This window comes from Dyella nitratireducens (genome assembly GCF_014642835.1).
GTDB classification, from domain to species: domain Bacteria; phylum Pseudomonadota; class Gammaproteobacteria; order Xanthomonadales; family Rhodanobacteraceae; genus Dyella_B; species Dyella_B nitratireducens.
In genome coordinates, this window is the sequence record NZ_BMJA01000001.1 from 2080943 (window position 1) to 2194630 (window position 113688).

107 protein-coding genes and 1 other RNA gene (1 of these 108 running past the window's edge) are annotated in these 113688 nt (G+C 60.5%); 60 read left to right on the plus strand and 48 right to left on the minus strand.

Features of this window, described 5'->3' with window-relative positions:
* A partial coding sequence (locus IEX75_RS24035) for a hypothetical protein (protein WP_194446420.1) occupies positions 1–250 on the plus strand: 250 nt, incomplete at its 5' end.
* Positions 237–3332 (plus strand): TonB-dependent receptor, encoded by a 3096-nt coding sequence (locus IEX75_RS09595; RefSeq protein ID WP_188793982.1) that lies wholly within the window; start codon positions 237–239, stop codon positions 3330–3332. The genes IEX75_RS24035 and IEX75_RS09595, both read left to right, overlap by 14 nt.
* Positions 3333–3806: 474 nt before the next feature.
* On the opposite strand, the gene IEX75_RS09600 is transcribed toward IEX75_RS09595, so the two are convergent.
* Together IEX75_RS09600 and IEX75_RS09605 are read right to left on the minus strand one after the other, a co-directional pair.
* Positions 3807–4919, minus strand: a complete 1113-nt coding sequence (locus IEX75_RS09600) for an AraC family transcriptional regulator (protein ID WP_188793983.1) — start codon at positions 4917–4919, stop codon at positions 3807–3809.
* On the minus strand, positions 4867–5280 hold the full coding sequence (locus IEX75_RS09605; RefSeq protein ID WP_188793984.1) for a hypothetical protein: 414 nt from the start codon (positions 5278–5280) through the stop codon (positions 4867–4869). The genes IEX75_RS09600 and IEX75_RS09605 overlap by 53 nt, the downstream gene beginning before the upstream one ends.
* A gap of 169 nt (positions 5281–5449) precedes the next feature.
* On the opposite strand from IEX75_RS09605, the gene baeS reads away from it, so the two are divergent.
* The 4 genes from baeS to IEX75_RS09625 are packed head-to-tail and all read left to right on the plus strand — an operon-like array spanning position 5450 to position 9897.
* A complete protein-coding gene (gene baeS / locus IEX75_RS09610; RefSeq protein ID WP_188793985.1) occupies positions 5450–7018 on the plus strand; it encodes a sensor histidine kinase efflux regulator BaeS in 1569 nt (522 codons plus the stop codon).
* Between the two features lies 1 nt (position 7019).
* On the plus strand, positions 7020–7727 hold the full coding sequence (locus tag IEX75_RS09615; RefSeq protein ID WP_188793986.1) for a response regulator: 708 nt from the start codon (positions 7020–7022) through the stop codon (positions 7725–7727).
* Between the two features lie 45 nt (positions 7728–7772).
* Positions 7773–9362, plus strand: coding sequence for an FAD-dependent monooxygenase (locus tag IEX75_RS09620; protein ID WP_188793987.1), 1590 nt, complete (start codon positions 7773–7775; stop codon positions 9360–9362).
* Entirely contained in the window at positions 9352–9897 is a 546-nt protein-coding gene (locus IEX75_RS09625; RefSeq protein WP_188793988.1) for a hypothetical protein, read from the plus strand. The genes IEX75_RS09620 and IEX75_RS09625 overlap by 11 nt, the downstream gene beginning before the upstream one ends.
* 168 nt (positions 9898–10065) lie before the next feature.
* On the opposite strand, the gene bla is transcribed toward IEX75_RS09625, so the two are convergent.
* Complete coding sequence (gene bla, locus IEX75_RS09630; protein ID WP_188793989.1) at positions 10066–10932, minus strand: class A beta-lactamase; 867 nt, start codon at positions 10930–10932, stop codon at positions 10066–10068.
* A 190-nt stretch (positions 10933–11122) separates the two neighbouring features.
* On the opposite strand from bla, the gene IEX75_RS09635 reads away from it, so the two are divergent.
* Positions 11123–11935, plus strand: coding sequence for a DoxX family protein (locus tag IEX75_RS09635; protein WP_188793990.1), 813 nt, complete (start codon positions 11123–11125; stop codon positions 11933–11935).
* 45 nt (positions 11936–11980) lie between these two features.
* Here IEX75_RS09635 and IEX75_RS09640 read toward each other — a convergent pair whose 3' ends face one another.
* On the minus strand, positions 11981–12517 hold the full coding sequence (locus IEX75_RS09640) for a Dps family protein (protein WP_188793991.1): 537 nt from the start codon (positions 12515–12517) through the stop codon (positions 11981–11983).
* A 193-nt stretch (positions 12518–12710) separates the two neighbouring features.
* On the opposite strand from IEX75_RS09640, the gene IEX75_RS09645 reads away from it, so the two are divergent.
* Together IEX75_RS09645 and IEX75_RS09650 are read left to right on the plus strand one after the other, a co-directional pair.
* Positions 12711–14555 carry a potassium transporter Kup gene (locus tag IEX75_RS09645; protein WP_229720721.1) on the plus strand — a complete coding sequence of 615 codons (1845 nt, stop codon included), beginning with the start codon at positions 12711–12713 and terminating at the stop codon, positions 14553–14555.
* Positions 14556–14834: 279 nt separating this feature from the next.
* Positions 14835–16001 (plus strand): GGDEF domain-containing protein, encoded by a 1167-nt coding sequence (locus IEX75_RS09650; protein WP_188793993.1) that lies wholly within the window; start codon positions 14835–14837, stop codon positions 15999–16001.
* Here the strand turns inward: IEX75_RS09650 and IEX75_RS09655 are convergent.
* Positions 15990–16889, minus strand: coding sequence for a LysR family transcriptional regulator (locus IEX75_RS09655; RefSeq protein ID WP_188793994.1), 900 nt, complete (start codon positions 16887–16889; stop codon positions 15990–15992). The two genes, IEX75_RS09650 and IEX75_RS09655, sit on opposite strands and share 12 nt — an antisense overlap.
* Positions 16890–16996: 107 nt before the next feature.
* On the opposite strand from IEX75_RS09655, the gene IEX75_RS09660 reads away from it, so the two are divergent.
* Positions 16997–18559, plus strand: a complete 1563-nt coding sequence (locus IEX75_RS09660) for an MFS transporter (RefSeq protein WP_229720722.1) — start codon at positions 16997–16999, stop codon at positions 18557–18559.
* Between the two features lie 191 nt (positions 18560–18750).
* On the opposite strand, the gene IEX75_RS09665 is transcribed toward IEX75_RS09660, so the two are convergent.
* Positions 18751–20193: an FUSC family protein gene (locus IEX75_RS09665; protein WP_188793995.1), complete on the minus strand. Its 1443-nt coding sequence runs from the start codon at positions 20191–20193 to the stop codon at positions 18751–18753.
* A gap of 212 nt (positions 20194–20405) precedes the next feature.
* On the opposite strand from IEX75_RS09665, the gene IEX75_RS09670 reads away from it, so the two are divergent.
* The 4 genes from IEX75_RS09670 (at position 20406) to IEX75_RS09685 (ending at position 25985) form a co-directional block, all read left to right on the plus strand.
* The gene (locus tag IEX75_RS09670) at positions 20406–21089 is read left to right on the plus strand and encodes an aspartyl/asparaginyl beta-hydroxylase domain-containing protein (RefSeq protein WP_188793996.1); all 684 of its coding nucleotides are present in this window, start codon (positions 20406–20408) and stop codon (positions 21087–21089) included.
* Positions 21090–21305: 216 nt separating this feature from the next.
* The gene (locus IEX75_RS09675; protein ID WP_188793997.1) at positions 21306–21734 is read left to right on the plus strand and encodes a GGDEF domain-containing protein; all 429 of its coding nucleotides are present in this window, start codon (positions 21306–21308) and stop codon (positions 21732–21734) included.
* Positions 21735–22072: 338 nt separating this feature from the next.
* A complete protein-coding gene (locus IEX75_RS09680) occupies positions 22073–24376 on the plus strand; it encodes a S53 family peptidase (protein ID WP_188793998.1) in 2304 nt (767 codons plus the stop codon).
* Positions 24377–24563: 187 nt separating this feature from the next.
* Complete coding sequence (locus IEX75_RS09685) at positions 24564–25985, plus strand: MFS transporter (protein ID WP_229720723.1); 1422 nt, start codon at positions 24564–24566, stop codon at positions 25983–25985.
* A gap of 84 nt (positions 25986–26069) precedes the next feature.
* Here the strand turns inward: IEX75_RS09685 and IEX75_RS09690 are convergent, their stop codons facing one another.
* On the minus strand, positions 26070–26789 hold the full coding sequence (locus IEX75_RS09690) for a DUF899 family protein (RefSeq protein ID WP_229720724.1): 720 nt from the start codon (positions 26787–26789) through the stop codon (positions 26070–26072).
* A gap of 180 nt (positions 26790–26969) precedes the next feature.
* Here IEX75_RS09690 and IEX75_RS09695 point away from each other — a divergent pair, with 180 nt between their 5' ends.
* Both IEX75_RS09695 and IEX75_RS09700 read left to right on the plus strand, forming a co-directional pair.
* Positions 26970–27632 carry a PadR family transcriptional regulator gene (locus IEX75_RS09695; RefSeq protein WP_229720725.1) on the plus strand — a complete coding sequence of 221 codons (663 nt, stop codon included), beginning with the start codon at positions 26970–26972 and terminating at the stop codon, positions 27630–27632.
* A gap of 6 nt (positions 27633–27638) precedes the next feature.
* Positions 27639–28436 carry a siderophore-interacting protein gene (locus tag IEX75_RS09700; protein WP_188793999.1) on the plus strand — a complete coding sequence of 266 codons (798 nt, stop codon included), beginning with the start codon at positions 27639–27641 and terminating at the stop codon, positions 28434–28436.
* Between the two features lie 167 nt (positions 28437–28603).
* Here IEX75_RS09700 and IEX75_RS09705 read toward each other — a convergent pair whose 3' ends face one another.
* The gene (locus tag IEX75_RS09705) at positions 28604–31036 is read right to left on the minus strand and encodes a S9 family peptidase (RefSeq protein WP_188794000.1); all 2433 of its coding nucleotides are present in this window, start codon (positions 31034–31036) and stop codon (positions 28604–28606) included.
* Between the two features lie 135 nt (positions 31037–31171).
* Here IEX75_RS09705 and IEX75_RS09710 point away from each other — a divergent pair, with 135 nt between their 5' ends.
* On the plus strand, positions 31172–33277 hold the full coding sequence (locus IEX75_RS09710) for a prolyl oligopeptidase family serine peptidase (RefSeq protein WP_188794001.1): 2106 nt from the start codon (positions 31172–31174) through the stop codon (positions 33275–33277).
* 101 nt (positions 33278–33378) lie between these two features.
* Here IEX75_RS09710 and IEX75_RS09715 read toward each other — a convergent pair whose 3' ends face one another.
* Entirely contained in the window at positions 33379–34323 is a 945-nt protein-coding gene (locus IEX75_RS09715) for a GlxA family transcriptional regulator (protein ID WP_188794002.1), read from the minus strand.
* A gap of 130 nt (positions 34324–34453) precedes the next feature.
* Here IEX75_RS09715 and IEX75_RS09720 point away from each other — a divergent pair, with 130 nt between their 5' ends.
* From IEX75_RS09720 to hemC, 5 genes are all read left to right on the plus strand, one after another.
* Entirely contained in the window at positions 34454–35098 is a 645-nt protein-coding gene (locus tag IEX75_RS09720; RefSeq protein WP_188794003.1) for a cysteine hydrolase family protein, read from the plus strand.
* Between the two features lie 119 nt (positions 35099–35217).
* Complete coding sequence (locus tag IEX75_RS09725; protein ID WP_188794004.1) at positions 35218–35883, plus strand: alpha/beta hydrolase; 666 nt, start codon at positions 35218–35220, stop codon at positions 35881–35883.
* Between the two features lie 32 nt (positions 35884–35915).
* Positions 35916–36977, plus strand: a complete 1062-nt coding sequence (locus tag IEX75_RS09730) for a sensor histidine kinase (protein ID WP_188794005.1) — start codon at positions 35916–35918, stop codon at positions 36975–36977.
* Positions 36958–37662 carry a LytR/AlgR family response regulator transcription factor gene (locus IEX75_RS09735; RefSeq protein WP_188794006.1) on the plus strand — a complete coding sequence of 235 codons (705 nt, stop codon included), beginning with the start codon at positions 36958–36960 and terminating at the stop codon, positions 37660–37662. Before IEX75_RS09730 ends, IEX75_RS09735 begins: the two co-directional genes overlap by 20 nt.
* A gap of 43 nt (positions 37663–37705) precedes the next feature.
* A complete protein-coding gene (hemC, locus tag IEX75_RS09740; RefSeq protein WP_188794007.1) occupies positions 37706–38623 on the plus strand; it encodes a hydroxymethylbilane synthase in 918 nt (305 codons plus the stop codon).
* A gap of 50 nt (positions 38624–38673) precedes the next feature.
* On the opposite strand, the gene IEX75_RS09745 is transcribed toward hemC, so the two are convergent.
* The 3 genes from IEX75_RS09745 to IEX75_RS09755 form a co-directional block, all read right to left on the minus strand.
* Positions 38674–39021: a TonB-dependent receptor gene (locus IEX75_RS09745; protein WP_188794008.1), complete on the minus strand. Its 348-nt coding sequence runs from the start codon at positions 39019–39021 to the stop codon at positions 38674–38676.
* A gap of 409 nt (positions 39022–39430) precedes the next feature.
* Positions 39431–40243, minus strand: a complete 813-nt coding sequence (locus tag IEX75_RS09750) for a DUF481 domain-containing protein (protein WP_188794009.1) — start codon at positions 40241–40243, stop codon at positions 39431–39433.
* Positions 40244–40327: 84 nt separating this feature from the next.
* Complete coding sequence (locus IEX75_RS09755) at positions 40328–41194, minus strand: hypothetical protein (protein ID WP_188794010.1); 867 nt, start codon at positions 41192–41194, stop codon at positions 40328–40330.
* A gap of 158 nt (positions 41195–41352) precedes the next feature.
* Between IEX75_RS09755 and IEX75_RS09760 the strand changes: the two genes are divergently transcribed.
* Entirely contained in the window at positions 41353–42324 is a 972-nt protein-coding gene (locus tag IEX75_RS09760; RefSeq protein ID WP_188794011.1) for a helix-turn-helix transcriptional regulator, read from the plus strand.
* Between the two features lie 24 nt (positions 42325–42348).
* On the plus strand, positions 42349–43290 hold the full coding sequence (locus IEX75_RS09765; RefSeq protein WP_188794012.1) for a patatin-like phospholipase family protein: 942 nt from the start codon (positions 42349–42351) through the stop codon (positions 43288–43290).
* 91 nt (positions 43291–43381) lie between these two features.
* On the opposite strand, the gene IEX75_RS09770 is transcribed toward IEX75_RS09765, so the two are convergent.
* From IEX75_RS09770 to xth, 9 genes are all read right to left on the minus strand, one after another.
* Positions 43382–43750, minus strand: coding sequence for a DUF488 domain-containing protein (locus IEX75_RS09770; RefSeq protein ID WP_188794013.1), 369 nt, complete (start codon positions 43748–43750; stop codon positions 43382–43384).
* 70 nt (positions 43751–43820) lie between these two features.
* A complete protein-coding gene (locus tag IEX75_RS09775) occupies positions 43821–44537 on the minus strand; it encodes a glycosyltransferase (RefSeq protein ID WP_188794014.1) in 717 nt (238 codons plus the stop codon).
* Between the two features lie 178 nt (positions 44538–44715).
* A complete protein-coding gene (locus IEX75_RS09780; protein ID WP_188794015.1) occupies positions 44716–45585 on the minus strand; it encodes a ParB/RepB/Spo0J family partition protein in 870 nt (289 codons plus the stop codon).
* A gap of 9 nt (positions 45586–45594) precedes the next feature.
* Positions 45595–46449 (minus strand): ParA family protein, encoded by an 855-nt coding sequence (locus tag IEX75_RS09785; RefSeq protein WP_188794016.1) that lies wholly within the window; start codon positions 46447–46449, stop codon positions 45595–45597.
* A gap of 75 nt (positions 46450–46524) precedes the next feature.
* Complete coding sequence (gene rsmG / locus IEX75_RS09790) at positions 46525–47163, minus strand: 16S rRNA (guanine(527)-N(7))-methyltransferase RsmG (protein ID WP_188794017.1); 639 nt, start codon at positions 47161–47163, stop codon at positions 46525–46527.
* Positions 47164–47346: 183 nt separating this feature from the next.
* Positions 47347–47805 (minus strand): SPFH domain-containing protein, encoded by a 459-nt coding sequence (locus IEX75_RS09795; protein ID WP_188794018.1) that lies wholly within the window; start codon positions 47803–47805, stop codon positions 47347–47349.
* A gap of 288 nt (positions 47806–48093) precedes the next feature.
* Entirely contained in the window at positions 48094–48927 is an 834-nt protein-coding gene (locus IEX75_RS09800; protein WP_188794019.1) for a pirin family protein, read from the minus strand.
* 174 nt (positions 48928–49101) lie between these two features.
* Positions 49102–49785, minus strand: coding sequence for a YecA/YgfB family protein (locus tag IEX75_RS09805; protein ID WP_188794020.1), 684 nt, complete (start codon positions 49783–49785; stop codon positions 49102–49104).
* A 2-nt stretch (positions 49786–49787) separates the two neighbouring features.
* Positions 49788–50570, minus strand: coding sequence for an exodeoxyribonuclease III (gene xth / locus IEX75_RS09810; RefSeq protein WP_188794021.1), 783 nt, complete (start codon positions 50568–50570; stop codon positions 49788–49790).
* 131 nt (positions 50571–50701) lie between these two features.
* On the opposite strand from xth, the gene IEX75_RS09815 reads away from it, so the two are divergent.
* Positions 50702–52753: an alpha/beta hydrolase family protein gene (locus IEX75_RS09815; RefSeq protein ID WP_188794022.1), complete on the plus strand. Its 2052-nt coding sequence runs from the start codon at positions 50702–50704 to the stop codon at positions 52751–52753.
* Between the two features lie 121 nt (positions 52754–52874).
* Here IEX75_RS09815 and IEX75_RS09820 read toward each other — a convergent pair whose 3' ends face one another.
* Together IEX75_RS09820 and IEX75_RS09825 are read right to left on the minus strand one after the other, a co-directional pair.
* On the minus strand, positions 52875–53957 hold the full coding sequence (locus tag IEX75_RS09820; RefSeq protein ID WP_188794023.1) for a PA0069 family radical SAM protein: 1083 nt from the start codon (positions 53955–53957) through the stop codon (positions 52875–52877).
* A gap of 41 nt (positions 53958–53998) precedes the next feature.
* Positions 53999–56188: a hypothetical protein gene (locus IEX75_RS09825; protein WP_188794024.1), complete on the minus strand. Its 2190-nt coding sequence runs from the start codon at positions 56186–56188 to the stop codon at positions 53999–54001.
* Positions 56189–56257: 69 nt separating this feature from the next.
* Here IEX75_RS09825 and IEX75_RS09830 point away from each other — a divergent pair, with 69 nt between their 5' ends.
* The 4 genes from IEX75_RS09830 (at position 56258) to IEX75_RS09845 (ending at position 60124) form a co-directional block, all read left to right on the plus strand.
* Positions 56258–56545, plus strand: a complete 288-nt coding sequence (locus IEX75_RS09830; protein WP_229720726.1) for a hypothetical protein — start codon at positions 56258–56260, stop codon at positions 56543–56545.
* 127 nt (positions 56546–56672) lie between these two features.
* Entirely contained in the window at positions 56673–58613 is a 1941-nt protein-coding gene (acs, locus tag IEX75_RS09835; protein WP_188794025.1) for an acetate--CoA ligase, read from the plus strand.
* A gap of 81 nt (positions 58614–58694) precedes the next feature.
* Entirely contained in the window at positions 58695–59339 is a 645-nt protein-coding gene (locus IEX75_RS09840; protein WP_188794026.1) for a 4'-phosphopantetheinyl transferase family protein, read from the plus strand.
* A 41-nt stretch (positions 59340–59380) separates the two neighbouring features.
* Complete coding sequence (locus IEX75_RS09845; RefSeq protein WP_188794410.1) at positions 59381–60124, plus strand: pyridoxine 5'-phosphate synthase; 744 nt, start codon at positions 59381–59383, stop codon at positions 60122–60124.
* A 181-nt stretch (positions 60125–60305) separates the two neighbouring features.
* Here the strand turns inward: IEX75_RS09845 and IEX75_RS09850 are convergent, their stop codons facing one another.
* From IEX75_RS09850 to dnaA, 9 genes are all read right to left on the minus strand, one after another.
* Positions 60306–60725: an ExbD/TolR family protein gene (locus tag IEX75_RS09850; RefSeq protein ID WP_188794027.1), complete on the minus strand. Its 420-nt coding sequence runs from the start codon at positions 60723–60725 to the stop codon at positions 60306–60308.
* 6 nt (positions 60726–60731) lie between these two features.
* Positions 60732–61154, minus strand: a complete 423-nt coding sequence (locus IEX75_RS09855; RefSeq protein WP_188794028.1) for an ExbD/TolR family protein — start codon at positions 61152–61154, stop codon at positions 60732–60734.
* An 11-nt stretch (positions 61155–61165) separates the two neighbouring features.
* Complete coding sequence (locus IEX75_RS09860; protein WP_188794029.1) at positions 61166–61939, minus strand: MotA/TolQ/ExbB proton channel family protein; 774 nt, start codon at positions 61937–61939, stop codon at positions 61166–61168.
* Positions 61940–61987: 48 nt separating this feature from the next.
* The gene (locus tag IEX75_RS09865; RefSeq protein ID WP_188794030.1) at positions 61988–62647 is read right to left on the minus strand and encodes an energy transducer TonB; all 660 of its coding nucleotides are present in this window, start codon (positions 62645–62647) and stop codon (positions 61988–61990) included.
* 222 nt (positions 62648–62869) lie between these two features.
* Complete coding sequence (locus tag IEX75_RS09870) at positions 62870–64168, minus strand: tetratricopeptide repeat protein (protein ID WP_188794031.1); 1299 nt, start codon at positions 64166–64168, stop codon at positions 62870–62872.
* Between the two features lie 305 nt (positions 64169–64473).
* A complete protein-coding gene (gene gyrB, locus IEX75_RS09875) occupies positions 64474–66888 on the minus strand; it encodes a DNA topoisomerase (ATP-hydrolyzing) subunit B (RefSeq protein WP_188794032.1) in 2415 nt (804 codons plus the stop codon).
* Between the two features lie 75 nt (positions 66889–66963).
* Positions 66964–68043 (minus strand): DNA replication/repair protein RecF, encoded by a 1080-nt coding sequence (gene recF / locus IEX75_RS09880; RefSeq protein WP_188794033.1) that lies wholly within the window; start codon positions 68041–68043, stop codon positions 66964–66966.
* A 92-nt stretch (positions 68044–68135) separates the two neighbouring features.
* The gene (dnaN, locus tag IEX75_RS09885) at positions 68136–69236 is read right to left on the minus strand and encodes a DNA polymerase III subunit beta (RefSeq protein ID WP_188794034.1); all 1101 of its coding nucleotides are present in this window, start codon (positions 69234–69236) and stop codon (positions 68136–68138) included.
* Positions 69237–69474: 238 nt separating this feature from the next.
* Positions 69475–70818 carry a chromosomal replication initiator protein DnaA gene (dnaA, locus tag IEX75_RS09890; protein ID WP_188794035.1) on the minus strand — a complete coding sequence of 448 codons (1344 nt, stop codon included), beginning with the start codon at positions 70816–70818 and terminating at the stop codon, positions 69475–69477.
* Between the two features lie 180 nt (positions 70819–70998).
* Here dnaA and rpmH point away from each other — a divergent pair, with 180 nt between their 5' ends.
* The 4 genes from rpmH to mnmE all read left to right on the plus strand — a co-directional run bounded on the left by rpmH (position 70999) and on the right by mnmE (position 74687).
* Positions 70999–71133 carry a 50S ribosomal protein L34 gene (gene rpmH / locus IEX75_RS09895; RefSeq protein WP_007510029.1) on the plus strand — a complete coding sequence of 45 codons (135 nt, stop codon included), beginning with the start codon at positions 70999–71001 and terminating at the stop codon, positions 71131–71133.
* Between the two features lie 12 nt (positions 71134–71145).
* Positions 71146–71526, plus strand: coding sequence for a ribonuclease P protein component (rnpA, locus tag IEX75_RS09900; RefSeq protein WP_188794036.1), 381 nt, complete (start codon positions 71146–71148; stop codon positions 71524–71526).
* A 61-nt stretch (positions 71527–71587) separates the two neighbouring features.
* Positions 71588–73276 carry a membrane protein insertase YidC gene (yidC, locus tag IEX75_RS09905; protein WP_188794037.1) on the plus strand — a complete coding sequence of 563 codons (1689 nt, stop codon included), beginning with the start codon at positions 71588–71590 and terminating at the stop codon, positions 73274–73276.
* A 58-nt stretch (positions 73277–73334) separates the two neighbouring features.
* On the plus strand, positions 73335–74687 hold the full coding sequence (mnmE, locus tag IEX75_RS09910; protein ID WP_188794038.1) for a tRNA uridine-5-carboxymethylaminomethyl(34) synthesis GTPase MnmE: 1353 nt from the start codon (positions 73335–73337) through the stop codon (positions 74685–74687).
* Between the two features lie 8 nt (positions 74688–74695).
* Here mnmE and rbsK read toward each other — a convergent pair whose 3' ends face one another.
* Together rbsK and IEX75_RS09920 are read right to left on the minus strand one after the other, a co-directional pair.
* Positions 74696–75589 carry a ribokinase gene (gene rbsK, locus IEX75_RS09915; protein ID WP_188794039.1) on the minus strand — a complete coding sequence of 298 codons (894 nt, stop codon included), beginning with the start codon at positions 75587–75589 and terminating at the stop codon, positions 74696–74698.
* A gap of 120 nt (positions 75590–75709) precedes the next feature.
* On the minus strand, positions 75710–76174 hold the full coding sequence (locus IEX75_RS09920; RefSeq protein ID WP_188794040.1) for a hypothetical protein: 465 nt from the start codon (positions 76172–76174) through the stop codon (positions 75710–75712).
* Positions 76175–76340: 166 nt separating this feature from the next.
* Between IEX75_RS09920 and IEX75_RS09925 the strand changes: the two genes are divergently transcribed.
* Complete coding sequence (locus IEX75_RS09925; RefSeq protein WP_188794041.1) at positions 76341–77027, plus strand: glutathione binding-like protein; 687 nt, start codon at positions 76341–76343, stop codon at positions 77025–77027.
* Positions 77028–77143: 116 nt separating this feature from the next.
* Here the strand turns inward: IEX75_RS09925 and IEX75_RS09930 are convergent, their stop codons facing one another.
* From IEX75_RS09930 to lptM, 8 genes are all read right to left on the minus strand, one after another.
* A complete protein-coding gene (locus IEX75_RS09930; protein ID WP_188794042.1) occupies positions 77144–77758 on the minus strand; it encodes a hypothetical protein in 615 nt (204 codons plus the stop codon).
* Between the two features lie 99 nt (positions 77759–77857).
* A complete protein-coding gene (gene hslU, locus IEX75_RS09935) occupies positions 77858–79198 on the minus strand; it encodes an ATP-dependent protease ATPase subunit HslU (RefSeq protein ID WP_188794043.1) in 1341 nt (446 codons plus the stop codon).
* A 78-nt stretch (positions 79199–79276) separates the two neighbouring features.
* The gene (gene hslV, locus IEX75_RS09940) at positions 79277–79810 is read right to left on the minus strand and encodes an ATP-dependent protease subunit HslV (RefSeq protein ID WP_188794044.1); all 534 of its coding nucleotides are present in this window, start codon (positions 79808–79810) and stop codon (positions 79277–79279) included.
* Between the two features lie 109 nt (positions 79811–79919).
* A complete protein-coding gene (locus IEX75_RS09945; protein ID WP_188794045.1) occupies positions 79920–80252 on the minus strand; it encodes a GlpM family protein in 333 nt (110 codons plus the stop codon).
* An 8-nt stretch (positions 80253–80260) separates the two neighbouring features.
* Positions 80261–81148, minus strand: a complete 888-nt coding sequence (xerC, locus tag IEX75_RS09950; RefSeq protein WP_188794046.1) for a tyrosine recombinase XerC — start codon at positions 81146–81148, stop codon at positions 80261–80263.
* An 8-nt stretch (positions 81149–81156) separates the two neighbouring features.
* Entirely contained in the window at positions 81157–81843 is a 687-nt protein-coding gene (locus tag IEX75_RS09955; RefSeq protein WP_188794047.1) for a DUF484 family protein, read from the minus strand.
* A gap of 60 nt (positions 81844–81903) precedes the next feature.
* A complete protein-coding gene (gene dapF, locus IEX75_RS09960; RefSeq protein WP_188794048.1) occupies positions 81904–82740 on the minus strand; it encodes a diaminopimelate epimerase in 837 nt (278 codons plus the stop codon).
* Between the two features lie 16 nt (positions 82741–82756).
* Positions 82757–82978: an LPS translocon maturation chaperone LptM gene (lptM, locus tag IEX75_RS09965; protein ID WP_188794049.1), complete on the minus strand. Its 222-nt coding sequence runs from the start codon at positions 82976–82978 to the stop codon at positions 82757–82759.
* A 109-nt stretch (positions 82979–83087) separates the two neighbouring features.
* Here lptM and IEX75_RS09970 point away from each other — a divergent pair, with 109 nt between their 5' ends.
* The 3 genes from IEX75_RS09970 (at position 83088) to IEX75_RS09980 (ending at position 84323) form a co-directional block, all read left to right on the plus strand.
* On the plus strand, positions 83088–83777 hold the full coding sequence (locus IEX75_RS09970; RefSeq protein WP_188794050.1) for a hypothetical protein: 690 nt from the start codon (positions 83088–83090) through the stop codon (positions 83775–83777).
* 61 nt (positions 83778–83838) lie between these two features.
* Positions 83839–83915, plus strand: a non-coding RNA gene (locus IEX75_RS09975) — sX9 sRNA.
* 132 nt (positions 83916–84047) lie between these two features.
* The gene (locus tag IEX75_RS09980) at positions 84048–84323 is read left to right on the plus strand and encodes a hypothetical protein (protein ID WP_188794051.1); all 276 of its coding nucleotides are present in this window, start codon (positions 84048–84050) and stop codon (positions 84321–84323) included.
* Between the two features lie 41 nt (positions 84324–84364).
* Here IEX75_RS09980 and IEX75_RS09985 read toward each other — a convergent pair whose 3' ends face one another.
* Positions 84365–84841 (minus strand): GNAT family N-acetyltransferase, encoded by a 477-nt coding sequence (locus IEX75_RS09985; protein WP_188794052.1) that lies wholly within the window; start codon positions 84839–84841, stop codon positions 84365–84367.
* A gap of 298 nt (positions 84842–85139) precedes the next feature.
* Between IEX75_RS09985 and IEX75_RS09990 the strand changes: the two genes are divergently transcribed.
* Entirely contained in the window at positions 85140–86624 is a 1485-nt protein-coding gene (locus IEX75_RS09990) for a RimK family protein (protein ID WP_188794053.1), read from the plus strand.
* A 153-nt stretch (positions 86625–86777) separates the two neighbouring features.
* On the opposite strand, the gene IEX75_RS09995 is transcribed toward IEX75_RS09990, so the two are convergent.
* Complete coding sequence (locus IEX75_RS09995) at positions 86778–87035, minus strand: hypothetical protein (RefSeq protein WP_188794054.1); 258 nt, start codon at positions 87033–87035, stop codon at positions 86778–86780.
* Positions 87036–87392: 357 nt separating this feature from the next.
* Here IEX75_RS09995 and IEX75_RS10000 point away from each other — a divergent pair, with 357 nt between their 5' ends.
* From IEX75_RS10000 to IEX75_RS10010, 3 genes are all read left to right on the plus strand, one after another.
* Positions 87393–89855, plus strand: coding sequence for a TonB-dependent receptor plug domain-containing protein (locus IEX75_RS10000; protein ID WP_188794055.1), 2463 nt, complete (start codon positions 87393–87395; stop codon positions 89853–89855).
* A 148-nt stretch (positions 89856–90003) separates the two neighbouring features.
* On the plus strand, positions 90004–90840 hold the full coding sequence (aroE, locus tag IEX75_RS10005; RefSeq protein ID WP_188794056.1) for a shikimate dehydrogenase: 837 nt from the start codon (positions 90004–90006) through the stop codon (positions 90838–90840).
* A gap of 8 nt (positions 90841–90848) precedes the next feature.
* Positions 90849–91109, plus strand: a complete 261-nt coding sequence (locus IEX75_RS10010; RefSeq protein ID WP_188794057.1) for a YkgJ family cysteine cluster protein — start codon at positions 90849–90851, stop codon at positions 91107–91109.
* Here IEX75_RS10010 and IEX75_RS10015 read toward each other — a convergent pair.
* A complete protein-coding gene (locus tag IEX75_RS10015) occupies positions 91106–91465 on the minus strand; it encodes a MerR family DNA-binding transcriptional regulator (RefSeq protein ID WP_188794058.1) in 360 nt (119 codons plus the stop codon). The two genes, IEX75_RS10010 and IEX75_RS10015, sit on opposite strands and share 4 nt — an antisense overlap.
* A gap of 183 nt (positions 91466–91648) precedes the next feature.
* Here IEX75_RS10015 and IEX75_RS10020 point away from each other — a divergent pair, with 183 nt between their 5' ends.
* The 4 genes from IEX75_RS10020 (at position 91649) to IEX75_RS10035 (ending at position 95753) form a co-directional block, all read left to right on the plus strand.
* Entirely contained in the window at positions 91649–92713 is a 1065-nt protein-coding gene (locus tag IEX75_RS10020; protein WP_229720727.1) for a zinc-dependent alcohol dehydrogenase, read from the plus strand.
* A gap of 208 nt (positions 92714–92921) precedes the next feature.
* The gene (locus IEX75_RS10025) at positions 92922–94694 is read left to right on the plus strand and encodes a peptide-N4-asparagine amidase (protein ID WP_188794060.1); all 1773 of its coding nucleotides are present in this window, start codon (positions 92922–92924) and stop codon (positions 94692–94694) included.
* A 105-nt stretch (positions 94695–94799) separates the two neighbouring features.
* Positions 94800–95096 (plus strand): hypothetical protein, encoded by a 297-nt coding sequence (locus IEX75_RS10030; protein ID WP_188794061.1) that lies wholly within the window; start codon positions 94800–94802, stop codon positions 95094–95096.
* A gap of 144 nt (positions 95097–95240) precedes the next feature.
* Positions 95241–95753 carry a hypothetical protein gene (locus IEX75_RS10035; RefSeq protein WP_188794062.1) on the plus strand — a complete coding sequence of 171 codons (513 nt, stop codon included), beginning with the start codon at positions 95241–95243 and terminating at the stop codon, positions 95751–95753.
* Positions 95754–95824: 71 nt separating this feature from the next.
* On the opposite strand, the gene IEX75_RS10040 is transcribed toward IEX75_RS10035, so the two are convergent.
* Both IEX75_RS10040 and IEX75_RS10045 read right to left on the minus strand, forming a co-directional pair.
* The gene (locus tag IEX75_RS10040; RefSeq protein ID WP_188794063.1) at positions 95825–96361 is read right to left on the minus strand and encodes a gamma carbonic anhydrase family protein; all 537 of its coding nucleotides are present in this window, start codon (positions 96359–96361) and stop codon (positions 95825–95827) included.
* 9 nt (positions 96362–96370) lie between these two features.
* Positions 96371–98182, minus strand: a complete 1812-nt coding sequence (locus IEX75_RS10045; protein WP_229720728.1) for a patatin-like phospholipase family protein — start codon at positions 98180–98182, stop codon at positions 96371–96373.
* A gap of 58 nt (positions 98183–98240) precedes the next feature.
* Between IEX75_RS10045 and IEX75_RS10050 the strand changes: the two genes are divergently transcribed.
* The 3 genes from IEX75_RS10050 to IEX75_RS10060 all read left to right on the plus strand — a co-directional run bounded on the left by IEX75_RS10050 (position 98241) and on the right by IEX75_RS10060 (position 103243).
* Positions 98241–100298, plus strand: coding sequence for a M3 family metallopeptidase (locus IEX75_RS10050; RefSeq protein ID WP_188794064.1), 2058 nt, complete (start codon positions 98241–98243; stop codon positions 100296–100298).
* Positions 100299–100468: 170 nt separating this feature from the next.
* Positions 100469–101347 (plus strand): 2OG-Fe(II) oxygenase, encoded by an 879-nt coding sequence (locus IEX75_RS10055; protein WP_188794065.1) that lies wholly within the window; start codon positions 100469–100471, stop codon positions 101345–101347.
* Positions 101348–101701: 354 nt separating this feature from the next.
* Positions 101702–103243 (plus strand): carbohydrate-binding protein, encoded by a 1542-nt coding sequence (locus IEX75_RS10060; protein ID WP_229720729.1) that lies wholly within the window; start codon positions 101702–101704, stop codon positions 103241–103243.
* Between the two features lie 57 nt (positions 103244–103300).
* Here the strand turns inward: IEX75_RS10060 and IEX75_RS10065 are convergent, their stop codons facing one another.
* Entirely contained in the window at positions 103301–104317 is a 1017-nt protein-coding gene (locus IEX75_RS10065; RefSeq protein WP_188794067.1) for a class 1 fructose-bisphosphatase, read from the minus strand.
* Positions 104318–104555: 238 nt separating this feature from the next.
* On the opposite strand from IEX75_RS10065, the gene IEX75_RS10070 reads away from it, so the two are divergent.
* From IEX75_RS10070 to IEX75_RS10125, 12 genes are all read left to right on the plus strand, one after another.
* Positions 104556–105176 carry a DJ-1/PfpI family protein gene (locus IEX75_RS10070; RefSeq protein ID WP_188794068.1) on the plus strand — a complete coding sequence of 207 codons (621 nt, stop codon included), beginning with the start codon at positions 104556–104558 and terminating at the stop codon, positions 105174–105176.
* A gap of 12 nt (positions 105177–105188) precedes the next feature.
* Positions 105189–105440: a hypothetical protein gene (locus IEX75_RS10075; protein ID WP_188794069.1), complete on the plus strand. Its 252-nt coding sequence runs from the start codon at positions 105189–105191 to the stop codon at positions 105438–105440.
* A 22-nt stretch (positions 105441–105462) separates the two neighbouring features.
* Positions 105463–105867 carry a GFA family protein gene (locus tag IEX75_RS10080; RefSeq protein WP_188794070.1) on the plus strand — a complete coding sequence of 135 codons (405 nt, stop codon included), beginning with the start codon at positions 105463–105465 and terminating at the stop codon, positions 105865–105867.
* 9 nt (positions 105868–105876) lie between these two features.
* Positions 105877–106503 carry a glutathione S-transferase family protein gene (locus IEX75_RS10085; RefSeq protein ID WP_188794071.1) on the plus strand — a complete coding sequence of 209 codons (627 nt, stop codon included), beginning with the start codon at positions 105877–105879 and terminating at the stop codon, positions 106501–106503.
* A 121-nt stretch (positions 106504–106624) separates the two neighbouring features.
* Positions 106625–107329, plus strand: coding sequence for a helix-turn-helix transcriptional regulator (locus tag IEX75_RS10090; RefSeq protein WP_188794072.1), 705 nt, complete (start codon positions 106625–106627; stop codon positions 107327–107329).
* A 136-nt stretch (positions 107330–107465) separates the two neighbouring features.
* Positions 107466–108080 carry a ParB-like protein gene (locus tag IEX75_RS10095; protein ID WP_188794073.1) on the plus strand — a complete coding sequence of 205 codons (615 nt, stop codon included), beginning with the start codon at positions 107466–107468 and terminating at the stop codon, positions 108078–108080.
* Positions 108077–109726 carry a SulP family inorganic anion transporter gene (locus IEX75_RS10100; protein ID WP_188794074.1) on the plus strand — a complete coding sequence of 550 codons (1650 nt, stop codon included), beginning with the start codon at positions 108077–108079 and terminating at the stop codon, positions 109724–109726. The genes IEX75_RS10095 and IEX75_RS10100 overlap by 4 nt, the downstream gene beginning before the upstream one ends.
* Positions 109727–109773: 47 nt before the next feature.
* The gene (locus IEX75_RS10105) at positions 109774–111501 is read left to right on the plus strand and encodes a DUF885 domain-containing protein (protein ID WP_188794412.1); all 1728 of its coding nucleotides are present in this window, start codon (positions 109774–109776) and stop codon (positions 111499–111501) included.
* A 134-nt stretch (positions 111502–111635) separates the two neighbouring features.
* A complete protein-coding gene (locus IEX75_RS10110) occupies positions 111636–112031 on the plus strand; it encodes an MbcA/ParS/Xre antitoxin family protein (protein ID WP_188794075.1) in 396 nt (131 codons plus the stop codon).
* 132 nt (positions 112032–112163) lie between these two features.
* Entirely contained in the window at positions 112164–112850 is a 687-nt protein-coding gene (locus IEX75_RS10115) for an RES family NAD+ phosphorylase (RefSeq protein WP_188794076.1), read from the plus strand.
* Between the two features lie 40 nt (positions 112851–112890).
* Positions 112891–113610: a hypothetical protein gene (locus IEX75_RS10120; protein WP_188794077.1), complete on the plus strand. Its 720-nt coding sequence runs from the start codon at positions 112891–112893 to the stop codon at positions 113608–113610.
* Between the two features lie 37 nt (positions 113611–113647).
* On the plus strand, positions 113648–113688 hold the start of the coding sequence (locus tag IEX75_RS10125) for an SGNH/GDSL hydrolase family protein (RefSeq protein ID WP_188794078.1). The gene runs 625 nt beyond the window's last position; the window shows 41 of its 666 coding nt (coding positions 1–41); the start codon lies at positions 113648–113650; its stop codon lies off the right edge, out of view.

Here is a 113688-nt window from a genome sequence, read left to right on the forward strand (position 1 = left end):
CCGGGGCTTCATTCTTTTCCTCGCTCGCAACGCAACGACAACACGCAACGGCATTCCAATTGTCGTAGCAGGCCAAGAATTTGTGATCGCGGGCCAAACGTGTAAAGCGGAGGCGATGCGCGTTATGGCGCGCGGTAATGTGAAAAAAACATTCGCATTGCCGAACCGTTTTTCTGCACCTCCCGCTGGGCTTTGCCCGGCGCGGATCGTTATTGCTCTTTGTTGGGGAGAAACCAATGCATTGTCGTGAAAACAAGAATCTTCGATACAAGAAGATGGCCTGGGCCGTTACGTTCGCCCTCGGCATGGGGAGCGGCGCCGTACTGGCGCAGAGTACGTCGGGTTCCATTTACGGCACCGCCGATCTGAGCGCGCAGGTATCGGTGGTCAACGAAGGCAGCGGCGCCGCGCGCACGATGACCGTGGGCACGGATGGCCGTTACCAGTTCACCTCGCTGTTGCCCGGCAAATACCAGGTAAACCTAGTGGAAAACGGCAAGACCAGCAGCCAGGAAGTGACCGTGCTGGCCGGCCAGGGCGCCAACGTGAACCTTGCCACGGCAGCGGCGAAGAACCTCAGCACGATCAGCGTCACGGCCAACTCGATGGCATCGGTCGACGTATCGTCGGTACAGACCAACACGGTGATCACCGCCGAGCAGATGAAGACGCTGCCGATCGAGAAGAACGTGACGGCGGTTGCACTGCTCACACCAGGTGCGGTGAAAGGTGACTCCTATTTCGGCAACCTCGCTTCATTCGGCGGCTCGTCAGTCGCGGAAAACGCGTACTACGTGAACGGCTTCAACGTCACCAACCAGTTCGATTCGCTGAGCTTCTCGCAGGTGCCGTTCGAAGCGATCGACCAGGAATCGGTGCAGGATGGCGGTTACGGTGCGGAATACGGCAACGCGACTGGCGGCGTGATTTCGGTCAACACCAAGCGCGGCACCAACGAGTGGAAAGGCGGCGTGGACATCACGTGGAACCCCGCCGAAACCATGGCCAGCGAGCCGAACACGTATTTGAACAACGGCAACATGTCGTATTCGGCGCGCGGCAACAAGAACGCGTCAGTCGGCAATAACAGCAGCTGGAACCCGATCGACTTCACCTCGCGCTGGAACGCGTGGGTCGGCGGTCCGCTGATCAAGGACAAGCTGTTCATGTTCGCGCTGGTCAGCCAGACCAAGACCGACTCCGATTACTACAACCCGATCACTCAGGCAGGCAGCGGCGGTTACCAGCAACAGGCCGAGAAAGACCCGTACTGGCTGTTGAAACTGGACTGGAACATCAACGACAGCAACATCCTCGAGTACACCGGCTTCAACGACACTCGCCACTACACCACGGATGTCTATTACTCGGGCTTCACCGCCGACAACACGCCTTACCACTATGACTACCAGGGCAAGGTCACTACCAAGTACGGCGGCCAGAACAACATCCTGAAGTACACCAGCTACATCACCGACGACTTCACGCTGACCGCGCAGTACGGTGAGAACCGGAACAAGCGCTACAACACGGCGGTTGCCGCGGATGGCACGGTGGAAAGCTACGATGGCCTGATCACCAATGAAGCCTCCGGGTGCCCGGCGATCGTCGATGACCGCAATCCGGTGTTGGCCGGCACGGTTTCCCCGTATAGCCATTGCAACTTCGTGCCAGGCGGTTTCCTGACCGCCTACAACAGTGAGGACACGCGCAAGTCCTTCCGCCTCGATCTGGAGTGGAAGCTCGGTGATCACGACATCACCGGCGGCTGGACGCGTGACGTCACCACCTCGATGTATGGCCAAGCCTATGAAGGCGGCGCCTTGTGGGAATACTTGCCGGACAGCTCAACCTCCGGTGCAGCGGCTGACGAGAACTACGTTGAAAAAGTCGTCTTCAACACCGGCGCCAAGGTCAGCGTGACCCAGCGCGCCGAGTACCTGCAGGACAACTGGCACGTCACGGACAACTTCCTGGCTCGCATTGGCGTGCGCAATGACCAGTTCAACAACAAGAACGCGCTCGGCCAGACCTTCGTGCGGCAGGACCACAATCTGCAGCCGCGCCTCGGCTTCGCGTGGGACGTGCACGGTGATTCCACACTGAAGGTCTACGGCAGCGCAGGCGATTATTCGCTGCCGATCGATGCGGGTGTGGCTGTTCGCGGTGCCGCGGCCTCGATCTACAGCTACCAGACTTTCAGCTACACCGGCGTCAATTCGACGACGGGCGTGCCGACCGGGCTGACCGCGCTCAGCCCGGTGGAATACGCCAATGCCGAAAGCGGCGTGGCGCCGGCGGCTTCCTCGTATGCGCCGCAAGGCCTGAAACCGTTCAAGCAGCGCGAGTTCATCCTCGGTGCGCAGCAGCAGTGGAATGACTGGACGCTGGGCATCAAGGGCATCGTGCGCCACGTGCTCACCGGCCTGGACGACGAATGCGATTTCCGTCCGATCGCCAAGTACGCCGACTCGGTCTATGGCTTCGACTACTCCACCACCTCGTTGAGCCCCGCGTTGAACAATGGCGATGCCGTGGCGTCCACCCTCAACGGCTGCTTCATCAACAATCCGGGCAGCGGCGCCACGCTGTATCTGCCGCTGGATCCGAACAACCCGAGCAAGCTGTACAAGGTCGTGCTGAGCGGCAAGGACATCGGCGAGCCAACCTACAAGCGCAACTACTACGCGTTGGAATTCACTGCCGAGCGCAACTTCAACAACAAGTACTACCTCAATGTGTCGTACACGCTGGCGCGCTCGTACGGCAACACCGAAGGCTTGGTGGACTCCAACATCGGCCAGGCGGATACCGGCACCTCCGAGCTGTTCGATTATCCGGAGCTGATGATCGGCAACAACGGCAACCAGACCAACGATCATCGCCACACGCTGAAAGCGTATGGCGCGTGGCGCATCACGGATCAGTGGCAGGTGGGCGCCAACCTGATCGGCCAGACCGGACGCCCGGAGAACTGCTATGGCGACGCACCGATCGACTCGGAAATCGCCGGCTACGGCTCCACGGGTGGTTCGCCGTATCTGTATTGCTATATCGACGGCGTCGGCCAGTACGTTGCACGCGGTTCGGCCGGCACCACGCCGACGCTTTGGCAGCTGGATCTGAGCGGTTCGTACCATCCGCATTGGCTGAAGGGCCTGACCCTGCGCGCCACGGTGTTCAACGTGTTCAACAAGCACACGGTGCTGTCGGTGAACGAGAACCAGAATGCCAACAGCGGGGCGTCGTTGTATATCAATACGACGTATCTGACGGCGACGGGTTATCAGACGCCGCGGTATCTGCAGTTGAATGCCGAGTATGACTTTTGATGGTGCTTGTGCCCTCCTCCGTTGTTTGCGGGGGAGGGATATCGCGCAAGTAGGCGTTGTTGGTTAGTTCGACAGTCTTGTCTTTCATTACAACAAAGGCCGCGGAATGCGGCCTTCTTTTTTACCGATTCGGTGCCGAGGAAGTTTGCGTAGGTTGGGGTGCAAACCCTGAGATATCCCCACGTTTTTTGCGTTGTCCAAGCGGAAAAGTTGGAGTTCAGGTCACTGTTGTTTCAGAGCGAACCGTCATTCCGGCGAAGGCCGGAATCCATGCTTCGCACTGGCGATGGATTCCGGCCTTCGCCGGAATGACGACTGGCTTCGAAACAAACTTCATGTAAACCCAGGACTTCTCCGGCATAACGGGCAAAAAACGTGGGGATATCTCAGGGTGCAAACCCCAACATCGCCATCGTCACTGGCATCACAACGTTGGGGTTTGCACCCCAACCTACGCACTTTTTGGGAAATGGATCAGGTTCCCGTCGACAACAGCCGCGCCCGATACCTGCTCGGCGATTCCCCCGTCCAACGGCGAAACGCCCGCGTGAGATTGGCCGGATCCGCATAGCCCATGCGCACCGCGATTTCATCCATGCGCAGCACTGGATTCAGCACGTCGCGCAGCACGGCATCCTTGCGCGCATCATCGACCAGGCTGCGGAAATTGAGACCCAGGCGCTGCAATTTGCGCTTCAGAGTGCGGCTGGACATGCACAGCATCTTGGCGGCCTCCTCGATGCCGGGATAGCCGGTGCGCTCATGGCCTTGCAGCAGATCCATCAACCGCACGACCAGATCATCGGAACGTCGCAAGCGGGCGCGCTCGCGTTCGCACTGGGCCTTGATGTAGCGCAGGGTGGAGGCATTGGCGTTTGCCAAGGGCATATCCAAATCCGCCAGCGGAAGGCGGATCAGGCTCAGGTTGGTTTCAAAACGCGTCGTGACCAGGCGCTTGCGATAGCGTGCGTAATGCAGGGGTTCGGGGCCGCGATGCCAGATTTCCATATGGGGGAGCAGGCGTTGCGCGAGTTGTTCGCACAAGCGAGTGGTCATGGTCATCATGCGATCCACTGCGCAGAAACGCATCGGCGCACGTGCCGCCAAGTCGTGCACGATCAATTCGGCAAAGCCATCGCGCTCGGTGAGGCGCAGATTGAACGTGGTGGTGCGCAGATCCAGAAAACCGGCCCAGAGTTCCAGCGCGTCACGCAAGGTGGCGCAGCTCATCAAGCCATAGCCAAGCATGCCGTGCCAGGTGACGGTGCTGTGCAGGCCGATCTGATAGCCAATGCCGGGATCGTTGGTCAGGCGTACGGCATTGGTGAGCAGCAACGCATCTTGCTGCGTGGTCAGGCGGCCGCTGTCTTCCAGCTGCTCCGCACGGATGCCGGTGCCGGACAGCGCCTGGTCGCGGGAAATGCCTTGCTGCTCGAGCAGTTGCAACAAGGCTACGGCGTATTCGACGTGAACGTCGTCTTTGTACAACTTGTGCATGCTGCTACCCCACAAAAAAGTTACTTCGGTATTGGTCTTATCGATGGCTTCCATGCACCAGGCGCGGTCGCGCACGGTCTTGCACGGCATGCATCCGCACGCCGTAGGTATCCAGCTCACGCAATAGCCGATCGGTCTCGCCGGCCGTCACCAGCTCGTCGGCCGTCTTGCGGCCGCATGGCTCAATCGGGCAGTTGAAGTACCAGTCGATCGCTTGTTCCAGATCGCGCCGCTGCGCTTGCGCCACATCCAGCACGCTGAGCAGTTCGTCGGAAAACTGCCGCCATGACACGCGCGTGCCGCGGCGGATCCAGCGCTTGAGCAGTGCGTCTTCGGTCATGCCCAGTGACGCGGCAAGGCGTACGCAGGACACGATGCCGGTGGCCGGGTCGTAGATGTCTGCCAGGAACTGGAGAAATTCGTTGGCGACTTTGCGTTGGGCGAAGACCATCGGCGCTTGTCCTTCGGCACCGCAGGTGGCGCCGCATGGGCCAAGCTTTGAGCAGGACTGTGCAGGAAATTTGGAGATTCCGTGGAATCATCCGCTTGCGCTTGAATCTGTCCGGACAAACGGCGCTAATGACGGCGGGGACAACATCCACGACATTTTGTTCAACACCATGCGTACTGGGCTCACTGCCAAGCTGTTTTTTGCGATGCTCGCCGTCGCCGTATTCGCCGTGCTGGCGATGGGCGTGGCTGCGCGCATGAGTTTCAATCGCGGTTTTCTGGGCTACCTCGCCGAGCAGGAAACCGAGCGCATGCAAAGCGTGGCCGCGTCGCTGGCCACGGCATACCGTGAACACGGCAGCTGGGATTTCCTGCGCAACAACCCGCATGCATGGTTGGACGCCATGCGGCCTGGTCATTTTTCCGGCATGCCGCCGCCGCATGCCTTCAGCGACCAGGAACCGCCGGATCACCCGCCGCCCGATGCGTCGGGTGGACAGGGGCCGCCCGATGGCCATGGCTCACCACCGGGCCAATCGCCGCCGGCTCAGCCACCGAATCATCAGGATGATCATGGGCCACCCGATTTCCAGGGGCCGCCCGGGCTGATGCACATGGATGCGCCCGGTTCGGTCTCCGTGCTTACCGGCACCGATTTTCGTTTCGCCTTGCTGGATGCGCAGAACCAGTTGCTGTTTGGCAACCCCGCCGCGGTCACGGCCGCGCATGCGGTGAAGCAGGCGATCGTGGTGAACGGTCGTACCGTCGGCTGGCTGATGATGCTGCCTTTGCGCGACGTCACCGAAACCGGCGACGTACGTTTTGAGCGTGGGCAATATCACGCCAGTTGGATCATCGGCATTACCGCGCTGCTGCTCGCCGCTTTGCTGGCGATCTGGCTTGCGCGCACGCTGCTGACGCCCGTACACCGCATCGCCAAGGCCACGCACGCACTCGCAGAAGGCAACTACGCCACGCGCGTGGAAACCACCTCGCATGACGAACTGGGCCAGCTTGCGCGCGATTTCAACCAGCTTGCCATCGCGCTGGAGAAAACCCAGCGCGCACGGCGCCAGTTCGTCGCCGACATTTCGCACGAGCTACGCACGCCACTGGCGATCATGCGTGGCGAACTGGAAGCACTGGAAGATGGCGTACGCCGCTTCGACAAGGACGCCATCACGTCCCTGCAAAGCGAAGTGGGCATGCTGAGCAAGCTGATCGACGATCTGTATCAGCTGACCCTGGCCGACGTGGGCACCATGATCTATCGCAAGGTGGATGTGGATCTGCCGAAGCTGCTCGAAGGCGTCGCCGACACGTTTCGCGACCGCTTCCGTCGTACCGACGTCGATCTGCAATTGAACCTGCCCACATCGCCTGCGCTGGTGAACGCCGATGAAGGCCGCCTGCAACAGCTGTTCGTGAACCTGTTCGAGAACAGCGCGCGCTACACCGATGCCGGCGGTGCGCTGCGTGTGAGTTGCCGGGTCATGGCCGACAGCGTCGTGGTCGACCTGATGGATTCGGCGCCAGGTGTGGACGAGGCCAATCTTCCGCGCCTGTTCGAGCGCTTTTACCGCGAGGAGAGCTCGCGCAATCGCGCCAGTGGCGGTGCCGGACTGGGACTGGCGATTTCACGCGCCATCGTGGAAGCGCACCACGGCACGATTGACGCGCATCCTTCGCCACTGGGCGGCCTGTGGCTGACCGTGCGCCTGCCATTGGAGAATGCATGACATGGAGACCTCGTCGACTGAGAGCAGACCGCCGGCACTCGCGCGCATCCTGATGGTGGAAGACGAGCCCAAGCTGGCCGCCGTCGTCGGCGACTACCTGCGCGCGGGCGGTTACGAATCCAGCTGGGTGGCTGACGGCCGCGAAGCGATTCCCGCGATCAAGGCGCAACAACCCGATCTGGTGCTGCTCGACCTGATGCTGCCCGGGCGCGATGGGCTGGACATCTGTCGTGAGCTGCGCAGCTTCAGCGACATACCCATCATCATGCTGACCGCACGCGTGGAAGAGATCGACCGCCTGCTGGGATTGGAACTGGGCGCGGACGATTACATCTGCAAGCCGTTCAGTCCACGCGAAGTGGTGGCGCGGGTAAAAGCCATTCTGCGGCGCGCGCGTAGCGGCAATGAACCAAGCAGCAACACGGCGTTGCGCATCGATGAAGCCACGCACAGCGCCGTGTTCCACAACCTGCCGCTGGAGCTTACGCCAGTGGAATTTCGCCTGTTGAAAACCTTGGCCGCCAACCCCGGCCGCGTGTTCTCACGCGATCGGCTGCTCGACAATCTCTATCTTGATCACCGCGTGGTAACAGACCGCACCGTCGACAGCCATATCAAGAATCTACGTCGCAAATTGGAACAGGCAGCACCCGGCCAAGATCCGATTCGCTCGATCTATGGAGTAGGCTACAAGCTGGAAATCGAGTGACGGCAGGCGCGGTTTCGCGCGGTTGGATCCCTTCGCGAGGTGCATATGACACGCTGCGATGTGCTGATCATCGGCGCAGGCCCGACAGGCCTGGTGCTGGCGCTATGGCTGACCAAGCTTGGCGTAAAGCTGCACATTATCGACAAGACTTCCACGCCAGGCACGACATCGCGCGCCCTGGCCGTGCAAGCGCGCACGCTGGAACTCTATCGACAGCTCGATTTGGCCGATGCCGTTATTGCAAACGGCCATAAGGTGCCCGCTGTCAATCTATGGGTGAAGGGTGAACGGAAAGCTCGGGTGATGTTCGAGACGATCGGTTCGGATCTCACGCCGTTTCCGTTCCTGCACATCTTTCCGCAGGATCAGCACGAACGTCTATTGATCGAACGGCTGGAGCAACTGGGCGTATCAGTACAGCGAGAGACCGAGCTGCTGCGCTTTGCCGACGAAGGCGACCGCGTGCTCGCGACGCTGCGTGGCCCGGACGGTGCTGAGCAGACATGGGAAACACAGTATCTCGCCGGCTGCGACGGCGCGCGTTCGCAGGTGCGCGAAACGCTGGGCACGGGCTTTCCTGGCGGCACGTACAAGCAGGTGTTCTACGTGGCCGACGTGGATGCATCGGGGCCTTCGCTGGATGGTCAGTTTCACATCGATCTGGACGAGGCGGATTTCCTGGCGGTGTTTCCCTTGGCCGGCGAAGGCCATGCGCGCCTGATCGGCACCGTGCGCGACGAACGCGCGGAGCACCCTGAAACGCTGCGCTTCGAAAACGTAAGCCAGCGCGCCATCGAACATTTGAAAGTCACCGTGAAGCAGGTGCATTGGTTTTCCACCTACCGCGTGCATCATCGCGTGACCGAGCATTTTCGGCACGGCCGGGCGTTTCTGCTCGGCGATGCGGCGCACATCCACAGCCCGGCCGGCGGACAAGGCATGAATACCGGCATTGGCGATGCGATAAACCTCGCGTGGAAACTTGCTGCCGCCGTCACGGGTCAGGCATCGGATGATCTGCTGGATAGTTACGAGGCAGAACGCATTGGCTTTGCGCATCGCCTGGTTGCCACCACGGATCGTGTATTTACGTTTGCCACCGCCGAAGGCAGGATCGCCGACATCGTGCGTACCCGGCTGGCGCCGGTGGTAATTCCGACCGTGCTGCGTTTCGATGCCATGCGCGAATTCCTGTTTCGCACGGTGTCACAAATCACCTTGAATTATCGCGGGTGTCCGTGGAGCGAAGGTTCGGCCGGCGAGGTACATGGCGGAGATCGTCTACCGTGGGCCGCAGCCGGCGATCGCGACAACTTCTCCACGCTGGCGGCCATGACTTGGCAGGTGCACGTGTATGGCAGCGCGAATGCGGCTTTGCGCGAATGGTGCGTCCAGCAGGACATGCCGCTGCACGTCTTCGATTGGCAGCCGGAACATCAAGCTGCGGGTTTTGCGCGCGATGCGCTCTACCTGATTCGGCCGGATACCTATGTGGCCATGGCCGATCCACAGGGCAGACCGGAAGCCGTAGACAATTATTTTACGAGGCATGGCATTAAGCTCAGGCCAGCGCACGCGATCCTTTCCGCCCGATCCGATAACGTTGCGCACACAGGGGCTCTCCATGAATCCTGAAGAATCCATGCGCACCAAGCGGTCCGCATCGACACGCGACGACGCCATCGATACCTATACCAAGGTAGCGAGTATCGCGGTTGCGATCGGCGGCTGGGCGGTGGGCATGTACGCCGGCTTCAATGTGCTGGTGCCGCTGGTGGCCACCGCGGTTGTGTGGCTGGCGGGCAGGCATCTTTTCAGTGAGCCCAAGCAGATCATGCTTCCTGCGTTCTGCGTGCAGGCCGGACATCTGGTGTGGTTCGTGGTGGTTGCGGCAGCCAGCCGCGAGCTGATGAATCCCCATCTGATCGACATCGTGTGGCTGTCGATCGGCCTGGCGTGGCTGTGGCTACGTCCGGGCAAGTCGGCGCTGTATGTGCTGATGGTCTACCAGCTGCTGGCGCTGCCCTACAACCTGTTGCAGTTTTCGCAGGCGGATTTCGGCACCACGGCGAACAAGGTGTTGCTGGTGCACGTTATCTGGCGATGCATTGCGCTGTTTTACATGGCACGGATGTTTTACCGCTTGGGTAAGCCGGTTCAATCCAATTAACCCGGTACCATCGATCGACATGTGTGCGAAGGGTGGGATGCCAGTCGTAGGTTGGGTTAGCGCAGCGTAACCCAACGATACTGATTGCTCGGTGGAGAGCCTTGTTGGGTTACGCTGCGCTAACCCAACCTACGGTATTTCGGCCTGCATACGTTGCTTCCATTCTGGTCACATCGTCGCGACGATGCGGCCGACGGCTGCCAGGACCGCACTGCGGCCAGTGGTATCCGTTGCTGCATTTTCGTAATACGCGGCGACCAGCAGCGGCTTGCGTTGCGGTGGCCACAAGATGGCGACGTCATTGTTCTGAGTGCCGTTGGCGCCGGTCTTTTCGCCTATTCGCCAATCGGATGGCACGCCGGCGCGTACGAGTTTCTTGCCGGTGACGGTGCCGAGCATCCAGTCGGTCAGCTGCTTGCGCGATGTGTCGGATAGCGCGTGGCCTAGCAGCAACGTTTGCAGATTGGCGAGCATGGCGTTGGGTGTGGTGGTGTCGCTCACGCCATCGGGACTCGGACGGTTGAGTTCGGGTTCGATGTGATCCAGGCGGGTGAGCGTATCGCCAAGCTGCCGCGCGAGATCGGTAACGACGTGCGGACCGCCCAGGTGCTTCATCAGCACATTGGCCGCGGTGTTGTCGCTCAGCGTGATGGCGGCATTGCAGAGCTCCGCGATGCTCATGCCCGGCGGGCCGGCATGCTGGCTGGTGACGGGTGCGTATTCGAGCAAGGCGTCCTTGCCGAATACGAGATGCGTGTCCAATCGTTCCGTGCCGCGATCCACGCGCATGAGTACTGCCGCGGCAAGCAGCATCTTGAACGTGCTGCACAGGAGAAAGCGCTCGTCAGCGCGATAGCCGGCACGCCGCGTGTTGCCGGTATCGAGTATCGCCACGCCAAGATGTCCGCCATATTGGCGTTCCAGTGCAGCGAGTTGTGCGTTGACGTCTTGCGTACCTGCCAGCAACCGCGAAGGACGCAGCGCCAGCACCGTTGCACCCGCCATCATGCCTTTGAGCAAATCTCGACGATCCATGCTTGAGTTTCCTTGAACGATTGTGTGACCGGCCATGCTAATCACGTAGCGGGCCGCTGCGCGGCGCAAGTTCGGGCGAAACCAAGGCGACCGCTAGCGCATTGGCTTGTTGGCACGCGGCGCAATTGGCTCTTGAATGATGCACGCCGGCCGCTTGAATGGTCGCACTTCCTATGACGGAGAAGCCTGCATGCGCACTGCCGATACCGGTCGCGTAGTGTTCGCCCTGGCGTTCGTGACGCTGGGTCTTCTGAGCGTGTTCTCGCAGGATTTTGCATCGGTGTGGCAACCGGTTCCCCAGGATCTGCCGGGACGTGCGTGGATAGCCGTAGTTTCCGGCGCCATCATGACGGTGGGCGGTGTGGGTTTGCTGCTGAAGCGTACGCTCGTGCCGGCTGCATTCGTGATGATGATGTACACGCTGCTATGGCTGCTGGCGCTGCATGTGCCGCGGGTGATCCTGGCGCCGATGCATGAAGTGACGTGGGGTGGTTGCGCAGAAATAGTCACCTTGGTCGCCGCATGCTGGGTGCTGTATGCGTCCATGGCAACGTCCAGCGACAAGCCTTACTTCGCGTCGCTGACTGGCGCGAATGCGATGCACGCAGCACGCATTGCGTTTGCGGTGGCGCTGCCGCTGATCGGGCTGGAGCACTTGGTTTATGCGAAAGAAACAGCCGACATGGTGCCTGGTTGGCTTCCCTATCGCATAGGCTGGGCTTACGTCACAGGTATCGCGCACATTGCCGCTGGCTTGGCGATCGCGCTGAATGTGCTGCCGCGTCTGGCCGCGACATTGGAAGCGTGGATGATGGGTGGCTTCACCGTGCTGGTGTGGATCCCATCAGTGATGGCTACGCCATCGCAACGGTTCGCGTGGACGGGGCTGATGATTTCGACGGTGATTACCGCAGCGGGGTGGATCGTGGCGGCCTCGTACGGGGAGGTGCCGTGGTTTTCTCTCAGCCGTTTACGGAATAGAAAAATCGAATTGGTCGTGTAGTCCCACGGCCGTCATTACCGCGACGGCCGTGGAATGACGCGATCATCAGACAGCACGCCCTGTTTCGAACAGGAACCACACGCGCCTCTCCGCCTCGTCGATCCAGTTTTCCAGCACGCTGGCGGTGGCCACGTCGTTGTATTCGTCGCACAGATCATGCGTCTTGCGCATGTAGTCGGCCAGACGTGCGTTGTCTTCACGCAGCTCCGCCAGCATGTCTTCAGGCGTGACGAAATCTGCATCGTTGTCGGCAAGACGCTGGTGGCGGGCGATGTCGCCGATGGAGCGCAGGGTTGTGCCACCGAGCTTGCGCACGCGTTCGGCAATGGGATCGGTGGTGGCGTAGATCTCGTCGGATTGTTCGTCCAGCAGCAAGTGATAGTCGCGGAAATGCGGACCGCTCATGTGCCAATGGAAGTTCTTGGTCTTGAGATAAAGCGCGAATACGTCGGCAAGCAGGGTGTTGAGTTCGGCGGAAATGTCACGGCGTGCATCGTCGCCGAGTGCACTGGGGGTTCTCAGGGGTGCCTTGCGCAGCTGCTTGGCTTTGGCGGCTTTATCAGCCTTGTTGGCCTTGGGCATGGCGGTTCTCTCCTAGACAGGGGGTGATGGAACGAGAGATCGTCGAAAGCAATAGACCTGTGACCATAGGCCAGCCACGCGACGCAAGCAACAGGCATGAACGGAGGAGGCCGGTGTCATCTTTCTTGGTTAGACTGCGGGGCCACCTTGGGGAAGGGTCACGCAAGTCATGACGGAAACGGCGACGTACCCATTGAAAAAGTCCGCTCTGCTGGGCGTGGGCGCCCTCGGTGTGGTGTTCGGGGATATCGGCACCAGCCCGCTGTATACCTTCAAGACCGTGCTGGATATGACCGGCGGGAATACGCCACAGACCATTCTCGGCGTGATTTCGTTGCTGGTCTGGACTTTGATCATCATCACGTCGGTGAAATATGCCGGCTTCGCCATGCGCATCGACAACGACGGCGAAGGCGGCATCCTGGCGTTGATGGCTTTGCTGGGGGTGAAGCGGCACAAGCGACCAGTGATCGTTGCGGCCGGGCTGTTCGGGGCCGCGCTTATTTACGGTGACGGCGCGATCACGCCGGCCATTTCCGTGCTGTCGGCGCTGGAAGGTCTGAATATCGCCACGCCCTCGCTGCAACATTACGTATTACCGCTGACAGTGGTGATCCTGCTGGCGCTGTTCGCACTGCAGCCGATGGGCACTGCGCGCATTGGACGCACCTTCGGGCCGATCATGGCGTTGTGGTTTCTCACCATGGCAGTGCTCGGTGTGTGGGGCATTGCCAAGCATCCGGCCATCTTGTGGGCGCTCAACCCCTATTACGCGTTGCATTACCTGCTGCATGGCGGCAGCGGCAGCTTCCTGGTGCTGGGCGGCGTGTTTCTTTGCGTGACGGGCGCGGAAGCGCTGTATGCCGACATGGGCCACTTCGGTGCAGGCCCGATCAAGCTGGCGTGGTCGACGCTGGTGTTTCCCAGCCTTGTACTGAATTACGCCGGCCAGGGCGCGATCGTGCTGGCGGGAGCGCCAACGGCAGGCAATATCTTTTATCACCTGTGCCCGGCTTCGCTGACCTTGCCGCTGATCGTGCTATCGACGGTAGCCACCATCATTGCCAGCCAGTCGATCATCACGGGCGCGTTTTCGATGACGCGGCAGGCGATCCAACTGGGCTGGATGCCGCGCCTGAAAGTGTCGCAGACCTCCGAAGAAGGCTACGGCCAGATCTACGTGGGTGCGGTGAACTGGCTGCTGATGCTGGTGACGATCGGCCTGGCGCTTGGCTTTCGCAAGTCTGACAACCTGGCCGGCGCTTACGGCATCGCCGTGTCGGCCACCATGCTGATGACCACCGCGCTGCTGCTCATCGCCATGCGCGAAATCTGGAAATGGCCGCTGGCCGCCTGCGTGGCGGTGGCGGGTGCGTTCTTCATCGTCGACGCCTCGTTCTTTGCCTCGAACATGATGAAGCTGCTCGATGGCGGCTACGTGCCGCTGCTGCTTGCCGCGCTGGTGTATCTGGTGATGTACATCTGGCATCGCGGCCTGATGGCGATGGCCGCGCGCATCAACGAATACCCCGTACCGGTAGACGTTTTTCTGGACGAGCTGGCGCACACCGGCGTGGTTCGCGTACCAGGCACCGCGGTGTTTCTGACGCGTGCGAAGGCCACCACGCCACCGGTGATGCAGTGGTACGTGAAGCACAGCAGGTCGTTGCACAAGCGCGTGCTGGCGGTGACGCTGGAGATCGCCTCCTCGCCGTGGGTGACGCCGAGGGATCGCCTGAGCATGGCCGAGATCGGTCCGAATTTCTGGTCGATCACCGCCACGTTCGGCTTTATGGAGCGGCCGGACATGCCGGCCTTGATGGCGCAAATTGCCATGAATGGTTGCCCTATTCATCCCAATGAACTGACCTATTTCGTCGGCATGGAAAAAATCGTCGCGCGTGAAGACGGTCGTGGCATACCGCGCTTGATACGCGTCTTGTTCGCCATGCTGCTGCGTAACGGCGCCCGCGTGACCGATTACCTGCGCATTCCCGCCTATCAGGTCGTCGATATCGGCCGGCAAATTTCGATCTAAGTCGTTTTTCTTCACAAAGCTAAACGCCGCGCCTGCACGTACACAGGCATGGCTGGCAGCTTGCTGCCGCTTTCCATGGCATGTTCCTTGCCAGATTGCTTGAAATCGGCAGCGCAAAGAAAAAACAGGGCATCAGCATGCTGCCGCCTGCGCAAAGGAGGAGCACAAGCCATGTCGACGACAACGACTTGCGATGCGCGATAGCGCTGGTCGCTTCGGCGACGCTGCAGCGTGCGCGAAGCACGCAGAGTCGAAACCCTCCGGTATCGGGAGTCCGCCATGCATTTGAATGTCGAGACGCTATCGCTGATCAACGGCGGCGATGCCTTGCTGCTGGCGCTGATGCTGTGGTTCGGCACGCGCAGCGGTAGCAACCATGCCGTGCAGGGTTTGCGTCTGCGCGCGACGTCCTTGCTGCTCGAAGCCTGTGGCGATTTCATACTGGCGTTTGACTTCAAGCTTGCACCGCAGACCGTGCTGCTGGTGGGCAACACGTTCAACCTGAGTGCGCAGGCACTCACTATCGTAGCGTTGCGCATGGTGCTCCAACGCAAGCTGCGCTGGCGTGAGGCGATCGCGCTGGGTGTCGGTGCCTGGCTGGGTGCGACTTATCTCGCCGCCGTCCATCCGGACTATCGGTTGCGTGTGCTATGGGGTTCGGTGTTTTTGATCGGCATGGCAATGCTCAATATCGCCGCGCTGTGGAATGATCGCCCCAAGCACGATGCGCGTGCGCAGTACCTGTTGCTATGGGCTTACGTGCTGGCTGTTGCCCTGCTGGTATGGCGCAACGCATCGCTATGGCTGCTGCCGACGCCGCCGCAAGGCATCGGCACGCCGACGGCCGTGAATGTGGTGTATGTGTTTTTGTTAGGCATGCAGCCGCTGATGGCCAGCGTAGGCTTTTTGCTGCTGTACAACGAAATCCTCCAGCGCGAGCTGCACGATCTGGCACGCATCGATCCGCTCACCGGCGTCACCAATCGCTTGGGTCTGTTGGAAGCCTCGGAAGTCCTGCTCGTGCGGGCACGCGCCCGAAAGGAGCCGATTGGCGTGTTGCTGATCGATGCCGATCACTTCAAGAGCATCAACGACCGCTTCGGCCACGACGACGGCGATCGCGTGTTGCTGGAGCTGGTGTACAACATCCGGCGCATGCTGCGTGCCGGCGATCTGGTCGGGCGCGTCGGCGGCGAAGAATTCCTGGTGCTGTCGCCATCCGTGAAGGAAGCGGATCTGCTGGCGCTGGCCGAACGTATTCGCAGTGCGGTCGAGCGCACGTCGTTCCATATCGCAGGACAGGCGTACACGCTGACCGTATCCATCGGCGCGGCGATTGCCGATCCAAGCGAGCCTGACATGATGGGCGCACGGCGTCGTGCGGATGCGGCGCTATATGAAGCCAAGCGTGCGGGGCGCAATTGCGTGATGATTTCAGGCGGATGATGTATGCCACACACCGTTCGCTTCGATGACGGGTGCGTGCGATGGCAGCTCCACCATATTGAGCACCAGGCGACCGAATTCTCGCGCGGCCGGCGTGTGACCACCTGCACCGCAGAGCAATGAAAATCCCACGGCAGGCAGCGGTGGCAGACCGTATTCCTCATCGATGATCTTCATGCCGGCTTCCAGCTCATCGCGAGTCAACACGGTTGCCGCGAGTCCTGCCAGCACCGCGGCGCGAATGCCCAGCCAGCCGGGTGAGCTGAAGATGATGTGCCAGTCGATCGAGGTGTCGCTCAGCGCTCGCACCGCCATGTCGCGATAAATACAGGTGGGTGGCATGAACGCCAGCGGCAGCGAACTGCTCGGCATATGGAAGGTTTCCGCCGCTGCCCATGCGAGACGCGTGCGACGCAGCAGCGCTTCGTCCTCATGCTTCTGCTCGGAGATCACCACAGCGAGATCGAGATCGCCGGCATCGATCATGGCGCGCAGATCAAGAATGCTGGTGACATTCACGTCGAGCCGCACCGCTGGGTAGCTGCGCGCGAACTGGCACAGCAATGACGGTAACCGTTCGCCCATGAAAGTTTCCGGCACACCGAAGCGCACCACCCCCGATACCGGCGATGGCGTGAAGCGCCGCGACAATGCTTCGAATCCTTGCAGGATCTGTTGTGCGTAACGCAGCAGATCCTCGCCGTCTTCGGTGAGCGTCAGGCGACGCGTGCTGCGGTGAAGCAGCGGTCGTCCCACCTGTTCTTCCAGGCGCCGGATCTGATGGCTGACGGCAGATTGGGTGAGATGCAGCCGTTCGGCAGCGCGTGTGAAGCCGCCCGCTTCCTTGACGGTGACGAAGGCACGCAAAAGCGTCGGATCGAGATTCATGGCCTTGCGTCCATGATGAGAATTAATGAATGACACAAAATCAATTCATTTCCATCATGAAACAGGCATGTCCAGAATGGCAATCCCCTTCCCACCGGATTGCTGTGATGGACGCCCAAATTGCGCGTGCCGACGCGACCTTTTCCGGCCGGAACGTGATGGCCCTGGCCGCTGTGTGCCTGGCCGCGCTGATGTCCGGCCTGGAAATTTCCAGCGTGCCGGTGATCCTGCCTACGCTGCAGCAGATTTTGCAGGCGAATTTCCGCGATCTGGAATGGATCGAAAACGCGTACACCCTCGCCTGCACCACCGTGCTGATGGCGGCCGGCACGCTGGCGGATCGCTATGGGCGAAGGCGCCTGTTCGTGATCAGCCTGCTCGTATTCGGCATCACGTCACTGGCGTGCGGACTGGCGCCCGACGCCACGCTGCTGGTCGTCAGCCGCTTTCTGCAGGGCCTTGGCGGTGGCGCGATGCTGATCTGCCTGATTGCAATCCTCTCGCATCAATTTCGAGAAGGAAGAGCGCGCAGCATCGCCTTCGGCACGTGGGGCGTCGTGTTCGGTATCGGGCTGGGTTTCGGACCGATCATCGGCGGCGCGATAACGTCGCTGGCGAGTTGGCGCTGGGTGTTCCTGATACACGCGCCGCTGACGGCGGTGACGCTCGCGCTTACCGGGATCAGCGTGCAGGAATCGCGCGACCCGCAGGCAGAGCGGCTGGACCTGTGGGGCATCGTCACGCTATCGGCGGCGGTGTTCTGCCTGACCTATTTCATCATTCAAGGGCCGGTGCTGGGTTTTGGCAGTGGCATGGCAATCGGCATACTGATCGCTTCGCTCGTGTGCTTCGTGTTGTTCGTGCTGGTGGAGAAGCTGCACAGCCATCCGATGTTCGATTTCTCTGTGTTCCGTATCCGCAAATTTTCGGGCGCCATCTGCGGCTCCATCGGCATGAATTTCAGCTTCTGGCCGTTCGTGATCTATCTGCCGATCTATTTTCAGGGTGGCCTGGGCTATGACGTAGTCACCGCAGGGCTAGCCTTGCTGACCTATACGCTGCCTACACTGGTGATACCGCCGCTGGCGGAGCGCCTGTCGTTGCGCTACCACGCGCGCGTGGTGATTCCTGCCGGTATGTTCACCATCGGCCTGGGCTTTCTGTTGATGGAATATGGCTGCCGCCTGCCTCATGCGAGCTGGCTAAGCATGCTGCCGGGTTGCCTGCTCGCAGGTATCGGATTGGGTTTGACCAATACGCCAACGACCAATACCACGACCGGTTCCGTGCCTGCCTCGCGCGTGGGCATGGCTTCCGCTATCGACATCAGCGCACGCCTGATCACGCTCGCGATCAACATCGCGATGATGGGTTTTATTTTGCTGCAGGGTATTTCGAACTATTTGAAACGAACGCTGCCCGCGTCGTTCGATATTGCGTCAGTGCATGCATTTGCCGAGAAAATTGCGTCAGGAAATCTTTCTGCCGTCACGCAAAGCTTGCAATCGCGATCCTTGGTGCATCCCGATGTCATCGTGCGCGCAGCGCTGGTGAACGGGTTTGGCTACGTCACGCTATATGGCGGCTTGGGAGCGTGGATATTGGCAGCGATCAGCTTCGGGGCGTTCAGGTTGCGAAAGGCATGTGTCGAGGCGACTTACGCGGATTAAGGACGTCGGTAGTCGCATCAATCCGATTCATTCGTCTGTCTTCGGCCTTGCGCGTTATTTTGGTGGAGACGCTGCAAGCTGGCTGGCCATGCAGGCCACCTATGATCTCAAGACGCTGCCCACCCTTGACGACATCATGCGGCGCGTCATCCCGCGCACATCGCATGGCTAACGTATAGGCACTGGCAACTTTAGGCCAATGCTGCGGTTTTCGGTTCTGCGCACGCCTCGTGCAAACTCGCCCGCAATTGTTGCAATGCCGGGAGAATGGTTTCCGGTTCGCGCAAGGATCGGCGTGCCTGTCCCAGCGCTTGATGCACGGCCGCTGGCGCTCTGCCCTGTTCGATCAGCTTGCCAGCCGCCTCACGGCAGTCGAGCAGCACCTCGATCCAATCGTAGGGCCGATGCGGACGAACGTAGCGCGCGATGTGGCGGCTTGCACGGAAAGCAGGCGCGATTTGTTCAACGGCATGCATGGCATTGAAGAAAGCATCCGGCGTACGCGTGGGCTGTTGCCGGTCCAAGGCCGTGGCGAGTGCGGCCAGTGCATCGGCGATGCGTCGGCGCAGTGTACCGGTGGAACGTACCGGCAATACGAACCAGGCCACGGTCACGCCGATGACGGCGCCAACGGCGATTTCTTCCAGGCGCGACCACATCATGTGCGATGCGGATACGCCCACGAAATCCTGCAGTAGCGCAAGCACCACGGTAACGAACAGTGCCCACCAGCCATAACTGATCAGCCGCAGCCACACGCCGAGAAAGATCATCGTGAGCATCAGGATGACCATCGCGCTGCGACCGATGCCCAGATGGATGCTGATCAATCCTGCCATGACCGTTCCAGCCGCGGCACCCAGCACGCGCAGCACGCTTTTATGCGCAACATCCAGCCTGCCGCGATTGCCGCTGTTGACGATGAAAGCGGTAAGCACCACCCACGCCCAGTGTTGCGGAAACACGACGTAGCCGATCGCAAACGACAACCCGAGCGCCAATGCCATCTGGATCGCCATGCGCGTGGAGGCAATGGGGCGAAGCGTGCTTTCTGCTGGTGGCGCGGGCGCGGCGACCGGTAGCTTGACCGGCTTCAACAGCCCAAACCCTTGCGCAAGCATGTGTACGACATTCACCCAGAACAACGCCAGCAACGCGATGACGATCGGCAACAGGAAGGGTGGCACCAGGCCGGGATGCCGCGGTGGGATATAGGGCACGGTCAACAATGTGACAAACGGCAAAGCCATCAGCGAACCGATACGGCGTGCCAGGGGACCAAACCGCCGCAACCAGATCGACATGAACATGCCTGCGGTAAACACCACGGCCCCCACGATGGGAAAACGGAGCAACAGCATGCCGATGCCGGCCGCAGCGAGACCCACTGCAGGCAGTACAAAAAAAGCCTCAATGCGGCCACGACGATCCCGGTCAAGCTGGCTGCGCGAGAGCGACAGGCACAACACCACGGCAAGCACGCCGGAGCCGGGTTCCGGGCTGATCGCCAGCACGCATAGCAAAGTCGCGATGGCCGCCAGCAAGGTCGCCATCGCTTCCACCAGCGCGCGTGCTAGCTGCGAACGGCTGGCTTGCAGGCGAAATAAAGGGGAAATCCGGTTCGTGGCGTCCATGACAAAGGCCGTAGCTCACGGTGACGGCCGAAGATAGCACCGCATGGTGACTTGCACCGCCCAGTCGGCGCAAACTTTTGCGTGCGCGGTGGCGCGTCAACAGCCGCGAGCCTCACCCGTTATTCCGGTCTATCAGCCTTCACGCTGCACCGCTCCGGGAAACCGGAGCATACGTGGCAGTCATGGCACTACGCGACAAGGCATAACAACACATGAGCCTGTTGTACGACCTGTCAGCCAACGCGGTGCGCCGTCTCTATGACACGCGCATCGATACACCGCCGGTGCTCGACGCCGGTTTTTATTTTCCCGATGCAGCCCGCTTTGCCGGTGCGTGGCAAGCGATTCGCGATGAGGCGCTGGCGGTGGCTGCGCGCATGCAGTCCATTCCGCGCTTTCATGAAGTGATGCCCGCACAGATGCCGATTTCTGGCAACGACGGCAAGGACTGGCGTGTGTATATCTTGAAGGTATACGGCACCAACATCGACAAGCACCTGGCGGCCTGCCCGATGCTGGCACAGCTTCTTGCCAGCACGCCGGATGTGCTGTCGGCCACGTTGTCGTTCCTGGCGCCGCGCAAGCATATTCCTCGGCATCGCGGTCCGTTTCGCGGTGTGTTGCGCTACCAGCTCGGGCTGTCGGTGCCGGTCGACATGGAAGGCAGGCCGGCGGCGGTGCTGTTGCTCAACGATCACGAGCATCGCATCGGCAACGGCGAGCATTTGCTGTGGGACGACACCTATCCCCACGAAGTGTGGAACCACAGCGATGAGATGCGTGCTGCATTGCTGCTGGACGTGCGGCGCAGGCATATGCCGATGGACCTGCGGCTGCTGTCGAGTGCACTGATTGCCTCCGTTGGGATGGTGGCGCGTTGGCGCGGTATCGACTGAAGGCTCGAGCGCACTCTGTAGGTTGGGGTGCAAACCCCAACGTCGAGAAATATGGGCACGCCGGATGTTGGGGTTTGCACCCCAACCTACGTGACAACCGCTTCGGTTTTCGCCCACCGTGCCGATAAAGCGCTCAGCTCTTCCGGCTCTTTGCCCAGGGAGCTTAAGTTCAGTAGTCCCTCAGCCGTCTTCCCGCCATCATGGGCACATCCCGATGTGGATTGCTTTAAACCGATCAACGACGAGCATGGCCACATTGTCGGCGACCTGGTGCTGCGCGAAGTGGCCGGACGCATCCGGCATCGGGTGAAGGAACCGCACATGGCGTTCCGCTATGGCGGCGAAGAATTCGCGGTGCTGACGAATGGCTTGTCGATGACGGCGTTGTGCGAGCTGGCCGAAGACATCCGTCGCGCCATATCGAGCGACAGCATTGCTGCGCCCGATGTCGCGGCCTTGACCGTCACGGCCAGTTTCGGTGTAGCGAAAGGCAATGGCGCCGTGCTTACCTGGCTGGATCTTCTCAACGCTGCCGATACAGCGTTGTATCAGGCCAAAGCACAAGGCAGGAATCAGCTGGTGGGGGCATCACAGCCACCGGACGATAGGCGCCGCGGACACAACGACACGTCGGCACGCCTATAAAAATTTCAGCGCTGTGGCGTGAAATAGCTTTCGACGCACGGGTAGAAGTGTAAACCGCATGTAACAACTATTTTTTCGCGAAGTACTGGACGTACTTTTGTGTCGAGCGCACGATCGAAGGCCCGATGGCCCAGTCGGGGAGTCAGTTGGGAAGCATGAAAACCAACCTCAGGCGAGTCACCGCGACCGCAGCGAACGTGGCTGCGTCGAGCCCACACGGCGGCCCGATGACTTTTCGCAACCGTTCTCAAGAGAGGTAATCACGACGAACGCATGATGTGCCCGTTTCATCTACAGGGGAACCCGCTTTTTTCATTCAGGCCCTAGGGAGAAACGACGTGAAAACCAAGCACGTGATGATGGCGCTGCCCATTGCCGCCACACTCGCAACGCTACCTTTGATCGCTCAGGCAACCACTTCCAACCCGGCATTGGCCGGTGTGAATACGGCCGAAGCACCGCGCGTAACGCAAGCCGTGGACAACCACGTCGTTGCCGCGCTGAACAACACGCATTTGGCATTCATCGACAAGACCGCCATCAGCGGGAGCGTGGACGATGCTATGCCGATGAACCATATGCAATTGATCCTGCGTCCCAGTGCATCGCGCGCCTCGGCGTTGGCAGCGCTGATCGCCGATCAACATGATCCGGCTTCCGCGAAATTCCGCCAGTGGCTGACACCCGAGGAATTCGGCGCCCATTTCGGCGTCGTCGATGCGGATATCGCTGCCGTGAAATCGTGGCTGATTTCGCAAGGCTTCACCGTCAATGGTGTGTATCCGAACAAGGCGCAGATCGACTTCAGCGGCACGGCGGGCCAGGTGCGCCAGGCATTTCGCACGCAGGAAAACCGCTACCTCGTCAATCATGTCAGCCATATTGCCAACGCGAACGACATCAGCGTGCCGTCGGCGCTGCGTGACGTCGTGGTGGGTGTGGCCGGCCTGAACGACTTCCGGCCGCAACCCCTGCACGTGGCGCCGCAAGTGGCGCAGTTCGATCACGGCAAGAGCAATTTCCAGATCAAGCAAGTGTCCAGTGCCGCTGCGGGAACACCAGGTCATTCGGCGGTGAATTTCACCGGTGGCGTGCGCGGCTTCGTGCCATTCGACATGCAGACGATCTACAACACCAGCAGTTTATACGTCAGCGGTTTGACCGGTGCGGGCATCACGATCGCCGTCGTGGAAGATCAGGACATGGATGTGTCGGACTGGCCGAACTTCGTCAGCCAATTCGGCCTGGGTGCTTACGGCGGTACGTTCAATCAGTTCCAGCCGCAGCTGACGCCTTCCACTGGCAATTGCACCGACCCGGGCGGCAATTCGCCCGATGGTGAAAGCATCGAGACGGTGCTGGATTCGGAGTACTCAACAGCGATGGCACCCGGTGCAGCGATCTGGGTGGCCACCTGTGCCGATTCGGATTCCACCAATTTCTTCGGCGGCGTCTTCACCGCGGCGGATAACCTGATCAACAACACCAATCCGGCTGGCCGTCCCAACGTGATCAGCGCGAGCTACGGCTACGGCGAAGGCTTTACCGATGCTGCCAGCAAGACCGCCATCGACTTGATGTGGGCGCAGGGCGATGCCGAAGGTATTTCGGTGTTCGTGTCCAGCGGCGATTCCGGCTCCAATCCGAGCTTCAACGGTGGCTGGATCAACGATGTCGGCGTTGATGCCAACTCGTTCGCGACCTCGCCCAACGACACGGCCGTCGGCGGCACGGATACGGCCGACGTGCTTGACGGCACCACCAGCAAGTACTTCAACAGCACGCTCAACCCCGTGTACGGCTCGGCGAAATCGTATGTGCCGGAGCTGACCTGGAATCAGTCGTGCGGCAATGTGCTGGCGGCGAGCAAGCTGGCGCACATATCAGCGCTGCAGTTCTGCAAGAACGCGCTGATCTACGATCCGTACGGCTATTACGTGACGTCCGAGAGCGGTAGCGGTGGTCCGTCGTCGGTCGACTTCAAGCCGTCATGGCAACGCATCGTGCGTGGTGCAGCCAAAGACCAGTCTCGCGATCTGCCGGACGTGTCGCTGTTCGCCGGCGCTTATGGCGGGTATTCGTGGGTGATTTTGTGCACCGGCTTTTATCCCTGCACGCCGAACTTCGCCTCGCCGGTGGAACTGGTGGGCGGAACGTCATTGTCCTCGCCGATGTTCGCGGGTATCCAGGCATTGATCGATCAGGGCTTGTCCAACGCCGGCTTGCCGAAGAACCAGGGCAATGCCGCACCAACCTTGTACGAGCTGGCCAGGAACGAATACGGTGGCCCGACCGGGTCAGCGCCAGGCACGTTGGCAAAGTGCAACGCCAGCAATGGCACCAGCGGTACCGGCAAGTGTGTGTTCTACAACATCACGACCGGTGGCAACTCCACGCAATGCGTGCAGATTGCGGCGCTCTCGCAAATCACGCCTGACTGCTACTTCTACGGCACCATCCAGAACTTCCTGCAGTTCTATGGACCGACCAAAGTGGGTCTGACCGCCACCAGTACGTCGAGCTACAACAGCAATACGGCAGCCTACTCTGCACAGTCGGGCTGGAGTTTTGCCAACGGCTTGGGTTCGGTGAATGCGGCCAATCTGCTTAGCGCCTGGAAGGCGTTCGTGAATGCGCCGTAGTGAGTGTTGTGATCAAGTCCCATGGCACTAGCTCAGGTCAGCAAGCTTGATTTGCCATGATGCGCTCCCTCCCCTGCCTCAGCAGGGGAGGGGATGTATCCTCGCCAGCATCGAGATACACGCCTTGGTTATAAACGGATAGTTCGTTCTTCCACGAAACATCCATACTTTCCATGCCATAAGGTCAGTGCTTCATCGCTTCTACCTCATCACCGGCATGGATCAGCATCGCTTCTCCCAGCACGGCATCGCGCGCGTCACCACGGCAGCCAGCTTCGGCTTTGCCTTGGTGCAGCTGGACGTCACCATCGTCAACGTGGCGTTGCCGCGTATTGCCAGCGACTTGCATTCAGGCGTCGCGGGCTTGCAATGGGTGGTGGACGCCTACGCGCTCGCGTTCGCCGTATTGCTGCTGGGCATGGGTTATCTCGGCGACCGCCTGGGCGGGCGGCGGGTCTATCTCGGCGGCATGCTGCTGTTTGCGCTTGCCTCGGTGTTTTGTGGCTGGTCGAGCGATGCGGCCATGCTGATTGCCGGGCGCACGCTGCAGGGTGTAGGTGCGGCGGCGATGCTGCCGTGTTCGTTGGCTTTGCTTAGCCATGCCACGGCACATGAGCATGCGCTGCGCGCGCGTGCCGTTGGCTGGTGGACCGCCTCGGGCGCGATCGCCATTGCAGCCGGGCCGATCATCGGCGGCCTGCTGATGAGTGTGACCAGCTGGCGCAGCATCTTTTTCGTCAACGTGCCGATCTGCGTGGTCGGCGCCTGGCTGACGTGGCGCGTGCCGGAAACCGAGCGCAAGGCGCACGATGGACGCTTCGATCTGCGTGGACAGATCCTGGCCATACTCGCGTTGACCGGTCTGACCATGGCGGTGATCGAAGCGAAACCACTCGGTTGGACGCATCCGCTGGTGCTTGCTTGCGTCGGCGTAGCGTTGGTAACCGCGCCGTTGTTCGTGTGGGCGGAATCGCGCTGCGCGGCGCCGATGTTGCCGCTGCGCTTCTTCAAGGCACCGGGTTTCAGCGTGGCGGTGGCGTACGGCGTGATCGTGAATCTCACCTATTACGGCATCGTGTTCCTGCTTAGTTTGTATCTGCAACGCGTGCACGGCTACAGCGCGTTGCGCACCGGACTCGCCTATTTGCCGCTGACCGCGACGTTCTTCGGTGTGAATATTTTCAGCGGTTGGCTGGTCGGCCGTGCTGGCGCGCGCGTACCCATGGTGCTGGGCGCGTTGATCGATGCGGCCGGCTTCGGTTTGCTTTTACTCCTGGGCGCGGACAGTCCGTATCTGCTGATGCTGCCGGCTTTCGCCTTGCTGCCGAGCGGGATGGGCCTGGGTGTGCCGGCGATGACCACGACCGTGCTCTCCGCCGTGGAAAAACACGCGTCAGGCACTGCGTCCGGGGTATTGAATGCGGCGCGGCAGGCGGCAGGCGCCATCGGCGTGGCGCTGTTCGGCTCGCTGGCCGGCAACAGCAACGACATGATCGTGCATGGTTTACATCGCTCAGCGTGGATCGCGTTGATCATGCTGTTGCTGGCTGCCGTGCTGGCCTTCCGTGGCATTGCCTCACACGCGAGAACACTACGTAGGTTGGGTTAGCGCAAGCGTAACCCAACATTTCCGGGCGACACGTTCGGTTACCCCCGGATCAAGTCCGGGGTAAGCCAACCTACGACAGCCACTCTAATAGTCGAGCTTCGGATACCAATTCGTACCGCGTCCTTCGGGAGTCATGTCGAGCACGGTCCAGATCGGCATGGGATCGGGCGCGCCGCGCGGGTCCTGGCCGGGGTCGGATGTTTCGTCACCCATTTCAGCGGCCCAGAACAAACGGGTTTTACCATCGCGCCGGGTGAACACGTTGAATGCCGGTGTGTCGCCGCCGTCCTCGGCAATACCGTCATAGTCGCGGGTGAAGTTGCCGTTGAGGTCGGTGTACAGCTTCAGATGACGCCAGCCGCGTTCGCGCTTGAACGCCAGCAGGCGCTCGATCGGCGAACGCGCCACAACTGCCAGCGCGATGCGCTGCTCCATATCGCGCGCCTCGCCTTCCCATGCGCTCAACAATGACGTGCACATCGGGCACGGCCGTTCGCGTTGCGGGCCGAACATGTAGCTGTAGACGACCAGGGTCTGCTTGTCGCCGAACAGGCCAGCAAAGTCCGTCGGACCATTTTCACCCTGAAAGCGGTAGTCGCCGATCACTTCACCGCCTGGCGGCAGCGCGCGCCGCAGTTCGGCCACACGTTCGATGTGACGGCGCAGCTCGATCTCCTCGCGCAGCAGCTCATTGCGGGCGCGGCGGTATTCGGCGCTTTCGTTCGGCTGCTTGGCGTTGTTGCGCTTTACCAGCTCGGCAGCGGGGACGAGGGTGGGGTTCATGAGGCTGGGGTTCTGGGTCATGGTCGCTTCTCCGGATGAGGGCCGTACGTGTGAGCGACGAACGGGGGTTGGAGGAATCGACAAAAGGAAATCCGGCAGCAATTTGCGCCTTCCAGACGGGGCCAGCAGGGTGAGGCTTGCACTTCGATATAAATTCGATATATCGTTTCTCGCACCATTTCGATATATCGGAGTTATATCATGCACAGGCATTTCTATCGCTTCATGCACCGTCATCATGGCGGTGACTGCGAAGGTTGGCGTGAAGGCGGCTGGTTCGGGGACGAGGGGTACGACTTCCACGGCCGGCGCGGCCGGCATGGCGGGTTCGGGCACCACGGCGAATCGTTTGGCGACTGGGGCGACCTGCAAGGCGGCGGACGCCGCGGTGGCGGGCGCATGCTGGGCCACGGCGACCTGAAGCTGCTGCTGCTGGCGCTGATCGAACAACAGCCGCGGCACGGCTACGAGCTGATCCGCACCATCGAAGAGATGTTCCTCGGCCAGTACTCACCCAGCCCCGGCGCCATCTACCCGACGCTGACCATGCTGGAGGAGTTGGGCTACGCCTCGGTGGAGAACGAGCAGGGCGGGCGCAAGCTGTACGCGATCACCGACGAAGGCCGCGTTTATCTCGACGGCAACCGCACGACCGTGGAGGCCATCATCGAACGTACGCGCGAGAGTGCACGCCTGTTCGCCAAGCTTTCGGTGCCGATGTCCGTACGCAAAGCCATGCATGCACTCAAGCATGCGGTGCTGATGCGCGGCAGTGACTGGAAGGCGGAAGCGCAGCGCGTGGCGGACATCCTCGAACGGGCGGCGGCGGAGATTGCGTCCGGCCGCAAGAACGATGACAAGTGAGCGCCCATGACAAAACACGAACACCGCATGATGCGGCACCCGATCGCGATCCGCCGGCTGGAAGTGCTGAGCGCAAAGCGCATGACGCCGCACATGCAGCGGATTACCTTACAGGGCGATGCATTGCACGGCTTCGTCAGCGCTTCGCCCGACGATCACGTCAAGCTCCTGCTCCCCAATGAAGATGGGGAGCTGGTGTTTCCCACGCCCGGTCCGAATGGCCCTGAATTTCCTCCCGGCGTGAAACCATCGCCGATGCGCGACTACACACCGCGCGAACACGATGCCATTCGCCATGAATTGATCATCGATTTCGTGCTGCACGGCGATGGGCCTGCGTCGATCTGGGCGGAAAACACCAAGCCTGGACAACAGATCGGCGTGGCCGGACCACGTGGCTCGTTTGTCGTTGCCGAGGATTTCGACCATTACGTACTGATTGGCGATGAAACCGCCCTGCCCGCCATCGGCCGCCGCCTGGATGAGATGCCGGCAGGTGCACACGTGGTGGCGCTGATCGAGATTCCCGAACGGGCCGACCGGCAGCCGTTGGGTTCGCAGGCTGATTTCGAAGTGACCTGGCTGGAACGCGATGGTGTCGATGCGGCCAGCAGCGATTTGCTGGAAACCGCGTTGCGCGAATTGCCGGCGTTGCCGGGTGATACGTTCTATTGGATTGCGGCCGAATCGCGCCGGGTGCGGATGATGCGGCGTTATCTGGCGGAGGAACGTGGCGTGCCGAAGGAATGGATTCGTGCGACGGGGTATTGGAAGGCGGATGGGAATGACGATGAGGAGGATTGATGCCTTCCGTCGTGCTCATCCGAAGCGAATCGTCATTCCGGCGAACGCCGGAATCCAGTCAAATAACGTGGTGCGCAGCACTCAACATAAAAACATAATGTGTGCTTCGCACGACGTACTTCACTGGATTCCGGCGTTCGCCGGAATGACGAGCATGGGGATTACAGCTAGTTTGAAGCCGCCGGCTTCACCCACGTCTCGAACAACTCATTGATCCGCCGATACTCGTCATACCACGCATCTGCATGCTCGAATTCGTGCCGCTCCAACGGATACAACGAGATCCAGAAATTCTTCTTGTGCAGCTCGACGAAGCGCTGATACAGGCGGATCGAATCGCTGGCCATGACGTTGTTGTCGATCAGGCCGTGATTGATCAGTAGCGGATCGCGCAGATTCGCCGCATACGTGATCGGCGAACTGACCTTGTACGCCTCCGGATCAAGCTCTGGCCGGTTGAGGATGTCGGCAGTGTATGGGTCGTTGTACGTCACCCAGTCTGCCGGCGGACGCTGCGCCGCGCCAGCCGCGAATTCACCCGGTGCACGCAGTAGCGCCATCTCGGTCATGAAGCCGCCATAGCTGCCGCCGTAAATGCCGACGCGCTTGGAGTCGACGCCGTGGTTCTTCACCAGCCAGGCTTTGCCGTCGAGCAGGTCTTCCAGTTCGGGATGGCCCATTTGCCGGTAGATCGCCGTGCGCCATGCGCTGCCGTAACCTTCGGAAGCGCGGTAATCCATATCCAGCACAACGTAGCCCTCCTGCACGAGCAGGTTGTTGAACAACTGCTCATGCTGGTAGTACGTGGCGGCTTCTTTCACGTCCTGCAGGTAGCCGGCACCGTGCACGAACAGCACGGCGGGGCGCGAAGCCTGCGCATCGGTTTCATTCTCAGGGCCATAGTACTTCGCGTAAATCACGCCGGCGCCATGCGAGGAAGGTACTTCCACGATCTTCGGTTCGATCCAGTGGTACGCGGTGAACGCAGGTTTCATCGTGTGAGTGAGGTCGCGCGATGTGCCGCCTTCCACGCTTTGCACGGCGAGTTGCGGTAATACGTAGGCGGACGAATGCAGCACGGCGAGCCGCGTGTCGTCCGGCGACAGCGTGAACTGGTCCATGCCGCCGTATTGCGTGATGCGGCTGAGGTCGCCGCCATTCGACGGTACGCGATAAACGTCGTAGCTATACGGCGCCACCTTGTTGGTACGTAGATAAAACCACCGACCGTCGTTGGAGAGCTGCGGCTGGCTCACCTCGAACTTGCCGGAGGTCAACGCCTTGGCCGCGCCATCCACCGGCTTCACATAAAGCTGCGAATAGCCGCTTTCCTCGCTGAGATACCACAGCGTGCGGTTGTCCTTGAGCCAGCCGAAGTCGTTGAAGCCCCAGCTGATCCAGGCATCGTTGTGCAAGCGATGCTGCGGCTCCAGTGCGTGATGTGCGAAGTCGACACTGGCAATCCAGCGATCCTTGTTGTCGACGGCAAGAAATTCCAGCGCGACGTTGCGCCCATCGTCGCTCCACACGATGCCGGGGCTGCCGTTATCCATGGTGTACATGATGACCGGCCGTACATCCGGTGCCTTCAGTGCTTTGGCGTCATCGTCCTTGCCGGCCTTCTGCAGTTCGGCGATGGTTTTCGCACGAATGGCTTTCAGCGGATCGTCCTTGACGCCGGGCAGATTGTCGGTGGCCAGCGGGTAGGATTTGTGCGTGATGAGGTCGAGCAGCAGCACCGATTGCGGTGCGGGATCGTTGCGGCCGACGTATTGGCGTGCCGCTTCGGTTTCGGTGTAGCCGGAGTCGGTCACGTAGTGGATCACGTCCGGAGCCTTGCCGTCGTCGTGATGCGCCGGCTGCGTCAACACCAGCATCCAGCGGCCGTCGGGCGACAACTCGGTGTCCATCAGCTGTGACTTGTCACCGAGATAGAACGGCTGCGGCGCGCGCGTGGGATCGGCGGCGGCCAGCGTTTGCTCGTTCGCATGCAGCGCATCCTTGTCCTGTTTGTTTTCGCGCAGATCCTTGAACAGGTCGAGCTGCTGCTGGCCGAGCGCATCGGGCTTCTTGTCGTTCGGATCGTCGGTGAACTTCAGCACCGCGGCCGGCGAGGTAACGCCGCTGGCGATGTCGTAGACGTACCAGTTGTTGGTTTCGCGAAACTGCAGCGAGCGGCCATCGGCAGAAAAGCGCGGCGAGGATTCCGGCAGTGCACTGCGCGTAACTTGCGTGCGGCGGCCGCTGCCCAGGTCCACCAGGAACACGTCACCGTGAAAGATGTAAGCCGCGCGGCGGTGCGCACGGTCGTACACGGCAGCACCTTCGGCCTTTGCAGTAGCGGCAGCATCGAGCTTGATGTTGTTGCCGGTGGCAGGATCGACGCGGTAGAGATCGTGTACCGAACTGCCATCGCGCTTGACGCTGTAGTAAAGACTGCGTCCGTCCACGCTCCAGTAGGGATTTTCGACTGCCTGCCCCATCCAGTCCGGATTGGCCATGATGGTTTCCAGATCGAGCTTGGGCGACGTCGACGGGGTTTCTGCTGCCACAGGCAGGACGGTGAGGGCGATCAGACCGGCAAGCAGCAGTCGGCGCATGGGCGGAAACTCCGGGTGCGGAAAATCGGCCAGCATAGCCAAGCGTGCCGCGCTGACAAGCGCCAAGCGTCCCGTTTCGCTTGGACCTGCGCGCGATATAGGCTGGTTGGTCACTCCATCACAGGACCTTGCGGCATGTCCCTTTTCCTGCGTTGCCTCTCCGCCTTTGCCCTTGCCGCAACCATGGCGGCCTATGCCGGGGACAGCTCCCAACCCCCTGCTTCACCTACAAAACCCGCTGCCAGCAGTTTGCATGGCGTTACGGTGAGCGATCCCTATCGCTGGCTGGAAAACGCACAGGACCCTGCCGTGCAAACGTGGATCAAGGCGCAGAACGCACACACCGAAGCGGTGCTTGCGGCGATGCCGGATGGCAAGGCGATGACCGAACGCGTGCAGCAACTCGCCATCACCTCAACGACGCGCTCTTCGCCGCTGCTTGCCGGCGGCACGCTGTTCTACATGCAGGAAACGCCGCCCCAGCCGCAACCGCAGTTGATGGCGCAGGCTTGGCCGGATGGCAAGGCACGCGTGCTGGTCGATCTGAATGCGGGTGATGGCAATACCGCCATCACCGGTTATTGGCCTTCGCCCAGCGGCCGTTATCTGGCGTACGGCACGGCGGAGGGCGGCAGCGAATTGACCACGCTGCACGTGCTTGATGTCACCACCGGCAAGACCTTGAGCGACGCCTTGCCCTACGCAGGCGGCGGCACCACGCCGCAAGATGTTGCGTGGGATGCCGATGAGCATGGCTTCGTCTACGTGCGCTTTCCGTTGCCGCCAGCAGGTGCCGAGGTACGGCAGTTCGATGCGGCACTGATGCATCACGTGCTCGGCCAGGCCGCCCAGGCCGACGAGGTAGTGTTCGGCAAGAGCTACTCGAAAGTAGCCGAATATCGCTTGAAAACGTCGCCAGGCGCCAAGCAACTTGCCGTACTCGCCAACATCGGCGATGGCGGCCCCGCCGAGGTGTATCTGCGCGTCGGCAACGCATGGAAAAAGCTGCTGGGTCACGCAGCCAACGTGCGCAATGCGGCGTGGGTAGGTCAACGCTTGCTGGTGACGAGCTTTGCTGATGCGCCGCGCGGCAAGCTGCTTGCCATCGATGCGCAAGGCAACGTCACCACCGTGGTACCACAGCGCGAAGGTGCGCTGCAGGACATCGCACCGCTTGCGGATGGTTTTCTGGTGACGCGCAGCTGGGGTCCGGATTGGTGGGCGGAACACTACGACGCCCATGACAATCTCGTTCGCCGCGTGCCGCTTCCGCAGCACGACATCACCGTTGAAGGTATCGCCGCGGAACAAGGCCAGGATCACGCCCTGATCACCTACGCTGGCTGGACGCTGCCGACGCGCTGGGGGGATTACGATGCGAAAAGCGGCAGCCTGCATACGGTGTTCGAAGTAAAGCCCGCTGCCGACTACAGCAAGGTGGAAATACATCGCATCGATGGCACGTCCAAAGATGGCACCACGATTCCGGTCACCGTGCTGATCATGCCCGGCATCACGCCGAACAACCAACGGCCGACCATTCTTTATAGCTACGGCGGCTACGACATTCCGATCACCCCGCATTTCATCGGCCCGGAACTGGCCTGGCTGGAACGTGGCGGCGTACTGGCTTTCGCCAATATCCGCGGCGGCAACGAGTTTGGCCAGGATTGGCATGCGCAAGGCCAGATGCTCAACAAGCAAAATGTGTTCGATGATTTCCATGCGGCCGCGCTGGCGCTATGCGATACGCACTGGACCGACCGCGCGCATCTGGGGATTCTCGGCGAGAGCAATGGCGGCCTGCTGATGGGTGCGTCGCTTGTGCAGCATCCCAGCGATTACCGTGCCGTGGTGGCAATGGTTGGCATCTACGACGTGATCCGCCATGAGACCAACTTCACCAATGGCGCATACAACGTCAGCGAATTCGGCACGGTCAGCGATCCGGCGCAGTTCAAGGCCACGCTGGCGTATTCGCCGTTGCAGAACGTGAAGCCGCATACCGCGTATCCGGCGGTGTTGATGACCACCGGCGCAAACGATCCGCGTGTGGCGCCATGGCAGTCACGCAAGTTCACGGCAGCACTGCAGAACACCACCACGTCGGATCAGCCGATCTTGCTGCTGACGCGCATGAATGCGGGGCATGGCATTGGCGCCCCGTTTAGTCAGCGTGTTGGAAATACGGCGATCATGTTGACGTTCTTTGCGCAGGAGTTGGGGTTGCCTGCACGTTGATGCCGTAGGTTGGGGTGCAAACCCCAACATTGTCGCGTTGATCGAGATGGCGATGTTGGGGTTTGCACCCCAACCTACGCAGTGTGCGCGTGATTACTGCATCAAAGTCCGCGAAACTCGCGTCGATACATGGAGGGCGTCGTATTGAACGCCACCCCGAAATGTTGGCGCATCGACAATGCTGTGCCAAACCCTGTGCGTTCGGCAATGCGCTCGATCGGTTGATCGGTGGTTTCCAGCATGCGCTGCGCCAGACTGAGGCGCTGCGATAGCAACCATTGGCCCACCGTGGTGCCGGTGTGCTGGCGAAAATGGCGGGTGAAACTGCGCCGGCTCATCAACGCACGTGCGGCCAGCGAATCGAGCGTATGTGATTGATCAAGATGCCGCGCAGCCCAGTTGAGGGCTTTCGTGAGCGACGTGTCGGTGGCCTGGGCGAGCACCGGCTGCTCGATGTATTGCGCCTGGCTGCCCTGCCGATGCGGCGGCACCACCAACGTGCGGGCGATGCGGTTGGTGACCTCCGCACCGTATTGCCGGCGCACGACATGCAAGCAGCAGTCGATGCCCGCAGCAGTGCCGGCCGAAGTGATGATGTTGCCCTGGTCGACATACAGCACATTCGGATCGAGCCGCACGTTGGGAAAACGCTGCTTGAACAGCTCCGTCCAGCGCCAGTGGGTGGTGGCGAGTTTGCCATCGAGCACCCCGGCGTCGGCCAGCACGAACGCGCCAAGGCAGAGCCCGACGATCGTGGCGCTGCGCTTGTGTGCGCGACGCAACGCAGCAAGCAACGGCTCCGGCGCGGCTTCGCGCGGATTGCGCCAGGACGGCACGACGATCACATCCGCGTTCGCCAATTCGCGCAAACCGTAGCGTGTGGCAATGCTGAAGCCGCTGGCGGTGCGCAGCTCGCCTGGCTCGGCAGCACAGACACGCACCTGGAACAACTCTGCCGCCGTTTCCCCAAACACGGCACAAGGCACGGAGAGATGGAACGGACGAATCTGGTCGAAGGCGACGATGGCGACTTTGACGGGATGCATGGCAGGCCCTCCGGCGGCTTGGCCCGATTCTAACGTTATATGGCAATCAGGCCACTGCCGGTTACGGGGGTCGAAGCGGAAGATGTGTTCACCGGGAGCGCCGCTCCCTTCTTCACAAGGATATGTAGCCATGAATCAGACGCCTCGCCGTGCACTCATCGTCATTGACGTTCAGAACGAATACGTCACCGGTGGCCTGCAGATTCAGTATCCGCCCGTGAGCAGCTCGCTGCACAACATCGGCCGCGCCATGGATGGTGCGCAGGCTGCGGGTATTCCGGTGATCGTGATCCAGCAGACCTCGCCCGAGGACGCGCCGTTGTTCGCCATCGGGACGAGGGGTTGGGAGCTGCATGAAACGGTGGCCACACGCCTGCACGATCACTACCAGCGCAAGTTGCTGCCCAGTGCATTTGCGGGTACCGATGTGGCTGAGTGGTTGGTCCAGCAGCAGATCGACACGCTGACGGTGGTGGGCTACATGACGCACAACTGCGATGACACCACCGTCAAGCACGCGTTCGATCGCGGCATGCAAGTGGAATTCCTGCACGATGCCTCCGGTACGGTGCCTTATGCCAATCGCGCCGGTTTTGCCAGCGCTGAAGAGATCCATCGTGTTTACAGCGTGGTGCAGCAATCACGTTTTGCCGCGGTATTGAGCACCGATGAGTGGCTGGAGTGCGTGGCTACCGGGCGCGCACCGGAGCGGGATACGATCCATGCGTCGCATCAGCGGGCGCTGGCGTTGTTGGCGCAGGGCGCGGCGGCGTAGTGCAGGAATGAACCCTCTTCCTTGATACCGCCGGAAGAGGGTTCATCCGAACGAGAGAACAGCGGTCGATGACAGCGGCTGCTACGATTCCGCTTCGCTTCCCTTTGTTCTGGTCTCCCATGTCCCTGCTGCCTGCCGTCGAAAACGAAACCGCCGCCAACCCTGTCTACAGCATCATCTGGCTGCATGGTCTGGGTGCCGACGGCCATGACTTCGCGTCGATCGTGCCGGACCTGGTGTCACCGGAGTGGCCTGCGCTGCGTTTTGTGTTTCCACATGCGCCGGTGCGGCCAGTGACGATCAACCGTGGCATGGCGACGCGCGCTTGGTATGACATCTACAGCTTCGAGCCCGGCGCGCCACAGGATGAGGCAGGCACACGCGAATCCATCACGCAGGTGGAGGCGCTGATGGCTCGCGAGCATGAGCGTGGCGTGCCGAGCGAGCGCATTCTGCTGGCAGGTTTCTCGCAAGGCGGTGCCATTGCTTTGGCAGCCGGCTTGCGCCACCCGCAGAAACTGGCCGGCATCGTGGTGCTTTCCGCCTATCTGCCGATCGCCCATACGCTGGCGGCCGAACGTAGTGCCGCCAATACCGCGGTGCCGATCTTCTGGGGGCATGGCACGTTTGATCCGGTGGTGGTGCTGCAGCGGGGTGTGGATTCGCGCGCCGCACTGGAAACGCTGGGCTACACAGTGGACTGGCATACCTATCCGATGCCGCACGCGGTGCATCCGCAAGAGATTGCCGACCTGCGCCGCTGGATCGGCGAACGTCTGCGCTGAAAAACGCCGGCCGCTGCGGGCATACTGCGCGCATGCCGGGGACCGCCAACCAACCTTCTTCGCAGCCGCGCAGCCCGCTGCCGGACTTCTGCAGCCTGCCGGTGATCTCGGCACTGCTGGTGGTGGGTGCGCTATGCGTGACACTCGCCTGGCTTGCGCCGCAAAGCACGCGTGGTTGGCGCGGCTATAGCGTGGGCATGTTGTTCGTGGAATGGGTGGCGATGGTGATCGGTGTGGCGCTGTGCAAGCTGCGCCCCTGGCTGTTGCGCCTGCCTGGCCTGCTGCCGTATGCGGGCGTATGGCTGGTGATGGTGTTGATCGTGATACTGGGCAGTGTCATGGCGCAGTGGATGGACACCATGCTGGAGATGCAGCTGATTCCGGCCGGATCAAACACCTTCGTACGCGACAATGCATTGATTGCCGCCCTGCTCGGCGCGGCCATGCTGCGCTATTTCTATGTGCTGGCCGAATGGCAGGCGCGGCTGGCGGCGGTGGCGCATGCCAAGGTCGAAGCCTTGCAGGCGCGCATTCGTCCGCACTTCCTGTTCAACAGCATGAATACCGTGGCCGCCCTGGTACGCGTGGACCCGGATGCGGCCGAGCGCACGGTGGAGGATCTTTCCGAGCTGTTCCGCGCGGCATTGGGGCAGGACGATACGCACAACGGCACGCTGGATGAAGAGCTGAAGCTGGTCGATCGCTATCTCGACATCGAGCAATTGCGGCTGGGAGAGCGCCTGCGCGTGCGGCGCGAAATCCATGATCTGCCGCTGGATGCCTCGATGCCCGTGCTGCTGTTGCAGCCGCTGGTGGAGAACGCCGTGCGTCACGGTGTGCAGCCATTGCGTGAAGGCGGCGAGGTTGTGCTGCGTGGTACGCGTGACGGCGGCATGATGCGGATCGAGATCGACAATCCCTTGGCCGAGACACCGGCCATCGGCGGCAGCGGACATGGCCTGAACAATGTGCGCCAGCGCGTGGCTTATCATTTCGGGCCACGGGCAAGCATGGATGCGGGGCCGCTGGGGAATCGTTTCGTGGTGACGTTGCAACTTCCCATCGAGATGCGTCATGCGCGTACTGATCGTTGACGATGAACCGCTGGCACGGGCGCGCATGGACGCCCTGCTAAAAGAGTGCGCGGATGTTGATGTCGTCGGCAGCGTGGGCGACGGCGAAGCGGCACTGGCTGCGATTTCCGAAAAACAGCCGGATCTGCTGCTGCTGGACATCAACATGCCGGGCCTGGACGGCAAGGCATTGGCCGCGCGGCTGGCCCATCGCACGCGTCCGCAGGTGGTGTTCTGCACGGCTTATGAAGCCCATGCCGTGCACGCGTTCGAGTTGGGTGCCGCCGACTATCTGCTGAAACCCGTGCGCGTGGAGCGGCTTCGCGATGCGCTCCGGCGCGTGCGCCAGCGGCTGGAATCGCAACCGCGCGAGCCGGTGGGCTGGCTGCATGCACGCGTGCGCGGCGAACCTATCCGCATTGCGCTGGATGACGTGATCTGCCTGGTGGCGGAAGAAAAGTACGTGGTGGCACATCGCGCGGGCGATCAACTGCTGCTCGACGATTCGCTGCGCCAGCTCGAAGAAACCTATCCGGAGCATTTGATTCGCCTGCATCGCAATTGCCTGGTGCCGGCCAATCGCCTGGTTGGCCTGAAGACACTGGCCGACGGCCGCGTGCTGGCACGGCTGGCCGGTACCGATTTCAGCCCGGAAGTCAGTCGCCGCAACCTGCCAACCTTGCGCAAGCTGCTGCGCGTGGGTTGACGAGTGCGCGACAATGACGGCTGACGTCGTTTCCGGAGTCCTCATGTCGTCTTCCCTACTACGCATCGCCACCCGCAAAAGCGCACTTGCCTTATGGCAAGCCGAGCACGTGGCTAGCTTGCTACGCGCAGCGCACCCGGGTTTGCGGGTGGAGCTGGTGCCTTTGACCACGCGCGGCGATGAGATCCTGGACAAGCCACTGGCGACGATTGGCGGCAAGGGTCTGTTCCTCAAGGAACTGGAAGTCGCGATGCTTGAAGGCCGCGCGGAGCTGGCCGTGCATTCCCTCAAGGACGTGCCAGCGGAACTGGAACCCGGTTTCACCCTTCCCGCCATCCTTCCGCGTGCGGATGCAGCGGACGCTTTCGTCAGCAATCACTACGCCGATGTCACCGCGCTGCCACTTGGTGCGCGCGTTGGTACCTCATCGCTTCGGCGCCAGGCACAACTGCGCGGCGTACGACCTGATCTGGAATTGCTCGATCTACGCGGCAACGTCGGCACGCGCCTGCAAAAACTGGATGCGGGGCATTACGACGCGATCATTCTCGCCTGCGCCGGCCTGGAGCGCCTGGGCCTGCACGATCGCATCCGCAGCCGCATGAGCGCACCCAATTGGCTGCCAGCGCCCGGACAAGCAGCCATTGCGATCGAGGCCCGTGCAGACCAGACCGACGTGCTCGACGCGCTCGCCGTGCTGGACGATGCCGAGACACGACTGGCTGTTACGGCCGAGCGTGCGATGAACCAGGCACTGGGTGGAAGCTGCACGGTACCGGTGGGTGCGTGGTGCACGGTGACCGAACGTGGTTTGCATCTGCGCGGCATGGTGGGTGATGTTTCCAGCGGCCGGTTGTTGCTTGCGGAGGCAACGAGCAGCAACCGCGAGGCGGTGGAGCTTGGCAAGGATGTAGCGCAAGCATTGTTTGCACAGGGTGCTGCCGGGTTGCTCGGACATTGAAAAAGCGGGCCATCAGGCCCGCTTTCTTCAAACATCGAACCGTAAAGCGCTCAGAATGTCTGGCTGTACTGCACGTAGAAATAGCGATCGATGTCGAACTGCGGATTGATCGGCGGGCTGCCGGAACCATGCGACGGTACGTTGTAGTAGAACGGACTCTTCTTGTTGAAGATGTTGTTGACGCCGACCGAAATGCTGCCATTCCACGATGTTTTATAGCGGAACTGTGCATCGTTGAAGGCTACTGAACCTTTCCGCGCCATGCCCTGGCCGGGGTATACCGGATTGGTGGAGTTCGGATTGCCGCATTCAATGTCGGCATCCCAGCAACTGTCCTTCAGGCCGGCGTAATAGCGCACCGTCCATCCCGCAATGAATTGTTTGTGAGGTTTCCACATCCACGCTGCGAATATGCGACCCGGTGACAGTGATGCCTTGCAGCTGCTTCGATTTGCTTTCGCTGTCCTGTGCCTATGAAGCGTCCTGTGCCTGGACCGCGCCAATGAGCAACGCTGCCGTAATCGCTGCTGCGATTCGTGTCTTGTGTTTCATGTAACCACTCCCACTGCGCCCGCGCCGGATCGCATCGCGACCGGAAGGCTTTATAAAAATTGGATGAGCGCGGAGTGTTCGGGCTATGGCGCTGGTGCAGTAGCAGGTGTCGGCCTGAATGTAGGTATTTCGACGCTGACAGTGATGCGCGGGATCGACGTCATCATCGTCAAGCACGTGCACAAAACAAAAACCCCTCCGTGCTTGCACGCGGAGGGGCGGAATGTGCGACGCGATCGCCTCGCGATCCGATGATCAGAGGTTGTAGACGATGTTGGTCGTCGTCAGCGTGTCGGTGTGGCGAATGCCGGGAAGCACGTTGCTATTGTGGCGGACCTGGAAGCCCACTTTGATCGAGAGCTTCTTGGTCATGCTGACGGCAAGGCCTGCATCGTTCTGCAGGTAGGTGTTCTTGCTGCCGGATTCCATCAGCAAGGTGTCATCGAACGCAGTGTTTTCGGTGAGGCGGTACTTGTAGTTCGCCAGGCCGCGTGCCACCACCTGGCTCTGGCGCGGTTCCTTGAGCGGCACTTCCACGCCGTTGATGGTCTGCGTGCCGGTGGCTGGCTGGTATTCCGTGTAACCGGGACCGATTTCGAAGGAGAGCTGGGTGCGGTCGGTCTTCAGGGCCATGTAGCCGTAACCGAGCGAGACCGTGGCTTGCCAGCGATAGGCGGCGAAGTCGTCGTGCTCATAGCGGCCGGCGGCGACGATGTAGCTGCGCGGGTCGAGCTTATAGCCGGCCGAGGCGCCGAGGTCATAGCGGTCGGCGGTGGTGTCGAATTGCTTGACAGCGTTGCCCTGCGCATTGGTCACGGTGACCTGACCCTTGGAGCGCAGCCAATCGGCAAAGAAACTGTTCTTCCACTGATCGGTTTCTTGGTTGAGGTTGAGCTTTGCGTTCACGTTCTGCGAACGGGAGTTGCCGGTGGTGGAGGCGAAGCCCAGTTCACCCGAACCGGTCCAGGTGCCGGTGCTGGTCTGGGTGCCGGAGGATGTGTCCTGGGCTTGAGCGGTGAAGGTGGCCAGAGCGGCAAGGGCCAGACTGGTCATCAGCAGGTTTTTCATCGCTGGATCCAATGTTAAAAAGCTGTTGGGGACAGGCCACTTTAGCCGTGTGGCTTGAACGCTTTGTGAATATTTAGAGCGATCTTAGCGGCTAGTCCGTGACAATCCAGACGAAGCTTCCAGTGGGTGCGCCAGGGCAAAACGCGTCAGGGCGAAGTCATAAAGCCATAGCTCCAGGCTCTTGCCTACGATGTAGGCTGCCGCCGCAAAGGGCGTCAGCCAACGTCCGGCCGGCGGCAGGACCGGGACCAGCAGCAGGCTCAGGCAAGGGATGGCGCAGATAAGCGCAGCGGCCAGGAAGCGCCACGACTGCAGCCCTTGCGGGGGACGTTGCCACCGCTCGCCGAGACTCGAGCCACGGAGGGAATGCCAGCCCACACCGTCGACCAACCCAAGCAGCATTGCCAGCAACAACAAGCTTATCGCCCAGGGTAAAGATTCTTCCGAGCTAGCCGGCAGGTCTGCCTGGAAGATGAGGCAGACCCACAACCACAAACCGCCGCCATAACAGGCTGAAAGCACGCGGCTGATCGGTAGCTGCGCAGCGACGCCAGCCTGATCGGCCAGGCGGCGCGTGCGATAGCCATAGGCGCTGGTAATCAGGCAAATCAGGCTGCACAGCGCCAGCACCAAGCTAAGCACGCGGGTGGTCCAGAAATCCTCGGTGCCTCGCACCAGGCCGGCCAGGGCAAGCATAGGCAGGTAGGTGGCCAGGGCCAGCAAAGCCTCGCGAGTCGGCCGTTGCACGCGTCCGATCTGCCAGCCGTGCCATTCGGAAAGCGTGCGCAGGCGCAGGCACGCCGCAATCAGGCCAGCGCTGACGAAGACGCAGCCCAGCGCCAGCGGCACCAGGGCATCACCCCGCCCCGGGCTGTAGATACCGAGCGCCAGCGCCAGGCCAAGCAGCATCCACAGCCCATAGCCGCAAAGGGCCAGGACCTCCAGAAGCATGGGCGCCAGTCCCCCGGGTGGGGTTGCTGGGTCGCCGTTGACCGAGTGCATTGAATTGGGGGGCGTAACCATGTGGACCGGGGAAAGTCCGCCGGACGCTTGCGGGCGTCACGTAGCATCTCCATGCTACACAAAACCTCCCCCGCCAGAACGCCGACATGGATCGCTACGAGCGCATTCTCACCCTGCACCGTCTGTTGAAATCGGCCCACTATCCGGTGCCGCTACCCCGGCTGATGGACGAGCTAGATTGCTCGCGCGCCACGCTTTACCGGGACATCGCCTTCCTGCGTGACGCGCTAGGCGCCCCGATCGAGAGCGCAGGCGGCGAGCATGCCGCCTTCCGTTATGAGGCCACCGAAGGACAGCGTTTCGAGCTGCCAGGCTTGTGGCTCACCTCGGACGAACTGGCGGCCCTGCTAGCACTGAACGAGCTGATCGGCCGCAGCGGCCCGGGTGTGCTGGCCGGCGCGCTGGCGCCGTTCAAGGCACGCATCGAACATCTGCTTTCCGACCGCGCCAGCGGCAAGGCCTTGCCGGTAGAACGCATCCGCGTGATTCCATGGGGCGAGCGCAAACTGGATCAGCAGGTGTTCCGCATTACTGCAGGCGCAGTGCTGGATCGCAAGCAACTGCGTTTCGTTTATCGCGCGCGTACCACCAATAACGAAAGCAAGCGTACGGTGTCCCCGCAGCGGCTGACGCACTATCGCGACAACTGGTATCTGGATGCCTGGGATCACGATCGCGAAGCGCTGCGCAGCTTCGCGGTGGATCGCATCGCCGAACCGCACGCGCTGGATGCCGCCGCGAACGATGTCGCCGAAAACGAACTCAACGATCTGCTCGCTTCCAGCTATGGCATCTTCGCCGGCAAGCCGAAGGCCTGGGCCACCATTCGGTTCTCCGCGCATGCCGCGCGCTGGGTGGCGGACGAGCATTGGCATTCGCAGCAAAAGGGCAACTGGCTGCCGGATGGGCGCTACGAGCTGCAACTGCCCTACTCCAATTCGCGCGAATTGCTGATGGACGTATTGAAATATGGGCCGGATGCGGAGATCGTCGCACCACTGCCGTTGCGCGAGGAAATGAAGATCATGCTGCAGCTCGCGCTGACCGGCTATCAATAAACCGCTACACCAACGCCACGACTCATGCCATCCACCGAGATTCAACTGCAGGCTGGCAAGGATGAAACACCGCGCAAACCCACCGTCGCCCTGGCGCTGGGTGCTGGAGGCGCAAAAGGGCTGGCGCATATCGGCGCCATTGAGGAACTCGAGGCGCAGGGCTTCGAGATCGTCGCCATCGCGGGCAGTTCGATGGGTGCGCTGATCGGCGGCATTCACGCGGCAGGCAAACTGCCTATCTATCGCGACTGGGTGTGCTCGCTCGATAAGTTCGACATCTTGAAGCTGGTGGACTGGTCGTTTTCCTTTGCCGGCGGTGGGCTGATCAAGGGCGAGAAGATCATCGGCACCATGCTGGAGTTGATCGGCGATGTACGGATCGAAAACTTGCCGATCACCTTTACCGCGGTTGCCACGGACCTTGAGCGAGAGCGCGAGGTTTGGCTTACGCGCGGCTCGCTGTTCGACGCGGTTCGCGCCTCGATTGCCATTCCCACGCTGTTCCGGCCGCACCTGATCGAGGGACGTGTGCTGGTAGACGGTGGTCTGCTCAATCCGGTGCCTGTTACGCCACTGATTCGCGAACCGGCGGACTACGTGGTGGCAGTCAGCCTCGATGGGCCGGCTGAGGCGAATCTGCAGATCGAGATGTCGGCGAACGAAACGAAGAACAAGGGCGCCTTCGCCCGCCTGCTGGAGAAACTCCTGCCGAGCAGCGAGGTGAAGGCGATTGAACCGGGCAAGGTGCATGAGCTTGGTGCGCTGGAGCTGCTGGGCCAATCCATGGACCTGATGCAAGCCAATCTTTCTCGGCTGCGTCTGGCGGCGTATCAGCCGGATCTGCTGGTGCAATTGCCGCGCAACGTGTCGAGCGTGTATGCCTTCCATCGCGCGCGGAACTTGATCGAATCGGGTCGCGAGAAGATGCGGGCTTCGCTGGAATCCTGGCAACCCCGTTCGCGATGAGGCGTGTAGGTTGGGTTAGCGCAGCGTAACCCAACGGATAGCTGCGAAAAATGTTGGGTTACGCTGCGCTAACCCAACCTACGCGTGGGCATCAACGCAAACCGTTCGCCTTCATCCAGTTGTCCAGATACATCTTCAACGCCACTGCCTGGTTGTGCTCTTCATCCTTTGCACCAAACAGCAGCGTGACGCGATGGCGCTCCGCACGCGTAATCAGCGGTTGCCAGAACGACTTGTGCTTGTCGAGTTCGGTGGCGTAGCGATGACGGAAGGCTTCCCAGCACGCAGGATCGTGGCCGAACCACTTTCGCAGCGCCGTGCTGGGGGCCAATTCCTTCGCCCATATATCCAGCGCCGCATCTTCCTTTTTCAGGCCGCGCGGCCAGATGCGGTCCACCAATACGCGATAGCCATCTGAATTAGTGGCGGGTTCGTAGATGCGTTTGACGGCGATGCTCACGGATGGCCTCCTGGCGGTTACTACGTCCGCCAAGCATACGCCCCGGCCATTCAAACAATGTGATCGAGCTCTAGAGCTCTTGGATACGGGTGACCTTGGCCCGCCGCATCAACCACGCAACACCGCGCAAATCGGCAATGCCTACCCACAAGCGATCGAGCATGCCGTACTTGGATTTGCCGGCCGTGCGCGGGCGATGCCCCACTGGCACGCTCTGGCTTTGGAAGCCGGCGCGCTTGACCAGCGCCGGCAAATAGCGATGCATGTGGTCGAAGTACGGCAAGCGCAGAAACACGTCGCGCTCGAACAGCTTGAGACCGCAGCCTGTGTCCGGCGTGGCGTCGCGCAGCATGCGCGAACGGACCGCATTGGCGATCTTGGAAGAGATGCGCTTGTTGAAGCTATCGCGGCGCGTGGTCCGCCAGCCGGCAAAAAGTTTTATGTCCTGCCCGGCCGTATCGCGCGCGGCAAGCAGCTTGGGGATATCGGCCGGATCGTTCTGGCCGTCGCCATCGAGCGTCGCAACCCATGGCGAACGCGCGGCGTGCACGCCGTTCCATACCGCCGTGCTCTGCCCGCTGCGCGTGACGTGATGCAGCACGCGCAGTTCCGGGTAACTGGCCTTCTGCGCTTGCAGAACCGCACGGCTATCGTCGCTGGAATCGTCGTCGACATAGACGATCTCGAAGTCCACCTTGCCGCGCAAGGCAGCAGCGATTTCGGCGAGCAGCGGGGGAATGTTGTCGCGTTCGTTGAAGACGGGCACGACGACGGAAAGTTGCGGCATGGAAAGTTAGCCTTGTAAAACGAATTGGTTTTAAGCCCCTCTCCCACCGGGAGAAGAGTCTGGGGTAAGGGTTCGGGCAGCGCGCGTTTTAAAACTATGCGTGAGTTTTGTTACGGCGCTTCGAACGTACCCTCACCCCGCCCCTCTCCCAAAGTGGAGAGGGGCGTGTGATCTGCGATCAGCGCAACTTACCCAGAATCCCGTCCAGCTCGTCATTGCTGTGGTAATGGATCACCAGCTTGCCGCGCCCGCCGCGGCCATGCGCCACTTCGACTTTGGTGGCGAAACGCTCGGCCAGTTCCCGTTCCAGAGCGTCGATGTTCGGATCGCGCGCCGGTGCGCTCTTGGCCTTGCCCTTGGGCGCGGTCTGCGCTTTGCGGGCGGCGTCTTCGAGCTCGCGCACGCTCCAGTTGTTGCGCGCCGCTTCCAACGCCAGTGCTTCGGCCTGGTATTCGGGCAGGGTGAGCAGGCAACGGGCGTGACCCATTTCCAGCTTGCCATCGTCCAGCAGGCGCTTGATCGACGCGGGCAAGTCGATCAGGCGCAGCATGTTGGAGACGGCGGCGCGCGAACGGCCTACCGCATCGGCAGCCTGTTGATGGGTGAGATCAAAATCGTCGATCAGGCGCTTGATGGCGTCGGCTTCTTCCAGCGGGGTGAGATCCTGGCGCTGGATGTTTTCGATCAACGCCATCGCCGGCACGGCGACTTCGGGTACGTCCTTGACCAGTGCGGGAATGTCGCTGAGCTGGGCGCGTTGCGCCGCACGCCAGCGGCGTTCGCCGGCAATCAGCTCGTAGCTGTTCTTGCCGATGGCACGCACCACCACCGGTTGAATCAAGCCTTGTGCGCGGATCGACGCGGCCAGTTCATCCAGCGCTTCGTCGTTCCAATGGCGGCGCGGCTGGTATTTGCCGGGTTGGATGTATTGGATGGGCAGCGTGCGCAGCTCGCCTTCCTGCTCGATCACCGAGGGCGCGCCGGTATCGCCGCCGCCAAGCAGGGCATCGAGCCCGCGTCCCAGTCCACGTTTCTTCGCGGCAGACATGCGTAGTGCTTACTCCTGGTCCAGGTGTGCCGAGGCTTCGACTGAGGATTCCTCAGGGGTGTCGCCATGCATGGCATGCAATGCCGCCACCGCCGCCTGCGAACCGCGTTCGCGACGGATGATTTCGCCGGCCAGGCCGATGTATGCGATGGCGCCGCGCGAGCTGCGATCGTAGAGATGGATGGGCTGGCCGTGGCTGGGCGCTTCGGCGAGGCGTACGTTGCGCGGAATGATCGAGCGCAGCACCTTGTCGCCGAAATGCTGGGTGAGCTGCGCGGAGACTTCGTTGCCGAGGTTGTTGCGCACGTCGTACATGGTGCGCAGCAGGCCTTCGATTTCCAACTGCGGATTCAGGTGCTGACGTACCGCTTTCACCGTGTCGAGCAGGCTGGAAAGACCTTCCAGCGCGAAGTATTCGCACTGCACCGGAATCAGCAAGCTGTTCGCTGCGGTGAGCGCATTGACGGTGAGCAGGTGCAACGTCGGCGGGCAGTCGATCAGGATGATGTCGTATTTGCCGGCGACTTTTGCGAGCTGTTCCTTCAGCCGGTTCTCGCGTGCCAGCGCATCCATCAATTTCAGTTCGGCAGCGGTGAGATCGCCGTTGCCAGGCAGCAGGTCGTAATGCGCTTCGGTGGTGACGATGGCTGTGTCGATCGGCGCTTCGGCCAGCAGCACTTCGCAGCCGCTGGGCGAGGCTTCGTGCTTGTCCACGCCGGATGCCATGGTCGCGTTGCCCTGCGGATCGAGATCGATCAGCAGCACTTTGCGCTTCGCCGCAGCGAGCGCTGCAGCGAGATTGACAGCGGTTGTGGTTTTGCCGACGCCACCTTTCTGGTTGGCGACAGCGATGATACGGGCCATGTCTTGTCCGGTACCGAGGGCGTATTCGAAAGGACGGCTAGATTAGCAGGAAGGGGGCGGCAAAGCCTGATGTATTCAGGTGTTTGCGCGCTCCAGCACAACGAGGTGGCGCTCCGCCGTGCCTAGTCCGGGCACCGCCAGCGCATGGATGGTACGCACGGTAAAGGCGGGCGATACGTCAACAAGCTCATCGTCCGGTGCTTTGCCCTTCATCGCCAGCCAGAGGCCGCCGGGCGCCAGCAGATGGCCGCCCCAGGCAAGCATGTCCGCCAGGCTGGCGAAGGCGCGTGCCGTGATGCAGTCGAAATGGCCTTCCACATCTTCGACGCGTGATTGCAGCGCACGTACGCCTTCCAGTTTCAGGGCGCGGATCGCTTCTCGCAGGAAGCGCACCTTCTTGCCATTGGAATCCACCAGCAACACCTGCCGGCCCGGCGTGGCGATCGCCAGCGGGATGCCTGGCAGGCCGGGGCCGGTGCCGAGGTCGGCCAGTGTTTCGCCCTGGACATAAGGCAAGATCGCCAGCGAATCCAGCAGGTGCCGGGTCACCATCTCCACTGGATCGCGGATCGCCGTGAGGTTGTACGTGGCGTTCCAGCGTTCCAGCAGGGCGAGGTAATCGAGCAAGCGCGGTACGGCCTCGGCCGGCAGCGTGAGACCAAGCGCGGTGATGCCCCGTTCGAGCTGGACTTGCAGGGCGGAGCGGTCAGTCATCGCTGTTCCTCGGGACGCGTGGAGTGGTCGTAGGTTGGGGTGAAAACCCCAACATTGCCATGCCTGCAGCCTTAAAACGGGCTCGCCAGCGCGGACAAAAAAGAAGACCCGCCGCAGCGGGTCGAGCTTTCAGATTCCCCTGAGCCGGTGCTTCTTGGGCAGCCTGGCCAGATTCGGTTTTGCTTAGGCGGCGGCGTCCAGTTCCACGCGGGTCACCATCACGCCGCGCTCGCGCAGCTGCTGGTTGAGGCTGGTCTTGAGGCGGCAGGCAACGTCACGGCGTTGCTGCTGGTCGGTTTCGTTCTCGGTCTGCAGTGCCTGCTGTACGCCGCTGCGGATGAGCTGGTCGGCGCTTTCGATCACCGCGTCGGCACGTTCCGGTTCCAGCACCTGCCAGTAGACGGTGCCTTGCACAGGCGTGGCTTCGGCAAACGACGCATCGAAACGCATCACGCGGCCACTGAGATCAATGCGATGGCCGACCCGGTCGACCAGCGGCAGCACCACGTGAGTGCCCGGCTGCAGCAGACGCACCGGCTTGCCGTTGCGGTAGAGGCTGTAGACCTGTCCCGCCGGCACACGCTTCACCGCTACGGCGGCTAGTGCGAAAACCACGATGATGGTGAAGGTGAGGACGGTCATGACCTGTTAAAACAATCAGTTAACTGCGATTTCTAAAAACTTTACGGAGCAACATTCTACAGGCGCATGTCGAACGTTGGATTAATTCTAATTTAACGCCTGAAATTTTGTCTCCGCAACCCTTTTTATGAGCAAATCTTTAACGCTTGCTCATGGTGAACTTGATGCATCGTCCATGCCGTAAGCCGACCTGCATCGACTCACCGATTAGGGCTGTGACCCAACGCACATCGCCCCGCCGATATGTCTATCGGCGGGGCGATGGGGTGGCTGAAGTGCTTGTAGTGCTTAGAACTTGCCGGCGCGGAAATCGGCGATGGCCTGGTGGATCTGCTCCGGTGTGTTCATCACGAACGGACCGTAGCGCGCGACCGGCTCCTGCAGCGGCTGGCCGGCCACCAACAGCACGCGGGCCGGGGTGTCGCGGCCGGCAATGCGCACGCTATCGCCCTTGGAGAGCACTGCCAGTTCGCTGCGCGCGAGCTTCTCGCCGGCTACCTGGGCATCGTTGCCGTCGAAGACATAGGCGAAAGCATGGTGGCCTTCCGGCAGCGGGATCTCGATGCCGGCACCGGCTTCGACGGCGATATCCAGGTACACAGGCGCGGTGACAATTCCGGACACTGGACCGGTAGCGTCACCAAAATGGCCAGCAATGACCTTGAGCGTCACTCCATCGACCGGGTGCACAACAGGAATGTGTTCTGGATCAATATCCTGGTAGCGCGGCTCGGTCATTTTTTCCTTGGCTGGAAGATTCACCCACAGCTGGAAGCCCCACATCAGGCCGTTTTCCTGTTGCGGCATTTCCGAATGCAGGATGCCGCGCCCGGCAGTCATCCATTGCACGCTGCCGGGCTTCAGATCCCCCCGGTTGCCGTGGTTGTCGCCGTGCTGCATGTGGCCGGCCAGCATGTAAGTCACTGTCTCGAAACCGCGATGCGGGTGTTCCGGAAAGCCGGCGATGTAGTCATTCGCCTGATCGGAGCGGAATTCGTCCAGCAGCAAAAACGGGTCGAGCATGTCGAGACCCGGCTGGCCGATGATGCGTTTGAGTTTCACGCCCGCACCGTCGGAGGTGTCGGTACCGCGGATGCGGCGGAGAATGCTGCGTTCGGTCATGGTGTGCTCCTATCAAAAGGATCTGGCGCACATGATGGTTGTGCCGGGGCGTGAGCCCAAGAGCGCTAGGGAGAACGGACTGTTTCAGGAAGTGCACGCGCTCTTATGCGCTTTCCCGAAAGCCCTGCTCCTTCACTCCAACCCTCTCCAGAGGGGAGAGGGAAGGAAAAAGACTCAATGCACCCAATGCCCACTGCGTTGCCGCGGCGGTACTTGGTGTTCGGTCTTGACCTCGTTCGCACGATGCAGCGCATCCAACTCGGCTTCGGTGGCGGGATGCTCGTCCCAATAATGATTGACGGCGGCCAGCACCGCAGGGAGCTGCGCGAGGCAGTCGTCGTACTCCTCATCGGTGAGTTTTTCGAACTCGGCTTCGGCGCTCAGGATGCCTTCGTCCACGGCCAGGGCCATCACCGGGCCGAGTATTTCCATCAACGGCGGATCATCCGCCAGACGCTTTTCCCACAGCGATGCGCGCAGATCGATGCCGCGGCTGAAGCCTTCGCACCAACCGGCGGCCGACAGTGCAGGGCCGGCTTCGGTATCCACTTCGCCGAGAATCGGCTCGTAGGCATCCACGTCCAGTTCGGCGCTGATCGAGTCATTGAGTTTGGCCAGCAGCGCCAGCACGCGATTGCCTTCGTCTTCGTCAGCAAACGGTTCGTGCAGCACTTCAGGCAGCCATTCTTCGGGCAGCACCTGCGTGGGCCCGACGACAAGGGCGCTCAGCAAGCCATGCACGCCGTCGAGCAGCAGATGGCCTTCGCCTTCCTGAGCGTGCGAACGCAGGTAGGCGTCGAGTTCGTCCAGTTCGCTATCGTCCAGCGAACTGGGCCAGTTGGTCTTGGTATCGCTCATCGTCATTCAATATCCAGTTCTACCGTGACTGGAGTGTGGTCGGAAGGCCGCTCCCAACGCCGCGGCTCGCGGTCGATAGTGGCAGCCCTGGCCGAGGATTTCAGGGCATCGCCAAGCAGGATCAAGTCGATGCGCACGCCCATGTTGCGCCGGAACGCGCCCTGCCGGTAGTCCCACCAGCTGAAATGGCTGCCCGCTTGTTCAAACAGCCGGAAGCTGTCATGCAAGCCCATGTCTGTGATGGCTTTTAGGGCAGCGCGCTCGGGCGGAGAGCAGAGCACTTCCTCGCCCCATGCGATGGGGTCGTACACGTCACGATCGTCGGGCGCGATGTTGAAATCACCAAGCACGACCAGCTTGGGGTAGCGCTTGATTTCGTTTGCCAGGAAATCGCGCACGCGCTCCAGCCAGTGCAGTTTGTAGGTGTATTTTTCATCGCCCACCGCTTTGCCGTTGACGACGTAGAGATCGACCACGCGCACGCCGCCGATGGTGGCGGCGAGAATGCGCCGCTGCGGATCGTCCAGACCCGGAATATCGGTGAGCACGTTCTCGAAGTGGAAACCCTTGTCGTTGCGGGCCAGGATCGCTACGCCGTTGTAGGTTTTCTGCCCGGAGTAGATCGCCTGATAGCCGGCAGCGGCCAGCTCGTCGACGGGAAACTTGGCGTCTTCCAGCTTGGTTTCCTGCAGCGCCACCACGTCCGGATGCGCATCGGACAACCACTGGGTGAGGTGCGGAATGCGCACCTTCAGCGAATTCACGTTCCATGAGGCGATTTTCATGGGGCCGGATTGTACGGGATGACGATGACGTAAACGGCCTGCCTCGGCCAGGCAGTGCCTTCATGCACATGGGGAAGACGGGGCCCAGCTGCTAGCGTTGGGGTTTTCGTGTGCCTGGGGAACGTACCGTGATGCTGAAACCGTCCCGTCTGCTGCTGCCGTTGCTGGCGGCATTTCTTGCGCCGGTCGCGCTGGCCGACACGCGCGGCGCCACCGATCCGCGTATCGAAGCCCTGCTCACCGAGCTGGGCAAGGTGCGTCATATCAACGAGGTGGCGCTGTCACCGGACGGGCAACATCTGGCCTGGGTGGTGGATACCCAGGACAAGCCCAGCATCATGCTGGCCGATACGGACGGCAAGCATGCGCACAGCATCGGCCTGGCCAGCAAGCCCGGCGTATGCAGCGAGAGCAGCCTGGCCTGGGCACCGGATTCGCGCCACCTGGCCTTTCTGTCCAACTGCGCCAGCACTCGTACGGGCATGGGCGGCAACAAGCAGCCGGATCTCTACGTGCTCGATGTGTCATCGCAGGCAAAGCCGGAGCGCCTGGCTGCACTGGATGGCTATGCGAACGCGCTGAGCTGGTCGCCGGATGGCAAGACGCTGGCTTTCCTTTACGTGGAAGGCGCCACGCGGCGCGCCAGCGCGCTCGCGGCAGCGAAGCCAGCGATCGGCGAAATCGGTGTGGAAGGCATCGAAGTGCAGCGTATTGCCACGGTACCGGCGCAGGGCGGATCACTGCAGCAAATTACCCCGGCAACCAGCCATGTCTACGAGTTTGCCTGGGCGCCGGATAGTGCACGCGTGGCATACGTAGCCGCGCCACCACCGGGTGACAACAACTGGTGGATTGCACAGCTTTACGTGCAGGCCGCGCAGCCGAACGCCTCGCGCACCGCATTGGTCGATCCGAACACGATGAGCGGGTCGCTGCATGGTTTGCAGATCGCATTGCCACGCTGGTCGCCAGATGGTTCGCGTATCGCGTTTATTGGCGGCTTGATGAGCGACCAAGGTTTTACGGGGGGCGATCTTTACGGCGTTTCAGCATCGGGCGGCGCACCGGTCGATCTCACGCCTGGCATCCATGTCACCCCTTCGTGGTTCACATGGAGCTCGCCGCAGTCGTTGCTGGTTGACCAGATCAGCAACGGTCAAGCGCAATTGGCTGAATATTCGATCGGTCCCAAACAGGCGAAACAGCAGCGCGTGCTATTCACGGCGGCGGGCTATGTGGGCGATGGCACGGCCATATTGGGACTGTCTTTCTCCGCCGATCATCGCCAAGTTGCCTTCATGCAAACCTCCTTCGAGGCAGCGCCGGAAGTGTACGCAGGCACGGTCGGCAACGGGATGCCTGCCGCCGTAACGGCGATCAACGCGAGTTTCAAGCCGAGCTGGGGCAAGGTCGAGTCCGTGGAGTGGGACAACGAAGGTTTCCATGTGCAGGGCTGGTTGCTGTATCCGGCGCATTATGACCCCAGCAAGCGCTACCCGATGATCGTCAACATTCATGGCGGTCCATCCGGCGCGGAGATGCAGCTTTGGCCTTCCGTGGGTTATGGCGCCATACCGTTCTCCACCCTGGGCTATTTCGTATTCATGCCGAACCCGCGCGGCAGTTACGGCCAGGGCGAAGCGTTCGTGCAGGCCAATCGCAAGGACTTCGGCTATGGCGACTTGCGCGACACGCTGGCCGGCATCGATGCGGTGGAGAAAAAAGTTCCGGTCGACGACCATCGCCTGGGGCTGACCGGTTGGAGCTATGGCGGTTTCATGAGCATGTTCGTGCCCACGCAGACGCAGCGTTTCCGTGCCGTCGTGGCGGGAGCGGGCATTGCCAATTGGCAGAGCTATTACGGGCAGAACTCGATCGACAAGTGGATGATTCCGTTCTTCGGTGCATCGGTGTATGACGATCCGGCGGTATATGCGAAAAGCTCGGCGATCAACTTCATCAAGAAGGTGAAGACGCCAACGCTGATCGTGGTGGGTGAGCGTGATGCGGAATGCCCGGCGCCGCAGTCGTTCGAATACTGGCATGCCTTGCGCACGCTTGGCGTACCGACCTCGCTAGTGGTGTATCCGGGCGAAGGACATCATTTCAACAACCCGGCGAACCAACGAGATGTACTACAGCGCGCGTTGAATTGGTTTGAGAAATACCTGCCGCCACAGTGACCATGCCTACATGGCTGTCATTCCCGCGAAAGCGAGAATCCACTTTCAAGGATGCATCGGAGCAAGATGGATTCCCGCTTTCGCGGGAATGACGGCCCCCGGTTAGAGCGGGCTGTAGGCGTTAAAACAGTTCGCCTTGTGGAGACGGTTTGCGTGGCGCCACAAACCGCGATGTATCCAACTGCAACTCACGCGCACGACCAAAATGGTGACGTCTACACGCCACGTCAAAACGGCGCCGTAGTAGCTCCGCAAATACACCCTGGCCACGCATGCGCGTGGCGAAATTACTGTCGTAATCCTTGCCGCCATTGAGCTGTTGCACCAAGCTCATGACATGCTCCGCGCGCTGCGGTGCATGCACACCGAGCCACTCGCGAAACAGGGTTTTCAGTTCGTAAGGCAGTCGCAACACGGTGTAGCCGGCACAGCTTGCGCCAGCCGTGGCAGCGTGCTCGAGCACAGCTTCCATGTCGCGGTCGTTCAAGGCCGGAATGATCGGCGCCACCAGCACGCCAACCGGTACACCCGCGTCGGCGAGTGTGCGAACTGCTTTCAAACGACGATGCGGTGCGCTTGCTCGCGGCTCCAGCTTGGCAGCCAGATGGTTGTCCAGTGAATTCACTGAAATGAAAACTTGCACCAGCCGTTCACGCGCCATGGGTACCAGGATGTCGAGGTCACGCTCGACCATGGCGTTCTTGGTGACGATGGTGCATGGGTGATGGCATTCGGCCAGCACTTCCAGCGCGGCGCGCGTGATGCGCCACTTCTTTTCGATCGGTTGGTAAGGATCGGTGTTGCTGCCGATATTGATCGGACCTGGCACATAACCTGGCTTGGATAGTTCCGAGCGCAGCACGTCTGCAAGATTGCTCTTGGCACGCAGCTTGGTTTCGAAATCGAGACCCGGTGACAAGTTGAGATAACTGTGGCTGGGTCGTGCAAAACAGTATATGCACCCATGCTCGCAACCGCGGTAAGGATTCATGGCCACATTGAAGGCAAGGTCCGGAGAATCGTTGCGCGTGATCACGCTGCGCGCACGTTCCTCGATGACTTCGGTACGCGGGCGCGGCTGCTCTTCATCCAGCAAGGCGTGCTGCCAACCGTCATCTTCGGCGTGGTGCCGGATGCTTTCGAAGCGTCCTTCCGGATTGGAAGCGGCGCCGCGGCCTTTGAATGCGTGGGGAAGATCTGCCATCGCAGCATCATGCTCCCTGGCTATCTCAGCCAGTGCGACATTCAGGGTTGCCTGGCGGCTTTGATTTGCTGCGTCAGCCACGCACCCATGGTTGCCAGAGGATAGTTTTGTTCGAGCTGGCGGCGCATTTCGTCGAATACGGGTGATGAAATGGTCCATCCCAGTGGCAACGGGTAGTTGCCGGGGCAAAGCCGCAGATGCCAGAGCACGTCGCCTTTATCGGTATCGGCCGTATCGGTTTGCAGTGCTCCCAGCAATGCCAACCTCGCATACTCGCCGCGAGCAGCGCGCGTGTCCAGCAACGCCACGAGCGGCGCGGTGGCCTCGCCGTAACTGTTCAATTCGGTCGGACTTGGTGTGCGTGGACACGCTGCCGAATAGAGCGGCAGTGGATGCTCGGGATCGTGCGCATCGATGAAATCGCGCAGGCTGGGATCATTGCTGATATGCAGCACGATGACGTGGATCGGCTGCGCGATGGAGGCAGCGATGGCATGCAGGCGCTGCATCACTTCAAGCAGCGTTGTCGCACCTGAGTTCTCGAAATAGCCGCCGTCCACCAGCTGAAATCCTGCTGGCGATAGTGATGGGTTAGTACCTGCGGTCTGTAGCGTGCCGGCAGGACTTAAATAGGTGAAGCGTGCGCTGTTGAACACTGCTTCGCTAAGCGGTATGCGTGGATCCAGCCACATCGAACCGTCGTAAGCCGTGGTCCAGGGGCTATGCGCAAACGGGCTGAAAGGATCTTGGATGAAGCGCCAGCCTTGCCCGACCGTGGCGCTGTTGAAGAATAATGCGGGCGTGTTCGTGTTGATCTCGCCACTTTCGCTTTCATATAGCTTGGAAAAGGGTTGTGCTAGCGCGTTGATGCCTTGTTCCTGCGCAGCTTGCTCCCACGCTCGCGTGAGTGCACGACCGCGATCGTCGAACCAGGCACCGGGCAACCAGCGTTGCGTGAAGTCGATGAACCATGCATTGGCCATCACCGGTGCGAGGAAGTCGTGATCAAGTATTCGCTCGCTGCGTGCTTGCGCCGTTGCACCGGTTCCGGGCGCCACGCTTAACGCAGCGACATAGGTAGCCAGACCAAAACTGCCGCCTGATACACCGCTGCCGGCGAACATGTAACGCTCGAGCATCGGTTCACCACCATTCGGCGGCAACGCCAGGTCGACCTGAGCGGTAAATTCGCTCAGCACCATTGCAGTCCATGCGGCACTGCGCAGTCCGCCACCTTCGGCGGAAACCAGGATCACCGGACAAGCGTGGTGTGGCGTACAGCGGCTTTGCAACCATGCCTTGGCGTACGCATCGAAGCTTGGCCGATGATCGGCGGGTGGCGGTTCGGGTCGCTGATGCGTGCTCATGTCCGGGTACTGGCGCACGCGATGGTTGTCGTTGAGGTGCGCTGCATGCAATGTCAGCGACATCAGTACCATCAGGCTCAACAGCGGTACACCATGCCGATCCACGAGCATGCAGAGAAATCCTCCGCTCATGCAGAAAAAGCTCACCGTGATCAGCGCTACGGCCAGCGACCCCATGCCGTCGAACTGACGTGGCTGAATTGCCACCAGTACGGTAATGAGCACATTCAAGATCAGCACTGCCAGAAAGATGCCAAGTGGCACAGTGCCCAAGGCGGTGATCGCGGTGACGCGCAGTTCGATGGCCTTGGCCGTGCGCTCGGCGGCAGCATCCAACACGCGCTGGCGCCCAATGAAGAACACGATCATCGCCGCTGCAACCATCAACAAGCCCGCGCTGCGCAGATCGCGCCGCATGCATGGTGTGTGGATGGCACATGCGGGGTGCGGGGTGCGTAGCGCCATCAGGTAGCCGTACAGCACCAACAACGGCACGACGATACCGAGTAGCCGCGGTATCCATCGCCTCAGTCCAGCTGCACGCGGGTTCTGCAGTGCAGGCCAACGCGGATAAGTCAGGCGATAGGCGTTGTGCGTGGCGTACCAGACGGCGAGGCCAGCGAGCGCACTCGTCGCCAGCAGAAAGATGTAGCGCGTGCTGCTGGGATCCACCCACAGGGCGATCAGGAACAATTCGGTGGCCTGATCCACGTTGGTGATGACAATAGTGGCAAAGGCCAGCACCAGTAGGGAAACGCGGATCGGCTTGCAGTGATCCAGGCCGATGCCCAGCCAGTCGACGATGTCCGTCCAGGCCAGCCGCTGCCGTTGCGGCGTGGGTGAGGATGGATTCGGCTCAGCCATTGTCTCCCTTGCCTTAACCCTATCCGATAAGCGCCTATCTTACGGGCCGAAGGTGTGTCCGGCCGGTGGATGGCATCGCAATTCCGGTGCGGCGGCGGACGTATGATGGAAACCGTTTCGGGGGAATGGCTTCAGGGGCTGGTGATGCGCTGGTTATGGCTGTTCGCGACGCTGTTGTCGTGGGTGCTTTGCTTCACGCGGCATGGGCCTGGTGCGATGGCGTTCTGGCTGTTTGTCGGCGCGATCGCGACCACGCTCGGCTTTGCCCAGGCACGCATCGAAGCAAATGCGCGGCCCGAGAGCGTGCTCGATCTGACTCATCTTCATAAGCATCGCGACAAACCTCCGCAGGCGTGATTGCTGCATCGCAACTTTGGCGGTTCAGCCGTCCAAACGCTACACTCGGGTGGTTGACACCGCTTGATCGTGCCAAGCGGTCACCCACTGAGTGCGCTCCCGGCAAACCGGTGAGCAGGAGGCTGATATGTCAAAGGTTTATCCGGTCGATCCCGCTTTTGCCGCCAAGGCGCGCATTCGCAAAGCTGATTACGAGAAGCTGTATGCCGAGTCTGTGAAGGATCCCGAAGGTTTTTGGGGCCGCATCGCCGAAAGGCTGGAATGGGCGAAGAAGCCCACTCGCATTCGCGACGTTTCCTACGATCCGCAGAACTTGCACATCCGCTGGTATGACGATGGCCAGCTCAATGTATCGGCCAACTGCCTGGATCGTCACCTCGCTACGCGCGGCGACAAAACGGCCATCATCTTTGAAGGTGACGATCCTTCCGAGTCACGCCGCATCAGTTATCGCGAGCTGCATGCGGAAGTGTGCAAGTTCGCCAACACGCTGAAGCATTTGGGCGTCAAGAAAGGTGATCGCGTGGCGATTTATATGCCGATGATTCCGGAGGCGGCGGTGGCGATGTTGGCGTGCGCGCGCATCGGTGCGGTTCACTCGGTGGTATTCGGCGGTTTCTCGCCTGATTCGCTGGCCGGTCGTATCGCCGATTCCACGGCAAAGATGGTGATAACGGCAGACGAAGGTGTGCGCGGCGGCAAAAGGATTCCGCTCAAGGCCAACGTCGACGCAGCGCTTGAACGCCCCGGCACGAACAGTGTGGAAACCGTGGTCGTGGTGCGCCGCACGGGCTCGGCCGTGCCGATGCAGTCACCGCGCGATCGCTATTACCACGTGCTGATGGAAGGGCAGTCGGCTGAATGCCCCGCGGAGCCGGTGGAGGCGGAACATCCGCTTTTCATCCTGTACACCTCCGGTTCCACCGGCAAGCCCAAAGGCGTGTTGCATACGTCGGGCGGCTACCTGGTCTATGCAAGCCTTACCCACGAATGGGTGTTCGACGTGCGTGAGGACGATGTTTATTGGTGCACCGCCGACGTGGGCTGGGTCACCGGGCATAGCTACGTGGTCTACGGTCCGCTTGCCAACGGCGCGACGACAGTGATGTTTGACGGGGTGCCGAACTATCCTGATTTCAGCCGCTTCTGGCAGGTGGTCGACAAACACAGGGTGACGCTGTTCTACACAGCGCCGACGGCGATTCGCGCGCTGATGCGTGAGGGCGAAGGTCCGGTGAAGAAGTGTTCGCGTGCCAGTTTGCGGTTGCTTGGCTCGGTGGGCGAACCGATCAATCCGGAGGCCTGGGAGTGGTATCACCGCGTGGTGGGCGACGAGCGCTGCCCGATCGTAGATACCTGGTGGCAGACCGAAACCGGTGGCATCTTGATTACGCCGCTGGCCGGCGCGATCGATACCAAACCTGGCTCGGCGACGCTGCCGTTCTTTGGCATCAAGCCCGCGGTGGTGGATGCCGGCGGCGCGGTGCTGGAAGGTCCGGCGGAAGGCAATCTACTGATCACCGATTCCTGGCCTGGCCAGATGCGTACGGTGTATGGCGACCATCAGCGCTTCATCGATACCTACTTCAAGGCCTATCCCGGCAGCTATTTCACGGGCGACGGTGTGCGTCGCGATGAGGATGGTTATTACTGGATTACTGGCCGCGTCGATGATGTGATCAACGTTTCCGGCCACCGCATCGGTACAGCTGAGGTGGAAAGCGCGCTGGTCGCGCATCCCAAGGTGGCCGAGGCAGCGGTCGTGGGTTGTCCGCATGAGATCAAGGGCCAAGGCATCTACGCCTATGTCACGCTCGTCGCCGGTGAACAGGGCAGCGAAGAGCTGCGCAAGGAGTTGGTGGCCTGGGTGCGCAAGGAAATCGGGCCGATTGCTACGCCCGACTACATCCAATGGGCGCCCGGTTTGCCGAAGACGCGTTCGGGCAAAATCATGCGCCGCATTCTGCGCAAGATTGGTGAGAACCAACCCGACCAGTTGGGTGATATCTCCACGCTTGCCGATCCGGCAGTGGTGAAGAATCTGGTGGATGAACGGTTGATTCGCTAAGCGATCGCCATGCTTTCTCTCTCCGAGAAGGGAGAGATAGCGCGCTTGTACCGAGCCACATCATTCCGGCAGCATGCGCGCATGCGAACGAATCAGGGCCAGGATGTTGCCGGCATCGCAGCCGGATTGGGCGAAGGCCAGATTCATATTTGGCAGCTTCGCTATAACCGGTCATGGCGGCGAGCGCCGTTGCACGCGTTGTTGGCCAATTACCTGGGTTTGCCAGCGGACGCCGTGACCTTCGTGGAAGGTGAGCATGGACGGCCGGAATTGGCCGAGCCGCTGGATCGCTGGTTGCAATTCAATTGGTCGCATAGTGGGGACACGGCGGTTATCGCGGTGGCACGCGGATGTGTGCCTGGGATCGATATCGAACAGCTCCGACCGCGACCGCGCGCCATGCAGCTTGCCGAGCGCTTTTTTCATCCGGAAGAAACCGCTGCCTTGGCGGCATTGGACAAGTCACAGCAGGAATACGCTTTCCTGCAACTTTGGACGGCCAAAGAGGCGGTGCTCAAGGCTCTAGGCCACGGCATCGCATTTGGTCTGAACCGGTTACGGTTGGCGGTAGCACCTGCTTCGCCATGCCTGCTCTGGCTTGATGGCGACGAAGCCTCACGATGGCAACTTCATTCGTTATCCGCAGGCAAGGGCTATGTCGCCAGCGTAGCCTGGCGGGGGACGACCAGGGACATGGAATACTGGACACTTGCCGACGACGGCTGATCGGAGCACTGTGTCCGACCCACGATTTTTCTTTGGCCTCCATGACCCTGCTCAGCGTCAATCTCAACAAGATCGCCGTTCTGCGCAATTCGCGCGGTGGCAACGAACCTGATATCGCTCGCGCTGCGGCGACCTGCATCGAGGCCGGCTGCGGCGGCATCACGGTACATCCGCGTCCGGACTTAAGGCATGTGCGCCCCAACGACGTGCGGTTGCTTGCAAGCATCCTGCGCGGACGCGTTGAGTACAACATCGAAGGGAACCCGTTTGCACCTCCACGCGGGGAATATCCCGGGCTGATTGCGCTTGCTCGCGAAGTACGGCCGACCCAGGTAACCCTGGTGCCGGATAGCGACGGACAAATCACCTCGGATCACGGTTTCGAGCTTGCGCAAGATGCGGAGCGTTTGCGTCCCGTCGTAGACCAGTTGCGCCAGCTAGGTTGCAGGGTAAGTCTGTTCGTCGATCCGGGTGCCACGGGTTTCGAACATGCTGTGGCACTTGGCGTGCAGCGTGCGGAGATCTACACGGGCCCGTATGCTCATGCTTTTGCGGAAGGTGATGCGAAAGAACAGCTGGAACTATGCGTGGAGACGGCACGACGTGCGCAGCAAGCTGGTTTGGCTGTGAATGCAGGGCATGATCTCAGTCAAGCGAACCTCGGTACGCTACGCGTCGCTATTCCTGGGCTGGCTGAAGTATCCATCGGGCATGCATTGATTGGCGAAGCTTTGTATGAAGGGCTTGCCAATACGGTGCGTAATTATCTGCAGATTCTTCGCTGAGGTTTGGCGGTTTAGACGGCTATTTGTTTTAAGCCTGTATAAAGATGATAGTTCGTGGGCTTGTAGCCTCAGAATTCGTTTTCTCTATCTCGTCATCAAAAAAGAACCCCCGCTTTCGCGGGGGTTCCGTGGGTAACGCCTGAGCTATACGGTTGAACTGTTCCGATTCAACCGCCGCTTGTTACTGTCCACTGCTATCGGTAAAGCCGATCTTGTTCAGGCCATAGCTCTTCGCATCAGCCAGTACACGTGCGACCACCTGATAAGACACTTGGTCAGCCGCGTCGATCTGCACTTCTGGCTGATCCGCTTCGCTCTTGGTTGCAATAACCGCGATCTGCGTCTTCAACTGCTGCTCGTCCACCGGGGTATCGTTCCAGTAGAACGCGCCCGACTGGTCGATCTTCAGATGCACCGGTTCCGGTGGGTTCGTTGGCGGAACCACATTCGGATTCGGCTGCGGCAAGTCGATTTTGATCTTGTGAGTCATGATTGGTGCCGTGATCATGAAGATGATCAGCAGCACCAACATCACGTCGACCAGCGGCGTGACGTTGATGTCAGCCATGGGGCCTTTGCCACCACCCGTACTAAATGCCATGGCACATCACTCCTTACCGGTCGTCATGAAGCCGACGTGGACCATTCCCGAGTCCTTAGCATCGCCAAGCACCTTACGGACCATCTTGAATTCCGTATCCTTCGCAGCACGGATTTGAAGTTCGGGCTGCGGCGACATCGACGCGAACACCGCGAACTTCGCTTTCAACTCGGTCTCGGTGATCGGGTTCTGATCGTCATCAAGATACATCGAGCCATCGTCCTTGATGGCCAGGTCTCTCGGCGGCGTCAGCGGCGGCGTATCCGTGGTTTTCGGATTGGCCGTCGGCAACTTCACCGTGATCCGGTGCGACATCAGCGGTGCTGTGATCATGAAGATGATCAGCAGCACCAGCATCACGTCGACCAGCGGCGTGACGTTGATTTCCGACATCGGCGAGCCGGACTCGTTTCCGGAGCTCATCGCCATGGGTCAACACCTCACTTCTGAGTTTGAGCAACGCCTTCGACGCGCGCACCGGTAGCGAAGAAGTCGTGCAGGTCATGCGCGAATTCGTCGAAGCGGGCATAGGTCAGGCGATTGGAGCGGGTAAAGAAGTTGTAGGCAAGCACCGCCGGAATAGCGGTGAACAGACCGAACGCGGTCATGATCAGCGCTTCACCCACCGGGCCGGCTACTGCTTCCATCGAAGCATTACCGGAAGCAGCGATACGGATCAGGGCATGATAGATGCCCCACACGGTACCGAGCAGACCGATGAACGGTGCCGACGAACCTACCGTGGCAAGCAAGGTCATGCCACCTTCCAGACGCAGGCTTTCGCGTGCGACGGCCTGGCGCAGAGCGCGGTCGATGAATTCCGAACGGCTCAGCGATTCGGCCAGACGACCACCACTACTGGAGGCCTGCTGGTGATGCGCCACGGCCGAAGCGGCATCCAAAGCAATCTTCGAGAATGGTTCGCCCTTCGGCTGGGCTTCCAGTTCGCGAATGGCGTCCTGCGTCGAGTTGTTGGACCAGAAACCGTTGATCACGCCATCTGCGCGACCGCGGACGAGAGAATTGCGAACGGCATTGGCGATAATGAAGTACCACGAGGAAAACGACATCGCCACAAGTACCACGAACACGATCCACCCCAAGAAATCGAAGTTGTGGATCAGATCGCTGAAACCCATTTGCTGCATGGCCATCGCATTGGCGTTGCCACCCAGAGCCGGAGCGGCGTCGGACGGAGGAGTTTGTTGGAACATAAACGCTACCCTTAAGAAGTCAGGCGTGAACTGTAACTGTAATTGGGATTACAGCTGGTTAAGGTTGAAGGTGATCGGGATATCTACCGTCGATTCGACCGGCTTACCGTTCTTAATCTCAGCATTGAACCGGACCTTCTGAACCGATTCCATCGCTGCACGATCGAGCTCGCGGAAACCACTGCTTTGCTTGACCGTAACACTCTTCGGGCTGCCGTCGATGCCAACGATAACCTCGAGGATGACCGTACCCTCATGCCGCTGGCGAATAGCCTGCGGAGGATATTTCGGCTGCAGCTTGTCCCTGTAGGAGGGATCAACGCCTGCCTTGATATCCGAAGGCGGTGCCGGCGGCGCAGGCGGCGCAGGTGGCGGCGACGGAGCCGGATTGCTGGACGGCTCTTCCACAGCCGGCGGCGGTGCCGGCGGCGGCGGTGTCGGCGGCGGGATCACCTGCTTGATGACCTTCGGCGGCGGCTGCTTCGGCGGTTCCGGCGGCGGCGGCGGTGGCGGTGGCGGTGGAGGCGGCGGTTCGATGAAGTTCACCTGCACGATCTTTTCTTTCTGAACTTCCGCCGTTTTCGGGGGCGCCATCGGCGCGATCAGTATCAGGAAAGCAAACGCATGGAGCGCGATGGCTACCGCCAGCGCCCATGTGCGCCCCCAACTGAACGGCTTAGCGCCGGTTTCTTCGTTACTTGAGGCCATCTGTCGCTTTCAATGAGGAGCTAGTAATCGGAATGACATGGTCGCAGCATTCAGCGGCAAAAGTCCGCTCCCATAAGGGTGACATTTGCCACTGGACAACGCGGGAAAAGTCCAACGGTACAACAGCACATGGCGTTTGTATAGCTTTTGTGTAGGCGAAAGATGGCAATCTTTTTGGACGTCCATCTAACCAGCTATACGCTTTTGCCATGTAGCTTTTTATCAGCCGCCAATGTTGGCTTGCTTCAGCCATTTCTGGGCTTGAGCTTTGGTTTCCGGGTCCTTTTCGGCTTCCAGCACTGCTTCGGCAGCAGCAGCCTTATCCTTTAGGCCAATGTTCGCTTGAGCGAGTGCCATGTAGGCCTTGCCCTTATGCTTCACGCCTTTGCTGATGGCCTGCTGCAGCAGCGGCTTGGCCTTGCTGAATTCGTTCTGCGTAACGAGTGCGACGCCTGCCTTGTACGCTGGCTCACCGTCGCTCGCTAGCGGAATGGCCTTTTGATATGCATCGGCTGCTGCGTTCGCGTCACCGCCGATCATGTGGGCGTCACCCATCAAGGTGTAGTTATCTGCACTCGACTTTACGACGCCCTTGGTCATGCCTTCCTGCAGCACTTCCACGGCTTTGTCTGTGAGCGGACCTGGGTCTTGCGTGCTTTGGTCCTGCGCCTTGTTCATGTACAACTTGGCCAGGGTCACGTAGTCGCTCTCTGTGGTGAGCAAACCCTTCGATCTGCCGTCTTCCATCAACTTCAACGCGTCATCATATTTCTGCATCTGGATATCCAGACTTAGCGCGTTGTGAAAGCTGGTGGAATCAGTCGGTGATGCAGCAGCTGCTTGCTTGGCAATTTCAGCTGCTTTGTCTTTTTGACCGGAATCGTTATAGGCGAGCATCAGAAGCTGGTTCCAGCGCGGATCCGGCTTATCCGTCATCGACTGTGCTTTCTTGATGGCGGTAATCGCTTCTGGATACTTCTGCAAGCGGTAATAGGCTTCGCCTTCCATCGCATAAGATTCGGGCGTTTCTTTCTTGCCTTCCGAGCGCCACTTTTCTACCTGATCAATCGCCGGCTGATATTGCTGATTGAGTAGATAAAACGTGCCCAATTCGTATTCGAGCTGGAAGTATGCATCGTTGGGCAGAACACCGTTATCGAGCGAACGCTTGAGCAAATCGATGCCACCCGGCAAATCGTTGTTCATCGCGTGCACGCGAGCCAAGCCTTGCAATGCCATGGCTTGAACGTACTTGCTCTTGCTGTTGTCGATCAGCGGTTGCAGTAACTGCGTTGCTTGATCTTTGTTGTTCGCTTGCGCGGCATCGAGTCCTTTGTTGAGCGCTTCCTGTTCTTTCTTGTCCGTCAGATCCAGCTTGGGCTCTTTGCGAGTCGCGTTGGGATATTGTGGAGCCGCTTTTTGCTGATCGCCTGACGAGTTGTCGCTCGCTAGCGCCGGAGTGCTCGCCAACATCAGCGCAAGCGCAGCGCCAGCCAGCATCTTCAGGGAAGCGTGTTTCATAGCGTTCCTCAAATGGAGTCGAATTTCACGCACAAGCTGTGCGGGGGATCACTGAGATTAACCTGACCTTGCTATCGATAACAAGCTGCATCGCCGCATTAAAGTTTCTTTAAAATCAATTGGTTATGCCATTCTCACCATACGGCGCCGCATTGCGGACAGAAATCCGCCCCAAATGCGTGAGTAAAGATTAGACGAGCGCTGTGACGAGCGTGTGTATGGTTGTTTCAGCGTACTAATGCGTTAGTGCAATAGTTGTCGCTGCAACGTGCCGCGATGTTCGCGACACGTTGTCTACAGGTGAATCAGACGTCGAGGTTGGCTACCTTCAACGCGTTGGCTTCGATAAAGTCGCGCCGCGGCTCGACTGCCTCACCCATCAGCATCGAGAACATCTGGTCCGCTGCAATGGCATCTTCGATACCGACCTGCAGCATGCGGCGTGTTTCCGGATTTACTGTGGTTTCCCACAGCTGTTCCGGGTTCATCTCGCCCAGACCTTTGAAGCGCTGGATGGTGCGCCCTTTCTTTGCTTCTTCCAGCAACCAGACGCGCACATCGGCAAAGCGGATGACGCCACGTGATGCATTGCCACGACGGACTACAGCGTCTGCCTGGATCAGCCCAGCCAGTTGCTGGCTGATGGAGAGAATCGGTCGGAATTCGGAGCCAGCGAAGAACGGTTGCGGCAGCAGCCAGGTGTGGTTGAGGCCATGTTGCTCGCGCACGACTTCGATTGCGGCCGGTTGTTCACCATGAGCAGGGCGGAACGACAAGCGATAACGGGGCTTGCCTAGGCCGCTGGAAGCAAGATTTTGGGTGATGCCATCCAGCCACGTTTGCATGGCGGTCGCATTATCCCAGTACTGCGGCTGGATGGGTTGGTGCTCAACCATGGCCGTCAGGACGTTAGCGTCAAAACGATGTCCCAGGCGTTCGATCTGATCGAGCGCTGTCTGGTAATCGCGCAATAGTTTTTCCAACGCTTCGCCGCTGATGGACGGGGCGTCAGGGCTGCATTGCAATCCAGCGTTATCGACCGCATTGGAAATCAGATATGCGTTAAGTGCTGCATCGTCTTTCAGATACAGCTCCTGCTTGCCTTGCTTGAGTTTGTACAGCGGCGGCAAGCCGATATACACATGGCCGCGCTCGATCAGGTCTGGCATCTGACGATAGAAGAAAGTCAGCAACAGCGTGCGGATGTGCGACCCGTCTACGTCCGCGTCGGTCATGATGATGATGCGGTGGTAGCGCAGCTTGTCGGGGTTGTAGTCCTCTTTGCCAATGCCGGTACCCAGGGCAGTGATCAGCGTCCCGACCTCGGCGGAGGAAAGCATCTTGTCGAAGCGCGCTTTTTCCACGTTGAGGATCTTGCCTTTCAGAGGCAGTACGGCCTGCGTCTTTCGGTTGCGGCCTTGCTTCGCCGAGCCTCCTGCGGAGTCACCCTCGACCAGGAACAGCTCGCACAGCGAAGGATCCTTTTCCTGGCAATCGGCCAGCTTGCCCGGCAAGCCGGCGATATCGAGTGCGCCCTTGCGGCGGGTCATCTCGCGGGCCTTGCGTGCGGCTTCACGTGCACGCGCTGCATCTACCACCTTGACAGCGATGGCTCTGGCTTCGTTGGGGTGCTCAAGCAGGAAGTCACCGAGCTTTTCATAGACCACCTGCTCTACCACCGTCTTCACTTCGGACGAAACCAGCTTGTCCTTGGTTTGCGAGGAGAACTTCGGGTCAGGCACTTTCACCGACAGCACTGCGATCAGGCCTTCACGCATATCGTCCCCTGACAAGGTGACTTTGGCGTTTTTAGCCAGTCCTTCCTTCTCGATGTAGGCCTGGATGGCTCGTGTGAGTGCAGCACGAAAACCGGTTAGATGGGTGCCGCCGTCGCGCTGCGGAATATTGTTGGTGAAGCAGAACATCGTCTCCTGGTAGGAGTCGGTCCACTGCATCGCCAGATCGACCGTGATCGCATCCTGCTGGGCGGTGAGGCTGATCACGTTCGGGTGCAGTGCGGTCTTCAACTGCGCCAGGTGCTGTACGAAAGATTTGATGCCGCCCTCGTAGGCGAAGGTATCGCTGCGCCCTTCCCCGCGCTCATCACGCAGATCGATGGTGACCCCGGAGTTGAGGAAGGCTAGCTCGCGCAGACGCTTGGCGAGTATTTCGTAGTGAAACTCGATGTTGGAGAAGGTTAGCGGACTGGGTTGAAAGCGCACGGTGGTGCCACGGCGTTCCGAAGGGCCAATCTGCTTAACCGGATACTGAGGTTCGCCCAGCTTGTATTCCTGATGATATTCGTGGCCGTCGCGATAGATGGTCAGCCAAAGATGATCGCTGAGCGCATTCACCACGGACACACCCACGCCGTGCAGACCGCCCGATACTTTGTACGAATTCGCATCGAACTTGCCGCCAGCGTGCAATACCGTCATCACGACTTCAGCGGTGGAACGTCCCTCTTCCGGATGCATGTCAACCGGGATGCCGCGGCCATTGTCCTGCACGCTGACGGAACCATCGTCGTGAATGGTCACAATGACGTGATCACAGTAGCCAGCCAAGGCTTCGTCGATGGAGTTATCGACGACTTCGAACACCATGTGGTGGAGGCCGGTGCCGTCATCGGTATCGCCGATATACATGCCTGGGCGCTTGCGCACCGCTTCGAGGCCTTTGAGTACCTTGATGCTGTTCGAATCGTAGGATGCGTTCATGCAATAACCATGTTCCGACGCCAGTAATCCGCCCGGTGCGGCGCCATGAAGGCCGGGCTGGATGCAACCGATCAATTATAACAGGGGCGTCAATTGGCCCTGTTCCACGTGGAACATCCTGATGGGCTGATGCTCCAATACCCTTGGTAATTCCGTACCGGAAATGAGCACCTGGGCGGGAGTCGCACGTAAGCTGTTGACCACGGCAGCCTGATGAACCTGATCAAGCTCTGACGCCAGATCATCCAAGCAGACGATGGGCCACTCACCACGATGCCTTGCATCCAACCAAGCCTGCGCAAGTACGCAAACTAGGGCCGTTAGCTTCTCCTGGCCTCGGGAAAGATGCTCCCGTTGCGGGGCGAGTTGGAAGGATATGGACCAGTCCGCTCGATGCACACCTGACGTCGTGTGTCCCCTACTCTGGTCTCTAAATCGTTGAGAAGCCAGTACCCCTGCCAGATCCTCATTCTCAGCCCAGCCGCAGCGATAACGAAGCTCAACATACCCCAGCTCCGGCAGAAGCAGCGCGGCTTGCTCCTTTAGAAAGGGCAATAGCGCGTCGAGATAGGCCCGGCGCCATTGATCTATCAATGCGCCTGTCCGGCCCAGCTCCACCTCCCAGGGTACGATCAAACTCTCGTCAAACGCCGGCCCAGCGCGTAACAAGCTGTTGCGCTGCTTAAGCGCCCGTTGATAGCGCCGCCAGATAACCAAGAATTCGTGTTCCACGTGGAACACGCCCCAATCTAGGAAACGCCGCCGCTCCTCTGCAGCACCTGCTATCAACGCATGAGATCCGGGTTCAAAGCAGACAACCACACACTCTCGAATCAGCTCACCCAGGGGAACATCCGCCCCGTCGAGTCGGCCATCCCAGCGAGCACCTTCCCGCCCCAATCCCAGACGATGAGCTATACCGTCATCGTGCCGCACGACTGAAAAAATATTTAAACCGACCTCTCCCCTTTGCACCAGCGCTTCCCTCGCCCCACTGCGGAATGAGCGCCCGTGCGACAACAGGAAGGCGGCCTCGAGGACCGATGTCTTACCCGCTCCGTTTGCGCCAACCAGGACGTTAAACCCAGGCGCCAGCTCCAGATTCAGATCGCTAACGCACCGCAATTTCTGCAAATGCAGACGCTCAAGTCTCATGAACCCCTAAGCTCTCAAACGAAGACGCCGGAGCTTAAGGCTCCGGCGTCGTGAAGGCAGCAAATGCCTGTAGGTCACCATGAACTGCCAGGTCAGAGCCGCAACGGCATGATCACGTGGCGTGACTGCTCGTTTTCGTCCTCTTGTACTAGACAGCTTGATTGGGCGTCCCGGAGACTCAGCCGCGCCTTCTCGCCACGTAATGCAGCTAAGGCGTCAAGCAAATAACCAACATTGAAGCCCACCGTCAGATCCGAAACTCCAGTATCTGCCTCGACCTCTTCCACAGCTTCTTCCTGCTCTGGATTGTGCGCAACAATTCGAAGCTTGCTTGGCGAGAACTCAAGCTTCACACCACGGTATTTTTCGTTTGAAAGAATCGCCGCACGTTGCAAAGCACCACGCAGCACTTCGCGATCGAGCGTAGCGCGCTTATCTGCACCCAGCGGTATCACCGCTTCGTAATCCGGGAAGCGCCCGTCGATTAATTTGGAAGTGAATACCACCTCGCCACGGCGCACTCGCAGATGATTGCGTCCAAATTCCAGCTCAACAGAACCGTCGCCAGATTCAAGCAAACCAATCAGTTCGTTCACACCTTTACGGGGAATGATGATCTGGCGTCGCGCTGAAACCTTGCTCTCCAAATGCGTTTCCTTCAACGCAAGCCGATGGCCATCTGTCGCCACACAGCGCAGTGCATGTTCCTGCAGATCCAGCAACATCCCATTGAGGTAATAACGAACATCCTGGTTAGCCATCGCGAACGCGGTACGTTCCATCAGATCGCGTAACACCTCTTCCGGAAGGCTCACGCGTTCGACCAACTCGATTTCATCGATCGTCGGGAATTCGGTTGCCGGCAACGTGGCCAAGGTGAAGCGACTGCGGCCTGCATTCAACGCGACACGATCGCCGTTCTGCTTCAACTCGATCTTCGCACCATCCGGCAACGCACGTACGATGTCGAACAGCTTACGCGCGGGAATAGTGGTTTCACCGTCCACCAGCTTTTCGGCCTCGGTGGCGGCAACCATTTCGACCTCTAGGTCAGTCCCGGTAAAAGAAAGCTTGTCGTTACCGACTTTGACCAGAAGATTGGCGAGTACCGGCAACGTCTGACGACGCTCCACCACTCCGACAACCTGCTGCAAGGGTTTAAGCAGCGCTTCTCGTTGGATGCTGAATTGCATGTTTGTGCTTTCCCTATCTGCAGTTCTGTTTTTAAAAGAAGAGTGGTAGTAGCAGTTGAGCCCGTGGATAACTTGAAAACCCTAAATTATCCTTCTTTGACAAAGGGTTACAGAAATCTCCCTTGTGCCCTAAATACCTCGCGACTTGTGCATCGCCAGTGGATAACTTTGGCGCGTCAAGACGTCTTCATATTATCCACAGGATACCCGCCCGGTTTTCAAGCGCTTCTTCAACTTATCAACCGGTGAGTGTGCGAATGAGCTGTTCCCAATCCTGGCGCATGCGCGTGTCGGTCTCGCACAACTTGCGAATGGTGCGGCAGGCGTGCAGCACGGTCGTATGATCGCGGCCGCCGAAGGCTTCGCCGATCTCAGGAAGGCTGTGCTCGGTGAGTTCCTTGGACAACGCCATCGCGATCTGGCGCGGCCGTGCCAGTGAACGTACACGCCGTTTGGAAAGCAGATCCTGCAGGCGAACGCCGAAGTACTCAGCAACAATTTTCTGGATGTTTGGCACCGTTACCGCTTGCGCATGCGTCGCGAGCAGATCGCGCAGCGTTTCCTCCGCAAAATCGGTGGTGATTGGCCGGCCATAGAAATTGGCGCGGGCTGCGAGTGTGTTGAGTGCACCTTCCAGGTCACGAACGTTGGAGCGGATGCGCTTGGCCAATAGCATGGCCACGTCCTCGCTTACCTTCACGCTCTTGTCGTGGGCCTTTGCCAGCAGAATCGCCGCACGCGTTTCGAAATCCGGCGGTTCGATCGCCACCGACAATCCCCAGCCCAAGCGCGACTTCAAGCGCGGCTCGAGTTTGTCCACTTCTTTGGGATAACGGTCGCACGTCAGAATGATTTGCTGCTTGGATTCGAACAGGGCGTTGAACGTGTGGAAAAACTCTTCCTGCGTCGTATCTTTGCCGGCGAAGAACTGAATATCGTCGATCAGCAACGCGTCCACGGAACGGAAGCGCCGCTTGAATTCATCCATGCTCTTGGTACGTAAAGCCTCGATCATCGAACCCACGAATTGCTCCGAGCGCAGGTACAGCACCTTGAAGCCCGGATTGTGCTCACGCATCAGGTTGCCCGCGGCATGCATCAAGTGCGTCTTGCCCAAGCCGGTACCGCCGTACAAAAGCAGTGGGTTGTATGCACGCCCTGGATTCTGGGCCACCTGCATCGCAGCAGCTTTGCCCAATTGGTTGGACTTACCTTCAACAAAGGTTTCGAAGGTGTAGTGGGGGTCCAGGTTGTGGTGGAAATTCAGTGCCGCAGCTTCGGCCACGCCGGCCGAAGGAGACGGCTTGGGGGGAGGAGTGTGGCGGCCGTTCACCGGAGCGATGGCACTTGAGCCCACCTCGAGACGCACGAATAGACTCTGGCCGCTCAGCAAGGTCAGCACGGCCTCGATCCGCGGCAGGTAACGGTCGCGAACGACATCCAACGTGTAGGGATTGGGCGCGTAAAGTTGCAATCCGTCGGCATCTTCGCGTGCCTGCAATGGCATCAGCCAGGTATGCAGGTCCTCGGCGCTCAATTCACCTTCAAGACGCTCGAGACAGCGCCGCCACAGATCACTCATGGATACGTTCAACCACAGCAGGGGCGCTTTCGCGCAGGGTGGACCGGGAAGTCTACCAGCACCAACCCAGTAACTATCCACATGGATATCCACAAGTTGTTGCCACGACTGCAATTGACACGGGGCAGTCTCCTTCCGCATAATTTCCAACCTTTTTCACCCATTCATTAGGAGGAAGCCATGAAGCGGACCTTCCAGCCCAGCAAGCTCAAGCGCGCCCGCACGCACGGCTTTCGTGCTCGTATGGCCACGGCCGATGGTCGCAAGGTGCTCAATGCCCGTCGCGCCAAGGGCCGCAAGCGCCTGATTCCGTAAGCGATCGCGCCGATGGTCACCGCCGGCCTACCGCGCGAGGCGCGGATTCGCCGAGCCGGTGATTTCGCGCTCCTGCGTCAAGCCAGCGGTCGCTTCGGCGGTCGCTGTTTTTCTGTGCGCTATCGCCAGAACGAAGTAGGACATGCCCGCTTGGGCCTTGCCATTTCCAAGCGGGTTTCCAAACGCGCTGTTGATCGCAACCGCATCAAGCGGCTGATACGCGAATCATTTCGCCGCGCCCGCCATGCGCTGCCCCCGGTCGACCTGATGGTAATGGCACGCGAACAGGCCTGTACTTTGCCCGGTACCGTGCTGTTGGCCGAGCTGGATGCCCTATGGCGCAAATTGCCGCCGTTGAAGCGCGAAGGCGACACCTCCACAATGGCGTGCTGATCTCCCTTCTTTCCGTCCCCCTGGCCCGCCATGGCGGGGCCTCTTCCTGGATCGCTACGCGATGAATCAAACGCGCACCTTCCTTCTCTTCGCCTTGCTGGCCGTTGCCTATCTATTGTTCCAACAATGGGAACAAGATTACGGCCCGCATCCGCCCACGCCAGCCGTCGCATCGAACAATGGTGCAAACGGCAGCAACAACGTACCAGGCGCGACCCCTACTATTGCGAGTGGCAATGCTGGTGAAACAGGAGCAAGCCAGCTCGTCACCGTCACCACCGACGTCTTGCGTCTGACCGTCGATACGCGCGGCGGCAGCATCGTGCGATCGGAACTCCTGCAGTACCCGGTCACGCCGCAGACGAAGAAGGAGCCCCATCCGGCTCCGATCCGCCTGCTCGATGACAGCGCCAGCGACTACTTCGCCGCACAGAGCGGCCTGGTCAGCGCGGACGGCGCCGCACCCGATCATCGCGCGATCTTCCAGGCGGCGCAGACCAGCTACGAGCTCGCATCAGGCCAGGATGTGCTGAACGTCGACCTCAGCTGGACCGATCCTTCCGGCGTCAAGGTGATCAAGCGTTACACCGTGCATCGCGGAAGCTACGTGGTTGATCTTGATCAGCAGATTGACAACGGCAGCAGCAAATCCTGGGATGGCAACGCTTACCACCAGCTACAACGCGTCGACCGTCCTGCGCCGGTGTACAGCAATTTCCTGCAGCGTATTTCTGATCAGTCGCGCTATGGCTTCTTCGGTGCTGCGTGGTACAGCCCGGATCAGAAATTCAACAAGCTCGCCTTCGACAAGTTCGAAAAGGAGCCGCTGGATAAAAGCCAGATCACTGGCGGCTGGGTGGCGATGATGCAGCAGTACTTCCTCGGCGCGTGGATTCCGCCAGCGAAGGAAGCCAGCACTTTCTCCAGTGCGGTAGTGAATGAAGCCGACGGCAAGCCGCGCTACGTCATCCGCAGCGTCAGCCCACAAATCAGCGTGGCGCCTGGCCAGCATGCCGATAACACGGCGCAGCTATACCTCGGCCCCAAACTGCCCTCCGAACTGGGTGCGATCGCACCCGGCCTGGATCTGACCATCGACTACGGCATGCTGAAAATCTTCGCCGAGCCGCTGCACTGGATTCTTGCCCAGCTCGACAAACTCACCGGCAACTGGGGTGTTTCCATCATCCTGCTGGTGCTGCTGATCAACTTGGCCACCTTCAAGCTGACGAATGCGCAGTTCGAATCGGCCAACAAGATGCGCAAACTCAAACCGCGCGTCGACGCACTGAAAGAACGCTACGGCGACGATCGCCAGAAGATGCAGCAGGCGATGATGGAGCTGTACAAGAAGGAGAAGGTAAATCCTGCCGCTGGCTGCTTCCCGTTGTTGATCACCATTCCGATCTTCTACGGCCTCTACTACGTACTGCGCGACAGCGTGGAACTTCGCCAGGCGCCGTTCTTCGGTTGGATCCACGATCTGTCGGCGGCTGATCCGTATTTCGTGCTGCCGATTCTCTACACCGTCGTGATGCTGGTGCAGCAGTGGGTGATGCCGGTGCAGCCCGGCATGGATCCTGCCCAGCAGAAGATGATGAAGTTCATGCCGCTGATGTTCGCGGTGATCTTCCTGTTCTTCCCGTCGGGCCTGGTGCTCTATTACGTGGTCAACGGCCTATGCCGTCTGCTACAGCAGTGGTGGATGATGCGGCGTGCCGATGCGGTACCGGCCAAGGCCGCGGCTTGAAGAAGTAACCTCGTGCGGGCGGCCAACAGGCCGCCCGCTGCGTTTATGCTGATACGCGATGACCACCGACGCTTCCCATCACGACACCATTGCAGCCATAGCGAGCGCACCGGGCGCCGCAGGCGTCGGTGTCGTGCGCGTCTCCGGTCCGCGCGCGCCTGCTATGGCACGTGTGCTGCTCGGCAGCGAACCTTCGCCACGCCAAGCGCACTTCGCTGCATTTCGCGATGCCAAGGGTGAACTGATCGATCGCGGCCTGCTGCTGTACTTCCCTGCCCCAGCCTCCTATACCGGCGAGCATGTGCTCGAATTGCAAGGCCATGGAAACCCGGTGCTGCTCGACGCGCTACTGCATCGTGTATGCGAACTCGGCGCGCGACTTGCGCGTCCCGGTGAATTTACCGAGCGCGCATTCCTCAACGGCAAGCTTGACCTTGCCCAAGCAGAAGCCGTCGCCGATCTGATCGCCGCAAGATCGCAAGCCGGTGCGCGCGCTGCGCTGAAATCGATGGAAGGAGTGTTTTCGCGCAAGGTCGATGCGCTGTTGCAAGCCATGATTGCTCTGCGCGTGCATATCGAAGCGGCCATCGATTTTCCTGAAGAAGAAATCGACTTCCTTGCCGATCCTGCCATCGCGCACAAACTGGATACCTTACGCTCGCAACTCGCCGATTTGCTGCGTGAGGCTCAGCGCGGTGTGCGCCTCAACGACGGCTTGCGCGTCGCCATCGTCGGCCGCCCCAATGCTGGAAAGTCGAGCTTGCTCAACGCACTTGCCGGCAGTGAACGCGCGATTGTCACCGACATCGCCGGCACCACTCGCGACGTACTGCGAGAGAGCATCACGCTAGACGGCATTGCCCTGGAACTGGCGGATACAGCCGGCTTGCGCGACACCCATGATCCGGTAGAACGCGAAGGTGTACGCCGCGCACACAACGAACGCGAACGCGCGGATGTCGTACTGCTCGTCACCGACGCGTATCACGCGAATGCCGACCTTGCATGGCTAAATGATCTTCCGTCCGGCGTCGAACGCATCATCGCCATCAACAAGATCGATCTCGATGATGCCAAGGCGCACACTGAAGAGCACGATGGCGCGAGGTGGCTATGGTTATCTGTCAAAACCGGCGAAGGCCTCGAATCACTCACGCATCAGCTCAAGCAACTAGCCGGTGCGGGCAGTGGCGAAGGTGCGTTCAGCGCGCGGCGCCGGCATGTATTCGCGCTTGAACAGGTTTCCGAACATCTGGATCGCACAGCGTACGTATTGGCTGATACACATGCAGGTGAATTGGCTGCCGAAGAACTGCGTCAGGCGCAACATGCACTCGGCGAAATCACTGGCACTTATACGAGCGATGATTTGCTGGGCGTGATCTTCAGTTCGTTCTGCATTGGCAAATGACCACCAGCCTAATGTTGTCGCGCCAGCAGTGCGTTGACTTCCGCCGGATGCGGCATGCCACCGCGAGCGCCAAGGCGTGTCACGGATAATGCCGCCGCCGCACAGGCCTTGCGTACAGCGACCGGCAATCCCTCATGCAGGAACACCGCGAAGGCTGCATTGAAGGTGTCGCCGGCACCGGTGCTGTCTACAGCTTCCACAGCAAAACCTGACTGATGCTGTGGTTCACCCTCTTCGCGGAACCATGCACCTTCGGCACCCCGTGTCAGCACCACGGGACATGGCGCGTCACGCATGAGACGGTGGAAATCCTCGGTAGGATCTGCACCGAGTAAAGTGGCGAGCTCATGCTGGTTGGGTGTGATGTAGCGCGCGAGCTTTAGCCACTCCACCGGCAGCTGCTGCGCAGGTGCAGGATTGAGAATGACCGGAACGTGATGAGCATGGGCAGTGCGCAGCGTGGCTTCCACCGTCTGCAGCGGAATTTCCATCTGCACCAGCACGGCATCCGCGCTTGCGATCAGATGTTGCGCCTTGATGACATGCGAAGGTAGCAGTTGCGCGTTGGCACCCGGCATGACGACGATTTCGTTCTCGCCACCGGCAACGGTAATGGACGCCGTACCGCTGCTGCAGTGTTCGATGATTGTGACGTGCGAAACATCCACATTTTCCTGCTTCAATCCATCGCGCAACGACTGTGCAAAGGCATCGTCACCCACGGCGCCGACCATATGCACGTCGGCGCCAAGGCGTGCGGCGGCGACGGCCTGATTGCCGCCCTTGCCGCCATGTACGGAAAGAAAGCGATCGCCGAGCAGCGTTTCTCCAGGTGCGGGAAAACGTGGCGCTACGGTGACCAAGTCCATATTGATGCTGCCGACGACGACGATGCGTGTCATGGAGGCTCTCGCAGAGACATGATTCGACTGCAAGAGCGTAAAGGCAGAACCGTGCTCAGCGGTAGCTCGCACAGTGATACGCACCGGCCTCATGCAGGTGCGTATCGTCCAGTTGTTGAATCAGTGGCTGTCGCTATCCGAACTGCCATCGGAGCCGCTGGCGGCATTCGGAGCGCCGTGTCCGTTCTGCCAGCGATTCTTCATGTTCTGCTTCATCTGCGCGTACTGCTTCTGCTGGTCGGGCGTGAGCAATGCATTGATCTGCGAGTCGGTGTCCTGCTGGATGGACCGCATCTTGGCCCGGCGATCCTGCTGCGACAGCGAGCTATCACCACGTGCGGTAGCAAGCTGTTGCTGGCGGTTTTGCAGTATTGCGGTGATCTTGGCGGTCTGATCGTCGTTCAGACCCAGGTGCTTGGCGAGCCGCGCGGCCTGCTTTTGCGGATCCGGAGCGCGGTGCTGTGGCGCGGATGCATTGTCGGAGCTGGCGGCGCTGCCGCTATCCTGTGCGACTGCAGCGGGTACGAAGCTCACGATGCTGAGCGCCAGGCCGAGCAGGGCAAAACGTGAGGCAATTCTGTTCATGAGTCTCTCCGGGTTCCTTGGGATAAAGCCGGCAGTGAATGGCCGGTCTTCAAGAAACGAGGAAGCTGGCGCACCGTTTACCAACGCCTTGTGGGTCTACCTTTCGCAACCTTGAAAGCCTTCGCCTCGACCCCGACGGTAAGACCTTTCCGCGCTGGAGCTGACCATGATCGAGCTGTATTACTGGCCTACACCCAATGGTCACAAGATCACTTTGTTGCTGGAAGAAGCCGGCCTGCCCTACACCATCAAGCCGGTGAATATCGGCAAAGGCGAACAGTTCGAACCGGCGTTCCTGAAGATCTCTCCCAACAACCGCATGCCGGCCATCGTCGACACACAGCCTGCCGACGGCAGCGAACCGGTCAGTGTGTTCGAATCAGGCGCGATCCTGCAGTATCTGGCCGAAAAGACGGGACGTTTCCTGCCCAAGAATCTGCGTGGTCGCGCGACCGTCATGGAGTGGCTGTTCTGGCAAGTCGGCGGACTTGGGCCCATGCTCGGGCAGAACCACCATTTCAATCGCTACGCGCCGGAGAAAATTCCTTACGCGATCGATCGCTATGTGCGTGAAACGCGGCGCTTATACGGCGTGCTGGACAAGCATCTGGATGGTCGCGATTTCATCGCCGGCAGCGATTACACCATCGCCGATATGGCGGCGTATCCGTGGATCGTGCCTTACGAAAACCAGGGCATGAAGCTGGAGGATTTTCCCCATCTCAAGCGCTGGTTCGAGCACATCCGGGATCGTGAAGCGACGCGTCGGGCCTATGCCATGGCCGATACCATCGAAGGCAGAACGGATTTGCGCACGGATGAGGAAGCGCGGCGGCATCTGTTTGGGCGCTAACGTAGATTGGGGTACAAACCCCGAGATGCGTGGTCAGGCATGGTGATGTTGGGGTTTGCACCCCAACCTACAAAAACGAGAAGCCCGCCATGTGGCGGGCTTTTTTCATGCAGCACTTAATGCGCCCGGCCCACGCCGGAATCACCTTGCAACAGCGGCGGCGGTGCACCGGCTACCGCGAGCAGGGATTGTGCATAGCCATCTTCCATCGTCACCGTGGAGACCTCGTCCCACGAAAAGAATGAGGGCTCGCGCAGCCACTCCGCATCGGGAGTGATCTCCTGCATGTTGAACCCATCTTCCTCGACGCTGATCAGGCGGCCGATGTAACAGACCTCCGATTCGTCCTCGCTATCCACATGCACGCCAATCACCGGCGCCATCGCACTGGCCGCTTGTATTACCTCGCGGATGTTGTCCAGCGGGAAGCTGCGGGGCAGGCGAGGTACCAGATTCTTCAGCACCAATGCTTTCTGCATGAAGTCATTGTGCTTGTCCGGCGCCTCCAGCTCGGTGATGTCGCGATGACGCATCACGTACATGCCGTCGTAGGTGACGCCGTCACCCACGACCCAAAGCAGGAAAAATTCACGGCCCACGCTGCCCACATAACCGCAGAAGCTGCCGTGTTCCAATTCGCCGCGCCATAGACGCACCAGCTGCTGTTTCTGCTGCGCTTCGCGGAGCTGCGCACGCGAGCCGGTGGCCTTTAGTTCAATGATCGTACCCATGACGAGAATTTTATCAGAGGGGGTTTGCCCGCTTGTTTACAGCGCGCTAACAGCTCTATGAAGGCAATAAAAACAATATGTTAGGTCAAAAACACAAGCTCAGAGGATATACCGGCTCAGATCCTCATCCTTGACCAGGCTGCCGAGGTTTTTATCGACATATTCAGCGTCAATCACATAGTTTTCGCCGGATTTGTCCGCAGCTTCATAGGAGATTCCCTCCAACAATCGCTCCATGACCGTGTGCAGGCGGCGGGCACCGATGTTCTCGGTGGTCTCGTTTACCTGGTAAGCCACCTCGGCCAGGCGGTCGATGCCGGATTCCTGGAAGTTGAGGGTGACGCCTTCCGTGCCGAGCAATGCCACATACTGCTTGGTCAGCGCGTTGTGTGGCTCACGTAGGATGCGCTTGAAGTCCTCCACCGAGAGTGCTGACAGTTCGACGCGAATCGGCAGGCGGCCTTGCAGCTCCGGAATCAGATCCGACGGCTTGGCCAGCGAGAACGCACCGGAGGCGATGAACAGCATGTGGTCGGTCTTGATCGGGCCGTACTTGGTGGACACGGTGGAACCCTCGACCAGTGGCAGCAGGTCGCGCTGCACACCTTCGCGACTCACGCCTGCACCACCCCACTCCGAGCGCTGCGCAATCTTGTCGATCTCGTCGATGAAGACGATGCCGTTCTGTTCGGCAGCTTCCACTGCCTGGCCACGGATTTCCTCGTCGTTGAGCAGCTTGGCGGCCTCTTCCTCGACCAGCAGCGGGCGCGCGGCCTTGATCGCCAACTTGCGCTTCTGTGTGCGCGCACCGCCCAGGTTCTGGAACATCTGGCGCAACTGCTGGCCCATCTCTTCCATGCCCGGCGGCGACATGATCTCCACGCCGACATTCGTCGCAACATCCAACTCGATCTCACGATCGTCCAGCGCGCCTTCGCGCAGCTGCTTGCGCAGCTTCTGGCGCGTGTCGCTTTCCAGCGACGATGCGGGCTCGGGATCATGCGTCCAGTCGGTCGGCGACATGCGGCGCGGCAGCAGCGCATCCAGCAGGCGATCCTCGGCACGGTCTTCTGCCTGCGAACGCACGCGCTTCATTGCCTGCTCGCGGGTGAGCTTGTAGGCGACGTCGGCAAGATCGCGCACGATCGATTCCACGTCTTTGCCCACGTAGCCCACTTCGGTGAACTTGGTCGCCTCCACTTTCACGAACGGTGCATTGGCGAGCGTTGCCAGGCGGCGCGCGATTTCGGTCTTGCCCACGCCGGTGGGACCGATCATCAGGATGTTCTTCGGCGTTACTTCTTCGCGCAATGCCGGTTCCAGCTGCATGCGGCGCCAGCGGTTGCGCAACGCGATGGCGACGGCGCGCTTGGCGTCGTGCTGGCCGATGATGTAGCGGTCGAGTTCGTTGACGATTTCGCGAGGGGTAAGTTCGGACATTGGTTTAAACCCAGAGAAAGCGGGATCAGGGAATAGGGAACGCGGATGTATAAAAACGACGGCGTTCCCGCGACTCCATCAAAGTTCTTCGATCGTGGTGTTGTGATTCGTATAGATGCAGATGTCGCCAGCGATCTTCAATGCGCGTTCCACGATGGCGCGTGCGTCGAGATCGGTGTTCTCCATCAAGGCAAGTGCAGCGGACTGTGCATAGGGTCCACCTGACCCGATGGCGATCAGGCCGTGTTCCGGTTCCAGCACGTCGCCATTGCCGGAGATCAGCAGCGAGGCGTCTTTGTCGGCCACGGCCAGCATGGCTTCGAGCCGACCGAGGCGGCGATCGGTACGCCACTCTTTGGCCATCTCGACGGCCGCGCGGGTGAGGTTGCCGCTGTGCTTGTCGAGCTTCTGCTCGAACAGTTCGAACAGCGTAAAAGCATCCGCGGTGGCGCCGGCGAAACCGGCCAGCACGTCGCCCTTGCCCAGGCGGCGGATCTTGCGTGCGTTAGCCTTCATCACGGTATTGCCCAGCGTGACTTGGCCGTCACCGCCGATCACGACGCGGCCGTTCCTGCGCACCGAAATGATGGTGGTGGCGTGGAAGGATTCCATGGAGGACTCCGTAAACAGGGAATTTGCCAGAAGTGGGGCCGCGTTGCGGGAATCCAAGCCGCTCGGCCCGCGCCTGGAGAGGCCGCGCTCTACCAGAACTTCGCCAAGCTCATTGCCGTTGCCACAGCAACACCGCCCCGGCAGCCGTGACGGTCCATACGAGCAGCGCCATCAACAGGGCCGGCACCAGTCGAAAGCGGTCGACCAGCCAATACAGGCTTGCGAGATAGGCCAGGTAGGGCACGACTGCCCACATGCCGAACAGGATGGTGGCTTTCAGATCACCTATACCGCGTTCGCTGCCGACGATGTAGTGCGCCATCAGCGCGAAGGTCGGGAACAACGGCAGCAAGCCGGCGATGTAGTAATTGCGCGTGCGTGACAGGAGTCCGATCAGCAGCACCATCAACGCACCGATGAGCGCCTTTGCAAGCAAGTTCATCGATGCCGTCATTTCCTGCGTGCCCGCGGATGCGCCGCGTCGTACACCTTTGCCAAGTGCTGGAAATCCAGATGCGTGTAGATCTGCGTCGTCGCAATGTCCGCATGGCCAAGCAATTCCTGCACGGCGCGCAAATCACCCGAGGATTCCAGCATGTGGCTGGCGAAGGTATGCCGCAGCAGATGCGGATGCACGTGCTTGGCAAAGCCTTGTCGCAAGGCGAGTGTTTTCATGCGTGCCTGCACGGTGCGTGGACTGATCGGCGCGCCGTTGCGGCCGCGAAATACCGGTGATTCCGGTGCGCGGCCTTCCGCTTCACCCAGTGCACGCAACGCGGCGATCGCATGCCGGCCCACAGGCACGATGCGCGTCTTGCTGCCCTTGCCGAGCACGCGCACTTCACCGGCGTCGAGATCCAGATCCAGCCAGCGCAAACCTGTGAGTTCGGAAAGACGCAGGCCGGAGGAATAGAACAATTCCAGCATGGCGCGATCGCGCACACTCAGTGCATCGCCGTTGCCATCACCTTCCACCAGTGCGGTGGCTTCATCGACGTCCAACACCTGCGGCAATTTGCGGTGCACCTTTGGCCCGCGTACACCGGCTACCGGATCGTGCGCCAACATGCCTTCACGCGTGAGTTGGCGAAACAGACTACGGCACGACGAGAGCAGGCGCTGCAAACTTTTGGGCGACAAGCCCGCGCGATGTTCCGCGGCCACGAAGCCGCGCATGTGATGCGGCTTCAACTGCTCGAATGCAGTGATCTGCAGCTTCTGCATGTAGCGCAGCAGCTTGTCCAGATCACGGCGATAACCTTCGATCGTATGGGGTGATGCTTTGCGTTCGCTGCCCAACCGTGCGAGCCATGCCTCGACCTGTGGCTGGGCGTCCATCGATGGTCTCAAGCGCCGTCCTGGATCCGCGCCAGCGCGGCGGTCACGGTCGCGGCAATCATCTTGAGGAACACGGTGCCCATGCCTGGCTGGAAGTGATCGGGATCCTTGCTGCCCAGTGCCAGCAATCCCAGCTCACCCAGTGGCATCAGCGCGGCCGACTTGATGTGCGGCGCATAGGTGCCGAACAGCCGGTGCAGGCGATCGGCGGACAGGCGTCCGGATATCGGCTCGTGATGGCCCAGGAAATCCGCGAATTCCGGCATGGCGGCACGGCCGCCCGGTTCGAGCATCAGCCAGTCCGCAGGGGGGAGCTGGAACTCGCCGAACAACACCAGGCGCGTATGGTCGGTACCGAAATCTTCCGAGAGCCTGGCGACCACGCTGCGTGCCGCCACTTCTGGCGTATTGGCGCGCAACACGGCCACGTTGAGGTCATGCACGCGCTGCATCAGGCGCTCATTCTCGGCGGCGATGACTGTGAGTTCGGCGAACTTGCGTTCCAGCTCGCTGTTCTTGTCGCGCAAAGCCTGCAACTGGTAGCTCGCAAGCGACGCCACGGCGCCTTGCTCGCGCGGCAGGGTCAGCAGCGTGGCCAGTTCGGGGTAATCGCTGAGGAAGCCGGGATGTCGCCGAAGGTATGCGGCGACGTCGCTGGCTTTGATGGTGTCATCGAGCAGGGCGTTGGTGGTCATGCATGGAGCCTCTCTAAACCCTGGGTTGCAGTGTGCGATGGACAGGCTCTCGCATCAACATCAATCACCCAGCCACTCACCTTCATAGACGAAAGTTGCGGGCCCGGTCATCCACAGCCGTTCGCCGGGGCCGGCCCAATCAATCTGCAGCGTGCCACCGGGAAGATCCACCTGGACCTGTGCATCCACGTCGCCGCGGTGCCGCAGCACCGCCATCGCTGCGCAGGCGCCCGTGCCACAGGCCAGCGTCCATCCCGAACCGCGCTCATGCACGCGCAGGCGTAGGTGTCGGGGACTCAGCTTCTGCACAAAACCGGTGTTGACGCCTTCCGGAAAACGCACGTGGCGGGTCACCGCGGGGCCGAGGCGTTCCAGCATCGGCGCTTGCAGATCATCCACCACCACCACGGCGTGCGGGTTGCCCATGGATACCGAACCGATCTCCAGCAACTGGCCGTCGACATCCAACGGATAGCGTTCGCCGGCACTCGCGGCATGGAACGGAATCCGCGCCGGCTCAAAGATCGGCTCGCCCATATCCACGGTGACACGCTGCGCATCGACCACGCGTACCGCGACCGGACCGGAAGGACTTTCGATCTGCACGGTTTCGCGCATCGCCAGCAACCCGGCGCGCTGCAGCCACGCCGCCACGCAACGTACGCCGTTGCCGCACTGGCCTGACGGTGAACCATCGGCATTCCAGATGCCGTAATAGAAAGCACTCACACCATCGCGAGCCGGCTCCACGCTCAGCAACTGGTCGAAGCCGATACCGGTGTGTCGATCGGCCATCGCGCGGATGATGGCAGGATTGAGCGCGAGCACGCCGTCGCGGCTATCGATTACGGCAAAGTCATTGCCGGCGCCGTGCATCTTGGAAAAACGCAAGCTCATGCTATCGATCGCGCTGTCAGCTTCCGCTCAGCGGCTTGGTTTCGACGCTGCTGGCGCTGGCCGGTGCAGGTGCCGTGCCCGCATGCGCGGGTGCCGGAGCGGGTGCAGCTGCCGCTGCCGCTGCCGGATGAAGGGGCGGCGGCGTGGGCTTGGCGTAGTACAGCGGGCCCTTGTTGCCGCAGCCGGCGATCGCAACGAAGGCGAGGCAGGTCGGCAGCAGCAGAATCGATCGGCGCATGAATGGGCATCCCTCGGAAAACGCCTGCAGTATAGCCAAGCCTTGACGCCGCCACCGTTATGATGTGCGCGCTGCAACGGACATGCAGATGATTTTTTGGAGTGTCCCGATGAATTGGAACGAACTGCTGCGCTTGCCCACGACCCTGCTTGTCATCCTGACGGGCGTGGTCCTGTTGCTCGCCCTGGCGCAGCTGCTGGCAGCGCGCCAGCACGTGCGCAACCGTCGCCACTTGGCCGCCACCGGGCACTCGCTGCTGTTGGTGGTATGCCTGCTGGCGGCGGCATTGCTGGGCGGCATGGCCATGTCGCTGCGCGGTTACCGCTTCTTGAGCGAAGAAGAGCCGGTCGTGCAGATCGACTCCCGCATCCTTTCACCGCAACGCTGGGCGCTCACCCTGACCTGGCCCGATGGCGATACACGCAACATGATGTTGGCCGGTGATGACTTCCAGGTCGACGCCATCGTGCTGAAGTGGAAACTTCCGGCCATGCTTGCCGGCCTGCCGCCGCTGTATCGGCTCGATCGTATTTCCGGGCGCTATGACGACGCCAGCCAGGAAACCACCGCGCCACGCACGGTGATTGATTTCAGCCGGGCCGGAGCAGGCGATCTACTCGACCTGAAGAAGCAGATGCCGAGCTGGTTCCCGGAAGTGGACACGCTATTCGGCAGTGGTGCCTTCCTGCCGTTGGTCGACGGCGGACACTACAGCGTGAGCTTGATGCGCACGGGTGCACTGGTGGCGCGCCCCGACGACGCCACGGCGCAGCGCATCGGCCAACCCCTCGGCGGTTGAGAGCCACTAACAAAACTACTGCGCGACCATGGGGCGGGCGCAGTCGGTGCTCGGAATCCTCATGTACGTCCAAGTACACTCCGGTTCCTGCGCGCCGCCCGCACCCACCCCATGGCCGCTCGCTACGTTTTGTTAGCGGCTCTGTGCTGAGCCTGTGGCTTGTGATCGCAAGCACACGTCGCAAGAATTCACACATGGCCGCTGTCATGAAGCGCTGCTAGATTCTGCCCACCATCAACCTGCTCTGCAGACATAAAAAGGGGAGAAAGCATGAAACGCATTGCACTCATCAGCATGATTGCCGGTCTTGCCGTGTTCGCCACCGCCGCCGCCCAACAGCCGGTGCGTGACGTCAGTGCCCGGCGCCATCCGAACCTGGCCGCCGCGCAGCGCCTCGTTGATCAGGCCTACAAGCGTGTCGTCGATGCTCAGCAGGCCAATGAATTCGATCTGGGCGGTCACGCTGCCCGGGCCAAGGAATTGCTCGACCAGGCCAATAACGAACTCAAGCAGGCTGCTGAAAAATCCAACGAAGATCACCGCTAAGCATTGCAGTGAGGAAAAGGCCTCCCGGCGGGAGGCCTTTTTCATGCCAGCGCTTTCTCGTAGACAAAAGCGTCCGAGCCGTCCTGGTAGAAGCCTCTCTTCACCGGACCCACGCGGTCGTAACCCAGGCGCTCGTAGAGCCGGATCGCGCTGTCGTTATCAGTGCGCACTTCCAGCCGCAGCGATTGGCAGCGCCGTTGCCGTGCTGCCGCTTCGGCCGCCTCGATCAGCGCCGTGCCCACGCCCTTGCCGCGGGCCTCCGGCAGGCTGGCGATCGAATACAGCCGCGCCACGCGGCTGCCTTTGCGGAAAAACACCATCGCAGTGCCCAGGAAGCGGCGGTGGTTGGCGCTGGCGATCAGCACCCGTGCCGAATCGCTGTCGAGGTGACGGCGAAACTGCGCACGGCTGATCCGGTCGCTATCGAACGTGGCCTGCTCCAACGAGACCAGGTCATCGAGATCGGAAAGTTCGGCACGGCGCACCCGCACGGCGGCGGTCGCAGGCGATGGTGTCATCGGTGGTACTCGCGAAACTCGGTGGCAGGGTGGGTCAGGGAAGCGCGGCACTCTAGTGCACTATGGCCCGGAAATCATCTGCCCGGATGGGTGACGGACGACCTACATAGGCGCCGTTCGCACGTCTTGCGCGAAGCCGTACACCGGCGGTTTCGCGACGCGGGCCTGCATGGCGTTTAATCCCGCTTCACCGCCCACCCTTGTGCGCCAAGCCAAGCTGCAAGACACTGCCGCCTTGCGCTGCGCCGCCTCGTTTCCCCACGCGACGACGTTCCACCTGCTGTCTCCTTGAGGTGTCATGACCCGACTCGTCATCGTCGTCGAGAAAGCTTCCGACTGGGGCTCCTACTATCCATCCGTCGACGTCGTCACCGCCATGGACTACCTGCGCGAGCCGGTAGGCGGTGACGAAGAGCGCACGCATGTGATCAACCTGTGCCGCAGCTACAAGTACCTGGGCACGGGCTACTACGTTTCATTGCTGGCCGAAGCACGTGGACACCGCGTGATGCCGTCCGTGCGCACGGTGAACGATCTGCGGCGCCGCTCGCTGTATGGCTTGGCCATCGACGATCTCAACGCCAAGCTCACGCACTTCCTGCCGGCGGGCGGGCGTGACACCACCGACTTCGGCATCCTCGTGTACTTCGGCGAGACCGCCTATCCCGCCTTGCAGGACTTGGCGCGGCAGGTCTTTGAAACGTATCCCTGTCCATTGCTGCGCATCGAGTTCGAGCGCGAGCGCGTGTGGCAGATCTCATCCGTGAAACCGGTGGGGCTGCATACGCTGGATGATGCCCAGGAAGATGCCTTCGCCACCGAACTCGACCGCTTCTCCAAGAAGCTTTGGCGCAAGCCTCGCGCAAGGCGCCTGTACCGCTACGACCTGGCCATGCTGGTCGATCCGAACGAAGCGATGCCGCCGTCGAACAAGAAGGCGCTGAAATCGTTCATCGCAGCCGGCAAGGAACTGGGCATCGAAGTCGACCCGATCGGCAAGAACGACTATCAGCGCCTGGCTGAATACGATGGCCTGTTCATTCGCGAAACCACCGCCAGCGACAACCACACGTACAGCTTCGCTCACCGTGCCGAACGTGAAGGCATGGTGGTGATGGATGATCCCAGCTCGATCCTGCGCTGCACGAACAAGATCTTCCTCAACGACCTGATGGTGTCGCGCAAGCTCGCCGTGCCGCGCACCGAGATTCTCTATCGTGACGACACCAAGGGTTTGCATGACGTTGCTGCAAAACTCGGCTTTCCATTGGTGCTGAAAATTCCGGATGGCTCGTTCTCGCGCGGTGTGGTCAAGGTGGAAAGCGAGGAGCATCTGGAAAAAGCGGCCGGCGAACTGTTCCAGCACAGCGCGCTCCTGCTGGCGCAGGAATTCGTCTACACCGATTTCGACTGGCGCGTTGGCGTGCTCAATCGCGAGCCGCTGTATGCATGCAAGTACTACATGTCGCGCGGCCACTGGCAAATCTATAACCACGGTGCGAAAGGCACCGACAAATCGGGTGGCTTCGAGACCATTCCCGTCCGCGATGCGCCCGCCGACGTTGTAAAGCTGGCACTCAAGGCGACCAGCGCCGTCGGCGATGGCCTCTACGGCGTGGACTTGAAGCAGGTGGGCGACAAGGTCGTGGTGATCGAAGTGAACGACAACCCGTCCATTGATGCCGGCGTAGAAGATAAATACCTGGGCGAAGATCTCTATCGACGCATCATGCAGGAGTTCCTGCGCCGCATGGAGCGCAAGCGCATGGGCATCCTTACCTAGGTAGGGCTATTCCGGTCACCCTTCCCTGGGTGAACCGGAATCGCTCGCGCATTCCTTCGCGCCGACCGCCAAGCCGCGACCACTCCCTTCCAGCCGGCGATCATCCTTAGGATGCAGCGCTCCGCGCCGCAACGGCTCCACTGCCAAGCGGATTCAGTTCCAGATCAATGGCGACGCAGGGCGACGACGCGGTTTGCGCACGCTCAACAAGTGCTGCGGCAGACGGGGTTCCAACGTCAGCGCTACCGCGAGCGGCGCCATAAACAGCCAGAAAAACGGTGTCCACCCGAGCAAAACGGTATAGGCGGGAACGAGTGTCGTTGCGAGCAGCAAGCTGCCGCCGAACAACCACAGCAAGGCTGCGGCAAGAAGACGCGGATGACGGTTCGGATCGATCGGCTTGCTGCGCATGACGGACTCCAAGGCTGCACGATGGAGAGAGCTTGCTCGGTGTCTGTCTCATAAGTTGCGATGCACAGATGAACATGTTCAACAACCATGCACGCGTACTTTGTCAACGCAATGTGTATGCATAACGTGCGTGCACGCGCGAACTTTGCACATAGCTGACAAAACCCATGCAACTTGCGTCATCAACTGTGCGCTCGATCGCAAAGCGCGACATACACGCGCCGTTGTCTTGACCGACACATGACTTTCGACCTAGCTTGAAATCGACTGCACTTGGGGAGTGCACGTCAGCGTGTCCGGGAGGCACGCCATTCAATTCTTTTCACTTCCATCTCTAATGGCGGGGAGGGGTAACTCATGCCTATTGGTTTGTATTCGTCGTCGTTTCGACGGCATGCGCTGTGGCTATCGGTGACATCCGCGTTGCTTTGTGCACCTTTAGCCCATGCTCAAGACACCAGCAGCAGCAGCACGCAAGACAACACCACCACCAAGCAACTGCAACAAGTCGTCGTCACAGGCACGCGCAGTACAACCCGTACGGTGGATGACTCGCTGGCACCGATCGATGTATTGACACCCAAAGACCTGGCATCGACCGGCGCCGGAGATTTGGCTACCGCACTCAACCGTCTTCTTCCCTCGCTCGACTTTCCGCATCCGGCCATCAACGATGGCAACGATGCATTGCGCCCGGCTACGTTGCGCGGGCTCTCGCCAGATGACGTGCTGGTGCTGGTGAACGGCAAGCGCTACCACACATCCTCGCTGGTCAACTACAACGAAAGCGTAGGCCGCGGTTCGGCACCGGTCGATCTCAATTCGATTCCGATGGCAGCCATCGACCATATCGAAGTGCTGCGCGACGGCGCTTCGGCGCAATACGGTTCCGACGCCATCGCCGGCGTGATCAACATCATCCTCAAAGGTGCGCCTGGCGCAGGCAAGAACAGTATCGATGTCTACGGTGGCGTGATGGATGTTGGCGACGGCGCCAACAACGGCGTGGAAGGTTCGGTGGCAATTCCTCTTGGTGGCGAGCAGGGCAAGGCGCCAGGTTGGATGAGGTTTTCCTGGAATTACCAAAGCGTGATGAATACCAATCGCGCCGAAAACACCGATCCCACCTTCAATTATCCACCGCGTGATTTCGTCAACACGCCCTACCCGCCGCCGACACCGTATCAACGCTATGGCGAACCGGCGGAGAAGGTTTACCAGGGCGTTCTCAACATGGAATACAACCTTGGTGACGGCGTCCAGCTTTACGGCAACTTGATCATGGGCAAGCGCGACGTGACGTCCAACGGCTACTGGCGCATGTGGAACAATCCCGATCGCAACGTGATCGCGGTCTATCCCGATGGCTTCTTGCCGCACATCGTCAATCCCACGCGGGATTACCAGGGTACGCTGGGATTGAAAGGCCAGGCATGGGGTTGGAACTGGGATTTGTCAGGCACCTATGGCGAGAACGACCTGACGTTCGACATCACCAACTCCATCAACACCAATCTCTACTACTCCACCGGTTCCTCGCCGACATCCTTCTTTTCGGGCCGATACGCTACCAAACTCGGCGTGCTGAACTTCGATGCTTCGCGCGAATTCAGTCCGAGCTTCCTCAAAAATGGCATGACGGTGGCTTGGGGCGTGGAATACAAGAAAGACGAATACGACGTGGGAGCGGGCGACCCAGCATCGTATTACTTCAATCCCAACACGCTTGACCCCAGCGGCAATGTGTATCCCGGTGGTTCACAGGTATGGCCTGGCATCACGCCGGATCTTGCCGGCAATTTCAGTCGCCACAACTACGCGGCTTATGTCGATCTGGAAAGCGACATCACCGACAAGTTCTCGGCCGGCGCCGCCGCGCGCTACGAAAATTACTCCGGCGGTGTCGGCTCGGTGGTGTCGGGCAAGCTATCCGGGCGCTATCAAGTCACCGACACGTTTGCCTTGCGTGCCACGGCATCCAACGGCTTTCGCGCACCGTCGATGGCACAAGTCAACTACAGTTCCACGGTCACCCTGGTGTCGAACGGGCAGCTCGTACAAGTAGGCACGTTGCGCCCTAACAACCCGCTGGCCATTGCCTACGGCGCCAAGCCACTCACACCGGAGAAATCGTCGAACTATTCGATCGGTGCCGTGTTCACGCCGATGGACCCACTCAATGCCACACTGGATATCTACCAGATCCGCATCTGGCATCAGATCCTCTACAGCGACCCGCTGACCAACACGAACCCGAACTTCCCGCAAATCGCGCAACTACAGTTCTTCGTCAACGGTGGCGACACGCGCACGCGCGGCGCGGATCTGGTGGTGAACTACAACCAGGAACTGGGTGATTGGGGGCGCCTCAATAATGGCATCAGCGCGAACTACAACCAGGTGCACATCGAATCGATCACCAACCCCGCTCTGTTGGGTCCGTATAACCAGGGCCTGTTGACCAAGGGCACGCCGCGCACCAAGTACGTGTTGTACAGCGATTGGCAGAAGAGCGGTTGGGACGTGCATGCGGACTTTACTCGTTACGGCTCGGTCACCGATGTTTCCGATCCGGCCATCGGCCTGGTCGGCCAAAAGTTCGCGCCGCGCTGGTTGTTGAATCTGTCGGTCAATTACAGCCTGGAGCACTGGATCTTCGCCGCGGGCGTCGACAACGTCACCAATCAATATCCCACCAAGGTGGCCTTGACGAACAATGGCGGCTACGAGGATCGCGCCAATGGCTTGCAGTACTCGGCACTTTCGCCATTTGGCTTCGATGGGCGCTATTGGTACGGCAAGGTGACCTATCGCTGGTGACCAACGCCAGAACGTTCTCGTTGTCATCTACATAAGGAAGCAAGCGTGACGCCCTCCCCTGCTCGCAGGGGAGGGTTGGGTTGGGGGTGAGCGGGAAAACAGGCAGCGCCAAAGCGCATACAATGGCCGCCCACGCAGGAGCACCCGCATGTCCCAATCCTTGCACTTCGCCGTCTTTGGCCATCCAATCGCGCACAGCCTGTCGCCGCAAATCCACCAGGCGTTCGCCCGGCAATTTGGCATTGCACTGGACTATCGCGCCATCGATGCCGCACCGGATGATTTCGCTGACGCGGTAAAAGGCTTCTTCAGCGATGGTGACAGCTGCGGCGCCAATGTCACCCTGCCGCATAAATCCGCCGCCTTCGCGCTGGCCGACGAGCACACGCAAGCTGCCACACGTGCTGGCACCGCCAACGTGCTTACGCGTTTGGCAAATGGACGTCTATCCGCCCATAACACCGACGGCGGTGCGCTGGTACGCGACCTTACCTATCGGCATGATCTTGATCTGCGTGGCCATGACACATTGCTGCTCGGCGCAGGCGGTGCAGCGCGTGCAGTAGCCTGGGCGCTGTTCGAAGCAGGCGTGCAGACGCTGACCATCGTCAACCGCTCGCCTGAGGCTGCCGATGCCCTCGCCGATATGATCGGCGAGCCGGCGCGCGTGCATACGCGCTATTGGGAAGATCTCGCGGGCATCGGCAGCTTCGATTTGATCGTCAATGCCACCTCGGCAGGCACCCTGGGTCAGTCACTCAGCCTGCCGTTCTCACTGGTCGGCTCACGCGCCACGTGCTACGACTTGGGCTACGGCAAATCCGCCTTTGGCTTCCTGGCCTGGGCGCGCGCTGCCGGCGCCCGCTACGCGTATGACGGTCTTGGCATGTTGGTAGAACAAGCAGCCGATGCCTTCGAGCTGTGGCACGGCAAGCGTCCCGATACGGAACCGGTGTACCAGGCGCTGCGCACGCAAGGTTCGTGAACATGGGCATGTCGTGCCGAGCCGGCTGCGGCGCGTGTTGCATTGCGCCGTCCATCAGCTCGCCTATTCCCGGCATGCCGCATGGCAAGCCCGCCGGGGTCAGATGCATCCAGCTCACCAATGACAACCGTTGCGCGATCTTCGGCGATCCCCATCGTCCTGCCGTTTGCAGCGGCCTGAAGCCGGAGCTGGCGATGTGCGGGGCAGATCGCCAGCGTGCGCTGGCCTATCTCCATGCGTTAGAAGCGGCCACGCGTCAGGCGGACTAGCCGGCCATGGCTGCGGCGCGATTTGCGAGCAGCCATTTGCTGAGGCGGGCCTTCGCCGAGCGCAATTTGTCCATCTGCTCGTCGAGCGCGCGCATTTGTGCTTCCAGGACCGCGCGCAGTTCCTGGCAGCCAGGTTGTGGTGCGATGAGGTACGGAATGGCACGGCGGATGATTTGCAACGGCAGGCCCACGGATTGGCCCAATCGGATGAAGCGGATTTCCTCCAGCACCTGTTCCGGATAGTCACGATAGCCATTGATCAAGCGTACCGGTGGCGTTATCAGTCCCTCGCGTTCGTAATAGCGCAGCGTGTCGCGCGTGACACCCGCACGTTTAATCAGCACTCCCGTTCTCATGCCCGCTCCTCATCTTGGCCATTGCCGCTTCAATGCTCTTGACCTGGGGCTTGAGTCCCGACTTTAGACTGCTCCCAGTGCCACAACAGATACGGGTATATGAGGGAATTAGCGTTTATCAAGACCCGGCGAGTGGCGTGGCGTTCGGTAGCGTCACCGATTTTGGGCGGCCCTGGAGAGGCCTTGGTACGACCGGTGATTGCTGCTCGCTGCGATGGCGACAATTTGCCGATCTTCAATCATGTGACCACTGCGCTGCGAGCGGGTGTCGCGTTGCATTATTTCGATCCGCTGATACCGGAGCTGCTAGGGCCGTATCCCTATGGCAAGCCATTTGCGATCGGACACGAATGCATGGCCGAAGTGATCGAGTGCGGCGAGGACGTCAAGCACATTCATAAAGGCCAGCTGGTCATCGTGCCCTGGTCGATATCGTGCGGCAGCTGTCCGACCTGTCATCGCGGGCACACCTCCCATTGCACGCAGGCGGGCAGTACGTTGCTTTCCGGCTATGGTTTTGGCGCATCGATGGGCCCATGGGGCGGAACCGTCTGCGATCTGCTGCGCGTGCCGTTCGCCGATGCCATGCTGGTACCGGTACCTGCCGATATCGAGCCGCTCAAACTCGCCAGCGCCAGCGACAACATGCCTGATGCTTGGCGCAGCGTCGGTCCTGCACTTGCCCAACGACCGGGTGCACCGGTGCTGGTGGTGGGTGGTGGAGCGCGCAGCATCGGGCTTTATGCCGCGGGCATGGCGGTTGCGCTTGGCGCGTCGCGTGTGGACTACGTCGATTACGATCCTGAGCGACTGCGCATCGCTGAAGCGCTTGGTGCCAGCGTTATGGAGAGCAAGCGTGGCGCCGCGTGGTTCGATCGTCACGCGCCACGCGTGCATGGCCGTTATCTCGTTTCCGTGGATGCCAGTTCCACCACAGCCGGGCTGCGCTATGCGCTGCGTTCGTTGGCGCCGGGCGGAAACTGTACGGCGACGGGCTTTTATTTCGGCAAGCAGACCGGGCTGCCCTTGATGCAAATGTATGCCAACAGCGTGACGTTGCACGTGGGCATATCGCACCCACGGCGCGACCTGCCAGACGTCATCGAACTGGTACGGCAAGGCCTGTTCGATCCACTTAAGGTCGCGACACTGGTCGCCGATTGGGATGATGCGCCGGACGCCTTCACCACCCGGACGACGAAGGTGATCGTCGCACGCGAACCTTATGCGCGTTCTGGCGGCAACTGAGCGTCAGGGCGGGCGACAATTGCATGACTTCGCCACCCATAAGTCCACCTGCGAAACGTGATTCGCATCCGTCCCCGGCAGGCATCGGGCGCTGTCTCCAAAGGCCCTGTGTGACGCCTCTGACAGCCGTCAAATTTGGCACTTCCAAAACAAATGGCATGCTAATTTCGGCAGACGGGGGGCATCATCTTGTGGGGAGAGCTGCACCATGTTGCCGAAGGGGTGTTTCAGTCGTTGCCTGGCCATAGCCGGGCTTTCGTTGGTGTTGGGTGGCGTCGCACAGGCGGCGCCGGGTGGAAGCAGTCCTGTCGGCTCGGGCAACGTCACCGTTGCCGATCCCACCGTGCCGCGTCCGCCGGGACAGCCATGCGTGGTGCAGCTTTTCAGCAATGACACGTTCAATGACTACAGCCCGCGGCCTTTCAATTACACGCCGCCTGCCGGTTGCGGCACGCACTGGTCGAAGGTGGTGCTGGAGGGTGATTTCTCGATCGATGCCGGCGTGCAGTTCGACCGCACCGCCACCATCTTCCTGAGCGGTGTGAATCTCTATTTCGGCACCACGCAGGAGCCCACGTCCGCCGAGGGGCGCAGTTGGCACGTCGAGCGTGATCTCACCGATTACACCGCACTGTTCCGCAATGCCGGCGAAGGCCAGGTGTTCATCGGCAACATCGTCAACAGCCAATACACCAGCTCGCTGCATGGCAGCGCGCGCTTGTTGTTCTATCCGGCGTCCGTGGTGGCGCCCGCGCCGCGCGTGCCGGATGCGGTGTATCCGCTAGGCAGTGATCCGATCGGCAGCACCGTGACCTTGAACGACTCCAGCAGTCAGATGGCGGCCACGCTGACTTTGCCGGCCAACGTCGAACGTGCGTATCTGGACGTGTTCACCCAGAGCCAGAGCAACGATGAATTCTGGTACACCTGCGTGCCGAATCAGTACGCGGCGGAAACGCAAGAGTGCGGCGGCGGCAATTTCCGCGAAGCCGAAGTGAGCATCGATGGCCAGGCGGCTGGCGTAGCCCCGGTATATCCGTGGATCTATACCGGCGGCATCGATCTGTTCATCTGGAAGCCGACACCTGGCGTGCAGACGCTGAACTTCATGCCGTATCGCGTGGACCTCACGCCGTTCGCCGGCATCCTCAGCAACGGCTCGTCGCATACGGTGGCAGTAAGCGTGCAAGGGGCGAACAGCTACTTCTCCGCCACCGCGAGCCTGCTGGTGTACCAGGATCAGGGCGCAAAACAGGTCAGCGGCGCAGTGGTGCGCAATACGCTGGCGAATCAGCCGCCCACGCCGACCATCGGTAGTACGTTGCAGCAGGATTCGTCCGGCAACGTCACCGGCGCCGTCACCACCGATCTCAGCCGCCACTTCGTGATCGAAGGCTACGTCAATACATCGCACGGCCGCGTCACCACCACGGTGGATCAGACGGTGAGCTTTGCCGATACGCAAACCTTCGACATCACCGCGACCGACTTCCACCAGATCAGTGACCAGCTCACCAAGGTGGACGGCGTCAGCCGCAGCAGGATCGGCAATTTCTTGAGCGGCGAGTATGAGTCGCGCTTCCGCTATCCGCTGCATGTGGACTCCAACGAGACCATCGAATCGGATGGCAGCTTCTCGATCCTCACTTCGATCAAGCAGGGTTACGACCAGCACGCCGGTCTGAGCCTCGGTGGCTTCCCGCTGTACTCGTCCGACGTGCATAACCAAGTGGCGGGTTCCGACACGCTGTTGGTCAACAGCAGCTTCCAGATCACCGGTCACAGCGGCCAACAGGCCACGCAAAACTTTGCGTTCAGCGATTCACTGGGCGGCTGCTACACCGGCAGCGTCAGCTCGGCGAATAACCTGGTGACGGCTTACAGCACGGGCAAGGGTTGTCCGGGCGGACAGAGTCGGGTGTTGTGGTTCGCGCATCCGGATGGCTCACCTTATCTGGGCGACAGCGTGCTGCCCTGGTAAGGGCAAGAGTGAACGCAGCGCCCCCTCCGATGGTCTGAGGGGGCGCCGGCATGCTAGGTTTGCCGGCATCTGACTTGAGCCTGTCGCTCACTGGAGCCCTTACCGATGCGTATCCGTCTGCTTGCCCTTTCCGTTCTCGGCGTGGCCGTTGCCCTCGCTGGCTGCCATCGAGGCACGCGTCCGGACGGCACACCGGTGGACAAGCATGGCGTTGCTGATCTGGCTTCGTTCCAGAACTTCATCAACACGCATCCGACGCAGGAAGAGTTCAAGAAGATGTACCCGGGCGTGCAATTGATGCTGCCGGGCACCATCAGCACGATGGAAATCCGCTACGACAACTCGCGTTTCTTCCCCAGCCTGGACAAGGACGGGCACATCATCGGCGGCGACTTCCACTGAGAATCGCTCGCATACTGTACTCGAGCTGTCATATTCGACAGCTTGAGTCATGTTGCTGACACGTTGTCGCGTTAACTTGATCCCAACAGGGTGCCGTCCTTTTTGTTAGGCGGCGGTTTCTCCAGGATTAAAGCGCAGGTCGGCATGTCTTCATCCATTTCCATCGCTGCGAACCGGCGCGGTTTGCTATGGGCCGTGCTTGGCGCGGTGGTGCTGCTATTGGTCGGCAGCGGGCTCTGGTATGCGCACACACGGATGAACGGCAAGGCAGACGAAGGCCATACGGCCAACGACGGCAGCGAAGTGGGCGTGATGCTGGATCTGGCCGACAAGGCGTACCAGGAAAAACGCCTAGTCGCGCCGGTCGGCAGCAATGTCTACGAGTTCTACTACAGTGTGCTGCAGCTCGATCCGAACAACGCGACGGCGCAGCGGCGGATGCGCGATGCGTTCAAGCCTGCCTGTGACGTGGTGGAAAACACCATCAACAGCGGCGACCTGGATGAGGCGCAGCGCGAGCTTTCCCTGCTGCGCCAGTACGATCAGCACAACTACAAGCTTGCCCTGCTCGGCAGCGTGCTCGATGCGCAGCGTGTAATCGAGCGGCGCAAGCACGAAGCGGAAGCCGCGCGTATCCAGGCGCAGCAAGGACAGTAGGTTGGGGTGCAAACCCCAACATTCTCATACACACATGCATCGCGATGTTGGGGTTTGCACCCCAACCTACGTCAACCGCCGGCGAGATACGCGTCCTTCAAACGCACGTAGTGATCCGCTGAATAATGCAGCTGCTCGATCTGCTTGTCGGTCAGCATGCGCACGCACTTCGCGGGATTCCCCAGCCACAGCTCGCCCTCGCCCACCACCTTGCCCGGTGGCACCACGCTACCGGCGCCGACGAAGCCGTGCTTCTTGATCACCGCGCCATCCAGCACGATGGCGTGCATGCCGATCAGGCAGTAATCCTCGATGGTACAGGCATGGATCACCGCGGCATGGCCAATGGTGACGCCTTCACCGATGACGGTGGGAAAGCCGCCCGGCGAATACGGACCGTCGTGCGTGACGTGCACGATGGTGCCGTCCTGGATATTGCTGCGCGCTCCAACGCGGATGTGATTCACATCACCGCGCAATACCGCGCCGGGCCAGATGGAAACATCATCACCCAGCACAACATCGCCGATGACCGTGGCGGCCGGGTCGACGTAGGTGCGGGCGCCGAGAGTAGGCAGGATGCCTTTGAAGGGACGTAAGGAATTCATTCGCGCATTTTAGCCTTCGAGCGAAAGCTGTGCCGTATCGCTTGCGGGTGACGGATTGCGCTCCTGCTCTTCCAGCACGCGCAGCGTTTCCTGATAGCCGGAATCGATCGCCAGCTGCCAATCGCGCCAGTCGAGCATGCCCACGTGCTCCAGCGGCGGTGTGATCAACAAGTCCGCCTGGTCGCGGCAGCGCTCGCTGGTCTCCTCGCTGTTCACCATCGCCGCGCGTGTCAGCGTGGATACCAGCCGTGGCCAACCGACACCGCGTCGCTGGCGCAGCCACAGCCGCCACCACGGTGGCGTGGCGAACTCTTCGGTCTTGGCGCGTAGTTCGATGTCCGCGCGAATGCTTACCGCCGTGATGTGCGCGATACCGTCCTCTGCCATCACATCGGTGGGCAGGTTGTCGACCAGCGCGCCATCCACGTATACCTGCCCGTGATGCAGCACTGGCGGCAGAATGCCAGGAATCGAACTGCTCGCGCGCAGCCACAGCCACAGCGGCCCATGGCGATGCACCACCTTGCCCTGGCCGGAGAGATTGGTGGAGACGCAGAAAAACGGACGTTCCAGATCCTCGATGTCGATCGCGCCGAACGCGCGCCGCAGCATGATCGCCGCACGGCGTCCGCGCGTGAGCGCCACCAGCGGAACGGTCCAATCCGACAGCGGCTTGCCGCGCACGAAAGCCTCGTAATACACGCGCGTCATCTCCTCGATGCTCCACATGTTGGCGAGGCCCGCGCCGATGATGGCGCCGATGCTGGTGCCGCCGACGGCATCGAAATCATGGCCGGTTTCGCGCAAGGCGCGCAGGGCACCCAGATGCGCGAGACCGCGTGCACCGCCACCGGCCAGCACCAATCCGCGCGCATGACCGCTGATGAGGCGGGCGATGCGCGGAATATCGCCTTCGCCGCAGATGTGGTGATGATGAATGTCACCACTGAATTGCCCGCGCCAGCGCCGTGCCGAACCCTGCAGCACGCGATGCGCGGGATGGATCAGTAACAGATGACGCGGCCGATGCCGCACGCGTGCCGGATGCCCCGGCGCAGCTTCCGGCCAAGGCTTGGCCGGCTGGGCCGCCAGCGCGGGCAGTAACAGCACGTCTGCCTGGCGCAGGCAGCGCAGGCGCCAGGAAGGATCGCCCGTGCTGTCCAGATAGATCACGAAGCGCACTTGCGCTTCGCGCTCGGCGAACCAGTCGCTGCCGCGGTTGGCGCCGTGTTCGGCATCGATCACCACGCAGTTGCCGAATTTTTCCAAGGCCTGCGCAAGCTGCATGGCCAAGCCGCGCACCGGCACCGTTTCGTCGACCGGCAAAATCGCGAAGGTGCGCGGTTTGTCCGGCGGTTCCACATGGCGTTCACGGCGGATCAGCCGATCCACCGCCTGCCGCGCCATGCCCATCATGGCGCGTGGATGGTGTTCGATCAGTTGTTCGAAATGCTGGTGATCCAGGCGCAGCAGCTCGCAATCCCGCAACGCACGCACGTTGTAGCGCAGCGCCTCGCCGCCCAGCAGGCTGATTTCACCGACACAGTCGTCCGCCGCCACTTGCCGAATCAGATCGGTGGACCCATCGAACACGCCCAGGCTGCCGCTGCGCAACAAATACAGTGCATCGGCCACTTCGCCGGCCCGGTACAGGTACTGGCCGCCAGGCAAGCAAATCCAGTGCAGGTAGCCGGCCAATGCCGCCCGTTGTGCATCCGTCAGATGCGAAAACAGCGGGATTCGACCAATGAGGGCAGGGATGTCGGCGGGTAGCATGCGCGCGATGGTACGACGGCCGCGATGACATCGTATGCGGTTCATCCGGCTTGATTTCAGCCCGTCCCGCCAGCACCCTTCGAGGCCTGTAAGGAGCGAAACCATGAGTCAAGACAATCCCCTGCTGGCCGACAGCACACTCCCCGCGTTCTCCCAGATCCAGCCCGAGCACGTGCTGCCCGCGGTCGAAACCTTGCTGGCCGACAGCCGCGCCGGCATTGCTGCGCTGACGGCGCCTGGTGCACTGCACGACTTCAAATCCGTGATGCTGCCGCAGGAGCGTTTCGACCAGCGCATTGCACATGCTTGGTCACCCGTTTCCCATCTGCACTCGGTAGCCGACAGCGAAGCCCTGCGCAAGGTCTACGGCCCGGCCGAAGAAATGCTCACCGACTACTCGATCGAAGTCGGGCAGAACCGTGATCTCTATGCTGCCGTGCAAGCGGTGGCCGATGCTCCGGACTTTGCGAAACTCTCCCGTGCACAACGCGCCTTGGTCGACCATGCGCTGCGTGATTTCAAACTCTCCGGCGTGGCGCTCGAAGAACCGGCACGCTCGCGCTTCCGCGATATCGGCGTGGAACTGTCCAAGCTCTCCACCGAATTCTCCAACGCCGTGCTCGACGCCACCGATGCATGGCAGGAACACATCACCGACGAGCGAGATCTGGCTGGTATTCCCGAATCGGGTCGCGCCGTGCTGCGCCAGTACGCCAAGGAAAAAGGCCTGGAAGGCTATCTGGTCACGCTCAAGCAACCGAGCGTGCAAGCGGTGATGACCTACGCCGACAATCGCGGCCTGCGCGAACGTGTGTACTGGGCTTATCAGACGCGCGCTTCCGATCAAGGACCGCACGCAGGCAAGTACGACAACAGCGCACGCATCGACAAGATCATGGCCCTGCGCCATGAAGCGGCTCAATTGCTCGGCTTTGCCAATGCGGCGGAGGAATCGCTTGCCACCAAGATGGCTGGCGCACCGGATGAAGTACTGGCTTTCCTGCGCGACCTGGCTTCGCGCGCCAAGCCGGTAGCGCAGAAAGAACTCGCCACGCTGCGCGACTTCGCCGCCGAGGACCTCAAGATCGACAACCTCGAATCCTGGGACGTCGCCTACGCGGCAGAAAAACTGCGGCAGAAGCAGTACGCCCTGGATGAGGAACAGCTCAAGCCGTACTTCCCCTTGCCGGCGGTGATCGACGGCTTGTTCGGCCTGGTGCAAAAGCTTTATGGCATCACGCTGAAACCGCGTGACGGCATCGACGTGTGGCATCCCGATGTGCGGTATTACGACGTCGTGGATGCCGACGGACATATCTTTGCAGGCGCCTACATTGATCTTTACGCACGCAGCGGCAAACGTGGCGGTGCGTGGATGGATGTATGCCGTGCACGCTTCGACGACGGCACGCATCTGGAATTGCCGGTGGCGTTCCTTACCTGCAACTTCGCACCGCCAACGGAGGGCCGCCCTGCGCTGCTCACTCATGATGATGTGCTGACGCTGTTCCATGAATTCGGCCACGGTTTCCATCATCTATTGACGGAAGTGCCGCTGCCTTCCGTCGGCGGCATCGACGGCGTGGAGTGGGATGCGGTGGAACTGCCCAGCCAGTTCATGGAGAACTTCGGCTGGAACCGCGAAGCGCTGGATATGTTCGCCAAACACTGGGAAACCGGTGAGCGCCTGCCGGATGAACTGTTCGAGCGCATGCTGGCAGCACGGCACTTTCATGCCGGCTTGTTCCTGGTGCGGCAGCTTGAATTCGCCCTGTTCGATTTCCTGCTGCATCTGCAATACGACGCGGCCAAGGGTGCACGCACGCTCGAAGTGCTGGAGCAGGCACGCCACGAGGTTGCCGTGTTGCACCCTCCGGCCTGGCAACGCTTCCCGCACGCCTTTACCCACATCTTTGCAGGAGGCTACGCGGCGGGTTACTACAGCTACCTGTGGGCGGAACTGCTGAGCGCGGACGCGTTCGGGGCCTTTGAGGAACACGCGCGCGACGGGCAAAGCGTGATCGACCCGGCCACCGGGGAACGCTTCCGCCGTGAAATCCTGGCCGTGGGTGCAAGCCGGCCTGCGATCGAGAGCTTTATCGCGTTCCGGGGCCGCAAGCCGGAACCGGAGGCGTTGCTGCGCAGTCACGGCCTTGCCTGAGCCGCTTATGCCCCTCTCTCATCGGGAGAGGGGCATGATCCGCAAGTTCCATGGTTCCTCTCGCACTGATCGGGCCAACAGGTTCACAATGCCTCGACCCCGCCCTATACCACCATCGGCGGCGCAAACTGGTATCGAATCGATAGCGCTCTGGACTTGAGGACTCTGCGATGAACGCGATCACACACTTGGCGCCCGAATGGCACAACTGGATTCAGGAAAATCTCTCGCGCGGCTGTGCCCCGCAATCGCTGATCGACGACATGGTGCGTAACCATTTCGATCCGGTGTTCGCGCGCGCCGCGGTCAACGGCATCATGAGTGGCCCCTTTGTCGCCACCGCCAAGCCGCCACCGCAAACCCAGTCTTCGAACGGCTACGTCTATGAAAGGCCGCGACTTTACGCCGGTAATTTGATCCGCACTTCTGATCGCGATGTACGTGTGGTCACGCGTGTGAATCGTCCGATGATCGCTGTGCTCGACGGCGTGTTGAGCGAAGAGGAGTGCGACGAACTTATCCGCCGCTCGGCCGACAAGATGCGCCGCTCCACCACGGTCGACCCATTGACCGGCAAGCATGAAGTCATCGCCGATCGCAGCAGCGAAGGCACTTTCTTCACTCTCAACGCCGATCCATTCATCGCACGACTCGACCGCCGCATTTCCGAAGTGATGAACTGGCCGGTCGAAAACGGCGAGGGCCTGCAGATCCTGCACTACGGCGTCGGCGGCGAGTACAAACCGCACTTCGATTACTTTCCACCGGAAGACCCCGGCAGCCAGGTGCAGATGACCATCGGCGGCCAGCGCGTCTCCACCATGGTGATGTATTTGAACGAAGTGGAAGAAGGCGGTACCACCATCTTTCCCGATATCGGCCTGGAAGTGGTGCCGAAAAAGGGTTCGGCCGTCTATTTCGAATACACCAACAGCCAGAACCAGCTCGATCGCCTGACACTACACGGTGGCTCGCCGGTGACGCGCGGCGAAAAATGGATCGTGACGAAGTGGATGCGGCAACGGCGTTATGGCGAGGCCGCAGCGTAATCGCAAAAACGCGCCATCTGATTTCAGGGTTTGACTAGCTATTTGCTTCGGCGTCTTTATGGAGACGCCGTCTTTTGCCTGCTGCCCAAAGCATGGCATAGGGCGACCTTCGTCACGTTCTGGTACAGGTGGATTGCCGTGCCCGTAGACAACGTTGTCATTCCAGGCCGATACTGCCGCCGCACCTTTCTCGGGCACCACACCCGACATGCTGTGAGGGGCAGGGCTGCGTTTTTTGCCCGGCGGATGATCCATGCGGCTGCGTGGAACGCAGTCGTCATGCCGCCAACGCGATTCACTTGTTGCAAATCCCTTCCATGTTTTTGGAGACGGCTCATGCACGTGAAAAAGTCAGTGACGCGATCTACTTTGACATCAGGCACGTTGAGCACCGCCGTGGGTGCAGCTTTATCGGCAAGCTTGCTCACGATGGCACCCACGCAAGTTGCGCATGCCCAGTCCGCTTGCGCACCTGCATGGAGTGCAACGGCGATTTACACGGCTGGCAACGTCGCCAGCGAGAGCGGCATCAATTACCAGGCAAATTGGTGGACGCAGGGCAACGATCCGGCGACCAACAATGGTGGCGCAGGTAGCGGTCAACCATGGACGTCGCAAGGTGCATGCAGTGCCTCGCCCACGCCAACTCCCACCCCTACACCCACGCCAACTCCTACCCCCACACCAACACCAACACCAACACCAACACCAACACCAACACCAACACCAACACCATCTCCGTCATCGGTCACTACGTCAGGTAACGTCGATTTCCATTTGTTGCTTGGTATAGGCAGTTCGCAAGACCAGATCGCGTTGGCGGGCGATAACTACACCGACCTGATCATGTCCAACATCATCGCTGGCGTGATGTATGGGCATCTGGTGCAGGAGTACTACCCAGGTATCCAGTTCGACAAGGACTATTTATACGGCTCGATCATGGGTCAGCTGCTGCAGGAAAACATTGCCACCGAGTATTACGTGGATACCGGTAGCCTGATCGATCCGTCACCCGATCAGCAAGCAGTGATGGGCGTAGGCCAAGGTGGTCCGTACCAGATCAACAACTATGCCGCCGATATGGTGTCCGGGTCGTATACCCCGTCAGGTCATGCGCTGATCAACTACGTCACGATCCAGAAGAACATCGGCTACACCATGGCTACGGCGCCCACGCAATACAGCAAACCAACACCGGCGTCGTTCAACAACAAGTACTACGGGCCGATGTTGACGGCGTATTTCCATTACAACGACTTCGTCGCACTGAACGTGACCGGCAAAGGACCTGGGGGTTGGCAAACACCGTGGGAGCCGGCGTACGACAACGCGCTGGCGAACTTCAAAACCTTGCCGGACAATTTCCTGGATGTGTTGCTGAACGTGGCTTACAACCAGGGCTACTACGGTGGACTGGTGCAAAGCTATAGCAGCCTGGGTGCAACAGCGACCTCGGCCACCGTAACGCAGGTGAACGCCTATGGTTCGGTGTGGGGCGTGAACGATACCTACAAGCAATATCCCTATCAGGTTCGCTACTACCTGGATCAGCTCTACGACAATCCGATTCCGACCACCAGTTTGTCGACCGTCGTTACCCCCAGCAATCACGTCGCGTTCAATATCGCAGCGTTGGAAAACGTGTTCTCCAACGTGTTCCAGACGCTGGATTACGTCAACAGCTCAGGTACCGGCACCTACATCACGGCAACGCAGGCCTCGACGGCCTTCAATACGGCGCTCACTCAAACAGGCGTTTCGAGCACCGGTACGCTGGATCTGAGCAGCGCATCGGATCGTGCGCAAATCTTCAACTTGCTGGAGCATGCGATCAGCAATCTGGAGACCAACGTAGGCACGCAATTCAACGCCACTACCAACGATCAATTGTAGGTCTTGCATAGCATGAAGCCCTTCGAGGATGCGAAGGGCTTCATGATTCAAAGCGAGTTAGTTCCGCGCTCCATCGGCTTCGAGATGGTAGTGCGTGGCAACCTCGACCTCTTTCTTTGAACCTAGGAACACCGGCACGCGCTGATGCAAACCCGTCGGTTGTAGCTCGAGAATGCGTTCACGGCCGGTGGTGGCTGCACCACCCGCTTGCTCGATGATCAAGGCCATCGGGTTGGCCTCGTACATCAGGCGCAGCTTGCCGCCTTTGCTCTTGATCTTCGCATCCAGCGGATAGAAGAACACGCCGCCACGGGTGATGATGCGGTGCACGTCGGCCACCATCGAGGCCACCCAGCGCATGTTGAAATCCCTGCCGCGCGGACCGTCCTTGCCGGCCAGCAGTTCGCCGATATAACGCTGCATCGGCGGTTCCCAGTGACGCTGGTTCGACATGTTGATGGCGAATTCGCCGGTTTCCTCCGGGATGCGGATATCACGGCGGCTGAGGGTGAAGCTGCCTACTTCGCGATCCAGCGTGAACTCGTGCGTGCCGTGGCCGAACGTCAACACCAGCACGGTGGCGGGGCCATACACCACATAGCCGGCCGCGAGCTGCGTCGTGCCGGGTTGCAGGAAGTGCTCCGCCTTCGGTTCGCTCACACCATCTGGGCAGCGCAGCACGGAGAAGATGGTGCCGACGGAAATGTTCACGTCGATGTTCGAGCTGCCATCCAGCGGATCGAACAGCAGTAGGTGATTGCCCTTCGGATACATGTCGGGAATCGGCTGCGGATCTTCCATTTCCTCCGACGCGCAGGCGGCGAGCTGGCCACCCCAGGCGTTGGCTTCAAGCAGGATCTCGTTGGAGATCACATCCAGCTTCTTCTGCGCCTCGCCCTGGATGTTGCCGGTGCCCGCCTCGCCCAGCACACCCCCGATGGCGCCCTTGTTGGTGGCGACCGCGATGCGCTTGCAGGCGCGTGCGACCACTTCGATCAGCAAGGTGAGCTCGGCGTTGATATGGCCGGCGCGGCGTTCTTCGATCAGAAACTGGATCAGCGAGATGGGCTTCATGGCGAACCTGCTGGAAAAGGGCCTGCCATTGTCCCGGCTCAGCCTTACATAAGCCAGTCGAGAGCCTGAATCCCTCGCCAGCGTTAGGCGGTCATTCCTGCAGAACCGACTTTTTCAATAGTGACGCCCGCCCAGATGGATTCCCGCTTTCGTGGGAATGACGAAAGTGGAGGGCTGCTGACAACACGCTGGCAGTAGCAGGGGCGCAAGCTCTCATCATCGAAAAGGAGGGACGATCATGCGCGACACGATTTATGTGCTGGTATTCGAAGGGTTTGCGGATTGGCAGATAGCGCTGGCCCTGGCTGAAATCCGCCGCCCAGGCGACTGGGAAGTGCGCAGTGCCGGCTTCACGCGCGAGCCGGTGACATCGATGAGCGGGTTCACGGTGATGCCCGATGTAAGCGTGGATGAGCTTGATCTGGATGCCGTTGCGCTGCTGATGCTGCCAGGCGGTCATCTATGGTTATCCACGCAGCTGGAGCGGATGGCGTCCGTAGCACGCCGCGTGCACGCAGCAGGTGCACCGGTTGCTGCCATCGATCAAGGCGTGCTGGCGGTGGCGCGCGCCGGTTTGCTCGACCATTGCCGTCACACCGGCAACTGGCCGGGACAGATCGGCCGCGAAGTGGCGGCGTATGCGGGACATGATCAATACGACGCCAACGTACTCGCCGTCAGCGATGGTGGCGTGATCACAGCCAGCCATCTGGGCAACATCGAATTCGCGCGGGAAATCATCCACACGCTGGACTTGTACAACGCCAGCGATCGCGACCACTGGTATCGCTTGTTCAAACATGCCGTGCCGCCGCCGTGGTTTAGCGGCGAAACGATTGAAGTAGTCCGTGCTGCATAAGGTACCTACATCATGAGTAACTTTATCGATCGCGTTTTAGCAGCCTATCGGCCGTTGTATCTGCGGGGTTTGCTGATGGATGGCCAATATCGACTCCCTGCCAGGCAGGAAAAAGCGAAACCGGAAAAAGGCAATCGAGTCGTGCAGTTGACACCAGCGTTCGATCCAGGGCGCAAGCGAGTACTGGTCATGCCTGCTGCCGCGGGTGTCAGTCTGCGCATGCGATCGAAAGACGAACCGTCGGGCGGCTTGAGCGGCGCATAACCCCATCACCCAGGAATTCATCATGCAAAAGACCTATCACGGCAGTTGTCATTGCGGCGCAGTAACGTTCGAAGCCGACATCGATCTCACGCAGGGCACGGGGCGCTGTAATTGCTCCATCTGCACCAAGGCGCGGCAATGGGGTGTGATGGTGAAGCCGGATGCGTTCCGGCTCATCCGCGGGGAGAGTGAACTTTCCGACTACCAGTTCGGCACCCACAGCATGCATCACCTGTTCTGCAAGCACTGCGGCATCAGGCCATTCGGCAAAGGCCATCTGGATGTGCTCGGTGGTGACTTCTACTTCGTCAATGTGTTCTGTCTGGACGATGCCGAGCCTGCGGCGTTGATCGAAGGCCCGCTGCATTTTTCCGATGGGCGCAACAACAACTGGCAAAACGTGCCGGCGGAAACGCGGCATCTATAAGGTGACGACATGAACCGCAAGATCACTTTCTATCACGCACCCAATAGCCGCTCGGGCGGCACGTTTGCGTTGCTCGAGGAACTGAGTGCGGACTACGAACTACACCTGGTAAATCTCAAGGCCGGCGAATCGCGCCGGCCGGACTACCGGGCGATCAATCCGATGGGCAAGGTGCCGGCGATCCGGCATGGCGAAGTGTTGATCACCGAACAGCCAGCGATATTCATGTATCTGGCAGATCTGTATGCGGAAGCGGGGCTGGCTCCGGCCATCGGCGATCCGCTGCGTGGCGCTTACCTGCGTTGGCTGGTTTTCTACGGTTCGTGTTTTGAGCCGGCGCTGGTTGATCGCTCGCTCAACCGCGAGCCGGCACCGCCATCCAAGTCGCCGTATGGCAGCTGGGAAGACGTTATCAACACGCTGCAGCTGCAACTTGCCAAGGGACCCTACATGCTTGGCGAGCGCTTCACCGCGGCAGACGTGCTGTGGGGCGGCGCCTTGCACTGGGCCACCTTGTTCAAGCTGGTGCCGGAAACGCCGCAGATCAGCGCGTACATCGATCGCGTGATCACACGTCCCGCCATGCAGCGTGTAGCGGCCAGGGATGCTGATTATCTCGCGCAGCAGGCTGCGTGAGATGGTCGATGGCGACGGGTATGTTTCCATTCGTCTCGCATAACAGGGTCTCACACAGTGCGACGACCCTGCATGACTTCGGACGCTGGTCCGTAACCTCAACCTGGGCGATCATGCACGGATGCGTCGTGCCGATCGCCTCTTCCTCATCATCAACGCCCTGCGCGGTCGACGTACCGCGTTGCAGGCGCGCCAGCTCGCGGAAATGCTGGGGGTATCGCTGCGCACGGTTTATCGCGATGTGGCGGACCTCCAGCTCTCGGGCGTACCGATCGAAGGCGAAGCCGGCGTCGGCTACATGCTGCGCAAGGGCTCGGACATCCCGCCGCTGATGTTCACTGCCGAAGAGCTCGAATCGCTGGTGGTCGGCACACGCTTCGTCCGCGCGTTCGCGGGCGAGAAACTGGCTGCCGGTGCACAAGCTGCGCTGATGAAGATCGAGGCGGTATTGCCACCGGAACTGCGCGAGCGTTCCTCACGCACGCGCATCTACGCGCCGATCTGGCGCGACGAGCATTCCACTGCCTTCGCCGAACGTATCGACAAGCTGCATGCGGCGATCGAAGCGCAGCACGTCTTGCGGCTGTTCTATAAAGACGAGGTGGGTCGCGACAGCGAACGTGATGTGGAACCGCTGTGCCTGGCGTTCTGGGGCGGCAAGTGGACACTCGGTACCTGGTGCCGGCTGCGCAAGGATTTCCGCAACTTCCGCCCGGACCGCATCGAACGGATGGAGAACACCGGTGAGGTGTTCCAGAGTGCGCCGGATCGCGACCTGGGTTCCTACCTGCAGGCCATGCGCGGCTATTTCTCCGGATTGGAGTAGGTTGGGGTGTGAACCCCAACATGACGATACCGATCGACATGGCGATGTTGGAGTTTGCACTCCAACCTACAAACCCACCCACGCTGCCGCTCTTACGCTACCCTGCGCCAACCAGGGCTATTGCAGGAGTCACCCCATGTCGTCAGGCGTGCGTCATCCTCTGTTGTCGATTGCGCCGGCCAAGCTGCGCCCTACCCAAATGACGGTGGGCAAGGCTGAAGTGGCCGAGAAACGCGCGCAGTGGGAAAAGCTCGGCAAAAAGAAGCGCAAAGAGCTGCTTGCCGCGCACTGGTTTCCCGGCGTGCTGGGGCCGAAGCACCAGGTTTATATCGTCGACCATCATCACCTTGGCCTCGCGCTGTGCGAGGAAGGCGTCAAGGAAGTGCCGGTGATGATCCAGCGCGACTTTTCCTGGCTGGACCAGGACGTGTTCTGGCGCACCATGGAGTTCAACCGCTGGGCGCATCCGTACAACGAACATGGCCAGCGGCAGGAATACGACGCGATTCCGCGCAACCTCACCGATCTGGCTGATGATCCCTATCGCACCCTGGCTGCACGCGTGCGCACCGCGGGTGGCTACGCCAAGGACGCCACACCTTATTCGGAATTCCTGTGGGCGGAGTTCTACCGGCGCAACCTCAAGCTCAAGGGCGATCGCGTCACGCCCAAACTGCTGCAGGACGCCATGCTGCTCGCCCACTCGCATGAAACGGCCTACCTGCCCGGCTGGAGCGGACAGATCCAATGAGCGGCGCAGCCGCCTCGTCGGCACGTATCGCTGACGTGCTGGCCGGCTTGGGGATAGCAGGTTTGCTGCTGCCCGAAGCTGTTGCCTACTCAGGCATCGCCGGCATGCCGCCGCAGGCTGGTGTGGTGGCGTTGTTCGTTGGCTTGGTTTGCTATGGGCTGCTGGGCACCAGCCGTTTCGCGATTGTGTCGTCCACATCGTCCTCCGCGGCGGTACTGGCAGCAGGCACTCTTTTGCTGGCCGGCGGCGGGGCCAATCGCGCGGCCGTTGCCGCCACGCTCGTGCTGTTGGGCGGCGGTTGTTTTCTGATTGCAGGCGCGGCGCGCCTGGGTGGGCTTTCGCACCTCATCGCGCGTCCGGTGTTGCGCGGCTATACCTTTGGATTGGCGATCGTCATTGCACTCAAGCAGTTGCCACACCTGGGCGGCTGGCCGGATCTGCACGGCGATTTCGTGCCTTTGCTGGTCGCGGATCTGGTTCGCACCTCCGGACAAGTCCATGCGCTGACCTTGCTTACCGGTGTGCTGGCCTTGTTGCTGTTGTACGTATGCGAGCGCTTGCGCCGCTTGCCGGGCAGCCTGCTGGTGATCGCGCTCGGCGTGGCCGCATCCAGTTGGCTGGCGGCGCGCGGTGTGCCGCTCACCGGCGCCATCCGGCTGCAGATGAGCATCGGCATGCCCGTGTGGCCATCCAGCGGCCAATGGCTGCCGAGCGTGGAACTGGCCGCGGCGTTGCTGTTGATCCTGTATGCCGAGTCATATAGCTCGATCCGCGGCTTTGCGTTGAAACATGACGACCCGGTAACGCCGAATCGCGACCTGCTGGTGCTGGGCGTGGCGAACGTGTTGAGCGGCTTGTTCCAAGGCATGCCGGTGGGTGCCGGCTATTCCGGCACCTCTGCCAATGAGGCGGCAGGTGCGCAATCGCGGCTTGCCGGCCTGATTGCCGCGGCCACCGTGCTGCTGATGGTGTTGCTGCTGTTGCGCTGGATCGAACGTATTCCGCTTGCCGTGCTGGCTGCGATCGTAATTCACGCCGTGAGCAAATCATGGCGTTTGTCGGTATTTCGCCCGTATCTGCAGTGGAAGCGGGATCGTCTGCTGGCGCTCGCCGCGGTGATCGCGGTGTTGTCGGTGGGCATCCTCAATGGCCTGCTGTTCGCCATCGCCTTCAGCCTGATTCTGCTGCTGCGCCAGCTCGCTTCGGCGCGTGTCAGCGTGCTCGGCCGTCTCGCCGGCAGTCACGACTTCGTGGATATCGCGCAGCACCCTAATGCAGTGCAACCGCCAAGCATGCTTATTTTGCGTCCGGAAGAGCCATTGTTCTTCGCTAACGCCGAGGCTGTGATGGTATTGGCGCGCAAGCAAGTAGAAGCGCATAGCGCCGCAAAACAGGTGGTGCTGAGCCTGGAAGCGTCGCCCGATCTGGACAGCACCGCGCTCGAATCGCTCGGCGATTTTTCAGGCTGGCTACAGGCACGCGGCGTTGGCCTGCGCGTGGCACGTGTGAAAGATGAGACACGCGCTTTGCTGCTGCGCGCCGCCCTGCCCCAGCTTTCGTCACAGGCACTGGATAGCTGGAGCGTGGAAGATGCCGTGTCGGCCGCCATGGCCGCCATGTCTTCAACAGGGAATCACGCGCAGTGAAACACGCTACACGCATCGGGTGCCTGGTCGCAGGCTTGCTGCTGACCATGCCGGCCTTCGCGCAGCAACAAAGTGCGGACGCACGCTTCAAGCAGCTTTACGAACAGGAATGGGCGTGGCGTACCGGGCAGGCGGGCGTGAGCGCTTCCGGCGAAGCCCAGCCGAACAACGGCCGTCTCGACCAGGTCGATGCGAAGCGTCAGCAGGAACGGCTCGATAATTGGCAAAAGATCATGAGCCGGTTGGATGCGATCAATCCCAAGGAGCTTTCGCCGGCGCAACAGGTGAACTACGCGATTTATCGCGAGCAGATCCGCAACTTCATCGCCGACCAGCAATTCAAGCAATGGCAGATGCCGTTCAATAGCGACTCCGCGTTCTGGAGCGAACTTGACGGCGACCTCGGTGCCGATTCGCTGCATAACGAAACGGACTATCGCCGTTATGTGGATCGCTTGGGCCAGGTGCCCGCGTATTTTGACCAGGAAATCGCCAATATGCGGGCGGGCCTGAAGCGCGGTTTCAGCGTGCCCAAGGCGGTGCTGGCAGGGCGTGATATTTCCATCGCCGCCGTCGCTGATGTGAAAGACCCTACGCAGACCTCGTTTTACGAGCCGCTGCAACACATGCCGTCGAGCATTCCGATGGTAACGGCGGCGGCCATCCAGGCCGACGCGCGCGAGAAGATCAACCGCGATGTCATTCCCGCTTACCAAAAGCTGCTCGCCTTCTTCCGCACCGAATACGTGCTGCAAGCGCGCACCACGTTGGCTGCGGAAGCCTTGCCCGATGGCAAGGACTATTACCGCCAACAGATCCGCGAATACACCACGCTCGATCTGGACCCCGACACCATCCACAAGATTGGCCTGGAGCAGGTGGATAAAATCCATGCCCAGATGCTCGACGTCATGCATGAAACCGGCTTCAAAGGCAGCTTCGCCGACTTTCTGCATTTCTTGCGCACCGATCCGCAGTTCTACGCCAAGACTCCGGAGGATCTGCTCGACAAGACCGCATGGGTGACGAAGGAAGTCGACGGCCAACTCGGCAAATTCTTCGGTCACTTGCCGCGTGCACGCTTTGCCATCGAACCGGTGCCGGATGCGATCGCGCCGTATTACACCTCCGGCCGCGGCGGTCCGGATGTCTATCTGGTCAACACCTACGACCTACCCTCGCGCCCGCTCTACAACATGCCGGCGCTCACCTTGCACGAGTCATATCCCGGCCATGCGCTGCAACTGGAACTGGCTGAAGAGCAGCACGATCAACCCGCGTTCCGCCGCAACAGCTACATCTCCGCCTATGGCGAGGGCTGGGCGCTGTATTCGGAATTTCTAGGCAACGAAATGGGCATCTACAAGACGCCCTACCAGCGCTTCGGCTACCTGACCTACCAGATGTGGCGTGCATGCCGCCTGGTGGTCGACACCGGCATCCATCACCTCGGCTGGACGCGCCAGCAAGCGATTGACTACATGACCGAGAACACGGCGCTTTCCGATCGCGAAATCGCCAATGAGGTCGACCGCTACATCAGCTGGCCCGGGCAGGCGCTGTCGTACGAGCTGGGTTATCTGAAGATTCTCGATTTGCGGGCAAAAGCCGAGAAGGCGCTGGGGCCGAAGTTCGACCTGCGTGCCTTCCACGACACGGTGCTCTCCATCGGTTCGGTACCGTTGCCGGTACTGGAGCAGCGGGTCGACCGGTTTATTGCCGAGGGTGGCCCGGAGCCGGACTACGGTTGCGACTGCGTCAAGCATTCGCCGTAGGTTGGGGTGCAAACCCCAACATCCTATGTGCGCATATATCCCGGTGTTGGGGTTTGCACCCCAACCTACAGAGCATTGGCAAAAACTTCACCGATAAAGTAGTATGCACTTAAACTTTATTGGGAGAGTCGGCCATGACAGCCCATGCCTTGACCAGGCCAGCCCCTGCCGAAGAACTGAGCGGCCCCGCCTTGCGCGCTTTCTTCAACATGGCCGAGCGCTGGAACCTGCGCATTTCCGAGCAACGCAGGCTGCTCGGCGATCCGCCCGAATCCACCTTCTACAAGTGGAAGCGCCACCAGGATGGCGCGCTGGGGCGCGACACGTTGGAGCGCATCAGCTATCTGCTCGGCATCTACAAGGCGCTGCAGATCCTGTTTCCCGAAACCGGGCAAGCCGATGCGTGGCTACACAAGCCCAACCGTTCGCCGTTGTTTAGTGGGCAGTCGGCGCTGGACCGCATGTTGTCGGGCAATGTGAGCGACCTCTATGTAGTGCGACAGTATCTGGACGCACAACGCGGCTGGTAAGAGCCACCGCCAAAACGACTGCGCGGTGGCTCTACGACATTCGTCGCAGTCGGCGAGAAGCCGCTCCGGCACCATTCCACGTCGAACAGGGAAGAACAAACGATGCGGTAATGCGCCGCCGCGGACTACGCCATGCCTATCGACACGCCTCCCCTTCGCCGCATTCGCTGGACTCATGCCTATCGGATCGTGCCGAGCCGTTTTCCGCCGGCTGGCCTGTTCGATCGCATTGCCAACCCAGCCGATCTGGATGCGATCTTCGCCATTGAAGCCATGACCAATCCGCGCCTGCGCGAAGAGGCAGACGCCTTGCGTCTGGTGCCAAAGGATCGACGCATCAGTGGCCCCGGTTCGACGCCGGTGATGGCTGCATTCACGCATCTCAATCCGGAAGGCAGCCGTTTTTCCGATGGTACCTGGGGCGTGTTCTATGCGGCGCGCAATGTGATCACCGCCGTGGAAGAAACGGTGTACCACCGCGAGCGCTTTCTTGCGGCCACGTCGGAACCTGCGTGCGATATTGAAATGCGCTGCTATAGCACCAGCGTCGACTGCAAGCTGCATGATATTCGCAGCGCATGGATGCATGCGCATGATCCAGACAGCTACGCCGACAGCGTCAAGCTTGCGCGCAGGCTGCTTGAAGAAGGTTCCGACGGCATCGTCTACGACAGCGTGCGTCATCGCGGCGGCGAATGCCTGGCAGCGTTCTATCCCGACGTGGTGGCACCGTGCGTGCAGGCGCAGCACCTGATTTATCGCTGGGACGGCCGGCACATTGCCCAGGTGCTTGAAGTAAGCGAGATGAAGCGCGGATAAAAAAGTAAACGACAACCTATTTCTAGGGAGGGAGTTTAACGTGGATCAACGCGTCGACTTATTTGCTGATCATCAGGATATTGATGTAGTGAAGGAGATCGTGAAACGTCTTACCATTCGTAAGCGGTCTAAGCGTCCTCAAGCCACCTGGATTGCTCACGTTGAAAATGCTGAAAAACTAGTTCGTACCCTAGCCATGACTGGTCTGGCAGTATGTGTGATTCTTGGCCTATTGAGCCGGACATTTGACAGCTATCCATTAGCTGAAACCATGCTTGTCATGAGTCTCCTAGTCATATTGCTTTTTCTCGCGATGCTCATATCGCCGATCGTAGTCTCAGTGCCTTTTTTTCGGACCATGTACAAGAATCCATTCGTGTCGTTGCTTGAAAATTTAGACGATGCAAGTTCTCTGGACTTGCCAATGGTGCTTGAGCTAATGAGGTGCAAGCGTGAGGCAGTTGAATACGTGCTTACACACTACCGCCATCAAAGACTTGCGTTCGAAAAACGCGGAATGATGTTGGCGGGATCGCTCGATAAAATTGGTTTCTTTCCAACGTTGGTTGCTTTCGCCATGCTCATGATACCGGCTTGGGCACATCTCGATCGTCGAATTCAAGATTTTGCTCTGTTGGTACCTGTGTTTCACTTTATCAATTTACTGAGTTATGGATTGAACCAGGAAATGGATCGTGTAATTTCACTACTTGAATACAGCATTGCCGCACGCGATCGTATTGATAAGCTGCTAAGGTAAGTTTCGTCTTGTCGTTACGGACCATCCTCGGAACGTCATGAAAATCCTGCTACCGTTATTGTTTGCCTTGGTGCCGTG

Excerpts from the sequence above, each read along its gene's own strand:
- IEX75_RS09595 (WP_188793982.1), top strand. The coding sequence starts at position 237 with ATGCATTGTCGTGAAAACAAGAATCTTCGATACAAGAAGATGGCCTGG.
- IEX75_RS09600 (WP_188793983.1), bottom strand. The coding sequence starts at position 4,919 with ATGCCGTGCAAGACCGTGCGCGACCGCGCCTGGTGCATGGAAGCCATC.
- IEX75_RS09605 (WP_188793984.1), bottom strand. The coding sequence starts at position 5,280 with ATGGTCTTCGCCCAACGCAAAGTCGCCAACGAATTTCTCCAGTTCCTG.
- baeS (WP_188793985.1), top strand. The coding sequence starts at position 5,450 with ATGCGTACTGGGCTCACTGCCAAGCTGTTTTTTGCGATGCTCGCCGTC.
- IEX75_RS09615 (WP_188793986.1), top strand. The coding sequence starts at position 7,020 with ATGGAGACCTCGTCGACTGAGAGCAGACCGCCGGCACTCGCGCGCATC.
- IEX75_RS09620 (WP_188793987.1), top strand. The coding sequence starts at position 7,773 with ATGACACGCTGCGATGTGCTGATCATCGGCGCAGGCCCGACAGGCCTG.
- IEX75_RS09625 (WP_188793988.1), top strand. The coding sequence starts at position 9,352 with ATGAATCCTGAAGAATCCATGCGCACCAAGCGGTCCGCATCGACACGC.
- bla (WP_188793989.1), bottom strand. The coding sequence starts at position 10,932 with ATGGATCGTCGAGATTTGCTCAAAGGCATGATGGCGGGTGCAACGGTG.
- IEX75_RS09635 (WP_188793990.1), top strand. The coding sequence starts at position 11,123 with ATGCGCACTGCCGATACCGGTCGCGTAGTGTTCGCCCTGGCGTTCGTG.
- IEX75_RS09640 (WP_188793991.1), bottom strand. The coding sequence starts at position 12,517 with ATGCCCAAGGCCAACAAGGCTGATAAAGCCGCCAAAGCCAAGCAGCTG.
- IEX75_RS09650 (WP_188793993.1), top strand. The coding sequence starts at position 14,835 with ATGCATTTGAATGTCGAGACGCTATCGCTGATCAACGGCGGCGATGCC.
- IEX75_RS09655 (WP_188793994.1), bottom strand. The coding sequence starts at position 16,889 with ATGAATCTCGATCCGACGCTTTTGCGTGCCTTCGTCACCGTCAAGGAA.
- IEX75_RS09660 (WP_229720722.1), top strand. The coding sequence starts at position 16,997 with ATGGACGCCCAAATTGCGCGTGCCGACGCGACCTTTTCCGGCCGGAAC.
- IEX75_RS09665 (WP_188793995.1), bottom strand. The coding sequence starts at position 20,193 with ATGGACGCCACGAACCGGATTTCCCCTTTATTTCGCCTGCAAGCCAGC.
- IEX75_RS09670 (WP_188793996.1), top strand. The coding sequence starts at position 20,406 with ATGAGCCTGTTGTACGACCTGTCAGCCAACGCGGTGCGCCGTCTCTAT.
- IEX75_RS09690 (WP_229720724.1), bottom strand. The coding sequence starts at position 26,789 with ATGACCCAGAACCCCAGCCTCATGAACCCCACCCTCGTCCCCGCTGCC.
- IEX75_RS09695 (WP_229720725.1), top strand. The coding sequence starts at position 26,970 with ATGCACAGGCATTTCTATCGCTTCATGCACCGTCATCATGGCGGTGAC.
- IEX75_RS09700 (WP_188793999.1), top strand. The coding sequence starts at position 27,639 with ATGACAAAACACGAACACCGCATGATGCGGCACCCGATCGCGATCCGC.
- IEX75_RS09705 (WP_188794000.1), bottom strand. The coding sequence starts at position 31,036 with ATGCGCCGACTGCTGCTTGCCGGTCTGATCGCCCTCACCGTCCTGCCT.
- IEX75_RS09710 (WP_188794001.1), top strand. The coding sequence starts at position 31,172 with ATGTCCCTTTTCCTGCGTTGCCTCTCCGCCTTTGCCCTTGCCGCAACC.
- IEX75_RS09715 (WP_188794002.1), bottom strand. The coding sequence starts at position 34,323 with ATGCATCCCGTCAAAGTCGCCATCGTCGCCTTCGACCAGATTCGTCCG.
- IEX75_RS09720 (WP_188794003.1), top strand. The coding sequence starts at position 34,454 with ATGAATCAGACGCCTCGCCGTGCACTCATCGTCATTGACGTTCAGAAC.
- IEX75_RS09725 (WP_188794004.1), top strand. The coding sequence starts at position 35,218 with ATGTCCCTGCTGCCTGCCGTCGAAAACGAAACCGCCGCCAACCCTGTC.
- IEX75_RS09730 (WP_188794005.1), top strand. The coding sequence starts at position 35,916 with ATGCCGGGGACCGCCAACCAACCTTCTTCGCAGCCGCGCAGCCCGCTG.
- IEX75_RS09735 (WP_188794006.1), top strand. The coding sequence starts at position 36,958 with ATGCGCGTACTGATCGTTGACGATGAACCGCTGGCACGGGCGCGCATG.
- hemC (WP_188794007.1), top strand. The coding sequence starts at position 37,706 with ATGTCGTCTTCCCTACTACGCATCGCCACCCGCAAAAGCGCACTTGCC.
- IEX75_RS09745 (WP_188794008.1), bottom strand. The coding sequence starts at position 39,021 with ATGTGGAAACCTCACAAACAATTCATTGCGGGATGGACGGTGCGCTAT.
- IEX75_RS09750 (WP_188794009.1), bottom strand. The coding sequence starts at position 40,243 with ATGAAAAACCTGCTGATGACCAGTCTGGCCCTTGCCGCTCTGGCCACC.
- IEX75_RS09755 (WP_188794010.1), bottom strand. The coding sequence starts at position 41,194 with ATGCTTCTGGAGGTCCTGGCCCTTTGCGGCTATGGGCTGTGGATGCTG.
- IEX75_RS09760 (WP_188794011.1), top strand. The coding sequence starts at position 41,353 with ATGGATCGCTACGAGCGCATTCTCACCCTGCACCGTCTGTTGAAATCG.
- IEX75_RS09765 (WP_188794012.1), top strand. The coding sequence starts at position 42,349 with ATGCCATCCACCGAGATTCAACTGCAGGCTGGCAAGGATGAAACACCG.
- IEX75_RS09775 (WP_188794014.1), bottom strand. The coding sequence starts at position 44,537 with ATGCCGCAACTTTCCGTCGTCGTGCCCGTCTTCAACGAACGCGACAAC.
- IEX75_RS09780 (WP_188794015.1), bottom strand. The coding sequence starts at position 45,585 with ATGTCTGCCGCGAAGAAACGTGGACTGGGACGCGGGCTCGATGCCCTG.
- IEX75_RS09785 (WP_188794016.1), bottom strand. The coding sequence starts at position 46,449 with ATGGCCCGTATCATCGCTGTCGCCAACCAGAAAGGTGGCGTCGGCAAA.
- rsmG (WP_188794017.1), bottom strand. The coding sequence starts at position 47,163 with ATGACTGACCGCTCCGCCCTGCAAGTCCAGCTCGAACGGGGCATCACC.
- IEX75_RS09795 (WP_188794018.1), bottom strand. The coding sequence starts at position 47,805 with ATGACCGTCCTCACCTTCACCATCATCGTGGTTTTCGCACTAGCCGCC.
- IEX75_RS09800 (WP_188794019.1), bottom strand. The coding sequence starts at position 48,927 with ATGACCGAACGCAGCATTCTCCGCCGCATCCGCGGTACCGACACCTCC.
- IEX75_RS09805 (WP_188794020.1), bottom strand. The coding sequence starts at position 49,785 with ATGAGCGATACCAAGACCAACTGGCCCAGTTCGCTGGACGATAGCGAA.
- xth (WP_188794021.1), bottom strand. The coding sequence starts at position 50,570 with ATGAAAATCGCCTCATGGAACGTGAATTCGCTGAAGGTGCGCATTCCG.
- IEX75_RS09815 (WP_188794022.1), top strand. The coding sequence starts at position 50,702 with ATGCTGAAACCGTCCCGTCTGCTGCTGCCGTTGCTGGCGGCATTTCTT.
- IEX75_RS09820 (WP_188794023.1), bottom strand. The coding sequence starts at position 53,957 with ATGGCAGATCTTCCCCACGCATTCAAAGGCCGCGGCGCCGCTTCCAAT.
- IEX75_RS09825 (WP_188794024.1), bottom strand. The coding sequence starts at position 56,188 with ATGGCTGAGCCGAATCCATCCTCACCCACGCCGCAACGGCAGCGGCTG.
- IEX75_RS09830 (WP_229720726.1), top strand. The coding sequence starts at position 56,258 with ATGGCATCGCAATTCCGGTGCGGCGGCGGACGTATGATGGAAACCGTT.
- acs (WP_188794025.1), top strand. The coding sequence starts at position 56,673 with ATGTCAAAGGTTTATCCGGTCGATCCCGCTTTTGCCGCCAAGGCGCGC.
- IEX75_RS09840 (WP_188794026.1), top strand. The coding sequence starts at position 58,695 with ATGCGAACGAATCAGGGCCAGGATGTTGCCGGCATCGCAGCCGGATTG.
- IEX75_RS09845 (WP_188794410.1), top strand. The coding sequence starts at position 59,381 with ATGACCCTGCTCAGCGTCAATCTCAACAAGATCGCCGTTCTGCGCAAT.
- IEX75_RS09850 (WP_188794027.1), bottom strand. The coding sequence starts at position 60,725 with ATGGCATTTAGTACGGGTGGTGGCAAAGGCCCCATGGCTGACATCAAC.
- IEX75_RS09855 (WP_188794028.1), bottom strand. The coding sequence starts at position 61,154 with ATGGCGATGAGCTCCGGAAACGAGTCCGGCTCGCCGATGTCGGAAATC.
- IEX75_RS09860 (WP_188794029.1), bottom strand. The coding sequence starts at position 61,939 with ATGTTCCAACAAACTCCTCCGTCCGACGCCGCTCCGGCTCTGGGTGGC.
- IEX75_RS09865 (WP_188794030.1), bottom strand. The coding sequence starts at position 62,647 with ATGGCCTCAAGTAACGAAGAAACCGGCGCTAAGCCGTTCAGTTGGGGG.
- IEX75_RS09870 (WP_188794031.1), bottom strand. The coding sequence starts at position 64,168 with ATGAAACACGCTTCCCTGAAGATGCTGGCTGGCGCTGCGCTTGCGCTG.
- gyrB (WP_188794032.1), bottom strand. The coding sequence starts at position 66,888 with ATGAACGCATCCTACGATTCGAACAGCATCAAGGTACTCAAAGGCCTC.
- recF (WP_188794033.1), bottom strand. The coding sequence starts at position 68,043 with ATGAGACTTGAGCGTCTGCATTTGCAGAAATTGCGGTGCGTTAGCGAT.
- dnaN (WP_188794034.1), bottom strand. The coding sequence starts at position 69,236 with ATGCAATTCAGCATCCAACGAGAAGCGCTGCTTAAACCCTTGCAGCAG.
- dnaA (WP_188794035.1), bottom strand. The coding sequence starts at position 70,818 with ATGAGTGATCTGTGGCGGCGCTGTCTCGAGCGTCTTGAAGGTGAATTG.
- rpmH (WP_007510029.1), top strand. The coding sequence starts at position 70,999 with ATGAAGCGGACCTTCCAGCCCAGCAAGCTCAAGCGCGCCCGCACGCAC.
- rnpA (WP_188794036.1), top strand. The coding sequence starts at position 71,146 with ATGGTCACCGCCGGCCTACCGCGCGAGGCGCGGATTCGCCGAGCCGGT.
- yidC (WP_188794037.1), top strand. The coding sequence starts at position 71,588 with ATGAATCAAACGCGCACCTTCCTTCTCTTCGCCTTGCTGGCCGTTGCC.
- mnmE (WP_188794038.1), top strand. The coding sequence starts at position 73,335 with ATGACCACCGACGCTTCCCATCACGACACCATTGCAGCCATAGCGAGC.
- rbsK (WP_188794039.1), bottom strand. The coding sequence starts at position 75,589 with ATGACACGCATCGTCGTCGTCGGCAGCATCAATATGGACTTGGTCACC.
- IEX75_RS09920 (WP_188794040.1), bottom strand. The coding sequence starts at position 76,174 with ATGAACAGAATTGCCTCACGTTTTGCCCTGCTCGGCCTGGCGCTCAGC.
- IEX75_RS09925 (WP_188794041.1), top strand. The coding sequence starts at position 76,341 with ATGATCGAGCTGTATTACTGGCCTACACCCAATGGTCACAAGATCACT.
- IEX75_RS09930 (WP_188794042.1), bottom strand. The coding sequence starts at position 77,758 with ATGGGTACGATCATTGAACTAAAGGCCACCGGCTCGCGTGCGCAGCTC.
- hslU (WP_188794043.1), bottom strand. The coding sequence starts at position 79,198 with ATGTCCGAACTTACCCCTCGCGAAATCGTCAACGAACTCGACCGCTAC.
- hslV (WP_188794044.1), bottom strand. The coding sequence starts at position 79,810 with ATGGAATCCTTCCACGCCACCACCATCATTTCGGTGCGCAGGAACGGC.
- IEX75_RS09945 (WP_188794045.1), bottom strand. The coding sequence starts at position 80,252 with ATGAACTTGCTTGCAAAGGCGCTCATCGGTGCGTTGATGGTGCTGCTG.
- xerC (WP_188794046.1), bottom strand. The coding sequence starts at position 81,148 with ATGGACGCCCAGCCACAGGTCGAGGCATGGCTCGCACGGTTGGGCAGC.
- IEX75_RS09955 (WP_188794047.1), bottom strand. The coding sequence starts at position 81,843 with ATGACCACCAACGCCCTGCTCGATGACACCATCAAAGCCAGCGACGTC.
- dapF (WP_188794048.1), bottom strand. The coding sequence starts at position 82,740 with ATGAGCTTGCGTTTTTCCAAGATGCACGGCGCCGGCAATGACTTTGCC.
- lptM (WP_188794049.1), bottom strand. The coding sequence starts at position 82,978 with ATGCGCCGATCGATTCTGCTGCTGCCGACCTGCCTCGCCTTCGTTGCG.
- IEX75_RS09970 (WP_188794050.1), top strand. The coding sequence starts at position 83,088 with ATGAATTGGAACGAACTGCTGCGCTTGCCCACGACCCTGCTTGTCATC.
- IEX75_RS09980 (WP_188794051.1), top strand. The coding sequence starts at position 84,048 with ATGAAACGCATTGCACTCATCAGCATGATTGCCGGTCTTGCCGTGTTC.
- IEX75_RS09985 (WP_188794052.1), bottom strand. The coding sequence starts at position 84,841 with ATGACACCATCGCCTGCGACCGCCGCCGTGCGGGTGCGCCGTGCCGAA.
- IEX75_RS09990 (WP_188794053.1), top strand. The coding sequence starts at position 85,140 with ATGACCCGACTCGTCATCGTCGTCGAGAAAGCTTCCGACTGGGGCTCC.
- IEX75_RS09995 (WP_188794054.1), bottom strand. The coding sequence starts at position 87,035 with ATGCGCAGCAAGCCGATCGATCCGAACCGTCATCCGCGTCTTCTTGCC.
- IEX75_RS10000 (WP_188794055.1), top strand. The coding sequence starts at position 87,393 with ATGCCTATTGGTTTGTATTCGTCGTCGTTTCGACGGCATGCGCTGTGG.
- aroE (WP_188794056.1), top strand. The coding sequence starts at position 90,004 with ATGTCCCAATCCTTGCACTTCGCCGTCTTTGGCCATCCAATCGCGCAC.
- IEX75_RS10010 (WP_188794057.1), top strand. The coding sequence starts at position 90,849 with ATGTCGTGCCGAGCCGGCTGCGGCGCGTGTTGCATTGCGCCGTCCATC.
- IEX75_RS10015 (WP_188794058.1), bottom strand. The coding sequence starts at position 91,465 with ATGAGAACGGGAGTGCTGATTAAACGTGCGGGTGTCACGCGCGACACG.
- IEX75_RS10025 (WP_188794060.1), top strand. The coding sequence starts at position 92,922 with ATGTTGCCGAAGGGGTGTTTCAGTCGTTGCCTGGCCATAGCCGGGCTT.
- IEX75_RS10030 (WP_188794061.1), top strand. The coding sequence starts at position 94,800 with ATGCGTATCCGTCTGCTTGCCCTTTCCGTTCTCGGCGTGGCCGTTGCC.
- IEX75_RS10035 (WP_188794062.1), top strand. The coding sequence starts at position 95,241 with ATGTCTTCATCCATTTCCATCGCTGCGAACCGGCGCGGTTTGCTATGG.
- IEX75_RS10040 (WP_188794063.1), bottom strand. The coding sequence starts at position 96,361 with ATGAATTCCTTACGTCCCTTCAAAGGCATCCTGCCTACTCTCGGCGCC.
- IEX75_RS10045 (WP_229720728.1), bottom strand. The coding sequence starts at position 98,182 with ATGAACCGCATACGATGTCATCGCGGCCGTCGTACCATCGCGCGCATG.
- IEX75_RS10050 (WP_188794064.1), top strand. The coding sequence starts at position 98,241 with ATGAGTCAAGACAATCCCCTGCTGGCCGACAGCACACTCCCCGCGTTC.
- IEX75_RS10055 (WP_188794065.1), top strand. The coding sequence starts at position 100,469 with ATGAACGCGATCACACACTTGGCGCCCGAATGGCACAACTGGATTCAG.
- IEX75_RS10065 (WP_188794067.1), bottom strand. The coding sequence starts at position 104,317 with ATGAAGCCCATCTCGCTGATCCAGTTTCTGATCGAAGAACGCCGCGCC.
- IEX75_RS10070 (WP_188794068.1), top strand. The coding sequence starts at position 104,556 with ATGCGCGACACGATTTATGTGCTGGTATTCGAAGGGTTTGCGGATTGG.
- IEX75_RS10075 (WP_188794069.1), top strand. The coding sequence starts at position 105,189 with ATGAGTAACTTTATCGATCGCGTTTTAGCAGCCTATCGGCCGTTGTAT.
- IEX75_RS10080 (WP_188794070.1), top strand. The coding sequence starts at position 105,463 with ATGCAAAAGACCTATCACGGCAGTTGTCATTGCGGCGCAGTAACGTTC.
- IEX75_RS10085 (WP_188794071.1), top strand. The coding sequence starts at position 105,877 with ATGAACCGCAAGATCACTTTCTATCACGCACCCAATAGCCGCTCGGGC.
- IEX75_RS10090 (WP_188794072.1), top strand. The coding sequence starts at position 106,625 with ATGCGTCGTGCCGATCGCCTCTTCCTCATCATCAACGCCCTGCGCGGT.
- IEX75_RS10095 (WP_188794073.1), top strand. The coding sequence starts at position 107,466 with ATGTCGTCAGGCGTGCGTCATCCTCTGTTGTCGATTGCGCCGGCCAAG.
- IEX75_RS10100 (WP_188794074.1), top strand. The coding sequence starts at position 108,077 with ATGAGCGGCGCAGCCGCCTCGTCGGCACGTATCGCTGACGTGCTGGCC.
- IEX75_RS10105 (WP_188794412.1), top strand. The coding sequence starts at position 109,774 with ATGCCGGCCTTCGCGCAGCAACAAAGTGCGGACGCACGCTTCAAGCAG.
- IEX75_RS10110 (WP_188794075.1), top strand. The coding sequence starts at position 111,636 with ATGACAGCCCATGCCTTGACCAGGCCAGCCCCTGCCGAAGAACTGAGC.
- IEX75_RS10115 (WP_188794076.1), top strand. The coding sequence starts at position 112,164 with ATGCCTATCGACACGCCTCCCCTTCGCCGCATTCGCTGGACTCATGCC.